Genomic DNA, 115,343 nt, shown 5'->3' on the forward strand with positions numbered 1-115,343 from the left:
CTCCGCCCGGGCTCCCAGCGCCCCGGGAAGGACCGAGAGCTGCCTTGCGGCACTGGGAATGGCGTAGCGCGACACCGAGTCGCGGATCGGCGCGAGCACCAGCTCGCCGGCCTCGGCGAGGGACCCGCCGAGGACCACTCGGCTCGGGTTGAGCAGGTTGCACAGATTGGCGACACCGCTGCCGATGTGCCGTCCGACGTCCCCGATCACCCGGCGGCAGCCCGGATCGCCCTCCCGGGCCAGCTGGACCACCCGTTCCATGGTGAGATCGGGCCCGTGGCTCGGCCGGAGCAGGGGCAGGACGTACCGCGCGGCCGTGAAGGTCTCCAGGCAGCCGCGGTTGCCGCAGCGGCACACCGGGCCCGATTCGTCGAGCGTGATGTGTCCGATCTCACCGGCCGTGCCGCCCGGCCCCCGGTAGATGTGCCCGTCGATCACCAGACCGGCACCGACACCGCTCGCGACCTTGATGTACGCCAGGTCCTTGACGCCCCGGCCGCTCCCCCAGACCAGCTCGCCCAGCGCCCCGAGGTTGGCGTCGTTGTCGACGTACACCGGCACGCCGAGCCGCGCGGCGAGCTCCTCGCTCGGGTTGATGCCCGTCCAGCCCGGCAGGATCGATGTGGAGCCCAGCGTGCCGGACTCCACATCGATCGGGCCGGGAACGCCGAGGCCCACGCCGATCACCTTGCCCGGGCTGATGCCGGTCGTCTCGATCAGCCGGTTGACCAGCTGTTCCGCCCGTCCGAAGCCCTGCGCCGAAGAGGCATCGACATCGAGCGGCTCGGACTCCTCGGCGAGCACCTGGTGGGCGAGGTTGCCGACCGCCACCCGCAGATGCGTATGGCCGAAGTCGACCCCGATCACGATGCCCGCGTCACCGCTGAGCGAGACGCTGCGGGCCCGGCGGCCGCCCGCCGAGGTGGGGGTCACCTCTACGGTGCCGCCGTCCTTCAGTTCGCGAACGATATTGGAGACCGTTGCCGCGGAGAGGCCCGTGCTTCTGGCGATCTCCGCCTGGGTGAGCGAACCCGCCATACGCACGGCACGCACGACCCGCTCAAGGTTGGCGCGATGCAGAGATGTCTGCGACCCCGGAGTCTCCATCGACTCTCTCACTCCTGCCATTTTCTCCAACATGTGAACTCTAAGCTGACCTTTTTGGGGCGCTCCCCGTCAAGACCTTGAGCAGTGGGAGCCTCGGATGAGCGGGCTGCCCCGGACGGGACGGCCGCGGAAAACAGACGAAACCGCCCGCCGGCACAGGGCCGGCGGGCGGTTTCGTCTGCGTACGAGGGCGGGCCGCTACTTCACCGCTCCCGCGGTCAGGCCCGCGACGACCTGACGCTGGAAGATGATGTAGGCCGCAAGGACCGGCAGCATCGCCATCACCAGACCGGCGAAGAGACCGGACCAGTCGCCCTTGTAGCCCTGGCTGTTGGCCAGTTCGACCAACCCCTGGGAGAGCACCCGATATTTCGGGTCGGTGTTGAGCACCGTGGGCAGCATGTACTGGTTCCACTGCCCGAGGAAGTTGAAGATGCCGACGCTGATCAGGCCGGGCTTCGCCATCGGCAGCATCACCTGGAAGAACGTCCGGGTGTGCGAGGCCCCGTCGAGCATCGCCGCTTCCGCCACCGAGGTCGGCAGCGTCCGGAAGAACGAGGTGAGGAAGAAGACGGTGAACGGCAGCGAGTACGCGATGTAGACCAGGATCAGTCCGTGTCGCGTGTTCAGCAGGCCCATGTTGTTCATCACGAAGAACAGCGGAACGAGCGCCAGGATGATCGGGAAGCTCATCCCGCCGATGAACAGGTAGTACAGGAAACGGTTCCCGGGGAAGTCGAACCGCGCCAGCACATATGCCGCCATCGAACCGAGCAGCAGCGTGCCGATGAGCGAACCGCCCACCACGACGACTGTGTTGAAGAAGTAATCGCTCATGTGCGCCTGGCTCCAGGCGCGCGACCAGTTCTCGAAGTGAAGCTTGTCGGGCAGCGCCCACGGCGTCGACAGGATCGAGTCGTCCGTCTTGAAGGACGCCATCACCGCCCAGAGCAGCGGCATGACGACCAGGATCGCCCAGATGATCAGCACGCCGTGCGAGAAGACGTTGAGGACGGTGCCCTCGCTGCTCTTCTCCTTCTTGCCGGCGGGTACCGACGCCTTGGACACGGGCACGAGGTCCGCCGCAGGCGCGGGAGGGGTGTCAGTCGTCTTCATCAGAACTCCAGCCGCTCGCGCCGGCCCAGTCGCATCACGATGGCCGCGAAGGCCATGGTGACGATGAGCAGTCCGACACCGATCGTCGTTGCGTATCCCGCCTGGCCGTCACGGAAGGCCGTCTGGTACACGTACAGCGGCAGAACCGTGGTCGAGTAGTCGGGACCACCAGGACCCACGGTCATGACCTGTACGGCAGTGAACGCCTCCACGCCGAGCGCCAGGATTCCCATGTAGACCCAGCCCGACTGCACCGTGTCCCAGAGCAGCGGCAGGGTGATCCGGAAGAACGTCGTGAAACGGTTGGCCCCGTCGAGGAGCGCCGCCTCGTAGAAGTCCTTCGGGATGGACGCCATGCCGGCGGAGAACAGCACGACGAAGAATCCGACCGTCGACCAGATCAGTACCGACATGACACAGACGAGCGCGAGGCTCGGATCACCCAGCCAGTCCGGCTGGATGGAGCCGAGACCGATCCCCTTCAGCGTCGCGTTCAGCATCCCGTCGCGGGGGTTGAATGCGAACTGGAAGAGCAGGGCGACAATGACGATCGAGAGCACCTGCGGGAAGAAATAGGCGATCTTGTAGAAGCCCGAGCCCCGCACGCCGGCGACCGTGGCGTTCTTACGCCGCCGGCCGCCGACATTGAGCATGAAGGCGAAGAAAAGCGCAAGGCCCAGCGTCACCAGCGGCAGCAGCAGCACAAGCAACACGCTGTGCTGCAACGACTTCCAGAAGATGTCGTCCTTCAGCATCCTGGTGTAGTTGTCGAAGCCGACCATCTTGAAGTCCGGGCTCAGACCTGTCCAGTCCGTGAACGAATAGTAGATGGACTGGATGAACGGCCAAATGACGAAGACCGCGTACAACGCCAGTGGGACGATCAAGAACCCCACAATGAACCGGTACTTGCCGTGCTGCATCGTTTACCGACCCCGATCTTTCCGCGGGTGCCGCCGCTGGTGACGGTTGCTCACTGGTGCTTGTAGTGCTTGATGGACTGGTCCTTGGCCGCCGCGTCGGCGAAGGCCTGGATCTTCTTGATGGCTTCCGCCGGGGTCGCGCGGCCCGCCATCATCTCGCCGATGCCGGCGACGCCGATCTGCTCCTTCTGGAGCTTCACGTACCAGTCCTGCAGACGCGGGTTCACCACGTTGTCGCCGGCCTTCGTCAGCGCGTCGACGCCGGCCTGCATGGCCGTGGACAGGGTCAGACCGTCAGTGCCACCGTTGAAGGCGCTGAGGGACTTGACCTGCTTGGTGAAGTTCTTCGAGGACTCCTCGGAGAGCATGATGCGCAGCTGCTCCATGCCGCCCTCGGGGTTCTTCGCCTTGGCCGGGACGACGAAGGGCTCCCCGCCGGAGGCCCAGATGGTGCCGAACGGCATCTTGTCGGACGAGTCCAGGCCGGACGGCGCCGAGACCATCATCTTGAAGTCCTTGGGCGTGGTGGGCGCCGCCTCGTTCTCCACCCACGAACCGTTCGGGATGAAGAGCGCCTTGCCCTTGGTCCACTCGGTCTGCGACTGGATGTGGGTCAGACCCGGGGTGCCCTTGAGGATGTACCCCTTCTTGTACAGCTCGTAGTACGCCTCGAACGCCGCCTTGACCGCGGGGTCCTTCCAGGCGTTCGGCTCCAGGTTGTCGATCTTGTCGAGGACCTCCCGGCCACCGATCTTGGCGATGAACGGGTAGAGCGAGAACGGCAGGTAGTAGGGGTACTTACCGGCGTACGTCCAGCCGGCGATGCCCTTCTTCTTCGCCTTCGCGCAGAGGGCGAGCATGTCGTCCCAGTTCTCGGGGTACTGCGCGTCGAGGTTCTCGAGCGCGGTCTGCGAGTACCAGACACCGTAGACCGTGTACGCGTAGTACATGATCCAGACCGGGTCGCCGTCGAACTGGCCCATCTCCAGGACACCCGGGCGCAGCGTGTCGCGGACCTTCTTGCTCGGGTCGTCGATGGACGGGGCGTCCATCAGCGGCGTCAGGTCGAGCAGCTGCTTCTTGCCGACGAGGACACCCATGTCCATCTGCTCGGCGCCCGAGTTGTCGATCAGGTCCGGCGGGGTGCCACCGTTGAAGCGCGGCTGCAGCTGCGACTGGATCTTCTGGGTCGCGGTGTGCTTGACCTTCGGGGCCTTCGGGAAGGCCGCGTTGTACTTCTTCTCCGCGTCGATCGCGTACTGCTGGCCGAAACCGCCATCGAAGATGACGACATCGAGGGCAGCGGTCTCGTTGACACCGAGCGGGTTCTTGGCGCTCGTCTTGCCCTTCTTGACCGAGTCGTCAGTGCCGCTGTCGCTACTCGCACACGCCGACAGGAAGCTCATTGTCGGAACGGTGATCAGACCGAGTGCGGCAGACCGCTTGATCACGTCGCGACGGCCAAGGCCCTCATTCTTGTGGGCGGAGGTGGATCCCATGCTCAAGTCCTCGCCTTCTCCAGGACTCAGGCGGTGTGTACCGGTCGCCCGTCGAAACTCGCCTCAGGCGAAGGGCCCCGCCACCGCGGTCAGTTGCGCTTGGGTCGTGCTGATTTGCAGGCTAGCCAGATGCAGTGGGGGATTCCGGAGATCGAACCGATGGATGCAGCGATGGCGCCCCCCGACCGTTCCCCCCGGCCCCCCTTGTCCGCGTCCGCGTAGAAAACGGCGGAGCAGACGCCGACAGGTATAGTCCACTTGCAGCCAACTGAGCAAGATCGAATGCAGGTTTGAGCGGCAGTCTTTCCCGAGTTGAGACCTCGCGGATACATGGGCCCCGCACGCCCTCGTCCGGGTGTAACGATTTCCGCAATACGGTCGATTCACCCGCGCGTTCCCGTCCAACACCCTTGACACATCACGTCACTTGCCTCCCTACTGGATCCTGCACATCGCTCTGACAACGTTGTCCAGTGTGCTTCCTCGGGAGGAATGGCTCGGCATGCAGCCCCGACATGGTTCTCGTAAGAGACAAAACCGTACGGCCGCACTCATCGCGGCTTCACTGGTCCTGGTGGTGACCGCCCCCACCACGGCCGCCGCACAGTCGGCGAGGTTTGCCGAAAAGGGTGAAAAGGCCACGGGCGAACAGACTTTCAGCTCATCGTTCGAAGCGAACGAAAAGCAGCCGGACTGGCGCAATACCGTGGAAGAGGGTCCGGACGGGAAGAAGCGGGCATCGGGTATCGACGGCGGCTTCTCCGCCGGAATACCGGGCAATGTCACCGACAAGGTCACGGATCTGCGCGCCAGCGGCGAGAACACCGGCGGCGGCGAGGTGAAGGAGAACCTGGTCGACGGGGAGTCCTCCTCGAAGTGGCTGACCTTCGAGCCCACCGGCTGGATCGAGTTCGATCTCGACGAACCGGTCAAGGTCGTGACGTACGCGCTCACTTCGGCCAATGACCACGACGAGCGCGACCCGAAGGACTGGACTCTTCAGGGCTCCGCCGACGGCAAGACCTGGAAGGACCTCGACTCCCGGACCGACCAGTCCTTCTCCGAGCGCTTCCAGACGAAGTCGTACGACTTCTCGAGCGACACGGCCTACCAGCATTTCCGCCTGGACATCACGAAGAACAAGGGCGGCTCGGGCATCACCCAGCTCGCCGACGTCCAGTTCTCCGACGGCAACACCAGCACCCCCGCCCCCGAAGAGATGCGCAGCCAGATCGACCGCGGCCCGTCCGGCTCGCCCACCGCCAAGGCCGGCGCGGGCTTCACCGGAAAGAAGGCCCTGCGGTACGCGGGCACGCACAAGCCGGACGGCCGCGCGTACTCGTACAACAAGATCTTCGACGTCGACACGGCCGTCACCCGGGACACCGAGCTCTCCTACCTCGTCTACCCGCAGATGGGCGAGACGGACCTCTCGTACCCCGCCACCCATGTCTCGGTCGATCTGGCCTTCACCGACGGTACGTACCTGAGCGATCTCGGCGCCACCGACAGCCATGGCGGTCCGCTGACCCCGCAGGGCCAGGCCGACGCCAAGCGGCTGTACGTCAACCAGTGGAACAAGGTCGCCTCACGCATCGGCACGGTCGCGGCAGGAAAGACCGTCGACCGGATCCTGGTGGCGTACGACTCCCCCAAGGGTCCGGCGAAGTTCCAGGGCTGGATCGACGACATCAAGCTCGCCCCGAAGGCCCCCGAGAAGCGCCGCGCGCACCTGTCCGACTACGCGTCGACGGTCCGCGGCACCAACTCCAGCGGCGGATTCTCGCGGGGCAACAACTTCCCCGCCACCGCAGTCCCGAACGGCTTCAACTTCTGGACGCCTGTCACCAACGCCGGCTCGACGAGCTGGCTGTACGACTACCAGCGCGCCAACAACGACGACAACCTGCCTACTCTCCAGGCGTTCAGCGCGAGCCATGAGCCGAGCCCCTGGATGGGCGACCGGCAGACGTTCCAGCTGATGCCGTCGGTGGCCAAGGACGAGCCGGACGCCTCCCGCACGGCGCGCGCGCTGCCGTTCAAGCACGAGAACGAGACGGCGAAGCCGCACTACTACGGTGTGACGTTCGAGAACGGCCTCAAGGCCGAGATGACGCCGACCGACCATGCGGCACGGATGCGGTTCACGTACCCCGGTGACGACGCGTCCGTCGTCTTCGACAACATCTCCAACGACGGCGGGCTCACCCTCGACCCGGGGACCAGCTCCTTCACCGGCTTCTCCGACGTGAAGAGCGGCCTCTCCACCGGCGCCACCCGGCTCTTCGTCTACGGCGTCTTCGACGCCCCGGTCACCGCGAGCGGCAAGCTCAAGGGCGGCGGCGGTGACGACGTGACGGGCTACCTCCGCTTCGACGCCGGCAAGGACCGTACGGTCAACCTGCGCCTGGCCACCTCGCTGATCAGCATCGACCAGGCGAAGCAGAACCTCGCCGCGGAGATCCCCGCGTCCCGCTCCTTCGGCCGCGTCGAGGACCGGGCGCAGCACGCCTGGGACGACATCCTGGGCAAGGTGGAGGTCGAGGGCGCGGACGCCGACCAACTGACGACTCTCTACTCCAGCCTGTACCGCCTGTATCTCTACCCGAACTCGGGCTTCGAGCAGGTCGGCGGCAAGGACCAGTACGCCAGCCCGTTCTCGCCGCAGATCGGCCCCGACACCCCCACCCACACGGGTGCGAAGATCGTCGACGGCAAGGTGTACGTCAACAACGGCTTCTGGGACACGTACCGGACGACGTGGCCCGCCTACTCCTTCCTCACGCCGAAGAAGGCCGGCGAGATGGTCGACGGCTTCGTCCAGCAGTACAAGGACGGCGGCTGGATCTCCCGCTGGTCCTCCCCCGGCTACGCCGACCTGATGACCGGCACCTCGTCGGACGTCGCGTTCGCGGACGCCTACGTCAAGGGCGTGAAGTTCGACGGCGAGGCGGCGTACGAGGCGGCTCTGAAGAACGCCACGGTGGTTCCGCCGTCGTCGGGTGTCGGCCGGAAGGGGATGGAGACGTCTCCGTTCGCGGGTTACGCGAACACGTCGACGCACGAGGGTCTGTCCTGGTCGCTGGAGGGCTACCTCAACGACTACGGCCTCGCGCAGATGGGCCAGGCGCTCTACAAGAAGACGAAGAAGGAGCGGTACAAGGAGGAGTCGGAGTACTTCCTGAACCGGGCCCGCAACTATGTCGAGCTGTTCGACTCCAAGGCGGGCTTCTTCCAGGGCAGGGACGCCAAGGGCGACTGGCGGGTCGCCTCCGACAAGTACGACCCGCGCATCTGGGGCTACGACTACACGGAGACGAACGGCTGGGGCTACGCCTTCACGGCCCCGCAGGACAGCCGCGGCCTGGCGAACCTGTACGGCGGCCGCGACGGCCTGGCCAAGAAGCTCGACACGTACTTCTCCACTCCCGAGACGGCGGGCCCGGAGTTCGTCGGCTCGTACGGCGGTGTCATCCACGAGATGACGGAGGCGCGTGACGTACGGATGGGCATGTACGGCCACAGCAACCAGGTCGCGCACCACGTCACGTACATGTACGACGCGGCGTCGCAGCCCTGGAAGACCCAGGAGAAGGTCCGCGAGATCCTCGGCCGTCTCTACACGGGCAGCGAGATCGGCCAGGGCTACCACGGCGACGAGGACAACGGCGAGCAGTCGGCCTGGTACCTCTTCTCCTCGCTCGGCTTCTACCCGCTCGTGATGGGCAGTGGCGAGTACGCGATCGGATCGCCGCTCTTCACGAAGACGACCGTCCACCTGGAGAACGGCCACGACCTGGTGGTCAAGGCCCCGAAGAACAGCGCGAAGAACATCTATGTGCAGGGCCTGAAGGTCAACGGCAAGAAGTGGACGTCCACGTCGCTGCCGCACGACCTGCTCGCCAAGGGCGGTGTCCTGGAGTTCGACATGGGCGCCAAGCCGTCGGCGTGGGGCACGGGCAAGGACGCGGCCCCGACGTCGATCACCAAGGACGACCAGGTGCCGTCGCCGAAGAAGGACGTACTGAAGGGCGAGGGCGCCCTGTACGACAACACGTCGGCCACGACGGCGACGGTGAACGGCCCGGTCGAGCTGCCGGTGCCCGCATCGACGAAGGCGGTCCAGTACACGCTGACGTCGGGCGCGGCGGCGAAGGCCCCGAAGGGCTGGGTCCTGCAGGGCTCGTCGGACGGCACGACCTGGAAGGACCTGGACAAGCGGTCGGCGCAGTCGTTCGCGTGGGACAAGCAGACGCGGGTGTTCTCGGTGAGCACGACGGGAACGTTCGAGCACTACCGCCTGGTGCCCGAGGGCGAGGGGACGCTGGCGGAGGTGGAGCTGATCTCCTGACCTCTGCACTCCTGTGAACGGCCGGTACCTCGGGTGAGGTACCGGCCGTTCGTTCATCCCACGGTGCAGGCAGACTCGCTCGCGGACCGGCCCCGTCTCACTCCGGCGACTGCGCCGGCTCCGGCGCTGCCGCGTGGAAGAGACTCTCGGGAAGAGCCAGGTTCCAGGCGGTGATGACCGGATTCCCGTGCTCGGTGCCGAGCCGGGAGACGGCCCCCGTGGCGAGCTGGAACAGTGTGCCGCCGGACGGCGTCAGCCCCAGATAGCGAGCGGTGAATACGCGCAGGAAGTGGGAGTGCGCGACGAGGGCGATGTCCGCGTCCCCCAGTGCTTCGGCGGCCGCCCGAATCTCGGTGAGCACCCGGTCGGCCCGCTCCCCCACCTGAGCCGGCGTCTCCCCGGGATGCGCAGCGGAGCCCGCGGCGACCCCGTCGGTCCACAGGTTCCAGGACGGCCGGGTGCGGTGGATCTCGGCGGTGGTCACGCCCTCATAACCGCCGTAGTCCCATTCACGCAGGTCAGGGGTAATGCGGGGTGAGGCAAGCCCGGCAAGTTCGGCGGTGCGCCGGGCACGCAGGGCCGGGCTGACCAGGGTGAGCCCGATCTTCCGGTCGGCGATCAGCGACACGAGAGCACGGGCCTGACGCTCACCGAGGGCGGTCAGCGGCAGATCGGTATGGCTCGTGTGCCGCCCGGACCGGGACCACTCGGTCTCGCCGTGCCGGATCAGAATCAACTCGCCCATGGGTGCCGTCCGCTCTCTGTTCTCCGCGCTGTTCGCGCCGCCTGCTGCGTAGCTTCGAAACTCGCTGATCCACGATCGCATTCCGGGCGGTGCACGCAGGGGTGGCCGGTGGCTCGGTTCGCGGGGCGGCCTCGTGTCCCGCTGTGTGCTGATCACGTGATCATCACGTATCGATGGGACGTCTTGTGCTAGAGGGGCATGGCTCGTGAGATGTCTACGACAGTGGACGAGAGTGGGGCGGGGCATGCCGGATCCGGTGGACTATGTTGCGCGGCTGCGCGCGGAGCGCGAGGACGCGGGCCGGGAGGAGACGTTGCGGAGGGACCGGGCCCGGCGCCGGCTCAAGCGAGGGCTGGCCGGAGGCGCGGCGGCCGCAGTGCTGGTGGGCTTCGCAGTGTGGCTGGTCAGCAGCACGTCCGGAGAGCGGCCTGCCAACGAGCCGTTCGCCGCCGGCCTGATGCCTGAGGGCACGTGGCCCGACGCGTGGCCGGCAACGACGAACATGCCCTTTCGGGGTTCGCACGCCGATGACTGGGCGACCGATGACACCGGTATCCAGGTGCCGGACGTCAAGGCCGTGAACGGAATACCGGAGGAGCAGGTTTTCGACGCGCTGAACCGGACCAAGGATTTCTTGATCGCGACCAATCTGGATCCGGCCGTGCTCCATGGCGGGTGGCCTGCCAAGGCCCTGAACATGCTTGACGCGCAGGACTCCTCCCGCGCCGAACTGATCCGCCATCTACGCAAACCGGGTGCGCAGGGCGGTGATCCCACCGAGATGTTCACCCGCTTCGACCCGGCAGAACTCCATGTGGTCGAGGACGGCATCAGAGTGCACGGCCGAATGACCTTCGAGGCCGGGAGCGAGCCGGGTCAGTTGCGCGTCCGAGCCGACTACACCTTCGTGTACGCGCTGGGAGCGGCCCCGGGCGTCGAACCGGGGCCGTGGAAGGGCGTGGAGGAGGCGGCGCGCACAGTCGTGCGGCGGCAACTGGTCCTGGACCTCGACGAGCGAGCGGCACCCGGAAAGCTGGTTCCGGTCGAGTACCGGCGACTGCTCGGTAACCATGACTGCCGCACGGTGGACGGCTTCATCCACCCGTACTTCTCCAGGGAGGTGGCGCGGGCCGACCGGCCATGGCCTGTCGCCGACCCGTACGAATCCGGCAAGGACATCGCCGACGACCGGGAGTGCATCGTGCCCTCGCGGACCTGATCAAACAGCTCCTCGGTCCGGGGCGGGGCCAGGGCCGGCCGGCGCTCAGGGGCTCCGGCTGGTGCGCCGGACTGATTCAGTGCGGGATTCCGTCGATGAGTTCGCGGGCTCCCTGGCGCAGGAGGGCGACCGCGACGGACGTGCCGAGCGTGGCCGGGTCCAGGCGGCCTGCCCACTCGTGGGCGTTGAGGATCACCTTCCCGTCGGGCGTGAAGACCTTCGCCCGTAGCGACAGTTCGCCGGCGCCCTCGGTGCGGGCGTATCCGGCGATGGGGCTGTTGCAGTGGCCCTGCAGCACGTGCAGGAACATGCGCTCGGCGGTGGCCTCGCGGTGGGTGGCGGGGTGGCCGAGGCCGCTGATCGCGTCGATCAGCTCCGTGTCGCCCTCACGGCACTGGAGGGCAAGGATCCCGGCTCCGATCGGTGGGCACATCGCCTCGACCGACAGGACTTCGGTGATCACATCCGTACGGTCGATGCGTTCCAGTCCGGAGACGGCCAGAAGCAGCGCGTCCGCTTCGCCCGCGGCGAGCTTGTCGAGCCGGCGGTTGGCGTTGCCCCGCATCGGCACGCACTGGAGGTGCGGGTGGGAGGCGGCAAGCTGGGCACTGCGCCGTACGGAGGAGGTGCCGATCCTGGCTCCGTCGGGGAGCCGGTCGAGGGTGAGACCTCCGGGGTGCACGAGGGCGTCGCGGATGTCGTCCCGTCGGAGGAAGGCCGCGAAGGTGGTTCCGGCGGGCAGCGGCCGGTCGGCCGGGATGTCCTTGACACAGTGCACTGCGAGGTCCGCCTGGCCCGAGAGGAGGGCGGCGTCGACCTCCTTGGTGAACGCGCCCTTCCCTTCGACCTGGGCGAGATCACCCATCCACTTGTCACCGGTGGTCTTGACGGCCACGACCTCGGTGGCGGTGCCGGGATGGAGGGCGGCCAGCTCGGCACGGACGCGCTCCACCTGGGCGAGGGCCATGGGCGAGTCGCGGGACACGATACGGATCAGTTCAGGGGCGGACATGGCGCCCACGATAGACCGTCGGATGCAGGTTCCCGGGCGCACTGCGCGTACCCATGTCATCGCGGTGTCAAGCCAGTTGGAGCGCTCGGGCAGGTGTGCGATCCGCTTCGGTGGCGCACCTGGCGCACCGTTCCGCATCCACCGGAGGCCGCCGGTGAAATCCATGGGCCCAGCAGCGGTACCGGGAGGCCTCGCAGCCTTGCGTCTCAATTTTGATCGTACACAAAACAAATCTGGCGGAATTGTCGAGACATGAGCGGAACGGTTCACCAGCCCGTCCCATTTGGGCGCCGCCAGGAGCAGCCCGAAGCCTTCGCGTTGCCCCTATGTGACTGATGTGTCACGGAGACGGGCTGGCAACGAGCGTCGCGATGCAGTATTAGTACTGTCAGTAAACAAATCGGTCGGTCGGCGGTGCAGCCGTCCGGGCCCTCGTCGACAAGAGGCAGATTCATGTCGGACCGCTTCACTCCCACCTCCGCGGACAAGTTCACCTTCGGTCTCTGGACCGTCGGCTGGCGCGGCAACGACCCCTTCGGTGACGCCACCCGTCCCGCGCTCGACCCGGTCGAGTCCGTCGAGCGACTGGCGGAGCTCGGTGCGCACGGCGTGACGTTCCACGACGACGACCTGATCCCGTTCGGCTCCTCGGACAGCGAGCGGGCCGCGATCATCACGCGCTTCAAGGACGCCCTGGACCGCACCGGTCTGAAGGTCCCGATGGCGACGACGAACCTGTTCACCCACCCGGTGTTCAAGGACGGCGGCTTCACCTCCAACGACCGCGACGTGCGCCGCTACGCGCTGCGCAAGGTCATCCGCAACATCGACCTCGCCGTCGAGCTCGGCGCCGAGACCTACGTGGCCTGGGGCGGCCGCGAGGGCGCCGAGTCCGGTGGCGCCAAGGACGTGCGGGTGGCCCTGGACCGGATGAAGGAGGCCTTCGACCTGCTCGGCGAGTACGTCGTCGAACAGGGCTACGACCTGCGGTTCGCGATCGAGCCGAAGCCGAACGAGCCGCGCGGCGACATCCTGCTGCCCACCGTCGGCCACGCCCTCGCATTCATCGAGCGCCTCGAGCGCCCCGAGATGTACGGCGTCAACCCCGAGGTCGGCCACGAGCAGATGGCCGGACTGAACTTCCCGCACGGCATCGCCCAGGCCCTGTGGGCCGGCAAGCTCTACCACATCGACCTCAACGGCCAGTCCGGCATCAAGTACGACCAGGACCTCCGCTTCGGCGCCGGCGACCTGCGCCAGGCCTTCTGGCTCGTCGACCTCCTCGAGACCTCCGACTACAACGGCCCGCGCCACTTCGACTTCAAGCCGGTGCGCACCGACGGCATCGACGGAGTCTGGGAGTCCGCGAAGAACTGCATGCGCAACTACCTCATCCTCAAGGAGCGCGCCCTCGCCTTCCGCGCCGACCCCGCCGTGCAGGAAGCACTGACCGCCTCCCGCCTCCACGAACTCGCACAGCCCACCGCCGAGGACGGCCTCAAGAGCCTCCTCGCCGACACCTCCGCATACGAGGAGTTCGACGCCACGGCCGCCGCCGAACGCTCGATGGCCTTCGAAGCCCTCGACCAGCTCGCCATGGAACACCTCCTCGGCGTCCGCTGACCCCAACGGGGCCAGGGTGCGTCCACGGGCAAGCCCTGGCCCCTGCCCTGCCGCGCCCGGGTGCGGATCCGTCGGATCCGCACCCGGGCGCGTTTTGTGTCCCGACGCAGCGCAGCCCGGCCTCGACGCACTCGAGGCCGGGCTGGTCTTCCGATGTCAGGCAGCGCGACGGCGGTGCCGGAGATCGACATGGGGACGACGAACACGGCGAGTACAGCGATCAGGGTCAGGGTGCGGCCGGTCTTCCCCTCCGCCGCTGGTGCGGCTGGTGCGGCGGACGACGCGGTCTGCGTACTACTGCTGGACCTGATCCGCGCCAACGCCTGAGCCCGTCCGGAGCCGCCGGTCACCCCTGGCACGCCGAAGGGCCGCACCCCCGGCGGGGGTGCGGCCCTTCGCGACGTACCGGACTGCCTACTTGCGGATCAGGCTCCGGAGCACGTACTGCATGATGCCGCCGTTGCGGTAGTAGTCCGCCTCACCGGGGGTGTCGATGCGGACGACCGCGTCGAACTCCACACCGGTGTCGGTGGAGACCTTCACCGTACGCGGCGTCGTGCCGTTGTTCAGCTCGGTCACGCCGGTGAAGGAGAAGGTCTCCTCGCCGGTGAGTCCGAGGGCCTCGGCGGTCGCGCCCTCCGGGAACTGGAGCGGGAGGACGCCCATGCCGATGAGGTTCGAGCGGTGGATGCGCTCGTACGACTCGGCGATGACGGCCTTGACGCCGAGGAGCGCGGTGCCCTTGGCGGCCCAGTCGCGGGACGAGCCGGAGCCGTACTCCTTGCCCGCCAGGATGACCAGCGGGGTGCCGGCGGCCTGGTAGTTCTGCGAGGCGTCGTAGATGAACGACACCGGTGCGTCGGCCTGGGTGAAGTCGCGGGTGAAACCACCCTCGGTGCCCGGGGCGATCTGGTTGCGCAGCCGGATGTTCGCGAAGGTGCCGCGAATCATGACCTCGTGGTTGCCGCGGCGCGAGCCGTACGAGTTGAAGTCGCGGCGCTCGACGCCGTGCTCCGTCAGGTACGTGCCGGCCGGGGTGTCGGCCTTGATCGCACCGGCCGGGGAGATGTGGTCGGTGGTGACCGAGTCGCCCAGCTTGGCGAGCACGCGCGCGCCGGTGATGTCGACGACCGGGGTCGTCTCCATCGTCATGCCCTCGAAGTACGGGGGCTTCCGCACGTAGGTGGACTGCGGGTCCCACTCGAAGGTGTTGCCGGTCGGGATCGACAGCGCCTGCCACTGGGCGTCTCCCGCGAAGACGTCCTGGTAGGACTTGTTGAACATGTCCTCGCCGATGGAGTTGGCGACGACGTCGTTGACCTCGGCCTCGGAGGGCCAGATGTCCGCGAGGTAGACCGGCTTGCCGTCCTGGTCGATACCCAGGGCGTCCTTGACGATGTCGACCTTCATCGAACCGGCGATGGCGTACGCGACGACCAGCGGCGGCGACGCCAGGTAGTTCATCTTGACGTCGGGGTTGATCCGGCCCTCGAAGTTACGGTTGCCGGAGAGCACCGAGGTCACGGCCAGGTCGTGCTCGTTGACCGCCTTGGAGACCTCCTCCGGCAGCGGGCCGGAGTTGCCGATGCAGGTGGTGCAGCCGTAGCCGACGAGGTTGAAGCCGACCTTGTCGAGGTACGGGGTCAGGCCCGCCTTGTCGAAGTAGTCGGTGACGACCTTGGAGCCCGGGGCGAGGGTGGTCTTGACCCACGGCTTGCGGGTCAGGCCCTTCTCGACCGCCTTCTTGGCCACGAGCGCCGCGGCGACCATGACGTACGGGTTCGAGGTGTTGGTGCAGGAGGTGATCGCGGCGACGGTGACGGCGCCGTGGTCGATCTCGTACGTCGTCCCGTCGGGGGCCGTGACCGTGGTGGGACGGCTCGGCACGCCGTTGTGGCAGGCCGGGGCGTCGGAGGCCGGGAAGGACTCCTTACCCGACTCCTCGTCCTCGGAGACGTAGTTGCGGACGTCCTGCGCGAACTGCTCCTTGGCGTTGGCCAGGACGATGCGGTCCTGCGGACGCTTCGGGCCGGCGATGGAGGGGACGACCGTGGCGAGGTCGAGCTCCAGCTTCTCGGAGAAGTCCGGCTCGGCGGCCGGGTCCAGCCAGAGGCCCTGCTCCTTGGCGTACGCCTCGACGAGCGCGACCTGCTGCTCGTCACGGCCGGTCAGACGCAGGTACTTCAGCGTCTCGTCGTCGATCGGGAAGATCGCGGCGGTGGAGCCGAACTCCGGCGACATGTTGCCGATGGTGGCGCGGTTCGCGAGGGAGGTGGCGGAGACGCCCTCACCGTAGAACTCGACGAACTTGCCGACGACGCCGTGCTTGCGGAGCATCTCCGTGATGGTCAGCACGAGGTCGGTGGCGGTGGTGCCGGGCTTCAGCTCGCCGGTCAGCTTGAAGCCGACGACGCGCGGGATGAGCATGGAGACCGGCTGGCCCAGCATCGCGGCCTCGGCCTCGATGCCCCCGACGCCCCAGCCCAGCACGCCGAGGCCGTTGACCATGGTGGTGTGCGAGTCGGTGCCGACGAGGGTGTCGGGGTACGCCTGGCCGTTACGGACCATGACCGTACGGGCCAGGTGCTCGATGTTGACCTGGTGGACGATGCCGGTGCCCGGGGGGACGACCTTGAACTCGTCGAAGGCGGTCTGGCCCCAGCGCAGGAACTGGTAGCGCTCCTTGTTGCGGCCGTACTCCAGCTCGACGTTCTGCGCGAACGCGTCGTTGGTGCCGAACTTGTCCGCGATGACGGAGTGGTCGATGACCAGCTCGGCCGGCGCGAGGGGGTTGATCTTCGCCGGGTCGCCGCCGAGCTCCTTCACGGCCTCACGCATGGTGGCGAGGTCCACGACACACGGAACGCCGGTGAAGTCCTGCATGATCACGCGGGCCGGCGTGAACTGGATCTCCTGGCTGGGCTGGGCCTGGGAGTCCCAGCCGCCCACTGCCCGGATGTGGTCGGCGGTGATGTTCGCGCCGTCCTCGGTGCGGAGCAGGTTCTCCAGCAGCACCTTCAGGCTGTAAGGGAGGCGCGCGGAGCCCTCGACCTTGTCCAGCCTGAAGATCTCGTACGACTCGTCGCCCACGCGCAGCGTGCTGCGGGCGTCGAAGCTGTTCGCCGACACGACAGTCTCCTTCATCAATGTGCGCGTACCACCGCGCCGCGCCTCATTACGGCGGGCGCCGCGTGGTGCCGCCTACGGCTTCTCGACCATCCGCTAAGGTAAGGCTTACTTAGGTAACCCTTACCGTTCGGCAGCTGCGGTGCGCCTTCGGCAGATATCTCGATGTCGAGATAACTCTAGTACATCACCGCTGAAGGGTCATGCCCGGCTGCCCGTGCGGCACCGTCCATCTCACGCGATCGAGGCGCCTCCCCTGCGGGCCCGGCCGTTCGGCCTTCATATGGCGATGTCGGAGCGAGGTCCGGAACCTCCCACCGACCGCCCAGCACCGCCCGCGCGCGTGGAGATCGTCGGCGATGATCAGCGGTGACACGGGCGGACCGACGAGCAGTCGCCCACGCCCGCCCCGGACGGCACTCAGGAATTCTCGGCCAGGACCTCGTTGCGCGGCACGGCGCCCCTCCTCTCCCGCACCTGGGCATAGCTCACGAGGCCGACGAGAAGCGTGAGGAGCGCGACCGACGAGCCCGCCGTGCCGAGGTCGAGACCCCCCTTGGCGGCAGGCTTGGTGAGGAAGTCGCCGACGGTGGCGCCGAGCGGGCGAGTGAGTACGAACGCGATCCAGAACAGCAGGACGTTCGGCACGGAAGGCACCCACATGAGCGCGAGGAGCCCCGCGAGCAGTCCGGTGACGAGAAGTGCGCCACCCGCATAGCCGAGTCCCGAACTGTCGGACAGGAAATCGCCCATGGATGTGCCGAGCGTGTTCGACACGAGGATCGCCGACCAGAAAAGAGCCTCCGCACGAAAGGTGACGATGTCCCGGATGGCGAACGTCAGCCCGGTGAACTTCCAGACGACGAAGATGGCGATCAAAAGCGAGACCAGGATCGCGGCTCCCGTGGGGTATCCCAGCCCCAGGCCCTGCGGCCCCCAGCCCAGCGACTTGGAACCGCCGGAAAGGTACTTGGCGCTGGCGTCACGGTTCATGAAGTCGGACATCGTGGTGCCCGCCATGCTGGTGGACAGGATGACGGTCCAGTAGAAAAAGGGGTTGTAGCGCGTGGACCTCAGCTGTACGACCAGCGTGACGACGAAGATCAGGAACAGTGCGACCGTGGTGAGGAAATAGCCGAGCCCCAGGGTCTGGGCGAACAGGTCACCGGCCGTCTCGCCGAGCGTCGTCGCGGCGATCTTCATGATCCAGAAGGCCAGGGTCACCTCCGGCAGTTTCTTCATCACACTTTTACTGATGGTGGCGTTCGCACCGGTAAGGAATTCCGACTTTCCCAATTTCAATCGCTCCTCGTCGGCTGATCGGCGTCCCGCCCTCCCGGAGTGAGCACCTTGCCCGTTGCACGGGTCGGACGACCGGACATCACAGTGTTGCGGACACGAGACATCCCTTTACGGCGGTGGCGTTGCGTGTTCACGGGTGTTTCTCGCTTCTCCGTACACGAAAAGCGAGGCGCGCTGCTTTCGGTGAATTCGACGACGCGGTAGCGGTCTTCGCTTTCGGTCACGAGCGCCGACTCGCGCGCGTTACGTGGCAGCGCGACATGCGGAGGCTCCGCTGCTTGACGGAGACCCCGCACGCCGGACACCCGCATGGACGCGCACGGCGTGCCTGACTGCCGCACTGCGCGGACGATGGGAGGGATGGCGCACCCGTGTCGGGCGCCTCCGCCACGTCACCGCACCCCGCAGCCCCTATCACTCCGTCCCCGCATCAGCCCCACGCCCGACGCCGTGTCGCCCCATCCGTCACCCGAACACCACAGCCCCGCCGAGTCCTCATCTCATATCTGAGATAACCTGGCGCCATGTCAGACGACTACCTCGCACGCATCGGCAAGCTCATACGTGACGCCCGTCAGCACCGGGGCTGGACACAGAGCCAACTTGCCGAAGCGCTCGGCACCAGCCAGAGCGCCGTCAACCGCATCGAGCGGGGCAATCAGAACATCAGCCTTGAGATGATTGCCCGTATCGGTGAAGCACTCGACAGTGAGATCGTGTCGCTCGGCTATGCCGGACCGATGCACCTGCGGGTGGTCGGCGGGCGCCGCCTCTCCGGCTCGATCGACGTCAAGACCAGCAAGAACGCGTGCGTGGCGCTGCTGTGCGGCTCGCTGCTCAACAAGGGGCGTACGGTCCTGCGCCGCGTCGCCCGGATCGAGGAGGTCTATCGCCTCCTCGAAGTTCTGAACTCCATAGGTGTGCGGACCCGCTGGATCAACGACGGGACCGACCTGGAGATAGTCCCGCCGGCCCAGCTCGACATGGCCGCCATCGACGCGGACGCGGCCCGCCGCACCCGGTCCATCATCATGTTCCTCGGCCCGCTGCTGCACCGCATGGACCAGTTCAAGCTGCCGTACGCGGGCGGCTGCGACCTCGGCACCCGGACCATCGAGCCGCACATGATCGCGCTGCGCCGGTTCGGCCTGGAGATCGCCGCGACCGAGGGCCTCTACCACGCCCAGATCGACCACTCGATCACCCCCGACCGCCCCATCGTGCTGACCGAGCGCGGCGACACGGTGACGGAGAACGCGCTGCTGGCGGCCGCCCGCCACAACGGCACGACCGTCATCCGTAACGCGTCGTCCAACTACATGGTCCAGGACCTGTGCTTCTTCCTGGAGGCGCTGGGCATACGCATCGACGGCATCGGTACGACGACGCTGACCGTGCACGGCGTGGCGAACATAGACGTGGATGTCGACTACTCCCCCTCCGAGGACCCGGTCGAGGCGATGAGTCTGCTCGCCGCCGCCGTGGTGACGGAGTCCGAGCTGACGATCCGCCGGGTGCCGATCGAGTTCCTGGAGATCGAGCTCGCGGTGCTCGAGGAGATGGGCGTCGACTGCGACCGCACGACGGAGTACGCGGCGGACAACGGCCGCACCCGGCTGGTCGATCTGACGGTCCGGCCCTCCAAGCTGGAGGCCCCGATCGACAAGATCCACCCGATGCCGTTCCCCGGTCTCAACATCGACAACGTGCCGTTCTTCGCGGCCATCGCCGCCTCCGCGCACGGCAAGACCCTCATACACGACTGGGTCTACGACAACCGCGCCATCTATCTGACGGACCTCAACCGACTGGGCGGCCGGCTCCAGCTGCTCGACCCGCACCGGGTCCTGGTGGAGGGCCCGACCCGCTGGCGCGCGGCCGAGATGATCTGCCCGCCGGCGCTGCGACCCGCCGTGGTGGTGCTGCTCGCGATGATGGCGGCCGAGGGCACCTCCGTACTGCGCAACGTGTACGTGATCAACCGCGGTTACGAGGAACTGGCGGAGCGCCTCAACTCGGTGGGCGCACAGATCGAGATCTTCCGCGACATCTGACGAAGGGCTGTCACCGCGCCCTAACACCCCCTCCGAACTGGACAAATGCCGGTTCGGAGGGGCATGTCGGAAACCGTGCGACGTCTCTGGGCCTTTACGCCGGGACGAACGCCCTCGGCCGGACCCTGGCAACACGAAGTCCCCGCGGCCGTTCAGCGGGCTCGGAGTGGTCGACCGGCCACCCGCCCGCAGCGAGGCGGTTCACCCCGTGCTGTCGGCCACCGGATAAGGGACGAACGTGCTGCTGTTCTCGTCGATCGTGAGCGGGCGGCCCAGCGGTGGTACCGCGCGCTGGGGGCAGTCCAGGCGTTCGCAGATGCGGCAGCCCATGCCGATCGGGGTGGCGGCGGAGGCATTTTCGAGGTCGAGCCCGTCGGAGTAGACCAGACGCGAGGCGTGACGGATCTCGCAGCCCAGGCCGATGGCGAAGGTCTTGCCGGGTTCGCCCCAGCCGCCGCGGTGCCGCGTGATCGCTCGCGCGGTCCACAGGTACCGCTGCCCGTCGGGCATGGCGGCGATCTGAACGTGGATGCGGCCAGGTGCCGCGAATGCCTCGTAGACGTTCCAAAGGGGGCATGTGCCGCCGGCCCTGGAGAAGTGGAAGCCGGTGGCCGACTGACGTTTCGACATGTTCCCCGCCCGGTCGACGCGGACGAACGAGAACGGCACCCCCCGCAGCCTCGGGCGCTGGAGGGTGCTCAGCCGGTGGCAGACGGTCTCGTAGCCGAGCCCGAAGTGGTCGGCGAGGCGCTCGATGTCGTAGCGCGCCTCCTCGGCAGCGGTGTGGAAGACGCCGTACGGAAGGATCAGGGCTGCTGCGAAGTAGTTGGCGACGCCGATGCGGGCCAAGGCGTGCGTCGGGGACCCTGACGGGAAGTCCTCGGCTGCCAGCCGGTCGATTTCCTTGCCGTATTCGAGCAGGGCGAGCTGTGTCGCCATGCGGAACGCCCGCTGGCCCGGCCGGAGGCGACTCGACAGGTGCAGGGTGCGTGAGGCGTTGTCGTAGTGGTGCAGGCGCTCGGCCGCCCGCGTCGTCGGCCGGACGCCGTGCTTCTCGGTGAGCCTTTGCGCAAGCACCCTGACGACGTCTCCCGGATGGATGCCGATGCTGTGGGCCAGTTCCTCGGCGGCGAGATCCGTGTCGTGCAGGTAGTTGTGGCGCCGGTAGAAGAACTCCCGGATCTCTTCGTGCGGTGAGCGCGGAGCCGGGAGCCGGGCGTCGCGATTGTCGGTCTCTCCGGCGATCCGTTCGGCGAGGACCTGCCCACGGCGGCTCAAGTCGAGCAGCACCTTCGCAACAGCCGGCATCCGGGCAGCCAGTTCCGCGAGATCGGTCGGTGAGACGCGCGCCTCGGCCACCTCACCGGCCAGCGCCTCGCGCAGGTCGGCCACGAGTCTGCTTGTGTCGCGTTCGGAGAAGAAGCCCGGGTCGACGCCGAAGGCTTCGGTGAGTCTGAGCAACACGGGGACCGTCAGCGGACGGGAGTCGTGCTCCATCTGGTTCAGGTAGCTGGGCGAGATACCCAGCACACGGGCCAGTTCGGCCTGGCTCAAGCGCCGTTCCTCTCGCAGGCGCCGCAGTCGCGCGCCCGCATACGTCTTGCTCACGGCGCTTCTCCCTCCGCACTCCCACCTGGTGGGCCGACTGCGGGCACACCCGCCCGGTCAGACTCGTACACCCTACGCGGAGACCCGGTTCTGCGGACCTTCGCAATCATGGCAAGCAAGTGAGGAAAGACTCGCAGAACTTGGCAGACGTCTCTCATGGAAGGCACGCAGTGCCAGCTTCAGAATTGCCATGCGGCCCACCGGACTCCGGCGGACGGAGCGGAATCGGGGTGCGATTCACGCCCTGACGTCGGAGATCCCGACCCTTCCGTCCGACTCGGCAACATTGCTTCCGATGCCCATCACGGAGCCGACCGGCCGCATCCTTCCACCAGTTCGGCACCGAGTGCCAAACATTCGCATAGTTCACGAACCCACGGGAGACGGGGCCGCCCGCTCCCACATGCAGGCCGCGTGAACTGGCCGCATACGGCTACCCGCGCGACGCCGGGCCCGGCGTCTGCGACATCCACTCCCCGCGCGTGCCCAGCGCCGAGGAGGCGGCGGCCCTCCTTCGGAGGGGACTTGAAGCCATCCCGGCCGGGCGCCCGTGGGTCAACCCCCGACTGAAGCACGTCTCTCTCGGCCCCTTCCCGCACGCCACCCATGATCGCCCAGGCACTGGTCCTGGGCGCCTCCGCGCAGCTGCGTCGCATGGCCGGCATGGGTGCTACTTCTCGAACTCCCCGTCGGCGCGGCTCAGGTTCTCGTCCAGTGCCGCCGCGTTCAGCGCTGCCGTGAGTCGGTTGAGGCGGCCCTGCAGATCGGTGATCTCGTCAAGGTCGAAGCCGGTCGCCGCGGCGATCCGGCGCGGCACGGCCAGCGCCCGCTCGCGCAGTGCCGTGCCCTCGTCCGTGAGGTGGATGTGCACCGAGCGCTCGTCCTGGGCGCTGCGCTCGCGCCGTACCAGGCCCGCCGCCTCCAGGCGCTTCAGCAGCGGCGACAGCGTGCCGGAGTCGAGCCGCAGATACTCTCCCAGCTTCTTCACCGGCAGCTCGCCGTACTCCCAGAGCGCCAGCATCACCAGGTACTGGGGATAGGTGAGCCCGAGGTCCTTGAGCAGCACGCGGTACACGCCGCCGAAGGCACGTGACGCGGCGTTCAGGGAAAAGCAGATCTGCTGGTCGAGGCGGAGGTAGTCGGCCTCGGACGGGGCTTCGCGGCTCGGACTGGGCGTGGAGGTCATGGATCCAGCATAGCCCCGCATGCCATTGAGTTGTGCGCAACTCAGTTGTGTGCTTTTCTGTAGTTGAGCGGCGGACAGCGCCGCCGGAACATGAATTTCGAGAGGGATGGTTTCCATGGAAGCGCTCTACACCGCCGTCGCCACTGCCACCCACGGTCGCGAGGGCCGCGCCGTCACCCCTGACGGCAAGCTGGACCTGCAGCTGGCCATCCCGGTGGAGATGGGCGGCAGCGGCCAGGGCACGAACCCCGAGCAGCTGTTCGCCGCCGGTTACGCCGCCTGCTTCGCCAGCGCCCTGGGACTCGTCGGCCGTCAGGCCAAGATCGACGTCAGTGACGCCGCCGTGACCGGTGAGGTCGGCATCGGCAAGCAGGGTGAGGGTTTCGGCCTCGCGGTCACGCTGCGCGTGGAGTTGCCCGCAACGGTCGACGAGGCCACCGGCCGCAAGCTGGTCGAGCAGGCCCACCAGGTCTGCCCCTACTCCAACGCGACCCGCGGCAACATCCCGGTCGAGCTCGTCATCGAGTAGCGGCCTCCGGGCGGCGACGGGCCGGCGTCCGGGCGAGGCCGACCCGGGCCGGCTCCAGCCCGCGCCGGCTCCACCCCGCTCACTGTGTGAGCGGGGCCAGGGTGCCCGGCCGCCCATTGCCCTCGTGCCGTCGCCGGTGACTGCGTGGCCGTGTCGTGGGCATGGTGGGCCTTCAGGTGGCGAGCGATCGTCCCGGGCAGTTTCTCCCGGGCGATGGTGCGGGGCCGGCTGCCTTGCATGACCGCGGCCACCGCCGGGGACCGGTGCGCATGGGCGTCCGCCATTCGCATGGAGCTGGGCCCGAATGGCGTGTACGGGGCCCGGGCAGCCGGCCTCGCCGTATCAGATGGCTGTAATGATCACGGCAGGGGAATCGCGATGACGGCCGCCGGTCCGGCTCCGACCGGGCTGCAGTCGCGCGAAAGAGAGAAGCCGGTCGCCGGTGGGGCGGAGAGCGCGGAAGCCGTACGGCCACGGACCGGTCGCTGGCCGGCAGCGCTCTGTCTTCTGCCGCTCGGGCTCCTCGGTGTGGCCGCGTGGTTCGGGAGGTGGGTCCGGCCCGGGGGCGACGAATGGTGTTTTCTGCCCGTCGTGCGCGACGAAGGCCTCTCCGGGATGGTCGGCAAGTTCTATCTCGGGGACAACGGCCGGATCGCGAATGCCGTACTGGTCTGGGCGTACGCGAGGTTCGGTGTCGCGGGGCACCAGTGGTTCGGGCTGGTCAGCGGGGGCCTCATGCTGGGGATCCTGTGGGCGGTGACCGTATCGGCGCTGCGCAGGGCCGGTCTCACGGCGCCGCGTGGAGTCCCATTGCTCGTGGCGTCGATGGTGATGGCCGTTTTTCTGTTCGCGACGCCCAATACGTACAAGACGTTCTACTGGCCCGCCGCGTCCGTCTCACACACCATGGCGCCGATGCTCGCCTGTGCCGCGGCCGTACCGCTGCTCCGGGCCCGGTCCCGCCGGGGGCGGCGCTGTGCGCTGGTCGGGGTATTCGTGGCCGGTCTCTGCATCGGGACGCTCTCGGAGGAGACGTCCGTCGTCGTGCTCGTCGTCCTGTCGGCCGTTCTGCTGCTCCTCGCCGGGCAACGCCGTGGTGTCCGGGGCTGGTGCCTGACAGGCATGGCGGGGACCGGGATCGGGACGCTCGTGCTCTACACGTCGCCGGGTGCCCGGATCCGGCGGGGGCGATTCGGCACGGACGGGGTGTCCTTCCTCGCGCCCGACTCGCTCCTCGGGTCCCTGCGCGGCTTCGGGCACATTCTGGGGACGCTCCTCACGACGTGGGCCTATCTGGGCGCGGTCGCGGCCGGGGTTCTGCTGGGGCTCCTGATCAGGGGGCCGGGCGGGCGGCGCGTGGTCCTGCCGGTGCGCCGGCGGCTGATGGCCTGCGTGGCTGTTCTCGCGTTTCTCCTCTCCGGGTACCTCTGCACGGTCGTCGCGTATCCCGTCTTCAGGGAGAGCGTGACAACCTCTACGCGGATCTGGAACGACTACCTCCTGCTGTACGTCGCGGTGCTCGTCGGTGCCGGTGCGCTGCTGGGACTTGCCCTGGGGCAACGGACACGGCACACCGGTGCGGTGCAGGCGGCCGGTGCTGCGGTGTGCGTCGCCGTGTGCCTCGCACTTGCCGTCCCACTGTGGCGGCTCGAAGCGGACATGCGCGTCCGAGCTGTGAAGTGGGACCACCAGGACCAGTGGCTGCGGGCGCGTGCGGCGGCCGGTGACCGGGTCCTCCCGTACAGGCCCGTGTCGGTCGCCGGGATGGTGGAACCGTTCCGCAAGCACGGGCGGAGGGTCTGGCCGGCCACCTGTGTCGCCGACTACTACCGCCTGGAGCGGATCACCTACTCGCTGCGGCTCCACTGACGTCGCCGGACGCCTTCGTGACCGCGATCACGACGGCGTCGTCGCCCAGGCGCCCGCCGACGTGGCGCAACAGGTCGTCGTGCAGGTGGCGTACGAGGGACTCGGGGCAGGTCCCCGTCCAGGCGGCGAGCCGGTCGGCGAGCGGGTAGAAGGTGCCCCTGCGGTCGCGTGCCTCGATGACTCCGTCGGTGTAGAGGAGCAGGAGGTCGCCGGGTGCGAAGTCGAATGTCTCAACCTGGTACTCGCTCTCCGAGGGGGCGCCGAGCCCCAGCGGGAGCGCGGGCTCACTGACCTCCAGTGTCCGTACGTGCCCGGCGCGCAGCAGCATCGGAGGGGGATGCCCGCAGTTCACCAGCTGAACGCTGTGGTCGTCGTCGCGGACGTCGAGCACCAGCGCGGTCACGAACGACTCGTTGCAGTCCGGTTCGGCCTCGGCGAGCTGCGCCATGTTCCAGTACGAGGCGTTGGCGATGTGTGACACGACGCCGGGCAGCGAAAGATTCCGGTACGCCGACCCACGGAACGCCCCCAGCACCACCGCGGCGTGCCCGAAAGCCGGGAGACCGCTGCCTCGGACGTCGCCGACCACCATGCGGGTCACGCCCGGGGCGGGTACCACCGCGTACAGGTCCCCGCCGATCTGGGCGCCCGCCTCGGCCGCGATGTACACGGACGCCATGGTGAGCGGTCCGATCCGGCGGGGCAGCGGGCGGAGCAGGCCCTGCTGCGCGACGATCGCCACCGAGCGCACCCGGCCCAGTTGTTGCTCGTACCGGTCGAGCAACCGGCGGAACACCACGAGGAACACGGAGATCACGAGGACGGCGGCGATCTGCGCCTCGTGGTTCGGTGTGGAGATGCCACCGTGCAGCGCGGCGATGACGATCTGGGCCACGACGGCCAGCGCCCCGACGGCCGCCGTCAGTCCGGGGCCGGCGAACGCGGCGGTGAGCGCGGGCGCCGCGATGAGGAACGGACCGAGGTGGACGGTCTCCGGGGTGTTGATGTCGATCAGCGCGGTCGTCGCGATGATCGCGAGCGGCACGATGAGCAGTCCGTGGGTCGGGCGCCACGGAGTGGTGAAACGGGTGGCCCTGTGCCGGACGCGCATATCTCCTGCCTACACCCGTGATGTCCGGCCCGCCTCGTCGATGGGTCCGGCCGCTTCCGTCGACTCTCCCGGGTCAGCGTTCTTCGGTCAGCTGGGCGTCCAGTTCGTCGAAAAGCAGCTCGCCGTGGTCGATCTGGCCGGTCCGGTACGCCGATCGTGCGACCAGGTGGGCGGCGACCGGTCCGGTCATCAGCTGGAAGAACCCGATCAGCGCGAGCGTGGCGAGGTCCATGCCGCTGCGCAGCCGCAGCGCGACTCCGGCGAGGACCAGCAGCAGGCCGAGGCTCTGCGGCTTCGTCGCGGCGTGGCTGCGCGACAGGACGTCCGGCAGCCGCAGCATGCCGATCACCCCGAGCAGGCAGATGGCCGCGCCGATGAAGACCAGTACCGCACCGGTCGTGTCGGCGATCTGGAGCCAGACGTTCACTCCGGTTTCTCCTCGGTCCTCGGCCGGTCGCGTACGGCTTTCCTCGGCCGGTCGCGGACGGCGATGAAGCGGGCGATGCCCACCGAGCCGGTGAACCCGAGAAAGGCCAGCACCAGCATGATCGGGAAATAGAACGGGTCTCGTGCGACGGCGGACTTGGCGCCGAGGCCCGCGATGATGAGGGCGGCGCACACATCCAGCGAGATCGCCCGGTCCAGCATCGAGGGGCCGCGCCAGATGCGGGCGAGCAGAGCCGCTCCGGCGATGACGAGCACCACCACGGAGGCGGTGAGCAGGACCCTGTCGACGGCCTCCGGAGCGCTCATGAGCCCGCCCCCGGCCCGTCCGTCCGCGGCGTCGCCGGTGGTGGTTCGGCCACCCGGACGATCTCGTCGCGGGTGCCGAAGGCCCGTACCGTCAGCCGTTCCATTCGCCAGACGGATTGCCTGGCCGCGTCGAGCACGGCGGGCCGGTCCGCGTCGAGGACGTGGACGAAGACGGTGGCCGTGGCGCGGCGTACCTCGACGACGGATCCGCCGGGCACGTTCGACACGGCGACGGCGGTCGCCGCGAGCATCAGGTCGGAGCGGCAGCGCAGCGGTACGGCGATGACGGCGGCCCGGTGCGGATGGTCGACGAAGATCTGCCGGGTGACCTTCACGCCCGAGGTGTACATGTCGTAGAGCAGATAGCCGGCGAGCAGCACGATGCCCCACGGGTGGAGCCGGAGCCCGAGATCGACGCGGGGCAGCGGGAAGGCCAGACAGACCGCCACCGCGACGACGACGCCGGTCACCACATTGGCCCAGCTCAGACTGGACCAGAGCAGCACCCAGATGACGGTGAGCCAGGCGATCAGCGGAAGGTCGAGGACGCGCCGTCGACGGCCGGCGAATTCGCAGCTGAAGGGCGGCAGTTCCGCGTTCCGGTAGGACAGGGTGATCCAGCGTTTCACCGGCCGAGCACCGCCTCGATGTAGGGGGAGCGTGCGAGAAGTTCGGCGGCCGTGCGGTCGGTGTACGACGTCAGGGGTCCGGCGAGCACGGTGAAGGAGAGTCCGAGGGCGACGGCTGCCGCGGTGGCGGCGGTCATGAGCGTCGGCAGCTTCGTCGTGGTGGTGACGGCATGGCCGTGGAGGGTGGCCGCGACCGCGAGCCCGGCGGGCTGGTGCCGGTGGAGGATCGGTTCGTCGCCGGTGCCGGGAATGCGGTCCGGGCCCTCGTCGGCGTCCTCGTCGCTGTCGTTCTCGTCGTCGGACTCCAGGACGGTGCCGTCCGCGGCCTGGCCGGGTGGTGCGGCCCGCCAGAACGCCAGGTTCCAGACCTTGGCCATCACGTACAGCGTCAGCAGGCTGGTCGCCACCGAGCCGGCGACCAGGATCCAGGCCCAGACGCCGCCGTCGGCGACACCGGCCCGCATGAGACCGAGCTTGCCGATGAAGCCGGACAGCGGCGGGATCCCGGCAAGGTTCATGGCGGGCACGAAGAAGAGGGCGGCGAGCACCGGGGCGGCTCTGGCCAGTCCGCCGATCCGGGTGAGTTCGGTGGTGCCGGTGCGGCGCTCGATCAGTCCGGCGACGAGGAACAGCGTCGTCTGGACGGTGATGTGGTGGGCGACGTAGACGATCGCGCCGCCGTACGCCTCGCGGGAGGCGAGGCCGATACCGAAGACCATGTAGCCGATGTGGCTGATGAGGATGAAGGAGAGCAGCCGCTTCAGGTCGGTCTGCGCGACGGCTCCGAGGATGCCGATCATCATCGAGGCGAGCGCGGCCGCCATCAGCAGGTCGCCGAGCCGGTTGCCGGGGAAGAGCAGCGTCTCCGTACGGAGCATGCAGTAGACGCCGACCTTGGTGAGCAGGCCCGCGAAGACGGCGGTGACGGGGGCGGGTGCGGTGGGGTACGAGTCGGGGAGCCAGGCGGCGAGCGGGAACACGGCGGCCTTGATGGCGAACACGGTCAGCAGCATGGCCTGGATCAGGGTCTGTACACCGAGCGGGAGTTCGCCCAGTCGCTGGGCCAGCTGGGCCAGGTTGGCGGTGCCGGTGGCCGCGTATGTCATGGCGATCGCGGTGAGGAACAGCATCGACGAGAAGAGCGAGATGATCACGTATGTGGAGCCGGCCCGGACCCGGGGGCCGGTGCCGCCGAGGGTGAGCAGCACGAAGCTCGCCACCAGCATGATCTCGAAGCCGACGTAGAGGTTGACGAGGTCACCGGCGAGGAAGGTGCAGGAGACCCCGGCGACCAGGATCAGATAGGCGGGGTGGAAGACCGCCACGGGTGTCTCTTCGTCGCGGTCGGCCATGCCCTGGCCGAGGGAGTAGACCAGCACGCAGAGGGTGACGGCCGAGGAGACGGTCAGCATCAGCCCGGACAGCCGGTCGGCGACCAGGGTGATGCCGATCGGCGGGGCGAAGTCGCCGAGATGGACGGTCAGGGGGCCGCGGGAGTCGGCGGCGATCATCAGGGCGACGGAGAGCGCGAGTACGGCGGTGAGCACGGCGACGCTGATCATGCGCTGGAACTGTTTGAGCCGGGTGCCGAAGGCGAGGCTCAGGCCGGTGGCGCAGAGCGGCAGCAGCACCGGCAGCGGGACGAGTGCGTTCACCCGGTGTCTCCTCGGTTCGCGTCTGCGGCAGGGCATTCGGTACGGGCTTCGGCGTAGTCCTGCGGGTCGGCGCCCAGCACGTCGTGCCAGAGGTCTCCGGAGGCGTCCCGGCCGCGGGCCTGGAGGGCGCGGTCGGCGCGGAGCCGGGCCCGGAGGCGTTTGCGTTCCTCCCGGTACCGGGCGCGTTCCTCCGCCGTGGGTTCGGACGCGGACCGGTACTGCTCGCGCAGTTCGTCCCGCTCCCCCAGCACCTCGGCGCGCAGCGCGATACGCCGGTCCTCCAGGTCGTCGTGGACCTCGTCGGTGCCGGTCAACTGGTGGCTGCGGTACGCCATGGCGAGGAGGAACGCCGTGGTGGCGAGCGTGATGACGATCGCGGTCAGGGCGATGGCCTGCGGCAGCGGGTCGGTCACCTGCCACAGCGGGACGCCGTACAGGAGGGGCGCCCTGCCCGCCGATCCGGTGGCGGACAGGACGAGCAGGTTGATGCCGTTGCCCGCGATCACCGCGCCGAGCAGGATGCGGGTGAGGGGGCGGGTGAGCATGAGGATGCCGCCGACGGCGCACAGCACGGCGGCCGTGGCCAGAAGCGAGGCGCTGACCGTCATCCGGGGGCACCTCCGGCCTCGGGCGTGGCTCCCGGTCCCGCTTCCCCCCGGCGTGCCGCCTTCTCCGCCGCTGCATTCTCCGCTGCGGCTTTCTCCACCGCGGCCCGCTCGATCTGGCGGTCGATCTTGGCTCCGAGTGCGCGCACGATGTCCAGCACCACGCCCAGCACCAGCAGGTACACGCCGAAGTCGAAGAGGACCGGCGTGCCCAGGTGGTACGGGCCGAACACGGGCAGCCGGCCGTGATACGTCCAGGCGTGCAGCACGGTTCCCTCGGCAAGCCCGAGCAGCGCCACCCCGGTGGAGAGGAACAGCCCGAGGCCGGTGAAGAGCCCCGGCTGCAGCGGTGCGGCTTCGGCGAGTTCGAAGCGGCCGCCCGCCAGATAGCGGGTGATCAGCCCGACACCGGCGACGAGTCCGGCGACGAACCCGCCGCCCGGCATGTTCTCGGCGCAGAACAGCAGATAGACGGAGAGCACCAGGATCGGGTGGAACAACAGCCGGGCCACGACCTCGAAGACGACCGACCGGTGTTCGGGGGCGAGCGTGGCGCCGGCCGCGAGCCAGCTCCGCTCGGGCGCGCCTTCGTCGCCGTGCGGCAGCCCGGTCAGTCCGCGCTCCGTCAGCGACCAGGCCGTACGTCCGGGGACCTCCTCGCGCAGCCCGGATCCGTCCGCGCGGCGGTGCAGATAGATCAGGCTGGTCACGCCGATCGCCGCGGCGGCGAGCACGGCGGACTCCCCCATCGTGTCCCAGGCCCGCAGGTCGACCAGGATGGTGGCGACGACGTCCTTGAGCCCGTGGTGCGCGGTCTCCTCGACCATGGCGGCCCCGGCGGGGTCGGCGGTACGTGCGGCCGCCGCGACCCACACCACCACGCTCAAGGTGGCGGCCGCGGCCAGCGCCACGGGAATGCGTACCGCGCGCCGCCACGTACTGACCGACTCCTGGAAGTGCACCGGCATCCGCCGCAGCACCAGCACGAACACGACCATGGACACCGTCTCGACGCAGAACTGGGTGAGCGCCAGATCGGGGCCTCCCTGGACGACGAAGAGCAGCGCGGTCCCGTACCCCGTCAGTCCCGCCAGGACCACCGCCTTCATCCGGCGGCTGACGGTGAGACAGAGAAGCGCGGCCGCGCAGGTCAGGGCGGCCACGGCGCCCTGCAGCGGAACGTCCCAGAGCCGCGGCGCCGACGCCCCGTGCCACGGCCGGTCCACCCCGAGCACGGCAAGCTGTCCGGCGAGCATGACGAGCAGGGTGGTGGCGAGGTAGCCGGAGAGCGAGCCGCGCTGGACGAATCCGGTGATCTCCAGCGAGGTCCGCTCCAGGCCGAGCAGCAGACGGCCGAAGACCCGGTCGGCGGTCGGCCAGGCGATCCGCCGGGAGAGCCGGGTCACGGTGGTGCGCCCGGCGAAGAGCACCGCACCGCCAACCGTGGCGACGGCCGACAGCATCAGGGCGGTGCCGAATCCGTGCCAGAGCGCGAGGTGGTACGGATGCGCGGGTACGGGGAACTCGTCGGCGTACGCGCTGAGCAGCCGGTGGACCCGGCCGATGCCCGGTCCGAGCACCAGGCCGCAGAGCGCCAGCAGGGCGGGCGGGGCGAGGAACGCCCAGCCGACCCGGTGCACCGGGGTGTCCTCGACCCCGGGCTTACGGGCGAACGCGCCCCAGACGAACCGTACGGCGTACGCGACGGTCAGCGTCGAGCCCGCCACGGTGACGGCGAGCGCCCAGCGGTCCGCGGCGTCGCCGTGCAGCAGTGCGTCGAACGCGGCCTCCTTCGCGACGAATCCGAGCAGCGGGGGCAGTGCGGCCATGGACGCGGCGGCCAGTACGGCGACCGCGCAGACGTACGGCAGCTCCCGGCCGACGCCGGAGAGTCTGCGCAGATCGCGGGTGCCCGCCGCATGGTCGACGATGCCGGTGACGAGGAACAGCGGCGCCTTGAACAGGGCATGACTCAGGATCATGACCGCGGCGGCGAGAGCGGCGTCGCGGTTGCCGATACCGGCGAGCAGGGTGAGGAAGCCGAGCTGGCTGACGGTGCCGTAGGCGAGGACGAGCTTGAGGTCGTTCAGCCGCAGCGCCCGCCAGCCGCCGAGCAGCATGGTCGCTCCGCCGAGGACCAGGACGACGGGCCGCCAGACGGGAACGTCGGCGAAACCGGGCGCGAGGCGTGCCACCAGGTAGACACCGGCCTTGACCATGGCCGCGGCGTGCAGATAGGCGCTGACGGGGGTGGGGGCGGCCATGGCGTTCGGGAGCCAGAGGCTGAACGGCCAGATCGCCGACTTCGAGAGCGCTCCGCACAGGATGAGCACCACGGCCACCGAGATGGCGAGGCTCGTGGCCGGCGGGTCGGCGACGATCGCGGAGATCCGGTACGTTCCCGCCGCCTGACCGAGGATCAGGAAGCCGACGAGCATCGCGAGGCCGCCGAGCGTGGTCACGGTGAGCGCCTGGAGCGCGGAGCGGCGGCTGTGCTTCTGCTCGCTGCTGTATCCGATCAGCAGGTAGGAGAAGACCGTGGTCAGTTCCCAGAACAGATAGAGCGTGATCAGGTCGTCGGCGAGGACGAGGCCGAGCATGGCGCCCGCGAAGGCCAGCAGGTTCCCGGCGAAGCCGGCCAGCCGGGGGGCGTCGTCGGAGAAGTACGAGGCGCAGTACAGCAGGACGAGCGCGCCGATTCCGGCGGCGAGCAGCACCATGAGTTCGGCGAGCGCGTCGAGGCGCAGTTCGAAGAAGACGTCGTACGCCGGCATCCACCGCCACGACCAGGTCACTGATCCGCCGGACGCCGCGGTGTTCCACTGCGTGGCCGCCCACACCGTGGCGGCCGTGGGCGGCAGCGCGAGCACGACGAACGCGCGGCTGCCGAGGCGCCGCACCAGCGGGGCCGCGCACGCGGCAAGAACGAAGTGGCAGACGATGAGCGCTGTCATACGGCCCCGGTGGGCGTCCCGCGCCTGCCCGCGGCAGGCGTCCGGGGCCTGGGTGAAGCATCACGGGCATAGGGCACTGAATAGAGATATATCCCCCGCCTGCTATCACCCGTACGGCGCGCCGCGCAGAGGCAGGACACCGCTGCGGGCGCGGCTGCACGGCGACCGTCACGTCCCCGAGCACACGGGCTTCGCCAACTGGCGGGTGACGGTGCCGCGTCAGCCCGAGACGCAGGGGGTGGCGAGCCGCGCCGCCGGCAAGGACGGCGCGGCTCACCCCGATCACTGACGAACCGATGTATCCGGCGGGGCCACGCCCGTCCGGTTTCTTCACGGCAGTACGGCCATCCCGTCGAGCTCGACGAGAGCCTGTTCGTCCCAGAGCCGGGCCGCCCCGACGACCGCCATCGCCGGGTAGTCGCGGCCCGCCAACCGCCGCCAGATCCGGCCGAGTTCGGGGGCATGCGCCCGGTAGTCGGCGACATCGGTGGCATAGACGGTGACCCGGGCCAGATCGGCCGGGGAGCCACCGGCCGCGCGCAGCGCGGTGAGCAGATTGGTGAGGGCCGTCGTGAACTGTTCGGGCAGTGTGTCGCCGATGACCTTGCCGTTCCGGTCGAGGGCGGTCTGCCCGGCCAGGAAGACCAGTTGACTGCCGGTGGCCGTGACGGCGTGCGAGAAGCCTGTGGGCGGGGACAGCTCGGCGGGATTGATTCGGTGGATCGGACTCATGCGGACGACTCCTGGTTCCCGGACGGCTCCGGCTGCACGGTCGGCTGCGCCGCCGTCGCGTACAACTCCTTGGCGATGATCGTGCGCTGGACCTCGCTGGCGCCCTCGTAGATCCGTGGGGCGCGCACCTCCCGGTAGAGGTGTTCGAGCAGATGGCCGCGGCGCAGTGCGCGGGCGCCGTGCAACTGGACGGCGGCGTCGACGACGTACTGCGCCGCCTCCGTGGCGTACAGCTTCGCCATCGCAGCTCTGCGCGGTACCCCCGGCTCCCCCGCGTCGTACGCCGCCGCGGCCGCGTACACCAGGAGCCGGGCGGCCTCGGTGCGGGTGGCCATCTCGGCGACCTGGTGCGAGACGGCCTGCAGATCCTTGAGCGGGCCGCCGAACGCGGTGCGCTGCGCAGTGTGGGCCAGGGTCGCGTCGAGCGCGGCGCGAGCCATGCCGACGGCGAAGGCGCCGACGCTCGGGCGGAACAGGTTGAGGGTGTTCATGGCGACCCGGAAGCCGCGGTCGGGTTCGCCGAGTACGTCGTCGGGGGTGACCGGCACCCCGTCGAAGGTGAGCGCCCCGATGGGGTGCGGGGAGAGCATGTCGAGCGCTGTACCGGTCAGCCCCGGGCGGTCGGCGGGGACCAGGAACGCGGTGACGCCGCGGGCTCCGGCGCCGGGCGTCGTACGGGCGAAGACGGTGTAGAAGTCGGCCTCGGGGGCGTTGGAGATCCAGCACTTCTCGCCGGTCAGCCGCCAGCCGTCCGGGGCGTGCGCCGCGCTGAGGGCGAGGGCCGCCGCGTCGGAGCCGGCGCCGGGCTCGCTGAGCGCGAAGGCGGCGACCGCGCGGCCCGCGCGGACTTCGGGGAGCCAGCGTTCACGGTGGGCCGGGGTACCCGCCTGGACCAATGGGTACGAGCCGAGTCCTTGCAGGGCCAGCGTGGTCTCGGCCTCCGTGCAGCCGCGGGCCAGGGACTCGCGCAGCAGACAGAGGTCGAGGGCTCCGGAGGAGAACAGCCGGTCGAGCAGGCCCAGTTCGCCGAGGGCGGCGACAAGCGGGCGGTTGACGTGACCTGGTTCGCCCTTCTCGGCGAGGGGGCGCAACTGCTGCTCGGCCAGGGCGCGCAGCTCCTCGCACCAGGCGGTCTGTGACGGATCGAGCGAGAATGCCGACATACCGGCGCCTCTCCTGGATCGTATCGCGAAGTATTGACTACCGTCATTCAAACGATACGCTCCAAGGGCGACAAGGGGGCGATCCGTTATGGACCCGAAGACCTCAGCGCACATCGACAGCTTTGCCAGAGAGCATCTGCCACCCCAGGACCAGTGGCCGGAACTGGTCTTCGGCCTTCCCGAGCTGGACTATCCGGACCGGCTGAACTGCGCCGCCGAACTCCTCGACGCCACGGTCGCCCGTCTCGGACCCGACCGTCCCGTCTTCCGTACCCCTGACGGCCCGACGTGGAGCTACGGGGAGCTCCAGGACCGGGTGGACCGGATCGCCCATGTACTGACCTCCGATCTGGGGGTCGTCCCCGGCAACCGGGTCCTGCTGCGCGGCCCCACCACCCCCCATTTGGCCGCCTGCTGGCTCGCCGTGCTGAAGGCGGGCGCGATCGCCGTGACCGTACTGGCGCAGCAGCGATCCCAGGAGCTCGCCACCATCTGTTCGATCGCCCGGGTCAGCCATGCGCTCTGCGATGTCCGGTCGGTCGACGATCTGGTGAAGGCTCAGGTTCCGGGGCTGCGGATCACCACGTACGGAGGGGACGGGGCGGACGATCTGCTGCATCTGGCCGCACGCCGACCGGGGCCGTACCGGGCCGTGGACACCGCCGCGGACGATGTCGCGCTGATCGCGTTCACCTCGGGCACCACCGGGCGCCCCAAGGGCTGTATGCACTTCCACCGAGATCTGCTGGCCATCGCCGACACCTTCTCGCGCCACGTCCTGCGGCCGGGCCCCGAGGATGTGTTCGCGGGCAGTCCGCCGCTCGGCTTCACCTTCGGGCTCGGCGGCCTGGTGGTCTTCCCGCTGCGGGCCGGCGGCTCGGCGCTGCTGCTGGAACAGGCCGGCCCGAGGCAGCTGCTGCCCGCACTGGCCACCCACCGCGTCTCGGTCCTGTTCACCGCCCCGACCGCGTACCGCGTGATGCTCGACCATCTCGGCGAGCACGATCTGTCCGCGCTGCGCCGCTGCGTCTCGGCGGGCGAGAACCTGCCCGCGGCGACCTGGCAGTCCTGGTACGAGCGGACCGGTCTGCGCATCATCAACGGCATAGGCGCCACCGAACTGCTGCACATCTTCATCTCCGCCGCCGACGACGCGATCCGCCCCGGCACCACGGGGGTTGCCGTGCCCGGCTGGCAGGCGCGCGTGCTGGACCGGGACGGCCGCGCGGTGCCCGACGGGGAGCCGGGGCTGCTCGCCGTACGCGGCCCGACGGGATGCCGGTATCTCGCCGACGCACGCCAGACGGAGTACGTACAGCACGGCTGGAACCTCACCGGCGACACGTACACCCGCGACAGCGACGGCTACTTCCACTACGTCGCCCGCGCCGACGACATGATCATCTCCTCCGGCTACAACATCGCGGGCCCCGAGGTCGAGGACGCCCTGCTGCGCCATCCCCAGGTCGCGGAGGCCGCGGTGGTCGGCCGGCCGGACGAGCTGCGCGGCCAGGTCGTGGTGGCGTACGTGGTGCCTCGCGAGGGCGCCGCACCGTCCGCCGACGACCTGCGCACGTACATGAAGGGCGAACTGGCGCCGCACAAGTGCCCGCGCGTCATCGAGTTCCTGCCCGCTCTCCCCCGGACCGCCACGGGCAAGCTGCAGCGGTTCCGGCTGCGTGCCGAGGCGGACCGGGGCCAGGCCCTAGAGTGATCACGTGGCCGACCTGCACACCCCCCGATCCCTGATCGTCACCCTCTACGGTGCATACGGTCGCACCCCCGGCAACACACCGCTGCCGGTGGCCGAGCTGATCCGGTTGCTGAACGCCGTCGGTGTCGACGCCCCGTCGGTGCGCTCCTCCGTCTCCCGGCTGAAGCGGCGCGGGCTGCTCGTACCGGCGCGGACCGCGAGCGGCGCGGCCGGATACGCGCTGTCGCAGGACGCCCGCCAACTGCTGGACGACGGCGACCGGCGGATCTACGCACATCCGTCACCACCGCTGCGGGACGGCTGGGTGCTCGCCGTCTTCTCCGTACCGGAAGCGGAACGGCACAAGCGGCACCTGCTGCGCTCCCGGCTCTCCCGACTGGGCTTCGGCGCGGCCGCGCCGGGGGTCTGGATCGCCCCCGCCGCACTGTACGACGAGACCCGGCACACCCTGGAGCGGCTGGAACTCGCCCCGTACGTGGACCTGTTCCGTGGTGAACACCTCGGCTTCGCCGCGACGCGGGAGTCGGTGGCGCGCTGGTGGGACCTGGAAGCCATCGCCCGGCTCCACCTGGACTTCCTGGCCCGGCACGAACCGGTGCTGCGGGCCTGGGAGTCGCGCACCGGCGAACCGGACGCGGAGGCCGCCTACCGGGACTATCTGACCGCCCTGGACTCCTGGCGGCGGCTGCCGTACGCCGATCCGGGGCTGCCGGAGGAGCTGCTGCCGAAGAACTGGCCGGGGGGCAGGGCGGCGGAGGTGTTCGGGCTGTTGCACGCCCGGTTGCGGGACGTGGGGGCGGGGTTCGTCCGAGGCGGGCCGGGCGGCTCGTAAAGCGTGTGCACAGCACGGTCCCGACTGGTCATCATGGAACATGACCTGGACCTTCACTGACGACGTCGATGTGTTCCTGGACACCGCCGGTGCGTGGCTGGCGTCCCGGCCCGCCGAGAACACCCTCGTACTGACCATCACCGCGACCCTGCGCAGCAGCGGCCCGCATGCGTACGGCGGGGACGCCCCGGTGCTGGGCTGGTGGCGCGGGCCGGACGGCGAGGTCGCGGGGACCCTGGTGCAGACCCCGCCGTACCGGCCGTTGCTCGGCGTCGTCGCCCCGGAGGCGGTCGGTCCGCTGGCCGCCGCGCTCCCGCTGACCGCCGTCAACGCGGATCGGGCGACCGCCGAGGCGCTGGCCGCCGGCTGGCCCGGCCACCGGGTCGAACAGGTGCAACGGCTTTACCGGCTGGACGAGTTGGTCCCGCCCTCCCCCGCGCCGCCGGGCGGGCCCAGGTCCGCCACGGCCGCCGACCGGGCCCTGCTGGTGGCCTGGCATCGCGCGTTCGCCGCGGACGTCGACCAGCCGGACACCCACGCCGAGCGGATGGTGGACGAGCGGACGGCCTCCGGTGGTCTGACGCTCTGGGAGACCGGCGGGGTCCCGGTGTCGATGGCGGGTGTCTCCCCGCGGATTGCCGGCGCGGTGCGGGTGACGGCTGTGTACACACCGCCGGAGCACCGGGGCCACGGGTACGCGGCGGCGGTGACGGCCGAGGTCAGCCGGGCGGCGCGGGAGGCGGGCGCGCAGGAGGTGCTGCTGTTCACGGATCTCGCGAACCCGACGAGCAACGGGGTCTACCGGCGCATCGGCTACGAGGCCCTGTCCGACCGGCTGCTGATCAGCCGGGAGGCCCAGGGATGACGGGCGACGGGACACCGCTCGAACCGTTGTGGCTGATCGCCGCAAACGTGGTGCGGTGGCGCCGGTACGGGGTGGGAGGGCAGGAGCTGCGTCCGGGCACCAAGTCGTACCGGGGCGGGCGCCAAGGTGTACGTGATCGGCTCCCGCCCCGGCGACCACGAGGTGCTGACGACCGTGGGGCGCGGGCGGCACACCTGCCGCTACATCACCCTCGACATGGCGACACGTCACCTGCACACCTTCCGGGCCACGCTGGTCCACAGTCCTGCGGTGCTATGGCGCGACGCGGAGTTCCCCGTGGGCCGGGCCTGGGGCTGCCGGGAGGACGCGGAGGAGGGTGCCGCCCGGCTCGAGGCACTGGCAGCCGAGTGCCGCGCTACCCGCTGGGCCGGTGCACCCCACCCCACTCCCTGCCGCTGCCACGACTGCTTGACGGGCGGGGTGCTCACCCCAGGGTGAGCCGTGGCTTCGGTGCGTCGGTGCGGCCGGTCGGCGGTGTGCGACTGCCCGCGCGGTACGGAAGCGGCCAGGGCGCACCCGGTCCGCCGTAACCCTGGTCGGCCGCCGCGTGCAGGGTCCAGTGCGGGTCGTACAGATGCGGGCGAGCCAGGGCGCACAGGTCGGCGCGACCTGCCAGCAGCAGTGAGTTGACGTCGTCCCAGGAGGAGATCGCACCGACCGCGATGACGGGCACGACCAGGGTGTTGCGGATCCGGTCGGCGAACGGGGTCTGGTACGAGCGGCCGTATTCGGGGTCTTCGTCCGGAACGACCTGGCCGGTGGAGACGTCGATGGCGTCGGCGCCGTGCGCGACGAACGCGCGGGCGATCTCGACGGCGTCCTCGGCCGTCGTACCGCCGTCGGCCCAGTCCGTGGCGGAGATGCGGACGGTCATGGGCCGGTCCTCGGGCCACCGGGCGCGGACCGCGTCGAAGACTTCGAGGGGGAAGCGGAGCCGGTTCGACAGCGGTCCGCCGTAGATGTCGGTGCGGTGGTTGGTGAGCGGGGAGAGGAAACCGGACAGCAGATAGCCGTGGGCGCAGTGCAGTTCGAGCAGGTCGAAGTCGCAGGTGGCGGCGTGCCGGGCCGCTGCGGCGAACTGGTTGCGGATCACGTCGAGCCCGGCCCGGTCCAGCGCGTGCGGGACCTGGTTGACGCCTTCCCGGTACGGGATCGGGGAGGCGGCGGACAGCGGCCAGTTGCCCTCGTCGAGGGGCTGGTCGATGCCCTCCCACATCAGCTTGGTGGAGCCCTTGCGACCGGAGTGGCCGAGCTGGATGCCGATCGCCGTGCCGGGGGCGGAGGTGTGGACGAAGTCGGTGATCCGGGTCCAGGCGGCGGCCTGTTCGGGGGTGTAGAGGCCGGTGCACCCGGGGGTGATCCGGCCCTCGGCGCTGACGCACACCATCTCTGTCATGACGAGCCCGGCACCGCCGAGGGCGCGGGCGCCCAGGTGGACGAGGTGGAGGTCGCCGGGGACGCCGTCGACGGCCGAGTACATGTCCATCGGCGAGACGACGACGCGGTTGCGCAGTTCCAGGCCGCGCAGCCGCAACGGAGTGAACATCGGCGGGGTGCCGGGGGCGCAGCCGAACTCCTCCTCGACGGCGGCGGTGAAGCCGGCGTCGCGCAGCCGCAGGTTGTCGTGGGTGACGCGGCGGCTGCGGGTCAGCAGGTTGAAGGCGAACTGGCGGGGCGCCTGGTCGACGTACGTACCGAGCTCCTCGAACCAGCGCAGGCTCGCTGCGGCGGCACGCTGGGTGGAGGCGACGACGGGCCGCCGCTCGGTCTCGTACGCGGCGAGGGCTGCGGGCAGGTCCGGCTGCTCCTCGATACAGGCGGCGAGCGCCAGGGCGTCCTCGACGGCGAGCTTGGTGCCGGAGCCGATGGAGAAGTGGGCGGTGTGGGCGGCGTCGCCGATGAGAACCGTGTTGCCGTGCGACCAGTGGGCATTGACGACGGTACGGAAGGTGAGCCAGGAGGAGTTGTTGGAGCGCAGCGGGCGGCCGCCGAGGGCGTCGGCGAAGATCTTGCCGCAGCGTTCCGTCGATGCTGCGGTGTCCATGGCGTCGAATCCGGCCGCGCGCCAGACCTCCTCGCGCATCTCGACGATGACGGTGGAGGCACCGGCCGAGAAGGGGTAGGCGTGCAGCTGCATCACGCCGTGTTCGGTCTCGGCGATCTCGAAGCGGAAGGCGTCGAACGCGAAGTCCGCGGCGAGCCAGATGTAGCGGTTGCGGTGGGTGGTGACGGTGGGCCGGAAGGCGTCGGCGTACGTCTCACGGGTGGTGCTGTGCACCCCGTCGGCCGCGATCACCAGGTCGTGCGTCGCGGCGAGCTCGGCGACGGACGGGGCCTCCGCACGGAAGCGGAGCCGTACCCCGAGGGAGGCGCAGCGCTTGTGCAGGATCTCCAGGAGCCGGCGGCGGCCCAGCGCCGCGAAGCCGTGGCCGCCGGACGTCTGGGTCCGGCCGCGGTGGACGATGTCGATGTCGTCCCACCGTACGAATTCGGCCTGGAGGGCCCGGTAGACCACGGGGTCGGCGTGTTCGATGCCGCCGAGGGTCTCGTCGGAGAGGACGACGCCGAAGCCGAATGTGTCGTCGGGGGCGTTGCGCTCCCAGACGGTGACGGAGCGCTCGGGGTCCAGGCGCTTGAGGAGGGCCGCCGCGTACAGCCCGCCGGGGCCGCCGCCGATGACCGCGATCCGCCTCGTGTCGGATGCCATGGCGCTACCTGCCTTGCCATTTCGGCCGGCGCTTCTCCGTGAACGCGGCGTGGAACTCGGCGTAGTCGTCGCCGTGCATCAGCAGGGCCTGGGTGGCGGCGTCCATCTCCACCGCGGCAGCGAGCGGCATGTCGAGTTCGGCGGTGAGCAGCGCCTTGGTCTGGGCGAGGGCGAGGGCGGGGCCTTCCGCGAGGCGGCGGGCGAGCTCCGCGGCGCGGGCGTCGGCCTGTCCCTCCTCGGCCAGCTCGCTGATCAGCCCGATCCGCTCCGCCTCGGGGGCGCGGACCGGCTCGCCGAGCATCAGCAGCCGGGTGGCATGACCCAGGCCGACGACGCGCGGCAGCAGATAGGCCGCTCCCATGTCACCGCCGGAGAGCCCGACCCGGGTGAAGAGGAAGGCGAACCGGGCGGACGGGTCGGCGACACGGAAGTCGGCGGCCAGCGCGAGGACCGCACCGGCGCCCGCGGCGACGCCGTGCACCGCGGCGATGACGGGGAAGGGGCACTCGCGCAGCGCCCGCACGACCTGCCCGGTCATCCGGTTGAAGTCGAGCAGCTGCGCGGTGTCCATCGCGAGCGTGGCACCGATGATCTCGTCGACATCGCCGCCGGAGCAGAAGCCGCGCCCCTCACCGGCCAGCACGAGAGCGCGCACCGAGCGCTCTCGGGACAGCTCGGCAAGGAGGTCGCGCAGGTCGGCGTAGGCGCCGAAGGTGAGCGCGTTGAGCTTCTCGGGGCGGGCCAGGGTGACGGTGGCGACGCCGTCGTCCGTCGTCAGCCGCAGATGGCGCCAGTCATCGGTACGGCGGGCGGAGCTGGGAAACGGGCTCATTGAGGGTGGTCCCCTTCAGCCGTCGGGCTGCTACCTGCTCTCGAAGTTATCACTCTTACGTGACTTCCGTCACGAGTACGCGATAGGCGCTCTCGGAATATGTGGCGAACGTCCCTTTCCGGGCGGACCGCAGTCCCTTGTCTGTGTCGTTGCGCTTCGTAAGGTTGAAAGGAAGAAGTCTTGAGCTCCAGAAACTCGAGCTCCGGACAGACGAGCCTCCGGAACGGAACCCCCGCCTTGCCGCCCGATGGACCGATGCCCGCCTCCTGGCGTATCGCGCTGCCGCACTCCACGGCCGCAGTGCCGATCGCCCGCACCCTGATCCGTACGGCGCTGGCGGACATCGACACACCGGCCGACACCACCGACACGGCCGAGCTCCTCACCGCGGAACTGGTCGCCAACGCCGTGAAACACACCGGCGGCGACGAGCCCGTCGAACTGGTGGTGGAGCTTCTGGAGACCAGCTGTCAGGTGGAGGTCCACGACCGCGACCCGGCCCCGCCGGGCGACCTCTCCCGGCCCCAGCCCGGCAGCGAGCCGGACCCCTGGCAGGAGCACGGCCGTGGCCTGCTGCTGATCCGCACGCTCAGCTCGTCCTGCGGTCATCGCACGACGGAGCACGGCAAGGCCGTGTGGTTCACGCTGCCGCATCAGCACCGTCGGTAAAGGGCGCTTCTCGGCGCTCTTTACCAACGGTGCTGATCGGCGGCCGCCCCCGGTACCTCTTGGCGCCTCTCAGTCCTGATCCGCGCCGGCCAGTCGCGACCGGCTCCGGCTGTAGCCGGCGTACACCGCCGCGCCGGCCACCAGGAACACCGCGAACTGCCCCCAGGTCGCCCAGCCCGTCCCGTACATCAGATACAGGCAGAAGAGGACGCCCAGGATCGGGCTGAGCGGGTAGAGCGGCACCCGGAAGGAGCGCTTCAGCCCCGGGTTGCTGCGGCGCAACGCGATCACCGCGACATTGACCGCCACCATGATGCCGAGCGTGCCGATGGTCGTCAGATTCACCACCACGTCGAGGGACGCGAAGGCCGCCGGCACCGCGAAGACGACGGCCACGATCCAGGTGTTGGCGACAGGCGTCGCCGTCCGCGGCGAGACACGTTCGAAGACCCGCGGGACCAGGCCGTCGCGGGACATCGACATCAGGATGCGGGTCTGCCCGTACATGACCGCGAGCACGACCGACGCGATGGCCACGACCGCGCCGAACGCGATGATGCCACCACCGACGGTCGAGCCGGTGACCTGATCGACGATCAGCGAGAGCGCGGCCGGCTTGTCGGAGACGGCGTCCGCGCCGAGTGCGCCGATGGCCGTGAGGGCGACCGCGCAGTAGAGCAGGGTGGCGACCCCGATGCAGATCAGGATCGCGATCGGGATGTTCCGCCGGGGGTTCTTGACCTCTTCGCCCGCGGTGGTGATCGCGTCGAAGCCGATGTACGAGAAGAACGCCAGCGAGGCACCGGCGGTGACCCCGGCCGGGCCCTGGGTGGCGAACGGCGTGAGATTACCGGCCTCGAACGCGGTGAACGCGATGGCGCAGAAGGCGATCAGAATGCCGATCTTGAGGACCGCCATCGCGGCCGTGGCGCCCGCGCTCTCCCGGATGCCACGCACCAGCAGGGTGGCGGCCATCATGATCACCACGATGGCCGGGAGATTGATCACGCCGCCCTCGCCGGGCCCGGCGGACAGGGCGGCGGGCAGGTGCCAGCCGACGAGGCTGTTCAGCAGCTCGTTGACGTACTGGCTCCAGCCGACCGCGACCGCGGAGACCGAGACGCCGTACTCCAGCAGCAGACACCAGCCGACGAGGAACGCGATGCGCTCGCCGAGGGTGGCGTAGGCGAAGGAGTACGAGCTGCCGGAGACCGGGATCGCGCCGCCCAGCTCGGCGAAGGAGAACGCGGTGAAGATGCAGGTGATCGCGGCGAGGACGAAGGAGAGGACGACCGCGGGGCCGGCCTCGGCGACGCTGTCGGAGAGGCCGACGAAGATGCCGGTGCCGACGATCGCTCCTACACCGAAGCACACGAGCTGGAACAGCCCCATGGTGCGCTTGAGGCCGTGCCCCTCCAGGTCGGCGCCGGATTCGGCGACCAGCTGGTCGGGGCTCTTGATGCGCAGGCCGGGCCGGGGCGACAGGCTCGGCGGGCGGAGCGGACTCACGGGGCGATCTCTTCTCTGGTGAAGCAGGTGAAGCATGTGGGGGCTCGTGCGGATGGAGCGGGTGGGGGGGCTCCGGTCCTCCGGTCCTGCGTGGGGGACGGCACGAAAATGGGGCTCGAGCGTGCGAGCTCGAACCCCACCAAGTGGAACCATGGTAGCCACTTCTTCGCATGTTCACCCAATCGGGTGCATGATCATGCGATGCCGGCGCCGCCCCCGGCCCGTGCCCGGTCAGGCACCGGCCAGGGTCGCCACCAGGACGGCCTTGATCGTGTGCATCCGGTTCTCGGCCTCGTCGAAGACGACCGAGTGCGCGGACTCGAAGACCTCGTCGGTGACTTCCAGCTCGGTCAGACCGTGGCTGTCGTGGATCTCGCGGCCGACCTTGGTGCCGAGGTCGTGGAAGGCCGGGAGGCAGTGCAGGAACTTCACGTCGGCGTTGCCCGTGGCCTTCAGGACGTCCATGGTGACGGCGTACGGCGCGAGGGCCGCGATGCGCTCGTCCCAGACCTCCTTGGGCTCGCCCATGGAGACCCAGACGTCGGTGGCGACGAAGTCGGCGCCCCGGACACCCTCGGCGATGTCCTCGGTGAGAGTGACGGTCGCGCCGCTGGATTCGGCGAGCCGACGGGCCTGCGCGACGATCCCCTCGGCCGGCCAGTAGGACTCCGGGGCGACGATCCGGACGTCCATGCCCAGCAGCGCGCCCGTGACCAGGTACGAGTTGCCCATGTTGAAACGGGCGTCGCCGAGGTAGGCGAAGGCGATCCGCTCCAGCGGCTTGTCGCTGTGCTCGGTCATCGTGAGGACGTCGGCGAGCATCTGGGTCGGGTGCCAGTCGTCGGTGAGCCCGTTGAAGACGGGCACCCCGCCGTAGGCCGCCAGCTCCTCGACGGTCGCCTGACTGTCACCGCGGTACTCGATGCCGTCGAACATCCGGCCGAGCACACGGGCGGTGTCCTTCGCCGACTCCTTGTGGCCCATCTGGGAGCCCGTGGGGTCGAGATACGTCGTGGAGGCACCCTGGTCGGCGGCGGCGACCTCGAAGGCACAGCGAGTGCGGGTCGAGGTCTTCTCGAAGATCAGCGCGATGTTCCGACCGCGTAGCCGCTGCACCTCGGTGCCCGACTTCTTGGCCGCCTTGAGCTCGGCGGCCAGGTCGATCAGGCCGCGGAACTCCCCGGCCGTGAAGTCCAGCTCCTTGAGGAAGTGGCGGCCTGCGAGGTCTATCGCCATGGTGGCTGCTCCTGGGTCGGGCGAGGGTCGCGCGTACAGTTCCTGGAAGTCTATACGAGAGAACGCATCGCTATACAGTCGCCTGTCCTGCGTGTCCGTGCGGTCCACGGTGTATCCGTACGATCCCCCCGCGCTTTCCGTACGGTGCCGCGCCTCCGGCTACACGGGGTCACGGACCACCGGACAGCTCATGCAGCGGGGGCCGCCCCGGCCCCGGCCCAGTTCGCTGCCGCGGATCTCTATGACCTCGATGCCTTCTTTGCGCAGATACGTGTTGGTGGTGGCGTTGCGCTCGTAGGCGATGACGACACCCGGCTCGACTGCCAGCACATTGCAGCCGTCGTCCCACTGCTCGCGCTCCGCCGCGTGCACGTCCTGGGTGGCCGTGAGCACCCGGATCGAGGCCAGGCCGAGCGCCGCCGCGATGGCCCGGTGCATGTGCTCCGGGGGATGGTCGGTGACCTTCAGATCCCGCGGTCCGCCGCCGGGCTCGATGGTGTACGAGCGGAGCATGCCGAGCCCCGCGTACTGGGTGAACGTATCGCCGTCGATCATCGTCATCACCGTGTCGAGGTGCATGAACGCCCGGCGTTTCGGCATGTCGAGCGCCACGATCGTCCGGGCGGAACCGGCGTCGAACAGTCCGCGCGCCAGCATCTCGACCGCCTGCGGCGTGGTGCGCTCGCTCATCCCGATGAGGACGGCGCCCTGGCCGATGACCAGGACGTCGCCGCCCTCGATGGTGGACGGATAGTCGTCCTGCCCCTCCGACCAGTGATGGAAGGCCCCGGCCTCGGCGCCGGTGAAGAGGGGGTGGTGGCGGTAGATCGCCTCGAAGTGGACGGTCTCGCGCTGCCGGGCCGGCCAGCGCATCGCGTTGATGGACACCCCGTCGTAGATCCAGGCCGACGTGTCCCGGGTGAAGAGATGGTTGGGCAGCGGGCCGAGCAGGAAGTCGTCCAGGTCCATGACGTGGAACCGGACGGAGGTCGGCTCGCTGTGCCGCTCCAGGAACTCCCGCTTCGTCATCCCGCCCACCAGCGCCTCCGCCAGCTCGTCGGTGGACAGCTCCTCGAAGGCGGCGCGCAGATGTTCGGTGGCGAGCGGGCCGTACTCCTTCTCGTCGAAGACCCGGTCCAGCACCAGTCGCTTGGCCACCGGAATGTCCAGGGCCTCACGGAGCAGATCGCCGAAGAGATGCACCTCCACCCCGCGGTCGCGCAGGACGTCCGCGAAGCCGTCGTGCTCCTGCCGGGCGCGGCGCACCCACAGCACGTCGTCGAAGAGGAGCGCGTCCTTGTTGCTGGGGGTGAGCCGCTTCAGTTCGAGATCGGGGCGGTGCACTATGACGCGGCGCAGCCGCCCGGCCTCGGAGTCGACATGGAATCCCATGCCTCCATCCTCACCGCGCGGAGCGCCGTTCACCCGGCGAATCACCACCTGTTCTCTTCGTCTTCGGGATCAGAGCCGCGGGTCGACGGGCTCCGACTCCAGGGCGAGCACCGCGAACACCGCTTCGTGGACCCGCCACAGCGGCTCCCCGTCGGCGAGCCGGTCCAGCGCCTCCAGCCCCAGGGCGTACTCACGGAGCGCCAACGACCGCTTGTGGCCGAGGAACCGGGAGCGCAGCCGCTCCAGATTCTCCGGACGCGTGTACTCCGGGCCGTAGATGATCCGCAGGTACTCCCGGCCGCGCACCTTGATGCCCGGCTGGACCAGCCTGCCCTTCGCGTCCCGGACGAGCGCCCCGAGCGGTTTGACGACCATGCCTTCGCCGCCGCGGCCGGTCATCTCCAGCCACCAGTCGATACCGGCGCGGACCGATGCCTCGTCGCCGGTGTCGACGACGAGCCGCCGGGTGACCTGGAGCAGGCCGGTGGGGTCGTGCTCCACCAGCCGGTCGAGCCAGGCAAGCTGCTCGTCATGGGGTACGGAGGCCAGCGAGCGGCCCCGCACGGCGAGGATCTGGAACGGGGCGATCCGCACCCCGTCGAGGCCCTCGGTGGACCAGCAGTAGCGACGGTAGGCGTCGGTGAACGCCGCCGCGTCGGCCGTCCGGTCCTGCTGACGCGCAGCCAGGTCGGTGACGTCGACACCGCGGGCCGCCGCTGCCGCCAGCGCCGCGTTGGCCCCGGGGAGGACGGCACCGGACGCGGCGCCGACCGCCGCGTACTGCGAGCGCAACAGGCCTCCGGCCTTGAGGGACCAGGGCATCAGCTCGGCGTCGAGCAGCACCCAGTCGGTGTCCCACTCGTCCCAGAGTCCGGCGGCGGTGACAGCCGTGCGCAGCCTGCCGAGGATCACCTCGGTCAGGGCGACGTCGTCCAGGAACGGCCGTCCGGTACGGGTGTGCAGCGCCCCGGTCGGGCCCTCGACACCGAACCGCTCCCGGGCCGCTTCCGCGTCGCGGCAGACCAGGGCCACCGCGCGCGAGCCCATGTGCTTCTCCTCGCACACGACCGTGGCGACGCCGTCCGCCCGGTACTGGGCGAACGCCTCGGCCGGGTGCTCCAGGAAGCCCTCCTCCTGGGACGTGGCGGTCGGCGCCATGGTCGGCGGCAGGTAGCCGAGCAGCCGCGGGTCGACGGCGAACCGGCTCATGACTTCGAGCGCCGCCGCGGCGTTCTCCTCGCGCACCGAGATCCGGCCCAGGTACCGGGTCTCCACGATCCGGCGGCCCTGCACATCGGCGAGGTCCAGCGGGCGGCCCTCCCGGCCCCCGGGTGCCTCGGTGGTCAGCGGCTTGGCGGGCTCGTACCAGACCTTCTCGGCCGGTACGTCGACGAGTTCGCGCTCGGGCCAGCGCAGCGCGGTCATCTTCCCGCCGAAGACGGCACCGGTGTCCAGGCAGAGGGTGTTGTTGACCCAGGAGGTGCTGGGCACGGGGGTGTGGCCGTAGACCACGGCTGCGCGGCCGCGGTACTCCTCCGCCCACGGGTAGCGGACGGGCAGGCCGAACTCGTCGGTCTCACCGGTGGTGTCCCCGTACAGCGCGTGCGAACGGACCCGTCCGGACGTACGCCCGTGGTACTTCTCGGGCAGCCCGGCGTGGCAGACGACCAGCTTGCCGCCGTCCAGCACGTAGTGGCTGACGAGCCCGTCGATGAACTCCCGCACCTGCTCGCGGAAGGCCGGGTCCTTCGCGTCCTCCCGGTCGAACTGCTCGATGGTCTCGGCGAGTCCATGGGTGTGCTGGACCTTGCGGCCCTTGAGGTAGCGCCCGAGTTTGTTCTCGTGGTTCCCCGGCACGCACAGGGCGTTGCCCGCGGACACCATGGACATGACGCGGCGCAGCACACCGGGGCTGTCGGGGCCGCGGTCGACGAGGTCGCCGACGAAGACCGCCGTACGCCCTTCGGGGTGCGCGCCGTCGACGTAACCGAGCTTGCCGAGCAGGGACTCCAGCTCGGAGCTGCAGCCGTGGATGTCACCGATGATGTCGAACGGGCCGGTGAGATGACGGAGGTCGTTGTAGCGGCGCTCGAGCACCACTTCGGCGTGCTCGGCCTCCTCCTCGGTGCGCAGGATGTGCACCTTGCGGAAACCCTCGCGCTCCAGGCCGCGCAGCGAACGGCGCAGCTCGCGACGGTGGCGCTGGACGACGTGGCGGGGCATGCCGGCCCGGTCGGGGCGGGCGGCGTTGCGCGTCTGGCAGACCTCTTCGGGCAGGTCGAGCACGATCGCGATCGGCAGCACGTCGTGGCTGCGGGCCAGCTGCACCAGCTGCTTGCGGCTCTCTGCCTGGACGTTGGTGGCGTCGACGACGGTCAGCCGCCCGGCGGCGAGCCGCTTGCCCGCGATGTAGTGCAGCACGTCGAAGGCGTCGCCGCTGGCGCTCTGGTCGTTCTCGTCGTCGGCGACGAGGCCGCGGCAGAAGTCCGAGGAGATGATCTCGGTGGGCTTGAAGTGCCTGCGCGCGAAGGTGGACTTGCCGGAGCCGCTGGCTCCGACGAGAACGACGAGCGAGAGGTCGGTCACCGGCAGCGTACGGTGCGCGCCGGTGCTCTTCTCGGTGCCGGTGCCGGTGCCTGTGCCTGTGCCGGTGCCTGTGTCGTTGTCGGTCATGCTGCCTTCGCCTCCTTCTTCTTCGTGTCGTCCTCTGCGGTCCTCGTGAACACGGCCAGCTGCGTGGGCGGCCCCACCTCAGGGTCGTCGGGCCCCACCGGCACGAAGTCGACTCCGTATCCGTGCCGCTGCGCCACCTCCTGCCCCCAGGCCCGGAACTCCGCCCTGGTCCACTCGAAGCGGTGGTCGCCGTGGCGCACATGTCCGGCCGGGAGGCTCTCCCAGCGGACGTTGTACTCGACATTGGGTGTCGTCACGAGCACCGTCTGCGGCCGAGCCGAACCGAACACCGCGTACTCCAGCGCCGGCAGCCTCGGCAGGTCGAGGTGCTCGATGACCTCACTGAGCACCGCCGCGTCATAGCCGGCCAGCCGCTTGTCGGTGTACGTGAGCGAGCCCTGCCGCAGCGTGACGCGGCCGGCCTGCCGCTCCCCCATCCGGTCGAGCTTGAGGCGGCGCGAGGCGATGGTCAGAGCGCGCATCGAGACATCGACGCCGACGATCTCCGTGAAGCGCACGTCCCTCAGCAACGCCTGGACCAACTGACCCTGTCCGCAGCCCAGGTCGAGCACCCGGCTCGCCCCGGCGGCGCGCAGCGCCTCCAGGATCGCCGTGCGCCGCTGCTCGGCGAGCGGCACCGGCTTCTCCTCGGTGTCCGTCGTCTCGTCCACCGCGTTGTCGACGCTCTCCACCGCGAGGTCGTCCAGCTCGGCCAGCCGCACCAGCTCCAGCCGTTCCATCGCCTGCCGGGTCAGCCCCCAGCGCCGCGACAGATAGCGGCTGGTGATCAGCTTCTGCTCGGGGTGGTCGGCCAGCCAGCCGTCACCGGCCCGCAGCAGCTTGTCCACCTCGTCGGGCGCGACCCAGTAGTGCTTGGCGTCGTCGAGCACCGGCAGCAGCACATACAGCTGCCGCAGCGCGTCGGCGAGCCGCAACTCGCCCTCCAGCACGAGCCGTACGTACCGCGAGTCGCCCCACTCCGGGAACTGCTCGTCCAGCGGTACGGCCACGGCGTCCACGCTCGCCCAGCCGAGCGGCCCGAAGAGCTTCGAGACCAGCTCAGGCCCGCCGCGCGCCGGGAGCGCGGGCACCTCGATCCGGAGCGGCATGGGATCCGCCGCGCGCTCGGGCCGGGCCCGGCACACACCGTTCAGAGCGGACTTGAAGACAGCGCTCATCGCGACGGAGAGCAGTGAGGACGCCGCGTACGGGCGGTCGTTCACGTACTGCGCGAGCGCCGCGTCGGGGGCGCCGCCCCGGCCCTTTCCCTTGCCGCGCCGCACCAGCGCCACCGGATCCACCTCCAGCAACAGCGCGGCCGTGCAGCGCTCGGCCGATGCCTCGGGGTAGAAGACATGGGCGGTGCCGTGGGATGTGGAGAACTGCTGCGCCTTCTCGGGGTGCTTGTGCAGCAGAAAGCCGAGGTCGGTGGCGGGTCGCTCCGGCGTACCGGTCGTGCTGATTGTCAGGAACACACGTCCGAGTATGGTCCGGTGCACTCGCCCCTCACCAGGCATTTTGTTGATGTCTACGGTTCCGGTGTTCCTCCTGGCCTTCCCGCCCCTGCTGCCCCTCCTGTCTGTCCTGTCCGTCCCGTCCGTTCTGCCTCCAGGAGCTCGGCCAGTTTCGCGATCGAACCGGGGCCGACCCGGCAGCAGCCGCCGACCAGCCGGGCGCCTGCCGCCTGCCAGCCCCGCACCCGGCCCGGGTCGAAGGTGGCACCCCCGGTCCACGCCCGGCCCTGGGCGTCCCACCGCTCACCGCTGTTCGGGTACACGACGACCGGCTTCCCGGTCACCTCCGCCGCCGTCTCCACCGCACGGTCGGCATCGGCCGGATCGCAGCAGTTCACCCCCACAGCCACCACGTGCTCGTGCCCGGCGGCGAGCCCGAAGGCCGTCTCCAGCGGCTGCCCGGCCCGGGTCCGGTCCCCCGCCACGCTGTACGAGAGCCAGACGGGCAGCCCGCACCCCTCGACCGCCCGCAGCAGTGCCTCCGCCTCTTCGACGTCCGGCACCGTCTCCAGTGCCAGCGCATCGGGTCCGGCGGCGGCCAGCGCCTCGATCCGGGGCCGGTGGAAGCGCTCCAGCTCCCGGACCGAGAGGCCGTACCGCCCGCGGTACTCGCTGCCGTCCGCGAGCATCGCCCCGTACGGGCCGACCGAGGCGGCGACCCAGATCTCCCGGTCCGTCGCGCCACCGGCCCGCCGGGCCAGTTCCACGCTGCGGGCGAAGAGCTCCGCCGCTCGGTCCCGGCCGATCCCCCGCCGCGCGAGCCCCTCGAACGTCGCCTGATAGCCCGAGGTGATGAGCACCTGCGCACCCGCCCGCACATAGGCCCGGTGCGCGGCCTCGATCTGCCGGTCCTCGTCGAGCAGCAGCCGGGCCGACCACAGCTCGTCGGACAGATCGCAGCCCTGCGCCTCCAACTGGTTGGAGAGGCCTCCGTCCAGCAGGACAGTGGACTCGGCGAGCGCGGCGGTCAGCGGGCGGTCGGGTTGCACAGGTGCTCCTCTCGGCGACTCGTGTTCACCTGCTCTTGTTCACCAGTCCGGCGTCCACCTCGGTCGGGTGTCCACCTCGGTCGGGACCGGCTCAGTTCAGCTGGGACTGGACCTGCGAGGAGATCAGCTCCAGGTGCTCCAGATCGTCCAGGTCGAGGACCTGGAGGTAGATCCGGGACGACCCGATCTCGCCGTACCGGCCGATCTTGTCGACCACTTCGGCGGGCGAGCCCGCAAGTCCGTTCGCCTTCAGCTCCTCCACATCGCGGCCGATGACCGACGCACGCCGGGCCACCTCGGCGTCATCCCTGCCGACACAGACCACCAGGGCGTTGGAGTACACCAGGTCGTCCTCGCCGCGCCCGGCCGCCGTTGCGGCCTCCTTGACCCGTCCGAACTGCTTCTCGCTGTCCTCCAGCGAGGCGAACGGGATGTTGAACTCGTCCGCGTACAGCGCGGCGAGCCGCGGTGTACGCGACGCACCGTGACCGCCGATCAGAATCGGTACCTTGGCCTGGGCCGGCTTGGGCAGCGCGGGCGAGTCGGTGAGCTGGTAGTAGGTGCCGTCGTAGTTGAACTTCTCGCCGACGCCGGTCGCCCAGAGTCCGGTGACGATCGCCAGCTGCTCCTCCAGCCGGCCGAACTTCTCCTTGGGGAACGGGATGCCGTACGCCTTGTGCTCCTCCTCGAACCAGCCGGCGCCCAGGCCGAGTTCGACCCGGCCGCCGGACATCTGGTCGACCTGGGCGACCTGGATCGCGAGGACACCGGGGAGCCGGAAGGTCCCCGCGGTCATCAGCGTGCCGAGCCGGATCCGCTTGGTCTCCCGCGCCAGCCCGGCCAGGGTGATCCAGGCGTCGGTCGGGCCGGGCAGCCCGTTCCCCGCCCCCATGTGGAGGTAATGGTCGGAACGGTAGAAGGCATTGAAGCCGAGGTCCTCGGCAGCCTTGGCGACAGTGAGCAGAGTGTCGTAGCTCGCCCCTTGCTGGGGCTCCGTGAAGATTCGAAGATCCATGGATCCATCCTGCACCTCCGAACGCCGGTCGTCGCTCCTCCCACTGCGTGTGCGGCCCGGCGGCGGATCCGCGCACAGTCGGTCAGGTGCGGGCAGGTGTGCCCGTGGGGGCGGTCACGGCTGGCCCGCCGCCGAGCCTGCCGCTCCGCGGACCGCACCGCGCGGGCCGTCCCGCCCTCTCCCCTGCTCCAGATCGTGCTTCCGCTCCCGGTCCTGCTCCGCAAGGCGCCGGAGCATCCCGTGCACCCGGTCCAGCGACTCGTCCGCGGCATCGATCGCCTCTATGCACTGCCAGTAGAGACTCTCCTCGTCGGTGTCGCAGGCCACCGCGACGAGTGCCATCCCCACTTCCCCGAGCAGCGCGCCGAGACCGGTCAAAGTCGCGCGCGGATCGGCGACCTCGGAGAGCTGGGCAGCCCGTGCCACACCGGTCCGCACCACCGGATGATCCGGCGCCCCGCTGCCCCTCCCTCCGATCTCACTGAGCCCTCGCGCCTCGCCGCGCAACTCCTTCGGCCCGCTCGCCGCCAGCCGGTCGCCGATCGCCTGGGCCAGCGCCTGGGCCTGCCAGGCCTCCGCCATGATGGACGGCGTGCCCCGGCTCTGCGCCAGAGCTCGCCGACTTACCCCTATGAGCCGCTCCGCTTCCATGCATTGCCCCCGTCCGTACGAAAACCCGCTCACCTCATCCATTACCCACAGTGAGGGGAGTGGCACCGAAAGGCCAGGGGATTTCGGAAATCTGTGGACAGGAAGTCGATTGTGGATAAGTCGATTACTCCGAAGAGTGACGATCTTGGGGATCCGGCCGCTCCGGAACCGGAAAGCGCGCCTCGTTCCGGTCGATTTTCTCCGCCAGCGCCGCCAGCGCATCGATGCCCAGCACCTCGCAGAATTGCAGCAGATACGCGAGCACGTCCGCGACTTCGTCCGCCACCCGATGCGCCGTCGCGGGCTTCTCCATCACCTGCGCCGACTGCTCGGGCGTCAACCACTGGAAGATCTCGACCAGTTCGGATGCCTCGACGCTCAGCGCCGCCGCCAGGTTCTTCGGGGTGTGGTACTGCTCCCAGTCCCGTTCGGCCGCGAACGCGGCCAGCCGTCGCTGCAGTGCCTGCACGTCAAGTTCTGTCACGGTGCCAGGTCTACCACCGTCACACCGGCCGTCCCGCGGGCCTCGGAGGCGGCCGCCTCCGCGACCGTGCCCACCAGCCTGAGGTGCCCGGCGGCGCCGATCGACGCCGCCAGGGCCAGCAGCCGGCGCAGCTGACGTCCGTCCAGGTCCCGGTCGAGTCCGTCGGCCAGCACAGTGAGGGTCTGCATGGCCGACGGCACCTCCCCCGCCGCCTCCATGGCCAGCACCCCGGGGCCGGTGAGCAGCACCAGGGCCAGCGCGAGATACCTCAACTCGCCGTCGCCGAGCCGCCCGACAGGGGTGCGGTGCCCGCCGTCGCGCTCGACCAGGGCGCGCACCGTCCCGTCCGCGAGCCGCTCGACGCCGAGCCCCGTCACCGTCCCCGCGCATCCGGCACCGGCCGCCGCGACGAGGCGGGCATGCCGCTGACCGCACTGGGTGTGCGTCCGTTCCAGCACCGCCGCGAGGTTGTCGCAGCCGCGACGCAGCCGGTCCTCGCCGCTCGGCACCGGCGCCCGCATCCGCTGCGGCTGCGGTTCGCATGCGAAGACCGACCGGAGGGCCACCACCATCTGTTCGGCGGCGGCCAGGACCCGTACCTGCCCCTCGGTCGTTCCCGCGACCCGCAGCGGGAGCAGCGCGGTGCCGAGCACGTCGTCCGGCAGTGGGGCTCGGGTCACCGGAACCGCGCCTGCCGTGTGCCAGGCCGCCTGGACCGTCGAACGCCCGGGATCGCGCAGGGCGGTGGTGAGCAGGGTCTCGCCGCCGCCGGTCAGCCGTTCGCCGACGATCCGGAGGGTGGGTTCGGCCTGGACGGCGAGGTCGAGCCGGACCGGACCGGCCGGGCCGTCCGTCGTGCAGCCGATCCGGAAGCCGCGGCGGCCCTGTGCGTCGGCCCCGGCCCGTTCGGGTACGTACGCCTCCGGGTCCGGGAACACCTCGGCGAGCGGGTCGCCGGCGCCCAGCCGGGCCAGTGCCTCGTACGCCCGCAGCACGCTGGACTTGCCGCTGCCGGCGGGCCCGGCGAAGAGCGTGAGCGGCCCGATCGGGAGGACGGTGCCCCGGTGCGAGGCGAAGGCGGAGAGCCGCAGTTCGGTCACGACGGGGCCGGCGGAACGGGCACCCCGGGCGGCGGACGGTAACCCGGAACGGACATCAGGGACAGCGGGCGGCAGCGAGGTGGCCCCCGGGCGGAGTGCAGTCATGAGCGGACCGTACTCACGCCGCCGACCGGCGAACCGTTCCGCCGGGCGGACCTTCCTACGATCGGGGTACGCCCGCCGTCGCAACCCCCTCGACCTCCATGCCGACCGGCGACAGCAGAAAGACGTTCCGGTCGACCCGGTGCATTCCGCTGCCCAGTCCGAAGACCACACCGCTGGCGAAGTCCAGGATCCGCTTGGCCACATCGGTCTCGGCACCGGTCAGATCGAGCAGCACAGGGATCTGCGCGACCAGGTACTCGGCCACCTCCCGCGCGTCCGCGAAGACCTGCACCCGCAGCACGACCATGCGGCGTTGTTCGGCGGTCTCGTGGCCGTCGGGGACCGTACGGTGGTCGACCCGGGACGGCCACTCGTTGCGGCTGCGCAGCGGTACGACCTGGGCCAGCCCCTCCCACTGCTCGTCCGTGACGTCGTACCTGTCGTATCTGCTCACCGGACCACCCCGTCTGTGCATCGGTCGGCGTTGCGCCGGCTGCGCTCGCTGTTCATCGGGCAATTCTCTCGCCCCTCACCCGTTCGGCGTACCAGCGACACGGGTCAGTGGCTGATCGACACCTCCGACGGGCCCGCGGGCTCCGTGTCCGGGTTCATCTCGAGCGGGGTGAAACGGACCGGCAGATGCACCAGCGCGCGGTGGAACGGACCGGGTCGCCACATCAGTTCGCTCGCCGGAACGGCCAATTCCGCATCGCACAGCTGGCTGGTCAGCTGCTCGATCGCGGTCATCGCGATGAGCAGCGCAGGCTGCTTCGCCGGACACCGGTGCGGCCCCGCCGACCAGGCCAGATGCGCGCTGCCGCCGGAGCGCACGCCGGGGTCCGAAGTGGCGTGCTCGGACTGCGTGTTGGCCGCCGCGTAGGAGACCAGGAGCAGCTGTCCGGCACGCAGCCGGAGGCCGTGGAACTCGGTGTCGTGGCGCGGGTAGTGGGCGGCCAGATTGGCCAGCGGCGGGTCCTGCCAGAGGACCTCGTTGATGGCCTCGTGGGCCGTCATCGCGCCGCGTTGCAGTGAGCCTGCGTAGCGCGCGTCGGTGAGCATGTGCAGCAGCGCGTTGCCGATCAGATTGGTCGTCGGGTCGTGGCCCGCGCTCATCATCAGCGTGATCTGACGCACAGTCTCGTCGTTGTCGAGACCGGCCGGGTGGCCGAGGAAGTACGAGGTGAGATCGCGACGGGGCCGGGCGCGCCGGTCGGCGACGAGGCCGGTGACGACGGTGACGAGATCGGCGTACGCGGCGGCGGCGTCGTCGGCGGAGTTGAACATGCCGCCGATGCCCTCGACGATCCGTTCGCGGTCCTCGGGCGGTACGCCGAACCACGTGGTGAAGATGTGCAACGGGAGCCGTCGCGCGTACTGGGCGACGAGGTCGCCACTGCCGGAGGCGGCGAACTCCCGGATGAGCCGGCGGGCCACGCGGGCCACCTCGGCCCGCAGGACGTGCGGCTCGATCATGGCGAGGCCGTCGTTGATGGCGTCGCGGTAGCGGGCGTGCACGTCGCCGTCGCTGAAGAGTGCGGTCGGCCGGTAGCCGAGCATCGGCAGGACCGGTGAGTCGGCGGGGACGGTGGCCTGCCAGGCCCGGGGGTCCTTGGTGAAGGTGTGGGTGTCGCGCAGCAGATCGACGGCCGCCTGGTAGTCGGTGACCAGCAGGGCGTCGATACCGGCGGCTATCCGGACCGGGGCGAGCGGACCGTGCGCGCGCAGCCGCCGGTAGTGGCCGTGCGGATCGGCGGCGAAGTCCGGGCCGTACAGCGCGAGCGGCTGCGGCGGCTGTACGGAGCGCACGGAGGCGGCGGGAGGTGTCATGACGGGTCCTGAGGCTGGGGCAGGCGGGTCAGCACATGCTCGGCGAGGGCGATCAGGGCGTCGATGCTGCCGCGGCGTTCGCGGGCGTCGCACTGCAGCAGGGGGGTGTCGGGGTGGAGATCGAGGTGTTTGCGCAGCACCTCGTCCGGGTGGTCGGGCGCGTCCGGGAAGCGGTTGACGGCGACGGCGTACGGCAGTCCCTGCTCCTCGACCATGTCCATGACCGCGAAGGAGTCGCCGAGCCTGCGGGTGTCGACCAGCACGAGGGCGCCGAGGGCGCCACGCGCGATGTCCTCCCAGAGCGGGAAGAACCGTTCCTGGCCTGGGGTGCCGAACATGTAGAGCACCAGGTCGTCGGGGACGGTGAGCCGGCCGAAGTCGACGGCGACCGTGGTGGTGGTCTTGTCCGGCAGTCCCGCGGTGTCGTCGAGACGGGTGCTGGACTGGGTCATCGCCTCTTCGGTGTGGAGCGTGGGTATCTCCGACAGCGTACGGATCAGGGTCGTCTTGCCCACGCCGAAGGGACCCGTGACGACGAGCTTCATCAGGGTCTGTTCGGCATGCGGCAGATAGCCGATGCCGGTCCGGTCAGTGGAGGGAGCGGAGTCCAACGAGCAGCCTCTCGACGAGCGACCGGTCGGTCTCCCCGGCGCTGGGGATCGGCGGTCGGGTGTGCAGATGTCCGGCGGCCGCGAGGTCCGTGGCCAGGAAGACGGTGGCGCTGACCGGAAGGTCCAGGTGGGCCGCGCATTCGACGACGCTGAGGGCGCCCGGTTCGAGCAGCTCGCACAGCCTGCGCTGTTCCGAGCCCGTGTCGTCGGGCAGGGCCGAGTCGGTGCGTACGAGCACGGCAAGCCGGTCGAGTGCGGGGCCGGTGGGCCGGGTCCGGCCACCGGTGACCAGGTAGGCGGGGATCAGACGGCGTCCTGGACCCGGGGTCATGGCCGGGCGGGGGTGTCCGGTCGGCGGGCGGGTGCGTTCATCGCCCGGGTCAGCGCGGTGACCTGCACCTGCATCTGGTACGCGATGTCGCCGAGCTTGGCCCCGGGTTCCGCGAACAGGGCGAGCGTGGTGTTCTTCCCGGCCGGGACGACGATGGCGAAGCCCTGGTCGGACTCGACGACCGTCTGGGCCAGCTGCGGCGCCTCGACGTCGGTGAACGCGGTGGTGAAGGCCCGGGCCGCGGCGTGCAGGGTGGCGGTCATGGCGGCGACCCGCTCGGCGGAGGCGCGGTCCAGGCCGGGTGAGGCCCCTTCGACGAGGCCGTCGCCGGTGGCGACCACGGCGTGCTGCACTCCGGGAAGTTCCAGCAGCGGGGTCAGCACCCATGCGAGGTCACCGGTGGTGGGGGTAGGGGTGCTCACGTCTCGTCGTCTCCTTGGTCGTTCCGGTCGTTCCGGCAGTTCCGGTCGTCCTGGCCGTCTTTGTTGTCGTGGCGTTCCGCTTCCGGTGGGGCGGCGGGGGCGCTGCGGCCGCTGAGGGTGCCCTGCTGGAGTGCCGCCCACGACGCCTCGGCCTGTTCGGGGGTACGGGGCGGCGGCGGGGCCGCCGGGGTCACGGCAGCGGGCGCGGACCGTACGGGGACCGGGCGGGGTGTGCGGCGGCGCCGGGTGGGCAGTCCGTTGCGCTCCTCGGCGGCGGGTTCCGGCTGGGCGGCGGGCTCCGGCTCGGCAGCAGCGGTGGTGACGGTGTGCGCGTGCACCGCCTTCGGGGCGAGGGCGGAGAGGTTGCGGTCGTCCTCCAGCACCGTCAGGAGGTGGGCGGGGACCCGCAGGATCGTACGCATCCCACCGAACGGCGATGGCTCGATATGACAGCTGAGGCCGTACTGGACGACCAGCCGGCCGACGACGGCGAAGCCGGTCTGCGGCGGATCGCCCAGCTCGGTCAGGAGCACTTCGGAGGGGCCCGCCAGCAGGGCGCGGGCGCGTTCGAGCGCGTCGTCGTCCATACCGATGCCCGCGTCGTCGACCACCAGGAAGGCACCGCGGCCGCCGCTCTGCTGGACCGTCACCTGCACGTCGGTGTCGGGGTGCGAGTAGGCGGTGGCGTTGGCCAGCAGTTCGGCGAGGGCGATCGCCAGAGGTTCGGCGGCGCGGGCGACGACGGCGAGCCACTCGTCGCGCAGATGGTTGGCCACCTTGATGCGTTCGTAGCCGGCGACGCGGGACTGGGCGCCGAGCACGATCTCCACGAGCGGCGAGCTCTGCTGTGCCAGGCCCGGCCAGGCGTCGCAGAGCACCGCGGTGGCCTGGGTGCGGCGCAGTGCCAGTTCGTTACGGAAGTCCAGCTGCAGGATCCGCGGGTCGTCGTACTCGTGCTGGAGTTCGTGCAGCAGTTGCTGGGACTGGTTGAGCAGGGACTGGATCTTGGCGGAGGTGCCGCGCATCGCCGCGCGGGCGGCCGCGTCGACGCGTTGCCGCTCCTCCATGACCGCGGTCCGGGCTGCCTGAACCGCCTCGGTCAGCAGCCGTGCGGAGCCGCCGTCGACCTCGGCCGCCTCGCGCAGGCCGGGCACCGGCGCGCTGGGATGGGAGAGGGCGAGCGCGGCGGCGGGTATTCGCTTCTGGGCCAGCTGCCGGATCTCCTCGGTGAGGGCGGCGGTACGGGCATCGGCCGCCTTCGTCTGGCGTTCGGCCAGCTCGACGCGGGCCCACGCCACATTGGCGTCACGAGCCGCGTTCTGGGAGCGGACCACCGCCGTCACGGCAGCGACGACGGCGATCAGCGCCACGATCCATGCCATGCCGTCACCGCATTTCTGTTGTCGGGTCCGTCTCCCTGCCCGGGCGGCGGGAGATCCGGCTGTCACCCCGTGCGGCCTGCCGCCCCACGGGACTACTCCCCTTCTTGCGCGGAGAGTTCTTGAGCGGCGACTTCTTGAGCGACGACGGCGACATCGGTCATCACCTGAAGCACACTGGGCAGTTCGGACCCGTCGAGCTGCCGGTACTCGCTGCCGATCGTCACCACGAGCCTTTCGGCCAGGCCGAGTTCGGGGTGGCGCCGCTCGCCGATCACCCGGCGGGCCGCCTCCAGCGCAGGCACCCCGGCCGCATGGAGGGCGTGGGCGCGATCCCGCACGTACTCGAGGTAGCCGATGTGTGCGCGCACCCCGGCCGGGTCGAGGACCGGACCGTGGCCGGGGACGATGGTCTCGGCACCGGTGGCCAGCACCTGTTCGCAGGCCGCGATCACATGGGAGAGAGGGCCCGCCCAGTGCACCGGGTGGTCGCCCGGCTGCTGCGGTGTGGAGGCGAAGATGACGTCGCCGCTGAACACGGTGCGCTGCGCCGGCAGGTGCACGATCAGGTCACCCGTGGTGTGGGCGGCGGGGAGGGCCGACACCTGGACCGGGTACTCCCCCAGGGTCAGCTCGAGCTCTCCGGTGAAGTACGTGGTCGGCTGCACCGGTTCGGTCTGCGACCAGTCGAAGGTGCCGAAGTGGCGCTTGAGGTATTCACCGAGCGCGGTGGCCGGATCGCTGCCCTGGACCAGCGCGTGCTGCTGTTTCGGGGTGGGTTCGTAGTGGATGTGTTCCCGGGCCTCGCGGGTCGCGATGATCTCGGCGTCCGGGAGCACGCCCGCGCCCCAGAAGTGGTCCCCGTTGGCGTGGGTGACGATCACCCGGTCGATGGAGGCACCCTCGGGCAGCCGCTTCGTGGACTCGGCCAGGAACTGGCCGGCGAGTACCGGGTCGTACGGGGTGTCGATCCAGATCGCGCCACGCGGCGAGGTGAGCAGGCCGCAGTTGGCGAGACCCCAGCCGCGTTTCGGCGGGAGCCACGCGTACAGGTCCCGCCCCAGCTCGACGAAGTCTCCACCCGTGATCGACATGGACGCGATTATGCCGACCCCGATCCGGCCACGCGTTCGAGCCAGGCCGCCGCGCCTCCTGGTTGGCGCAAAATCGACGGTCGCGCTCGGCGCCGACGGTCCGGCGGTGACGGTACGAGACCGGCCGCCGGTACCTCCGTACGACACCTTCCGGACGATCCGCTTCAATTCACCCGACAGTGCTACGCATCGCGGCGACGGCTGATCGGGCGGTCGCCGCACCTGAATTGCGCCGATTACCCACCGAGCATGGCTGAAAACCGATGCGGAGAGACCCCCGGTGTCGGCACCTGACGGCGCTGCCCCCGGAGGTCTTCCCGACATCGTGGCCGGGTGCGGCTAGTACGTGGCGGGCACCGTCCACTGCTGGTTGGCGCCGCCGTGGCAGTCCCAGAGATCGAGTGCGGTCCCACTGGTGCTGTCGCTCCCCGGGACGTCCAGGCAGCGGCCGGAGGCCTTGTTGACGAGCGCGTGCGTGGAGGTGTTGTACGTCCACTGCTCGGCCGAGTCCGTGACGGCGCCTCCGGGGCCCGTACCGGCGCAGTCGCGGACCAGAACGGCCGCTCCGTTACCCGTGCCGGCCGCGGTCAGGCAGTAGTCGGAGGGCAGCCGCAAGGTACCGTCGGCCGCCTTCACCCATGCCTGGTTGTCGTTGCCGCTGCACCCGTAGAGATCGGCCACCGTCCCGTCCGAGACGCCGCCCGACGCGTCCACACACTTTCCGGCCAGACCCGTCACTGGTCCGCGCACCGAGTTGCCGATGGCGAGGTTCTGCACCGTGCCCCCGCTGACCGTGTCGGTCCGGGTCATGGGCGCACAGGCGTTTCCGCTGTTCGAGGTGGAGGAGACGGTGGCGGTGACCGTACCGCCATTGCCCTTGGGCAGCCCGAAGCGGGCGTCACTGAACGGCTGGTCGTAGCAGGTGGCGCGGGGATCGTTCCACTCGAAGTACTCCGTCCAGTCGACCATGCCGGACGGCGAGATGGCGGTGGCGGGCGTCTTGATGCTGCCCAGCTTGTACGACGTTCCCGCTGTGGTGTCCGCGACGGTGGCGCCGAACCAGCCACCGCCTTCGGCTGCCACCTTGAAGGTGTACGTGTGGCCGGCGGTCCAGTCGAGGTTCATCCGGCAGCTCATGCCCTCACCCTCGCCGCCGAAGCTCTGGCACCAGGAGCCGGTGGAGCCGGCCGTGGCTTCCGAGACGTCCCAGACGGAGAAGAGGAGCACCCTGCTCGAGCCGCCGTTGGACTGCATCCCCAGATAGGCGCCGTTGCCCTGGTTGAAGCCGAACTGATGGCTCCAGAAGACGTTGGCGGTGTATCCGGGGTCGTGCAGGACGGTCGTGGACCAGGTGACCTCGGTCAGGACCGGCGCACCGGAGAAGGAGTAGTTGGTGTACGTGCCGGGAGTCGTGCCGATGTCCGCCGCGTGGGTGGGGCCGGCCACGCCGAGCAGGGCCAGGGCGGCCGCGGCGGTCGTGGCGAGGGTGGTGCCGAACAAGTGGCGCAGAGTCATGCGTTGCACCTGCTTCTGATGGGGGGAATGGGGATCGTGCTCTCTTGCCTGCACCCCCGAGGTGAGGAGGTGCACGATGTGCGAGTGAGATCCGCCGGACAGGGCCGAAGCCCTGTCCGACACTTCCCGGTCAGAATCCGGCCAGAAGTTTCCTAGCGAACCTGACCGCGTTCGAAGTACGCGATCAGCTCGGGGTCGAGAGGCGGCACGTCGTACGGTGCACCGCCCTCACGCAGCGAGCGGGTCGCGAGCACACCGGCGGCGACGCTCATCCGGGCGGCGACCGGAGAGGTGTCGGTGACGCCGCCGTCGCGGACGAACCGGCAGAACTCCTCCATGACCCGGCTGTCCCCGCCGCCGTGCGAGCCGTTGGCCTCCGGCACCCGGTAGGTGATGTCGGCCTCGGCGCGGTATCCGCTGGGGCCGGTGTTCCAGACCTTGACCTCGTCACCCGGGCTGTCGCCGAAGTTCTCCAGCCGCCCCTCGGTGCCGATGACGGTGTAGTTGCGCCAGTAGTCCGGGGTGAAGTGGCACTGCTGGTACGCGGCCACAACACCGTTGTCGAGCTGCATGTTCATCACCGAGACGTCCTCGACGTCCACGATGTGATGCAGGTCCTTGCGGGCCGTCGGCGGCCAGTCGAACTCCCGCAGCCAGTTGTCCGGCCGCGGGGTGCCCGCCTCGCGGCGCGGCAGGTCGCCGTAGACGAGGAGGTCGCCTAGGGCGTTGACCCGGCGGGTGTAGCCGCCGGCCAGCCAGTGCAGGATGTCGATGTCGTGCGCGGCCTTCTGGAGCAGCAGTCCTGTGGTGCGGGTCCGGTCGGCGTGCCAGTCCTTGAAGTAGTAGTCACCGCCGTAGCCGACGAAGTGCCGCACCCAGACGGCCTTCGGCTCGCCGATGTCACCGCGGGCGATGATGTCGCGCATCAGCCGCACGACGCCCATGTGGCGCATGTTGTGGCCGACGTACAGCCGGGTCCCCGTCTCGTACGCGGCGCGCAGGACGTTGTCGCAGCTCTCGACGGTGATCCCGAGCGGCTTCTCGACGAAGACCGCCTTGCCGGCCCGCAGGGCATCGATGGCGATGACCTCGTGGGTGTCGTCCGGGGTGGCGATGACGACGGCGTCGAGATCGTCCCGGTCGAGGAGGAGCTTGTAGTCCTCCACCGCGACATCGGTGCCGAAGCGCTCGGCTTCGCGTTGCCGCACCTCGGGGTCGAGGTCGCAGACGGCGGTGACCGCCGAACCCTTTCCGGGGTGGTGGGCGGAGATCGCGATGGAACGGCGCAGGCCGAGCCCGATGACGCCGAGGCGCAGGTCTGACACGGGGGTCCCTTCTGTCTGTGCGGGCGGTGCGGGCGGAGACTACTTACCGGCGATCGAGGCCTCGTACTCGGCACGCATCTGGTCACCGCCGCCGGAGCGCCACTTGCGCAGCTCCTCCTTGTAGGCGGAGATCGGCTTGCGGCCCGCGATGATGTCCTTCTGGCAGTCGCTCATGGCCGTGGTGATCGATGCGTATTTGCGGGTGTACGTGTCGGAGAAATGACCGCTGGCCGGGTTCGTCTGGCTGATCTTGAGGAGCTCCTGCTGCCAACCGTGGATCTTGCCGGCCAGTTCCGCCTTGCCGGGCAGGTAGATGTACTCGGGCCCGGCGGCCAGGAAGGCCAACGGCATCGCGGTGGTGACTGCCTCAGCGGTCCCCTTGGCGGTGAGCTTGATGTCGCCGCTGGAGGTACGGGTGAAGTGCTTGCCCTCGATGCCGTTGTCGAGGAAGAGCCGCTCCTCGGTACCGAATGGGGCCGCGAGGTAGTCGAGCACTCCCAGCAACATCTTGACGCGCTTGTCATCGGCCTTCTTGCTGATGGCGGTGTAGCCGACCGAGCCGTAACCCATGGTGTACCGCGGGTTCGCACCGGACTTGGCGGCGAACGGCGCGATGATGCCGAAGGGGAAGTCGTAGTTCTTGACGTCCACCAGGAAGCTGGGGAAGGACTGTACATAGGCACCGAGCGAGCCCTGCGCCATCTTCTCCATGGTGGTGGAGAGGTTGGGGTCGGGCCAGAAGAGACCGGCCTTGGCCACCTTGACCCCGAACGCCAGGGCCTCCTGGTACTCCTCGGTCTCGTACATGTGGGTGAGCTTGCCGCCCTCCAGCCGCCAGCTTGCGGGCGCACCGAACCACTGTCCGAACATGCCGACGTGGTTCACGTACGCCGGCTCGAGGACGTACTTGTTGCGCTTGGCATCGAGCAGTTCCTTGCCCTTGGCGAGGAAGTCCTCGGCGCTGGTGAACTCCGCGCCGCCGACCGGCTTCCAGAAGTCCTGGTTGACCACATAGACCTGTCCCATGGAGCCGTAGGCAACGGTCACGCCACGGATCTTGCCGTTGATGACGGCGGTCTTCCACGCGGTGGTGGGCAGGTTCGCCAGGTTCGGATACTCCTTGACCGCGTCGCCGGACAGGTACGGGGTGAGGTCGTGGAACTTGGCGTCGAGCAGTTCGGGCACGCGCTGCAGGCCCTGGTTCGGCGGAAACCAGACCAGGTCGGGGATGTCACCGCTGGCCATCATGGCGTTGAACTTGGTGAGGTAGGCGTCGACGCCCTGGTCGACGACTATCGTCATGTCGAACTGCGAACCGAGGCGCTTGTTCAGTTCCTGCCAGTAGGCATTCTTGGCCTGCGGCGGCGCGGGCGTCGTGAAGGTCTCGGTCAGCGCCGTGATGCGGCTGCCGTCGCCGGGAGCCTTGGCCACCGACTTGGTGAGCTTCTTCGGATAGCGCAGGTACGTGGCGTCCAGTCCGGCAGCGTTGCCCGCGAGGTCAGCGGGGGCGGTCTGCGCGGCGACGTACGTCGGGAGCTTCAGCTTGGCGGACGCCTTGGCGCCCCCCTTGCTGACGGTGGCGCCGCTGCCGCACGCGGTCAGGGACGACAGGCCTGCCACGGTCAGACCGGCGATCCCCGCCGCGCCCATGAAACCGCGCCTGGACAAGTTGGTGGACATGGTGCTCCTTGAAGTATGTGAAGTGCGGGGGGAGAGGGGGCTGCGGCGGGCGGATGATCAGCCCTTGATCGCCCCGGTGAGGACGCCCTTGACGAAGAACTTCTGCAGGAAGGGGTAGACGCAGAAGATGGGCACGATCGCGATGATCAGTACGGCCATCTGCAGCGAGGTCGCGGGCGGAATCGCATGCACGCCCATGGCCTGTGCGTTGATGCTCTGACCGTTCAGGACGTACGAGCGCAGGATCACCTGGATGGGGAACTTGCCCGAGTCGTTGAGGTAGAGCACCGCGTTGAAGAAACTGTTCCAGTAGCCGACCGCGTAGAAGAGGCCGACCACGGCGAGGACCGCCTTGGAGAGCGGGAGGACGATCCGGAAGAGGACGGTCACCTCACCCGCGCCGTCGATCCGCGCGGCGTCGTACAGCTCCTCGGGAATGCTCTGGAAGAAGGAGCGGACGACCACGATGTTGAACGCGTTGAGAAGTACGGGAAGGATCAGCGAGGCGTAGGTGTCGAGCAGTTGGAACTGCTGGACCGCCAGGTACGTCGGGATGATGCCGGGGGCGAAGAGGAAGGTGCCCAGTACCAGCAGCAGGATCGGCTTGCCGAGGACCGTGCCGGGGCGCGAGGTGCCGTACGCGATGAGCACCGTGCACGCCAGGCTGAGCGCGGTACCGATGAGCGTGATGAAGATGGAGACCACGGCAGCCTGGGTGACGACCCCGCCGGAGAGGATGACCCGGTACGCCTCCAGCGTCGGGTGCTTCGGCAGCAGGACGTAGCCGCCGTTGGCGTTGAGTTCCTCGCGGCCGGCCAGGCTGGTGCCGATGGCCAGGACGAACGGGTAGAGCACGATCACGGTCAGGACGGCAAGGGCCGCTGCCTTCGCTCCCTGCCCGTACCAGTGCGGACGCTCCATCCACGGCGGACGGCCGGACGAGACGCGGGCGGTGGCGCGCGGACCGGACCCGGCGGCGCGCAGTCGGCTCGCAAAGGTTTGCTGACTCATCGGTACACTCCCTGCTCACCGAAGCGGTGGGCCAGCTTGTTGGCGGCGAGGATCAGGGCGAATCCGATGACGCCCTTCATCAGACCGGCGGCCGTGCTCATTCCCCAGTCGCCGTCGATGACGCCGTGGAAGTAGACGTAGGTGTCCATCACTTCGGAGGCGTCCGGGCCGACGGCGTCGCGCTGCAGGATGATCTGCTCGAAGCCGACCGAGAGGATGTCGCCGAGCCGCAGGATCAGCAGCATGAGGATCACCGGCCGGATGCCCGGCAGGGTGATGTGCCAGATCCTGCGGAGCCAGCCGGCGCCGTCCATGGCGGCGGACTCGTACTGGCCCATGTCGATCGAGGCGATCGCTGCCAGGAAGATGATCGTGCCCCAGCCGCAGTCCTTCCAGATGGCCTGGGCGGTGATCAGCAGCTTGAAGGTGCCGGGGTCCGTCATCACGTTGCCGATGTTGACCCCGTGCTCCAGCAGGAGCGTGGTGACCGAACCCGCGCCGCCGAGTACCTGCTTGAACATCGCGACCACGACCACCCACGACAGGAAGTGCGGGAGGTAGACGATGGTCTGGATGAACCGCTTGATCTTCTCGCTGATCAGCGAGTTGAGCAGCAGCGCCAGGGCGATCGGGGCCGGGAAGTAGAGCAGCAGCTGAATCGCGGTGATCTGCAGGGTGTTGGAGACCGCGGACCAGAACTCCGGCTCGGAGAGCAGCGCCGTGAAGTTGGCGAGGCCGACGAACGGGCTCTGCTTGAAGCCCAGGAACGGCTGGTAGTCCTGGAAGGCGATGACGTTGCCCGCGAGCGGCAGATAGAAGAAGAGCACGAAGTACAGGACGCCCGGCAGGCAGAACAGCAGGAGGGCTCTGTCCCGCCTCAAGCGGTGACGCAGCGGCTGCCGTATGCGGGCTTTGGCGCGCTTCTTCCCGGCGGGTGAGTCCGCGTCATCCGGGTCGCGGGGCTGCGGCACCGGCGACCGCACGGCTGAGACCGGCGCATCTGCCATCGTCACAGGCACCTCCAGGGCTGATGGAGCAGAGGGAGTCCCGCAATTGCGGAGGCGGCACGCACGACCGACGGTGCGGCCGCTGCTCCGTCGCGGCGACAGCCACATAGTTCACGACGGTGCACCAGGATGGCAAGAGTTGTTCATTTCGCAGAGGTAACGAACATCTATAGACATTGAAAAAGTCATGTGGACGTCCTCTTTGGACCCATTAGGGCAGGAAGCCACGCGTGAAAGAGGTGCAACGGGAGCACGAAAGTACCTCGATGAGATGACTGAACCTCTTGCCGGCGGGTTCGTTGCGGTACAAGGATGCTCCACCGTGCTCGATCTTGCATCGGTAGGTATCTCTCCCAACATTCTCAAGCAGAGCGGGTATGCGCCTATGACCTCTCGCATGACTGCGCCCGGCCTCGGCGGGCTCGGCCGCATCGCCGGAAGTGCCTTCGTGGCACTGGAACTTGCGGCCGGACCAGGAATGTCCACGGCGGCCACGGCGCACGCCGATGAGGACGGCCGGGGGGACACCCCCGGCACGTACACCCACTACGAATTCCCCGCCGGGACCCCGGACCTGTCATCCGTGACGTGGAGTACCACGGTCACCGCCGACCCCGGCTTCATAACTTCTGCCTGACCGCCGCACCGGAGACGTCCGGCAGCGGCAGGAAGGTGCCGGTCACGTTAAGAATTGTGTGGACACGCCGAGGCCGCTGACGACCTGGACGTACGGCGCACACGACTCGATCGTCAGCGACGCGACCGGCCAGTGCCTGTGCACGCCGGGCGGTCACGGGCCCGGACACCGTGTGGAGCTGCGCGACTGCACCGGCAAGGCGGACCGGTGGTGGACCGCGCCCCGCAGCTGATCCTGCGCGGCGGCATCCCCGCCGGACGGGCGGGTGTCACCTTCACACGGCGATGACGGTGACACCGGCCTCGGTGAAGCGGGCCTTCGCCTCGGGGGTGATGCCGGTGTCGGTGACCAGGAAATCGACCTGGCTGAGATCGCAGACCCGGGCGAAAGCCCGCTTGCCGATCTTCGAGGAGTCGGCGGCCACGACCACGCGCTGCGCCTGCTCGGCGAGCAGCCGGTTGATGCTGGCCTCGCCCTCGTGGTGGACGTACGCCCCGCGCTCGGTGTCGATCGCGTTGACGCCCAGTACGGCGACGTCCAGGGTGATTTCGCCCAGCACGCCGCTGGCCAGCGGGCCGGTGAGCTCGTACGACTGGGGCCGGGCCACGCCTCCGGTCACCACGATCTTTATCTGCGGCCGGATCACCAGCTCATTGGCGATGTTGAGGGCGTTGGTCACCACCGTCAGCGTCGGCTGGCCGCCGATCCCGGGGCCGGTGTCACCGACGAGGTCGGAGCGCACGGCCAGCGAGCGGGCGACCTCGGTGATCGTGGTGCCACCGGTCAGTCCCACCACCTCGCCCACCGCGACAAGTTCGGACACGGCGCGGCCGATGGCCTGCTTCTCCGGGGCGTGGCGTCCCGTCTTGTAGCGCAGCGCCAGCTCGTACGAGACCCCGTGCGCCACGGCGCCACCGCGGGTACGGGTGAGCAGCTGCTGCTCGGCAAGCTGGTCCAGGTCACGACGGATGGTCGCGGCCGAGACATCCAGCGTCGTCGCGGCGTCCTCGACCTCCACCCTGCCGTGCTTCCCGACCAGCTCCAGCAGCGCGTTCCACCGGGCATCCCTGGACAAGAGAACTCTCCTTACGGGTCCGGGATTCGAGCACCCATCCCCTTGGGCACGGTCACCGGACACGCGCAAGCGTCGCACAAGGCTCTGATCAGTCAAGTCTCCTGCAACAAGAATGCTTGATAATGCTTGTAGTTCATCGCTAACGTGCGTGAACGAGCATCCCATCACCTGTACGGAGTGCAAAAGTGTCATTTGTCGAGATTGAGACAGCCAGCCAACCGGAGTGCTGGCGTCGCGCCGCCGACCTGGCACCGAGCCGGTCGGCCGCCCTGCCCGCCACCGGCGAGCGCATCGCCGTCGTCGGCTGCGGCACATCGTTCTACATGGCTCAGGCATACGCCGCGCTCCGCGAGGAATCCGGACAGGGCGAGTCCGACGCGTTCGCCGCATCGGAGTTCCCCTTCGGCCGCCGCTACGACCGGGTCGTCGCGCTCACCCGCTCGGGCACCACGACCGAGGTGCTGGACCTGCTGGGCCGGCTCCGCGGCGTCACCCGTACCGTCGCGATCACGGCCGACCCGAACACCCCGGTGATGACCTCGGCCGACGATGTCGTCGTGCTCGACTTCGCCGACGAGCAGTCCGTGGTGCAGACCCGGTTCGCCACCACCGCGCTCACGCTGCTCCGCGCCCACCTCGGCCTGCACACCGACGCCGTGGTCCGCGACGCGGAGACCGCACTCGCCGAGCCGCTGCCCGAAGGCCTGCTGGACTGCACCCAGTTCACCTTCCTCGGCCGGGGCTGGACGGCCGGCCTCGCCAACGAGGCCGCGCTCAAGATGAAGGAGGCGTCGCTGTCCTGGACGGAGTCGTACCCCGCGATGGAGTACCGCCACGGCCCGATCAGCATCACCACCACCGGCACGGCCACCTGGATGTTCGGCGCCGCGCCGGAGGGGCTCGACGATCAGGTGCTGTCGACCGGGGCCCGCTGGGTGGAGAGCGGCCTGGACCCGCTGGCCGAGCTGGTCCGCGTACAGCGCCTGGCGATCGCCCGCGCCGAGGCCGCCGGCATCGACCCGGACAGTCCCCGCCACCTGACCCGCTCGGTGGTCCTTGCGGACGCCTGACCGGCGGATGGACATTGTCGAGCGCGCGCTCACCGTTGCGCACAACGGCGTCCGCGGCGGCGCGTGCGAGGGGTTCCTCGCCGCGCCGGTACGGGGCAGTGGGGCCGGCGTCCTCGTCCTTGCCGGGTCGAGTGGTCGGATCGAGGACCAGCGATGGGCCCGGCTCGGCACCGGCTGGTAGGGGCACGCGCAGGCGAACGACCGGTCGGCCCCTCACGCGTGTCCGGGCTCGGCAACAGCCGGTCTCCGGCCCGTCGAGGCAGCGGGACAGCGGGCCGGAGTCGGAATTCCACGGCGGCGTCCGCAAGGTCGACATGTGGAAGAACGTGGCCCCCACCGTCTCCAAGACCGTCAACGTGACCATCCCGTCGGGCAAGCACAGTCTCCGCGTCGACTTCGTCAACTGGACCGGCGCAGCCAACGTCAAGTTCGCCTACACCCCTCGCACTTCGGCGACCGTCGACAAGGTCAAGCCCCTCGTCCCGACCGGGACCACCGTCACCTACAGCACGGCGACCACGTCCACGAAGGTCAGCTGGGCCAAGAACAAGGAGATGGACCTCGCCGGGTACCGCGTGTACCGGCGGCTGAAGGGCACCTCCTACCCCGCGAAGCCGATCGCGACCACGACGTCCACCTCGTACACCGACACGACCGTCCCGAAGGACGGCAACGGCGACACGTTGTCGGGAGGCGGTTACAGCGGGCCCCTGCCGCAGACCGGCGACATCTACTACTACGTCGTCACCGCCGTCGACACGCACGGCCACGAATCGGCGGCCTCGGGCGCGGCGATGTACTACACCCGCGACCTGACCGGCCCGGTGGACACCGCCCTCAACGCGCGGGCCTCGGAGAGCGAGGCGGGCGTCACGCTGACCTGGGACGCCTCCGAGCGGACCAGCCACGACTTCGCGGGCTACTCGATCTTCCGGTCGCGTCAGCCGCGCACCGTACCCGGGGCCCAGCGCGAGGAAGTCGGCAAGGGGGTGAAGGGCACCACCTTCCCGACGCCGCCCCGCCACCCGGCGTCACGTAACTACTACGGGGTCGTCGCCCTGGACCACGCAGGGAACGGGGGCACCCCTCCCCAGGAGATCACTGTCGCCGTCACCGGCAACACGACCGCCCCCGCACCGGTCACCGGCGTGACCGCCACCCCGAAGAAGAACGGCGTCACCCTCTCCTGGGAGGCGAGCAACACGCCCGGCTTCGACCACTACCGCGTGCTGCGCGGGACCCTTGTCGACGGGCAGTGGGCGTACACCCCGGTGCAGGATCCCTGGACCCTGCGGCCGCGGGAGATCACGGCGACGACCTTCCACGACGCGGTACCGGCCGACGGGCAGCAGGCGCGCTACGGCGTGGTCGCAGTCGACCAGTACGGCAACCAGCTCACCCCGGACACCGGCGCGACCGTCGCCGAAGTCACCGAGCTGGACCTCCGTCCGACCGCCCCGCCGGCGACCGGCGCTCCGCTCAGCTACCTCGGCACGAGCCTCGGCGGCCGGATCTCCTGGGGCGGCACCAGCGACAAGAACGAGAACGGCAGCCGGGTGTCGGGTGTCGCTGTCCACCGGTGGAACCCGGAGACCGAGACCTTCGACCTGATCGGCGTGGACGACTCCAGCGCCGGTTACTGGTGGGACAGCAGCCAGCCGGCCGGCACCACGGTGTACTACCGCGTCACGGTCCGCTACGAGGACGGCACCGAGTCGGGCGCGTCCCAGACCGCCGCCGTGACCGACTGAGTGACCCGCAGCGAGCCCATCCACACGGGTGACGCTCGGCGAGGAGGACCGGAAGTTGAGCTTCCGGTCCCCATCGCCATCCCGTCGGCGTCGCACGCACTCAGCAGCGTCGGCCCGACGGCAGCTCCTCATCGCCCGTGGCGACCGGGCGGGCCGGGTCCGCCGACCAGGCGGACCAGGACCCGGGGTACAGGGCGGCCGAGCCGATCCCCACCCGTTCCGGCGCTGGCAGGTCGTGGCAGGCGGTCGCCACACTGCCGTTCCACGGGTTCCGTACGGCATTGTCCGGCCCCGGCCATACGGACGTCAGGCCTCCGTCAGGCGACTGCCCGGACTGACGTCTTCCGGGGTGGTCCCCATCGAGTCCCCCGGGCCGGCGATCCATCCCAACCGGGCTGCCTGCCAGCCCAGTTGGATCCGGCTGGTGGCAGCAGCACGGTCCATCAGATCCCGCACCCGGCGCTGCACGGTCCGTCTTCCCATCCGCAGCTGTCGGGCGATGCCGGTGTCAGTCAGTCCGGAGAGCAGCAGGGTCAGGAGCTCGATGTCGTCGTCCGTCAGTTCGCTGCGCGGCTGGACGGCCATGGGGTGCAGGGGCAGTGCGGATTCCCACACGAGCTCGAACAGCGCGACCAACGCTTCCAGCAGCGGACCGGGGTGGATGTGGACGACCCGCTGTGTACACGATTCGCCCGAGCGCATCGCAAGAAGGGCCGTCGAACCGTCGACGATGACCATCTTGACCGGCACATGATTCAGAACCCGGCCCTGCTCCCCCGCCTCCGCGTACTGGAGGACCTCCTCTCGCGACCCGTCCGCCTCCAGCCCCAGCCGGTCGTAGACGGTCCGGAACCTCACCCCCGCCGCCAGCTGTTCGATCTCGACCTCATTGACGGTTTCGGATACCACGTACGGCGGGGCGTCGAACCGTACGACCTCCCTGCGGGCCCGAGCCTGGATCTGCTGGTACCGCAGCGCCACCTCCTCGTCGGGGACGACCTCGGCCATGTCCCCCGAGTTGTCCGGGCGGGGCGCGCTGCGGTACTCGTCCGCGAGCCGGTCCAGAGCCCCGCGGGCCTTCGTCAGCTCGGTCATCCGCGCCAGGAACAGCACCTCCCCCGCTATGTCCGGAGGTGATGGAATCAGCTGTGCGGGCCGGTCGTCAGTGGCTGTCACCAGCCCCTTCTCGACGAGTCCGCCGATGGTCTCGGCCGCGTGCCCGGCGCTGAGGCGGAGAAGGTGCCGGATCCGGTCCGCGTCGCTACGTCCTGTGCGAACGAGCAGTTCGTACACCTGCGACTCGGTGGTGCTCAGACCGAGCGTCTCCAGCATCTCCGCACTCTCCCCTCGCAGGCTCCCGAGGAGCCCCCTTCACCCATGCAGCGCGTCACGGCGTACTCGGAGCATCCGTGAACCCGATGACAATACGGCCGTTTATGCAGGCAGGGCGCCCGGCGCAGGGAATTCCTACCCCTGCGCCGGGCGCCCTGCAGTGTCCGACGTACTTCTGGTTCAGAACCTCACTTGAGGGCGTAGGCCCGGGTGATGGTCTGGACGGTGCGGCTGCCCGCAGAGTCCCAGACCTCGGTCCTGAGGGTCACGAAACCGTTGGTGTCGGCCAACTTGGGGTGCCACAGCATCGCCTCGAAGGAGTTGTCGTCCCGGCGCAGCGTCGCGGCGGACTTCCAGGTGGCGCCGTCGTCGTAGGAGACGGAGACCTTGGCGCCGGCGATCGCTGTGGAGCCGGCCCAGCCCTTGGGGCGTCCCGCGTCAACGGTGAAGGTGTACGGCAGTCCGGAACGCGCCTGGTTGAGCTCGTTCAGCGGCAGGTCGTAGTCGAGCAGGATCACGGGCATGGACTCACAGACCTTGGGCGTGGGGATGAACGCCGTGTCGCAGTCCTTGATGGCCATGGTGGTCGGTGCCGCCTGGCTGAAGTTCCACTCGGTGCGTATCTGGCGGCCCACGGTGACGCCCGGGACGTCGGTGGTCAGCTTCTGGTCGAGGACGTACCGGTAGTCCGCCTTCTCCTGCGCCAGCTGGCCGAAGCCGGTGATCGGCTGCCCGTTGAGGTAGTAACTCCAGGTCCCGGTCAGGCCCGACAGAGTGTGGGTGGGATCGCTGTCGGCACCGTTGTTGCCCGGAAGTTTCTGCCAGACGTCGGTGCGGCAGAACACACACGGCCCGAACTCGTACTGGGACAGGCGCATCGGCGCGTCGAACCAGCTCCGGGTGTAGGACTTGCCCGGGGTGAGGTAGGTGGCGCGCTGGCCGCTCATCGTCCAGGTCGAGGAGTTGAAGCTGGCCGACACGCTCGGCTGGTACGTCACCCCGGTGCCCGCGAGGAAGTAGTCGTCGCGGGTGGTGCCCTGGTAGAGGGGCTGGGCAACGGAGCCCGTGCTCACCTGCAGCGGGCCCCAGACGTTCATGTACTCGGCGCCCAGACGACGGGCGCCGTCGGAGTGGAACGTATTGGTGACCTTGGCGAAGTCCTTGACGTCGACGGTCTTGGCCAGGTCGGCGGGGATCCGGTCGTCGGTGAAGTGCGGGTTGTAGGTGTAGCCCGATTCCAGGACGCCCTTCAGGGCGATCCGGACCTTGTCCTTGGCCAGCAGCGCCTTGAGCGTTGCGGCGTTGTCGTACGTGGCGTGGGCGACCGGGATGGTCTGGCCGGCGGGAACGCCGCTTCCGCTGGGCCCGGGGTCGGCAGGGGCCACGATCATCGCAACGGCTCCGGCAGCCGCGGCCAGGGCCGCCTGGCCGTCGGCCTTGGTGACGTCGGCCACGGAGACCAGAACGGTCTTGCCCTTGACGTCGGCACCCGCGAAGTCCTGCTCGGTACCGGCGCCCAGGTCGAGCAGCTCGGTGCGCTTGGTGCCCTCGAAGCGCTTCGCGTACACCGAGGACTTCAGCGGGATGGTCACGTGCCCGGGGTCCGTCACCTGCAGCTGGACCAGCGGTTCGCGCCGGGCCAGGGATGTCTCCAGGCGCAGCGCGCCGGTGGTGGCGCCGGCGCTCGGGATGGCACCTTGCCTGAGGTCGGCGAGGTTGAGCAGGTTGCCGATGCCGACGAAGTTGGCGTGGCCGCCTGCGGTGCCGTCGTCACGGACGATGAACGTGGTCACCTGGCCGTTCTCCAGTGGCCGCTTCTCGCCCTTGATCTTCACGCTGAGGTCGGTGGCGGTGGTGCCGTCGACGGTGAAGGTCTGGTCCCGGTCACTCACCTCGATGTTGGGCACGGCGAACAGGTCGCCCGCGTAGGAGACCGCGCCCCCGGCGGGGTCCGACGTGTAGAGCGAGCCTTCGATGGAGTACTTGCCGAGCGGTACCGACAGGGTGGTGGTACCGGTGTCGTACATGGTCTGGCTCTGCCAGACGTTGTTGTCCAGCCCGTGCAGGGTGAACTTGAGTGCTCTGGGGGTGTTGCCGAAGCGGTCGGTGGCCTTCAGCGTGACCTCGTGCTGCTCGACGGAGGTGACAAAGCCGAGCGCGGCGTGCACCGACTCGCCGCTGTCGGAGGTGGCGGTGACCGATCCGCCGTACTGGCCGGTCTTCAGGCCGTTGTTGTCGAGCGTGACGACGACCTCGGCAGTGCCGCCGGCCGGGACGGTGACCCGGCCGTCGGCCAGGCCCGCTCCCGACAGCGACAGCGTGCCGGCCGGGACCGCGGTTCCGCTCGCGTCCTCGGCGGCGGCCGTCACGGTCACCACGGTGTCGGTCGTGGCGTCGTTGTGCAGCGTCAGGGTGCGGCTGCGCGTGGGGTAGGTGCCCTTCTGCCACGGTATGACGCGGAAGTCGGCGGTGCCGGACAGCTCCAGCGACGGGTCGAGGGCGGCGGGTATGTCGACCCGGCCGTAGCCCTGCTGGTAGACGGACTGGTCGGCGGCTGACTTGGCGTGCGCCGTCAGCGCCTCCTTGATGCGCTGTCCGGTCCAGTCGGGGTGGCGCTGCTTGAGGATCGCGGCGGAGCCGGCCACATGCGGGGTGGCCATCGAGGTGCCGTTGGCCGAGGTGTAGTCGGCGTCCACCGGAGTGCCCATGGTGGTGCCGGCCGCGCGGGCGGCGACGATGTCCACGCCCGGGGCGGTGATCTCCGGCTTGATCGCCATGTCGCCGAGGCGCGGGCCGCGGCTGGAGAAGCCGGCGAGCGCGTCGGACTTGTCGACGGCGCCGACGGTGAGGGCCGCGTCGGCGGAGCCGGGGGTGCCGAGGGTGCTCTCACCGGGGCCTGCGTTGCCGGCGGCGATGACGAACAGGGTGTTCGAGGAGGCACTGAGCGAGTTGACCGCGTTGGTCAGGACGTCCTCGCCGGGGGTGTCGGTGCCGCCGAGGCTCATGCTGACGACATCGGCGCCCTGCTCGACCGCCCACTCCATGCCGGCCAGGATGCTGGAGTCCAGGCCCTGCCCGCTGTTGGCGAGCACCTTGCCGATGAGCAGGTCGGCGCCGGGGGCGACGCCCTTGTACTTGCCGTCGGAGTTGGCGCCACTGCCCGCGATGGTGGATGCGACGTGGGTGCCGTGGCCGTGACCGTCCTGGACCGTCTGGCCGTTGACGAAGCTCTGGCTCCCGACGATCTCGGACTTGATGTCGGCGTTGTTCAGGTCGGCACCGGTGTCCAGCACGGCGACCTTCACGCCCTTGCCGTCGTACCCCTTGGCCCATGCTTGCGGGGCGCCGATCTGCGGCACGCTCTTGTCCAGTGCGACCTTCGCCTTGCCGTCGTACCACAGCTTGGAGACCCCGGCAGTGCCGGGGACCGTGGCGGCCCGGGCGGTTCTGCTGCGTGCCGGGGCGGGCTTGACGGCCTGCCAGAAGCCCTTCGCACTGTGCTTGTCGACATGCACCGCCGACAGCCCAAGCCGGGGCATGACCTGCTCGCTGTGGCTGCCCGGCAGGTCCTCGGTCCTCTGCTTCAGGGCAGCGGCGGTTGGCTTCCCCCGGAAATCGACGATGGCGGGAACCTCGTCGGTCTTCGCGTCGCCGTAGCCGTCCCTGATCATCCGGCTGATGTTGAACAGCTCGCCGTCCACCGTGTTGGAGGCGAGGGCGGCCATGGCGTCCTCGGGGTAGACGTACAGGTCGCCGTTCTGTCCGCTGGAGGTCTGGAACGTCTTGGACGTTCCGCCACCGGAGAGGATGTTCACCGAGTGCTTGCCGTCCGGCCCGGTGGTCAGCGCGACCTTGTCCCCGGTGACCAGGGTCAGTGTCGAGGTGGTCGGCCCCTTCCGGTGCGTGGACGGTGCGCCCGAGGCGCTCGGGCCGGTCGACGGCGGCGCGGCTGCTGCCGACCAGGGTTGGCTTGTCAGCGACAGGACGACCGCCACTGCCACCCCGCCGACGGCAGCTGTGCGCCGACGTCTCGCGCGGGTTGTACGCATCAGGATTCCTTCCGCAGGCTGAACGGGCATGCGCGCCAACGGAACTGATGCTCGGTCGGGCCATGGTCGACCGACCGGACGTCCGGACGATGCCGCGCCCGCCGGAACTTAGTTGCGTGTAGACCGCAAGATCCAGATGCGAAGTGGCGGCTCTGTGTCAGATGGCGCCTTGTCGCCACACAGGGCCGTCCGCGTGACGGCTCCACAACCACGAAGGGGCCCGACGGCCTTCACGGCCGCGGGCCCCGCCCCCCTCGCCACTGCCAACGGGCAGGACTGCCTCTGACTACTCCTCGAAATAGGCGTCCAGTACGGCGTCGAGTTCTTCCGCCCACTCCTTGAGGCTGCTCCTGGCTGCCGCCTCGACTTCGGCGTTGAACCAGCGGTTGGTCGACATATGGACGGTGACAGTGAACCGGCGCCCGAACCGGGGCGACTTCACCTCGACCGCACCGATTTCGTCCCAGCGGAAATCGGCCTCCTGTTCGTCCAAGGTGAACCGGATGCCTTCACGGTCCGCGGTGATCGAACCCCGACGGTCGCTGACCTCGAATACGGGTCCGTCCGCCGCTTTCTCGTCCTCCTCTCCCCCTTTCTCGCCGTCCGCCGCGTCCGCTGCTTCCAACGCGTCCTGCGCGCCGGAAGCGGCGGCCTCTGCGGCGGCCAGGTCTTCGGGGGCGGCGCCTTCGGGCGCCGGCTCCTCGGTCTTCCCCTGGTCTGCGTCAGGCGTCCCCACGGGGCGGGGGGCCGTGAGACCAGGGATGTACGCCGGGTCTGTCCCTGCGGCGTACGCGGGCTGAGTGTTCGGATCTATGCGCTGCTCCACGGCGGGCAGTATGGCCGACGAACCTGTACGAGACCAGCAAGCGCCGGACGGAGCCGTCGGTGCCGCGCACGCCGGCACGCTCCGGGCGAGCGCGGGCCTCGTCGCACGAGAGACAGCGGATCGGCCGGCGTCCACGGTCCGCGCACCGACGAGTCGGTCAACACCGTTGATTGCGCCGGGATCTGACTGCAATTCACCCGACCCACACATTCACCGACCGATCATTCGGTGGAATGGGCGCCAGCGGCCGTCGAGCCGGGACTCCTTCGCCTGGAGCGCGGCGCCCGGGTCCGATTCGTCTGTTGCGATCAGCGACTTCTGCCAGGGCGGTCTCCACCGCGCACCACACGTCGACCACATTCGTCCGCCCCGTGCATGCGACATCGGCGGTTGCGTCATTGAGCCGGAATCGCAAGATCGAACCAGGTCGTCTTTCCGCGCCCCGCCGGCGAGCTGCCCCAATCGCCGGCCAGCGCGTCGACGATCAGCAGGCCGCGCCCGGACTCCGCTTCCTGGTTGTTCTCCTCGTCCGCGACGATCGCGGTGGGCACGGGTGGATGCGGGTCACTGTCACGGACCTCGACCCGGATCCGGTCCGGGTACTCCCGCAACCGCAGCTCCACTTCGCTGTCGGCATGGATCAGGGCGTTGGTGACGACCTCGGACGTCAGCAGTTCCAAGGTGTCCAGCATCGGCAGCATGTCCCATTGGTGCAGCAGGTCCCGCAGGAATTCCCGGACCTGTGCGACCCCCTGCAGGTGGTGACGCTGCACCGACATCCGTGCCACCCGCCGGTGCTCCCGGGACTGCGCTCCCTCGTACCGCACCAGCAGCAGTGCCGCGTCGTCGGCGAGAACCCGCCACCCGCGGCGGTCCTGGACGAGACGGTCGGCCAGCACCTCCAGGTTGTCGCCGCAGTGGTCGGCCAGCACACGGCCGAGCCTCTCCATCGCCGCATCCGATCCGAGCAGCCGTCCGTCCAGCAGACCGTCGGTGAAGAGCGCCATCACCGACCCCGCCACCACCTGCACCTCGCTCTGCTCGTACCGGGCCTGTGCATCGACGCCCAACGGCAGCCCCACGGGCAGCGATTCGGTGACACCGTTTCCGTCCGCGTCGACGATGAGCGGGCTCGGGTGGCCCGCGGTCGCCGTGGTTGCGGTCCCGCTCGCCAGGTCGAGCCACACACAACAGCACGTGGCATACAGATCCGTGCCCAGCCCGGAGAGCAACCGATTGCTCCGTTCCAGCACGATGGCCGGGTCGTGTCCCTCGGCGGCGTACGCCCTGACGCCGCTGCGGAGTTGGCCCATCACCGCCACCGCCTCCAGGCTGTGGCCCTCCACATCGCCGATGACCAGGCCGATTCCGCCGCCGGGCAGCGAAACGATGTCGTACCAGTCGCCGCCCACGTCCGCCCGGTCGGTCGCCGGGAGGTAGCGGGCCGTGGCGACCGCCTCGGTCATGTGCGGGAGGCTGCGCGGCAGCAGGCTGCGCTGCAGGGTCTGGGTCAGCGCGTGCTCGATCTCGTAGGAGCGGGCCCGTTCCAGGGACTGACCCACCTGCTCCAGCATGATCGTCAGTACGGCGAGCTGCTCGGGGGCGAACGGAAGTGCGGGCTCCGGGAACTCAAGGACGCAGCAGCCCGTGGCCCGACCCTTGGACACCAGCGGGAGGTAGGTGCGGGCCTGGACCTCCGGATCGGGGTCGACATCGGGATAGGCCTGCCTCAGCGCCTCGGCCGACGAGAAGGACAGGATCTCGATCGCACGGAGCGTGTCCGTCTCCGGCGTGTGGCGGGACAGCAGGGTGCCGTCGACCCGCTGGACCGACTCGCGCGAGAACCCTGTCGCGCCGACCACATGGAGCCGGCCCTGCTCGGCGAGGCACAGCATCACCGCCCGACCGCCGAAGGGCCGGACCACCTGGGTGTCCGCGGCGGCGAGGACGTCCCGGATGTGCACCGCGGCCGTGAGTTCGGCGGCGAGCCTCTGCAACTGGTAGAGAAACGTGCTGCCGGTCGGCATGGGAACGGCCGGCGCCTCCGGTCCGCGGGGGCCGCCTTCCGCAGCCGATCCCCTGACCGGGGCGCCCCGGTCACGCGACACCCCGGCGATGAACAGCGGCACGTACGGCGCCTTCATCCACGCGCCCTGCCCCGCGAGGTCCGCCAGGTCGACGGCCAGATCGTCCGCGACGGCCTGGAGGAAATCCAGCGAATCGGTGGCCACCGGGCGCGGCGGCACCCAGCGCACACTCAGCGCACCGAACCGGTTCCGGAGGGTCCGCACCGGCGCCGAGGCGACCATCATCGGGTACGGATTGTGGATGAAGAGGGCCGGAGACCGACGGGTCAGCTCCTGGAGATCGGTGTTCTCGAACAGCACCAGCTTCCCGGCCTGGTGCGCCCTCGCCGTGGAGAAGTTGCGGTCGTCCGCCGCCATGCCCGACGGAACAGTGAAGCTCAGGGTGGTGTCGACCATCATCGCTGCTGCGAGCGCCCGGTCGTCCTCGGTCAGCAGATAGGCCGTGCACGTGCTGCAGTCGAGGCCGCGGTTCAGACGCCGCAGCGCAGCGGCGATGACGCGGTCCCGGCACATCAACGGCGGCCCGGTCGGCCCCTTGGGGTCTGCCGCGGAGGATGGGGAGTCCATGAGATCCACCCCGGGGCATCGACGACAGGTGGGGGGTGCGGCTACCCCGCTGCTCGGCAACATGCGCCGCAGCCATTCCAGTATGGGCACAAAACGGCAGGTATGCGCCCGCGCGGCGCCATCCGGGTACCCGCACGGCATCCATGACCGGATGCACCTCGGACAGCGGCGCCACGCGCCCGCCGGAATACCGCTGTCCGCGCACGGTCGCGGACAGGCCGGCCCACCGCTCCGCCCGTCGACCGATGGGCGGAGCAGCGTCCCGGGGGTGTGCGGCTTCTCGTCAGGCCGACCGGGGTGCGGGCTTGAGGACGGCGAAGGGGGCACCGAACGGGTCGGCGAGCCAGGCGATCCGGCCGACGTCCGGCACGTCCTCCGCGGACATCAGCACCGATCCGCCGTTCCCCTGCGCCCTGGAGACGATGTCGTCGGCGTCCGCAGCAGCGAAGTACGGCATCCAGCGCGGCTGCATTCCGTCCCGGGCCTGGGCGAGGCCGCCGAAGCTCGCGTCCTGCTGGTCGCCGTCCGCGGTGGAGAGCACGGTGTACGTCATTCCGGGGACTTCCATCGCCTGGCTCCGCCAGCCGAACAGCGACCGGTAGAAGGTCAGTGCCGCGGAAGTGTCACCGACGTGCAACTCGACCCAGCACAGCGTGTCGGGCTCCGAGGTCTTCTCCAGGCCCTTGACACCAGCGGGCTGCCAGACCGAGAAATCGGCACCGCCCGGGTCCGTGAAACAGGACATCCGTCCCGCGTCCATGACATCGAACGGCTCGACCCGCACGGTCCCGCCGCCCTGCTCCACGGCCTTGGCCGTCGCATCGGCGTCGGGGGTCTGGAAGTACACCGTCCAAGCCGGACTCGCGCCCTCCTCCGTGAGCGGGCCGACAGCAGCGACGGTCCTGCCGTCCTTCTGGAAGAAGCCGTAGCCGCCGGCCTCGGGTCCTGCCGAGTCGAAACTCCAGCCGAACACCGCACCGTAGAAGTCCGCGGCGGCCGCGGTGTCGGTGCTGCCGAGGTCCAGCCAGCTGGGTGCACCGGTCACGAAATGAGTGCCGAGCATGGGGGTGTCCTCCTTCGACGGATCGACGCGTGACCGGTCCCGTGGGACCGCGCTCACGCTGCCGTAGCGACCGGACCGAGTCCCGCACGGGTCGCCCCGGAGATGGTCATGGCCATCTGACACCCAAAGCCCGGGGGACGAGGGAATGACGCTCCGCAATCCTCCGGATGCTGAGGTTCCTCCGAACGACCCCGATCCGTCCTGAACGGAGCGCGCGGATCACAACGACCCCAAAGTGATCTTCTTCGGAAAACCGGACACACCCTACGTACAACCCTTGTGCCCCATGCGCTGTCATACACGGCACCGGACAAGGAACGGGCCCTCTCCGGATACCCCCCGCGCCCCCGAGCAAGCCCGGCCCTTCGTGAACCAAGGAGCCGCTCATGCGCAAGAACCGCTCGGCCGCCGTTGCGGCGGCATCGTTTCTCCTCGTCACGGGCGCGGCCATCGCCTCGGCCCCGTCCGCGTACGCCGGTACCCCCGGCGGCACGCACGCCAACGACCGCAACACCGACTTCAACGGCGACGGCTACGACGACGTGCTCGTGGGCTCTCCCGGTGCGGCGGTCGGCGGGCACAAGGGCGCGGGCATGGTCACCGTGCAGTACGGCGGGCCCATGGGCATGGGCACCACCAATGTCAGGGCCTTCAGCCAGAACTCCTCCGGGGTGGCCGGAGCGGCCGAGGCGGGCGACAACTTCGGCAAGGCCGTGGCCACCGGCGACCTCGACGGCGACGGCTACGACGACGCGGTCGTCGGTATCCCCGGCGAGGACATCGGCGCCGTCTCCAACGCGGGCGGCGTGGTCGTCCTGTGGGGCACGCCCAAGGGCCTCACCGGGTCGGTGAGCAACTGGCTGCAGGCCGACGATCTCACCACGGGCGGCAAATTCGGCGCCTCGCTCGCCGCGGCCCGCTTCTCGGACACCACACCCGGCGACCTGCTGGCGGTCATGGACTCGGTCGGCCTGACCACCTACCAGTTCGAGCCGGCCACCGAACCCAGCGCGAAGAGCGCCGGCCCGCAGTCGCGGCAGTCGCAGCAGAAGGCGCGTACGACGCTCACCTCACCGCCAAAAAAGGCGCTCGCCAGGTCCGGTGCCGACGAACCGCAGGGCATCCAGCCCAAGTCGATGACCACCGGCGACTACGACAACAACGGCTACGCCGACCTGATCGTCTCCGGCACCAGCGTGGGCGACGAACCGGGCCACGGCTGGTCGTACATCCTCCCCGGCACCGCCTCCAACGACGAGCCGCTGCCGGTCACCGCGGTACGCGGCGGCCCCGTCGTCGCCTCCGGCGACATCAACGGCGACGGCTACGACGACCTGGTCACCGGTGAGCCGCACAGCCCGGACGACGGCGGCGAGAGCATGACCGGCGGCATGGTCGGCGTCTACTACGGCAGCACGGCCGGACTCGCAGGCCAGGAGGGCCCCGGCACACCGCCGGTCTGGTGGACCCAGGACTCGCCGGGTGTGCCGGGTACGAACGAGCGGGGCGACGGCTTCGGCACCGACCTCTCCCTCGGCGATACGAACAAGGACGGATTCGCGGACCTGGCGATCGGCGTCTCCGGCGAGGACATCGGCACCGTCCCGGACGCGGGTGCCTTCATCGTCCTGCGCGGTTCGGCCCGGGGCCTCACGGCCACCGGCGTGCTGTCGGCGAACCAGGGGACCGCCAAGGTCCCGGGCACCGTCGAGAAGGGCGACAAGTTCGGCGGCCAGGTCTCCTTCACCGACCCCAACGACGACGGCCGGTTCGGCCTGCTCGTCTCGGCGCCGAGCGAGAACACGAACGACGGCTACGTCTGGGTCTTCTCCGCGGGAACCGGCGGCATCACCACCTCCGGTTCCTGGAGCTACGGCGCGGGCGACCTCGGCGGCCCGACGACGGACGCGTTGTACGGGGCGGCGATCGACGACTGACACGCATACCGGACACCCGTCCGTCATGCGTCGCCGGTGCCCTGGACAGCGGTCTCCGGGGCACCGGGTCTTCCCTCACCTGGACCACCGCCGAAACGTCTCACTACACATGAATATTTGAACATCCATTCATGTGCTCATCTCCGTACCATGGTGACCATGGGCGACAGGGCGAATACCCCCGACAGCAGTGCCACAGCGCCGTGCACCCGTCTGACCGCGCAGAACGCACCGCAGGTCGCCGCCATGCTCCAGGCGCTGTCCACGCCCTCACGGCTGCTGATCCTGGCCCGGCTGCGCGAAGGCCCGTGCGCGGCGACGGAGCTGGCGACCGCTGTCGGCATGGAGCAGTCCGCCTGCTCGCACCAGCTTCGCCTGCTGCGCAATCTCGGCCTGGTCACCGGAACCCGCCAAGGCCGCTCCGTGGTCTACACCCTCCACGACAACCACGTCGCCGCACTTCTCGACCAGGCCCTGTACCACGTGGAACACCTCCGTCCCGGCCTCATCGACGCCCCAACCGAGCTTCCGGCCACCAACTTTGACCAGCAATCAGAAACAACCCGCTTGGGGAGCCCTTGACGTAAGGTTGACCGCTTGCGTGGAGATCCGAGGGACCCCCGGCCGCTACGGTCCCTCCCATGTCTCTGAGACCTCCTCCCCTCCCGGTCCTCCCGTACCGCAAGCCGACGCGCGGCCGGGACTACTGGGTACTGGACGACGTGTTGCCGGATGTGGGCGCCACCCGGGAACGCTGCCTGGCCAGGGAGGACTGGACGGAGGGCTACCCGCACAAACCCGAGAGCTGGCCGGGACTGCGCGCCATGCCGGGGCTCGAGCCGGGTGAACTGGCGCAGGTGGAACGGCTGGTGAGCAAGGCGACCGGCGCCCGGGAACTCCGGGCCGAACGCCCTTCGGGCGGCGGCACGTTCAACCACAACTGTGTCCAGGTCGTCGGCGAGGGCGAATGTGAGCCGCGCCCTCACACCGACTCGCGGACACTCTGCCGCTACGCCGCGGTGCTCTATCTCAACCCCGGCGTACCCAAGGACTGCGGAACCAGCTTCTACCGCCAGAGCCTGCCCGGTGGAGTCCTGGGCGGCAACCAGGTGGCCGCGCCGCACAACAACCTCGTCGACGCGCTGGGCACCCGCTTCGTGTCGCCGGATTCCTTCGTCGAGGACGTACGGGTCCCGCACCGCGCCAACCGGCTGCTGCTCTATTCCGCCAATATGATCCACAGCGCCACCGGTTACTGGGGTCACACGCTGGAGGAGAAGCGGATGACGGCCGTCTTCTTCTGGAAGGCCTGACCCGACGGCCCACGGTGGGACGAGCGCCGGAACGAACGAAGGAAGAACATGAGCGACGGCACCGAGTTCAAGGACCTCTCACCGACCACCCTCGCCGACGTCCTGGGACGCGAGCAGGTCATGAACATCGGCATTCGCCCTCTGTGGCCCTCGATCCCGCGCATTGCCGGCCCGGCGTTCACCGTGCGGTGCCCTCCGGGGGACAACCTCATGCTGCACGCGGCCATCCATCGCGCGGAGCCCGGCTCGGTCATCGTCGTCGAAGCGGGTGACGTGGACTACGCACTCGCCGGAGGAAATGTCTGCGCCGTCGCCCAGCGCCGAGGGGTCGCCGGGTTCGTGCTCGACGGGGTGATCCGTGACCTCGCCGAGGTGCGCGAGATGGGCTTTCCCGTCTTCGCCAGGGGGGTCATCCCCATCCCGGGAACGAAGTCGGCCGTTGTGCCACTGGGCGGCCAGGTGCGGTGCGGCGGCGTGAACGTGCATGCCGGGGACATCGTGGTGGCCGACGAAGAGGGCATCGTGGTCACTCCCCGCGCCCGCCGGGAGCAGGTACTCCTCGATGCCCGGGCGAAGTTGGCCAAGGAGGCCGGCGAATCCCTCGATGCATGGGAGGAAGCGCATCGCGCCCGCATCGACAAGATCCTGGGCGAGAACGGCGCCGCGTAGCAGCCCACCGGCTCCGGAAAGGCCTTCAGCCGGACCCGGCTCTGCTCCCTGCCGCTGCTCCGGAACTCACGAACACGCAGTACCGGCCATTTCGCCGACCGGTTGTCAACGCGCGTGGATCGGACCGGAGTTGCTGTGGCAGACTGCGCCGACGGAGCGGTTCGACCCCTCGGTGACGGAGCACGGCATGACGACAGGGATGTCCCACACCCCGATCGACACCAGCAGGCCCCACTCCGCGCGGGTGTACGACTGGCTCCTCGGCGGGAAGGACAACTACCCCGTCGATCAGGCGGTGGCGGAGCAGCTGCCGGCCGAGGCGAAGATCGGGGCGCATCAAAACCGTGCGTTCATGAGCCGGGCGACGGCCTGGCTGGCCGGCGAGGGCATCGGGCAGTTCCTGGACATCGGTACGGGCATCCCGACCGCCCCGAACCTGCATCAGACGGCCCAGGAGATCAACCCGGCCGCCCGGGTCGTCTACTGCGACAACGACCCCATCGTCCTGCGTCACGCGGAGGCGCTGCTGATCAGCAGGCCGGAGGGGGCGACCGACTACGTACCCGCGGACGTGCGCGAGCCCGAGGGGATCGTGGAAACCGCGCGCCGGATTCTGGACTTCGACCGGCCGGTCGCCGTGTCGCTCCTCGGCCTGCTGCACTTCCTGCCGGACGAGGACGATCCGTACGCCATCGTCCGGACCCTGGTGAGCACACTGGCTCCGGGCAGCTACATGGTGCTGTCCCAGGGAGCATCCGATGTGAATCCCGAGCGGGGAGAACAGGGCGCCGCCGAGTACGGCAGGGGCGGCATCCGGCTCGCGCTGCGCACCCGCGACGAGTTCGCCCGCTTCCTGGACGGCCTGGACATCGTCGAACCGGGTCTGGTGACGGCACCCGAATGGTTCCGGGGCACCCCTGCGCCCCAGCCCGAGGCCAGCGGCCTCTACGTCGCTGTCGCCCGGGTCCCGTAGGCCCTCGCTCCGTCGCCCGGGTCCCGTAGGCCCTCGGGCGACCACGCCCGGCCACGATGGGCCCTGGTGCGCAGCGGTGACGCAGCCGTCCTCGACCCGGGCTCGGGATGCCTCCGCCCTCACGGGACGGAAAGGACGGCCCGCTACAGGCGCTTGGCGCCGCGCAGAGTAGAGGCGTAGTACCCGTTCCCGTCCAGCCGGGACGTGCCGCCCTTGTCGCCGATCGTCGGGCCGTTGGCCTCTTCGCCGCTGGACCCTTGAGCTCGATGATGTCCGTACCGCGGTCCGAGCGGGCCATGCCGTTGGCGCCGTGCGTCGGGAAGGCTTCGATGTCTGCCGGGCCTGGTCATCGTTGCGCCCTGGAGGGCCGCAGCAACGAACAGGGACGACGGGCCACGGCGGACGGCGTTCCTTTCCTCCACATGGAGTTCAGCCGGAGCGTCCGCGACGACGAGAACCGGATGCGTACGGCGGTCGCAGCGCTGGCGACCACGCTGCCCTGAGGTGAAGCACTCAGGCACGTCACGTCATGCAGAGGAACCCGCGAACGCCCTTCGCTACTCCGCCCCGGGCCTGCACGAGATGCCGGCCGAGCCGTCCCCGGCAGCGACCGGGCTCTCGTCGCACACGTCAGCAAACCGCCGCGACGCCCACACCGCACACGGAAGGAACCCGCAGGTCATGCACCCTTTGTGGCAGGGTCAAGAATCGCCACGCACTCCACATGATGCGTCATCGAAAAGAGGTCACAGACGACGAGACGAGAGAAACCGCAGGTCAGGCCAGGTTTCGCGGCTCGGCGGGCAACCGTCAGGCGCCCGGAGCGTCAAATGAGCGTCACGGTCGCGCCGTACCCTCGCGCTCGCTGCAGGATCGCCGCTGCCGGGAGTTGCTCCATGCTTTCGCCCCTCGGAGGGCTTGCCCGGCGAAGCCGAGTGCCAGAGACAGGGCGGCTGCCGCGTGGGCGCCGCCCAGCGGCCCAGCGTGTCCACTGCCCCAAGCGCGGCACCAGCTCCGGACACCTCACACCAGCCGTTCGCCTGAGGATGAGACCGTCTCCCCGGATTCCGCCGATGCCGCTCGGGGAGCAGCCCCTGTCGCGGTGAGCCCGACATACTTTGCATAACGCAAAAGTAAGGAAGGGGAAGAAATGGGCACCACGCAAGCCGGGCCCGCTCGGAGGCTCGCGGGACTCCGACCGCCCCTGGGGGCTGTTGGCGCTGGCGGTGACAGTCGGTGCCGGTCCCGGAGTGGGCTCGATTTCGCTGGTGCATCCAGACCTTCACGTCTCTTCGCGGGCCACAGCGACTACGCGGCCTCGCGCGGAGCCGACAACCCGCATGCGGCCTGGCTCGGGCCCTACTTCGTCCTCCTCGCACCGGTCATCGGCGGTCTGCTCTACGGCCCACTGGTCAACCGATTCGCGAAGGAGGCGCGCGGTGCAGCGGCCGTTCCAGCCGTTCGGGGTCGTCGGGTTCGCGCAGGAGGGCCAGCAGTTCCGTCTCGCTCATCGCCATCCGCACATCGTGCCGCCCGGCGGGCGGGAGCGGAGGAGCAGGGGTGGGGAAGCAAGGGCAAGATCCGAAAGCGGCCGCCTAGTTCGGATACGCCACACCAGCCCCGGCAGCGCCGGATGAACCCCAGCCCGCACACCGTAATGCGCATCTGCTTCCACCTCCAGGCACCAGACGAGGAACTGTACGACCAGATCCTGGCCCTCCTCGAAGGCATCACCCCTGCGTGCAGCCACACCCCGCGGACTGGTCCGCGGGGCCCCTACCCAGTGGCATGCCTGGCAGCGTCATGCCGATGCTCCACCCCGACGTCTGCGGTGCCACCGGCGCAGCACACGTGTCCGCTGCGACTATCCGTGATCCGCGACGGATCCACCAGGACCCCCAGCGAGTGGCGTCGAGTCCAGATAACGAATCTCATACGCGCGTTCAGCGAAGCGCCAGCCGTCTGGGGTGCGCTGGTAGCGATCGTGGTAGATCGCGTAATTGAGGTGCGAGGCACCACCACGAATCCGGATGACTTCGGAGAGATAGGCGCGGCCGGTCGCGGTGTCTCCTGAGAGGGAGATGACTCCGGGGTGGGTCGTCTGGGCGAAGACCTCGAAGCTGGCCTCACGTTGCTGCCCGAGACCCCGAATGCCGTCGCGACCGGCGGCCTCGATGCCGGCGTCCGGAATTCGGACAACGCCGTCTGGCATGAAGAGTGAGGCAAGCCGATCGTGGTCATTCATCATCGCCGCGTCCGTGAACTCCGCGCGGAGCGCCTCGATCTCGACGCGGTCCCTCAGCTCGTCCGGTTCACTCATCACCGCCTCGCTCACGAGACGGCCGCCGACGGCGGTGCGATCGTCGCGTGTCGCGACCAGGTCGACGACGATCCCGCCGCGATATTGCTCGCCGAGCGCCAATGCGAGTGCGTCTGTCACTGCTGCGACGAGCCGGGCCGCGATCCGCGGACCGTCGGCCCCGGTAAGCGCCTTCTCCCGGATGGCGAACGTCACGGTCGGCGCTACCTCATCGCGCGCAACCCCGCCGACGGCCCAGCGGCCGACCGCAAGTCCCGTGAGCTGTACGACCACGAGGTTGCGAGCCCACTCTCCGTAGACGGAGGTGACCGCGTCCGTGAGTCGGGCGATGAGGTCGTTCTCATGCCCGGTGATCTGAGGCTCGAGAACGTGGACGGTGAGATGAGGCATGCTCGATCGACTCCCTTCTGGTCTCAATCGGTTGGAGGCAGCTCAGACGATGGACGCCGCGCGGGCACTTCGCATGGGCTCGAGTGCCGCGGTCCAGGCGACGACACGGTCGAGCAATTCCTCCAGCGAGAGTGCCCTGGACTCACTCGGAGCGAACACCGTGAAGTTCTCGAAGTCCGTGGCCAGGTGAAGGGTGACCTGGGCCGGCACGTCGGCGAGCCCGAGCAGACCGCACATCTGCCGCAACTGGGCCGCGGACCCGGCGCCGCCGGCGGCGCCGTAGGAGACGATCCCGGCGGCCTTGTTCGCCCAGCCGGCGTAGACAAAGTCGATGGCGTTCTTGAGTGCGCCGGGGAGCTGGTGGTTGTACTCCGGCGTGACGAACACGAATCCGTCGAGCGTATCGATCGTGCGCACCCAGGCCTGCGCCTCGGGGCCTCCGGTCCCGCCCATGGCGGGTGGAACCGCCTGGTCGAAGAGCGGAAGTCGGAACTCGGCGAGATCGACGAGCTCGAACTCGGCGTCGGACCGCTGCGCCGAGACTTCGTGGACCCACCCGGCGACCTGCGGGCCGAGCCGTCCCGGACGCGTGCTGCCGATGATGATGCCGATCTTGGTCATGATGCGTTCTCCTGTCGCGATTTTTGGGGCGTACCACGGACACGCGGTCGCCTTGTGGTCGGCCGCGATCCCAACACCCACACCGACGCGGTAGTGGCCTCGATCGTCAGGAGACGGACCGCCGTTGTCGCCCGCTGACGTCGGCGGGTCCTGATCCGTCGTATATCGCGGGAGGATTCATACGTGGCGAGTGAAAGGCGCTGACCGAATGGACATCACAGGCGGAAACGAAGACGCTCCGGCGCGTCCTGAGGACGAGCCGCTCATGTCGGAGCGGCGCAACCTCGCCAATCTCGCCTACCGGCTGCTCGGCTCGCTGACCGAGGCGGAGGATGCCGTCCAGGAGGCGTACGCCCGTTGGTTCGCGCAACCTGTCGAGCGCCGGGCCGCTATCGCGAATCCCGCAGCCTGGTTGACCACCGTCGTGAGCCGAATCTGCATGGACCAGCTCCGTTCGGCGCGTATGCGTCGAGAGCGGTACGTTGGTGAGTGGATTCCAGAGCCACTGCCGGCGCGGGCCGAGTGGAGCGCGCTCTCCCACGGATCGACGGCGAGAGATCCCGCCGACCACATCACGTTGGACGAGTCCGTCGAGATGGCGTTCCTGGTCGTGCTCGATGCGATGACGCCGGCCGAGCGCGTCGCCTTCATGCTGCACGATGTGTTCCGGGTGCCGTTCAACGAGGTCGCAGAGATCGTCGGCCGCACGCCGGGTGCCTGCCGCGAGCTCGCCTCGTCGGGTCGTCGACGAGTGGCTGCTGCCCGCACCCGCGGTGCACGGGCGCGGCGGCGTTCTGCCATCGTCGGTGAGTTCCGGCAGGCGTGGCAGGCCAAGGACGTGGATGCCCTGGTACGACTCCTCGACCCGTCGGTCGTCGCCATCGCCGACGGTGGCGGTCGCGCGATGGCCTCGCCGGCGCCGGTCCAAGGCCACCTTCGGGTTGCGGAGTTCCTGGTACACCTGGCGGGTCTCGCCGGCCGACTCGACCTCCTTGAGCGGACCGTCAACGGCCAACCGGGCCTCGTTGCGGTGAACGGCAGTCAGGTGCTGACCGTGTACGCATTCGACATCGACGAATCCCACATCCGACGTATCTGGGCGATTCGCAACCCGGACAAGCTGCGGTCATGGAGCAGTTGAGGTGCGCGTCGACCTCGAGCCTGACAACTCCCGCTGCAAGGGCGTCGATCGGTCGGGCCGTCGGCGCGCTTTGATGCCGCGCTCGAACCGGCCGGACCCAGATCTCAGAAAGGAAGCACCGATGTCGTTCAACTCCCACACCCTGCACCTGACCGCTCGCGGCACGGACGAGGCATCCTCCTGGTACCAACAGGCCTTCGGAGCCACAGAGCTCACCAGGCTGGTGGTACCCGGCGGCCGGCTGATCCACGTCCAGGTCCGCATCGGGACGCTCACCCTGATGCTGGCCGACGAGTTCCCTGAGATGGAGTCCTTCGGGCCGCAGCACTTCGGCGGCACCTACGGTGCCATCTACCTGCATGTCGACGATGTCGATGACACCTGGCAGCGGGCCGTCGGTGCCGGGGCCACCGTGATTCGCCCGTTGAGCGACACCTTCTGGGGCGAGCGAGAAGGTCAGCTGCTCGACCCTTTCGGTCATCGGTGGGGACTCACGCAGCATCTCCGCGACGTCCCGCTCCCCGAGCTCCAGGAGCTCACGACCGAAGCATTCTCCGGCCTCACCGCAGGCTGAACGCTGTGGTGCCGGCGGCAGGATTCTGACGGACTCTCCTACGTAGTTTGACGAGCCCGACTCCGGGCGGTGGCTGACTGCCTGACAGACCGAGACGAGGCCCTGGCAGTACTCCTTGGCCTCGACGATGACATCGAACCGGTCGGGCGACTCGTTTGTCACTGGCGGCAATGACGACGGCGCGGCGGCCGCCTGGCAGGATGCCCCGGTTGGATCGAGAAACGGCTCGCTCGGCTGCCCGATTGGACCCGTGACGGGGACGACATCACGTCCGAGCGGAAGCGGCACATCGGTCACCACGCGGACATCGACGATGTGCCCACGATGCCTGGGACGATGAACTCGAAATCTATTCCTGCGGGCCGTAGCCTGCTTCGCCCGGATAGAACCACGGCGCCTGATGCGGGATCGCGTACAGAACCACCATGCCGTACCCGCCAAGGGCTGGGCGCTTTTCAGCGCCCCTGGCCAAAGCTCCGGCCAGGTCGCCGCGCCGCGCTGGGCGAGCGCCGCGGTGCCCCGGGCCCGTCCTTGGCTCCCGGCGCCGGCCGAGGAGAACCGCCCGCCACCGCAGGACGGGCCGGCGGCCGTCCCGTCTTCGCCATGGAAGCAGTCTACTTAGACCCACCGGCAAATGGATCACTTGAGGCGTCGGGTGGTGGGGCGGCCGTCCCAGCGGTAGCGGCTCGTCGAGCGTCGAATGAGCATGCGGAGCGTGACGAGGGCGGCGGCGAGGTAGAGGTAGAAGTCCACGACATCGCCGCTCCTCTCGGTGCAGCGCCGCAGCTTGCCGTAGTCGTTCATCCACGAGTGCGTGCGCTCCACCACCCAGCGCTTGCCGGCCTGGATCGGGGCGGGCACGCCCTTGCGGGCGATCTCGGTCGAGAATCCCAACTCGCCGATCAACACACGTGACTTGGTGCTGTCGTACCCGCGGTCGAGGTTAACGTTGACGGCCTCCGGCATCGCACCGGCCTGCTCTTTGGCCGCTGCCAGGGTGGGGCCGAGCAGCGGCGAGTCGTGCCGGTTCGCCCCGGCGGACACGATCCCGAGTGGAACCCCGCACGCGTCGGAGGCGACCGAGCGCTTCAGTCCCTGCTTGCCCCGGTCGACGGGCGAGCGCCCCGCTTTCTCTCCGCCGCACGGCGCCTTGGTGATGCAGCCGTCGACCGAGATTTCATCGAGGTCGAGGCCGATCATGCGGTCGTACGCCTCCAGGGCGATCCGGTGCAGCGCTTGCTAGATCCCCATCTGAGCCCACAGCTTGACGCGGCGTCGGATCGTGCGGTCGGAGCATCCGGGCGAGGAGATGCGCTCGTATCCGGAGCCGTGGATCAGCGCTTGGACGACGTGGTCGAAGACGACGCGGTCCGGTATACGCCGTCGATGGCAGCCGAGCGGATGGTCGGGGACAAACTCGGCCCGATCGGGCAGCAGGGCCCTGAACTGGTCCCAGGCGGGTTCAAGCAGGCATGATGGCAGCGCGGGCACAGTCGTCTTTCACGGTCACAGAGCGTAGAGAACTCCATGATCACTCGGGCCTGTGCCCGTTCTGCTGCCACCCCTCATCGCAACCGTGCTCCGCCACCTACTGCCGGTCGGTCTTATTCAACGAATTCCCGGCGCAAGACACTAGTGTTTCGTGATTCCGTCAGCGTTACTTGATCTTGTGTGGCAGGGTCTCTTGGTGTGGAGATCTCCGTGGAACAGGCCGCCGAGTTGCGGGAGTTGTTGAACAGCCGGGACGTTCCTGCGGACATCGCTACGCGGGGCCGGATCGTGCTGTGGTCGAGCGAGGGGCGTCGGCGCAAGGACATTGCCGAGCTGCTCGGGGTGTCACTGCCGACCGTGGACCGCTGGAAGACCCGCTATGCCGAGCACGGACTGGCCGGGCTGGAAGGGGAGCGTCCCGGTGGCGCACGGGAACAGGTACCGGCGCGGGTGCGGTCCCGGGTGATCGCGCTGACGCGCATGACGCCGCCGGACGGCACGGGGCTTTCGCACTGGTCCACACGGGAGTTGGCGAAGTACCTGGAGCGAACCGAGAACATCACCGTGTCCTGGCACTACATCGCGCGCGTCTGGCGCGAGGAAAGCCTGAAGCCGCACCGGTCCGGCACCTTCAAGATTTCCAAAGATCCCGCGTTCGCGGAGAAGGTGGCTGACGTGATCGGCCTGTATCTGGCCCCGCCGGGCGGCGCGGTAGTCCTCTCGATCGACGAGAAGACGCAGATCCAGGCGCTGGACCGGACCCAGCCGGTGCTGCCGGTCGCCTTCGCGGCGAGCGAGAAGCGCACCGCCGACTACGTCCGGCACGGCACCACGAACCTGTTCGCCGCCCTGAACGTCACCACTGGTGAAGTGCTCGGCGAGTGCAGGCCGACCCGGGACGGCAAGGATTTCCTGGCCTTCTTGAAGAAGGCGGTGAAACCGCACGCCGGGAAGGACATCCATGTCGTCCTGGACAACCTCTCGACGCACACCACCCCGGAGGTCAAGGAGTGGCTGGTCAAGAACCCGCACGTCCACTTCCATTTCACTCCCGTCGGCTCCTCGTGGCTGAACCAGATCGAGATCTGGTTCGGAATCCTGACCCGGCAGTCCATCCGCCGCGGCACGTTCTCCAGCGTCAACGTCCTGATCAAACAGATCCGCGACTACATCAACTCCTGGAACACGACAGCGAAACCGTTCACTTGGACCGCGACCGCCGGCGAGGTCCTCGCGAAGGTCCGACTCGTCGCGACCAACGTGAAGAAACTCGTAAATAGCAACTCGAACTGACATGAACAGGATCACGAGACACTAGACGATAGTGCGGTTGCCTCGGGCGGAGTTGCAGCGGCGGTGTCCAGAGCGGGCGTTGGCGGGCGCGAGGAGCTCCGGGGCCGGCGACGTCGTACCGGATGCTGTGGCCGCACCACCAGCAGGGGAGGCTGAGGCTGCGTTGCCTGGCGCAGAGTGCCCGGTAGGGGCGCCCGTTGCGGCGGTTGCCAGCCATGGGCGCCACTCCCTACTACAGGTCGCCGAGGACCTCACGCCGGGCCGCGTGGCGGCTGGCCCAGAGCCCTGAACCAAGCGTCATTTGAGCGTCAAGAATCTTCGAACGAGTCCTTGACGGCGTCGCCGGTGCGCTCGCCTCCCCGACGAAGTCGCAGGTCAGGAATTGTTGACGAGCAATCTATCCGCTCAACCCGCTACACAAAGGGAAACAGGTCGAGCGAACCAACGAGGCCACAAAACCGCAGGTCAGGCCAATGCCGGTGAGTTAGCGCGTCGGTGCAGGTCAGGCACTTGATAGTGCGGGGTTTGGTTGGGAATATCCCCTGGTGACGTTGCGTGATCCGTCACTTCTGGTGACGTGTCGGCGGAGGCCGGGACACGGCAACGGAGTTCCCGGTAGGACAGAAGATCGACCAAGATCCGACTGTCCGCGAGGGAACTCCGTTGGGTACTCAGTGTGCCATCGTCCGCATGTCGTCTGCCATCACCGAGGGCAGCCAGGCCCCGTTGAACAGGCTGGTGACCCCCACGGACCGGCGCTTTGGCGAGCACGTCCGTCTCGGCGTGTTGACCGAGGAGATCAGCCCTGAACTGGTTGACGAGGTCGTGGAGTTGACCGGCTGCGGCGAGCGTCGCCGCCGGCTGTTGCCCGCCCGGGCGGTGGTCTACTTCATCCTGGCGTTGTGCCTGTTCAGCAGCTCCGACAGTGCCGGGCCGCCGGGATACCGGTCGGTCCTGCGCACGTTGACGGAGAAGCTGCGGCATCTGCCAGGCCTGTGTGTGCAGCGCTTGCCCACCAGCTCGGCCCTGACACGGGCCCGGCAGCGGCTGGGCGACAAGCCGCTGCAGGCGCTGTTCGAGCGGCGGTGCGGCACGCTGGCCACGACCGTCACTCCGGGCGCGTTCGCCTTCGGGCTGCGGCTGGTCGCCTGGGACGGCACCGCGCTGGATGTCCCCGACACCCCGGCAAACGCTGCTGAGTTCGGTTTCACCGGCAAGGGTGGTGTCAACCAGAGCGGACACCCACAGGTCCGCCTGATGGCCCTGACCGAATGCGGCACCCACGCCCTGGTCGACGCGGCCTTCGACGCCGTGGCCAGGTTCAGCGAGCACAAGCTCGCCCGCCGGCTGCTGGCCTCCCTGCGAGGGGACATGCTGCTGCTGGCCGACCGCAACTTCGCCGGATACCAGCTGTGGGGCCTGGCCCGCGCCACCGGCGCCCACCTGGCCTGGCGGATCAAGAAGAACCTGGTCTTCGTGCCGCTGCGGGTGCTGTCCGACGGGTCCTACCTGTCCATCATGCGCACGCCCGCGGAGAACATCCGCCACGGTCAGGCCCGCGCGGCCGGACGCACCCTGACCGAGCCGCCCCGGGGACACCTGGTACGGATCATCGAGTACACCGTGACCATCCACCCACAGGCCGGCCCACCCCGCACCGAGACGTTCCGGCTGGTCACCAGCCTGCTGGACCACCGCCTCGCCCCGGCCCACCAGCTGGCGAGGGCATATCACCAGCGGTGGGAGATCGAAAACGGATTCGCGGAACTGAAGAACCGCCTGCGCGGCGCCGGATTCATCCTGCGCTCCAAGGCGCCCGAGCTGATCTACCAGGAGATCTACGCCCTTCTCACCGTCTACCAGGCACTATGCGCACTGCAGACGCGCGCGGCAGAACACGGCGGGACCGATCCTGACCGGATCTCCTTCACCGTCACGGTGCAGCTCGCCCGGCTGGCCGTCGCCGCCCAGGCCGCAGCCGACGTCACCACACTGGCCGCCGCCCGCCGCGAAGCCACCACAGAGCTCTTGGCCGCCCTCCTGCCGCCCCGGCGCAACCGGCAGTGCCAGCGCATCAAGAAGCCGTCCAAGAACACCTTCGAGGTCAGAAAACGGGACCAGACCCGCACTCCCAGTAACGTCCGCTACACACTCAAAGTCACCAAGCACCCCACCTGACCTGCACCGACGCGCTAACTCACCGGCATTGCAGGTCAGGCGCCCTTTTCCGCAGGCTCCAGAATCGCCACGCACTCCACGTGCGAGGTCATCGGGAACAGGTCGAACGCCCGCAGCGTCCGCACCTTGTAGCCGCCCTCCCGGAAGTACGCCAGGTCGCGCGCGAGTGCCGCCGGGTCGCAGGCGACGTAGGCGATGCGGCGGGCGCCGAGGCCGGCGAGGTGCTTCACCGTCTGCTTGCCCGCGCCCGCGCGCGGCGGGTCGAGGACGATCAGGTCGCACTCGGTGATGCCGGTGCGGGGCAGGATCTGGTCGACCTTGCCGTGCTCGATGCGGACCCGGTCGAGGTCCTGGAGGTTGTGGCGGGCGTCCTCGACGGCGCGCTTGCCGGACTCGATGCCGAGGACCGCACCCTTCTCGCCGATGCGCTGACCGATGGCGCCGGCGAACAGGCCGACGCCGCAGTAGAGGTCGAGGGCCATGTCGTTCTTGCGGGGCAGGAGGCCCTGCATGACCGCGCGGACGAGGGTGTTGGCAGCCTGCGGGTGGACCTGCCAGAAGCCGCCCGAGCCGACGCGGTACGTGCGGTCGTCGGCGCGTTCGCGGACGAAGCCGCGGCCGTGGACCCGGTGGATGCCGCCGTCGCGTTCGTCGACGCGCAGGACGGAGACCGGCTTGTCGAGCTCGACGAGCGGCAGCCGGGCGCCGGGCTTCGGGGTGAGGATGACCTGGCGGTCGTTGGAACCGGTGGCGGTGATGGCTTCCACCGAGGCCATGCCGGTCCAGTCGCGCTTCTCGATGCCGAGTTCCGAGACGCCGGGCGCCGCGATCATGCAGTGCTCGATCGGCTCGACGTCGTGCGAGCGGTGCTTGCGCAGGCCGGCGCGGCCGTTCTCGTCGATGGCGTACTGGACGCGGGTGCGCCAGGCCGGCACCTCGCCCTTCGGGAGCTTGTCGCCCTCGGCCGGCATGACCGTGCCGTCCCAGCCGGCCTCTTCGGGGGTGAGCCCGGCGAGGCGCTGGAGCTGTTCGGCGATGACTTCGCCCTTGAGCCGGCGCTGGGCGCCGGGCTTGGCGTGCTGCCAGTCGCAGCCGCCGCACTTGCCGGGGCCGGCGTACGGGCAGGGCGCCTCGACGCGGTCCTTGGACGGTTCGATGATCGTGACGGCGTCGGCGCGCAGGAAGCGGGAGTCCTTGTCGCCGTCGGTGATCCGGGCGATCACCTTCTCGCCGGGCAGCGTGTGCCGTACGAAGAGGACCTGGCCCTCCGAGGTACGGGCGATGCAGTGGCCGCCGTGTGCGACGGGGCCCACCTCGACCTCGTACTCCTCGCCGATCAGTGAGTCCCCGGTCTGCGAGTCCTCGGCCGGCGACGAGGTGGATTCGTTCTGCATGAGGGGGTGGCTCCAGAGATCAAAGGAAAACGGCCGGACAACAACCCACAAGTCTACGTGGGTGGTGTCCGGCCGCTTACCACTTGCGGGCACGGAGAGTCAGCTCTTGTTGCTGGGCTCCTTGGCCCTGCGCTCCACGGGACCCCGGCGGACCGATCCGGGAGCGTTCCATTCGGCACGCTTCCTGGCGCGCTTCTTCGCGGCCTCGGAGGATTCCAGCTGGTACGGGACGGACGTCACCATCACGCCCGGGGTGAACAGCAGCCGCCCCTTGAGGCGCAGGGCGCTCTGGTTGTGCAGCAGGTGCTCGTACCAGTGCCCGACCACGTACTCCGGGATGTAGACACTGACCACGTCGCGGGGGCTCTCCCGGCGCAGGCCCTTCACGTAGTCGATGACCGGCCGGGTCACTTCGCGGTACGGGGAGTCGAGGATCTTCAGCGGGATGTTGATGCCGCGCCGCTCCCAGTCCTCCTTGAGCGCCTTGGTCTCGGCGGGGTCGACGCTGATGGACAGCGCCTCCAGACGGTCGGAGCGGATCAGCTTGGCGTACGCGAGCGCGCGCAGCGTGGGCCGGTGCAGCTTGGAGACCAGGACGATGGAGTGGACCCGGGAGGGTTTCATGCTGTCGTCGGACGGGGCCTCGTCCGCGGCGATTTCCTCGGCGACGCGGTCGTAGTGCCTGCGGATCGCGGTCATCGTCCCGTAGAAGATCACCATGCCGAGCAGCGCCACCCAGGCGCCGTGGGTGAACTTGGTGGCGAGCACGACGACGAGCACCAGGCCGGTGAAGAACGCGCCGAAGGTGTTGATCGCGCGGGAGCGGATCATGTGGCGGCGCTTGGCCGGGTCCTTCTCGGTCCGCAGATGACGGTTCCAGTGCCGGACCATGCCGGTCTGGCTGAGGGTGAAGGAGACGAACACACCGACGATGTACAGCTGGATCAGCCGGGTCGAGTCGGCGCCGTAGATCCAGGTGAGCAGGATGGCCGCGCCGGCCAGCAGCACGATGCCGTTGGAGAAGGCGAGCCGGTCACCGCGGGTGTGCAGCTGGCGCGGCAGGTACCGGTCCTGGGCGAGGATCGAGCCGAGCAGCGGGAAGCCGTTGTACGCGGTGTTGGCGGCCAGGAAGAGCACGAGTGCGGTGGCCGCGGCGAGGATGATGAAGAGGAACGAGCCGTCACCGAAGACTGCAGCCGCGACCTGGGAGATCACCGGGTCCTGGACGAAGCTCGAACCGACGGCGGCGCCGTTGTGGATCAGGTCCTGGGCCGGGTTCTCGGCCATCTTCACATCGGTGGCCATGGCCAGGCCGATGATGCCGCAGAACATCGTGACGGCCAGCAGGCCCATCATCGCGAGAGTGGTCGCGGCGTTCTTGCTCTTCGGCTTGCGGAAGGCGGGTACACCGTTGCTGATCGCCTCGACGCCGGTCAGCGCCGCACAGCCGGAGGAGAACGCCCGCAGCAGCAGGAAGACGAGGGCGAAGCCGGCCAGACCCTGGTGCTCGGGCTTGATCTCGTAGTCCGAGGTCGGGGCGTGCATGGTGTCGCCGAGGACAAGACCGCGGAACGCACCCCAGGCGATCATGATGAAGACGCCGGCCACGAAGAGATACGTGGGGATGGCGAAGAGCTTGCCGGACTCCTTGACGCCCCGCAGGTTCATCAGGGTCAGCAGCACGATGGCCCCGATCGCGCAGAGCGTCTTGTGCTCGACGACGAACGGGATCGCGGAGCCGAGGTTCTCCACGCCGGAGGCGATCGACACGGCGACGGTCAGGACGTAGTCCACCAGCAGGGCGCTGGCGACGGTCAGACCGGCCTTGGGGCCGAGGTTGGTGGTGGCGACCTCGTAGTCGCCGCCGCCGCTCGGGTAGGCATGCACGTTCTGCCGGTACGAGGCGACGACCGTGAACATCAGGACCACGACAGCGGCCGCGATCCACGGGCTGAAGTGGTACGCCGACACGCCCGCGATGGACAGCACGAGGAGGACTTCTCCTGGTGCGTACGCCACCGAGGACAGCGGGTCGGATGCGAAGACGGGGAGGGCGATGCGCTTGGGGAGGAGCGTTTCCCCCAGCTTGTCGCTGCGCAACGCCCGGCCGATCAGGATCCGTTTGGGCACGTCGGTCAGTTTGGACACGCTGAGGATCGTAAGGGTTCCGTATGGAGGCCGCCCACGCACCACCCCCGCCTTCCTGCAATCTCCTGCACTCAGTCGAAATCGGCACGGAATCCTTAACGGAATCCTTGCACTCCCCCCTATGACATCAGCACGCTGTAACCGTTCCGTTCCGGTTGGCCACGGGGACCGGTGTAGCGGACGGTGGCGTTCCAGTAAATCTCCCTTCCCCGCTTGTTCCCTTTACCGCGCCTTTGCAGCTACGGCCCTGGCGAAAGCACACTCGAATGAGGCAACGCGTCGGTGGCCGCATAAGCTCATCCCGGGCAACGCCGAAAAACGTTGCCCCGTTGTTTGCCCGGCAAGCCGAGGAAAGAGTGTGAGCAGGGTGTTTTCGCAGGTCAGCCGGACGACCAGGACTGCGAGGTAGGCGCAAGGTGCACATCGTCATCATGGGCTGCGGGCGAGTAGGAGCCGCTCTCGCGCAGACCCTGGAGCAGCAGGGGCACACGGTCGCCGTGATCGACCAGGACCCCACGGCGTTCCGCCGTCTCGGGTCGGGGTTCGGTGGCCGGCGCGTCACCGGCGTCGGTTTCGACCAGGACACCCTCCGTGAGGCGGGTATCGAGGAGGCCGGCGCGTTCGCCGCGGTGAGCAGCGGCGACAACTCGAACATCATCGCCGCCCGGGTGGCCCGCGAGATGTTCGGCATCGAGAACGTCGCGGCTCGGATCTACGACCCGCGGCGCGCCGAGGTCTACCAGCGCCTCGGCATCCCCACGGTCGCCACCGTGCGCTGGACGGCGGACCAGATGCTGCGGCGGCTGCTGCCCTCGGGCGCCGAGCCGCTGTGGCGCGACCCGAGCGGCGGTGTACAGCTCGCCGAGGTGCACACCACCCCGTCCTGGATCGGGCACAAGATCAGCACGCTGCAGGAGGAGACGGGCGTCCGCGTGGCGTTCCTCACCCGATTGGGCGAAGCCATTCTTCCGTCGTCGCAGACGGTGCTGCAGGAGGGCGATCTCGTCCACGTGATGATGCGTACGGACGAGATCGCGAAGGTCGAGGCGGCCTTCGCCGAGGGTCCTGAGGAGGGCGGTCACTGATGCGTGTCGCGATTGCCGGGGCCGGCGCGGTGGGTCGCTCCATCGCCGCCGAGCTGCTGGAGAACGGCCACGAGGTGCTCCTCGTGGACAAGGCGCCGACCGCCATCTCCGTGGAGCGGGTGCCCATGGCCGAGTGGCTGCTCGCGGATGCCTGCGAGATCACCTCGCTGGACGAGGCGGCGCTCCAGCGCTGCAACGTCGTGATCGCCGCGACCGGCGACGACAAGGTGAACCTGGTCGTCTCGCTGCTCGCCAAGACCGAGTACGGCGTGCCGCGGGTCGTCGCCCGGGTCAACAACCCGAAGAACGAGTGGCTGTTCAACGAGTCCTGGGGCGTCGATGTCGCGGTCTCCACGCCGCGTCTGATGTCCGCGCTGGTCGAGGAGGCGGTGAGCGTCGGCGATCTGGTCCGGCTGCTGCGCTTCAGCCACGGCGACGCCAACCTGGTCGAGCTGACGCTGCCCCCGGAGTCGGCGCTGGCCGGTACCCAGGTCGGCGATGTGGCGTGGCCCGAGGACACCTCGCTGGTCACCATCATCCGCGGTACGCGGGTGCTGACCCCGGGCTCGGAGGAGACGCTGGAGGCCGGTGACGAGCTGCTGTTCGTGGCCGCCCAGGCGCGCGAGGAGCAGCTGGAGGACCTGCTGTCGGTGCGTCGCGAGGTCACCGACGACTGAGGACGGCCGGCCGGCTGACCGGCCTCGGCTCAGGTAGGTCGTCCCGCACGACATCTCGTACGCCGAAGGGGCCCGGAACCGTGATCCACGGTTCCGGGCCCCTGTCGCTGTCGCTATCGCTGTCGGTCAGGCCTCGGTGTTGCGGGCCGCGGCGGCTTCTTCCTTGCGGGCCTTCTCGGCCTGCTCCTCCGCCTCCATCTCGGCGAAGACGTCGATGGGCGGCGGCGCCTTGGCGAGGAAGACCCAGGTCAGGTACACCGCGAGCAGGAACGGCGGGATCTTCAGGGCGACCAGGACCCAGCCGAGCTGGGCGGTGTCGGCCCACCAGTAGAGCGGGAAGAGGATCGCGCACTTGGCGAGCAGTATCAGACCCCAGGCCCAGCTGGCCTTGGCGTACGCCTTCTTGCGGCCGGGGTTCCGGGTGCGCCAGGAGAGGTTCTCCTTGAAGACCGGCCCGAGAATCAGCCCTATCAGCGGCACCCCGGCGATCGTCGTGACGATGTAGGCGAGGGCCAGGCCCAGCGTGTAGATCATGCCGGGCAGGTAGAAGTCCTTGGCGTTGCCCGTCATCATCGCGAAGACCACACCGAAGGCGACGCCGAAGACCCCGCTGAAGGCGTGCTTGACGGTGTCCTTGCGGATCAGCCGTACGGCGACGAGAACCAGGGACACGACCAGGGCCGCGATGGCCGAGGTGTGCAGATCCTTGTTGATGGTGAAGATCGTGACGAAGAGCAGCCCGGGCAGGACTGTCTCCACCATCCCGCGGATGCCGCCGAAGGCCTCGAAGAGGGCGGCTTCGGTGACCGCCTTCGCGTCGGCCTCCTGCTGGTCGGTGCGGTCCGTATCGGGTGTCGGCTTGTCGAGAGACGTCACCGGCTACTCCTTGCCGAGCGGTCGGAGTTCGTATTTGGGGTTGAACAGCACCCGGCGTCCGTGGCTCATGGCGATCCGGCCGGAGGCGATGAGCTTACGGCCCGGCTCTATGCCCACGATGGAACGCCTGCCCAGCCAGACCACGTCCAGCGGAGCGGTGCCGTCGAAGAGCTCCGCTTCCAGGGCGGGCACTCCGGCGCGCGGCCGCAGGGTGACGGTCCGCAAGGTACCAGTCACCTTGACGATCTGGCGGTCGTTGCATTCGGAGATCCGCGTGCATCCCGATGCCTGCGAGTCCTCCTGCAGCTCCTCCGATTCCAGGTCTTGCTGGGAGCTGGACAGCCGGTCGAGCATCCGACGGAAGCGGCCGGACGGCCGCTCCGCCTTCTCGGAACGAGGGACAGCACTCATACCCGAAGGGTACCGGGCCGGGGTGGTCCGGGCAGGTGTCCGTTCTCTCACTCCGACGGGCGACTCGCCACGGAGCGAAGCTGACGACGGGCCGCCGCACGCACAGTGCTCAGCCGCGTTCGAAGCGGTAACCCATGCCCGGCTCGGTGATGAAGTGCCGGGGGTGCGAGGGGTCCGCCTCCAGCTTGCGCCGGAGCTGGGCCATGTAGACCCGCAGATAGTTGGTCTCGGTGCCGTACGAAGGCCCCCACACCTCCTGCAGCAGCTGCTTCTGGCTCACCAGCCGGCCGCTGTTGCGGACCAGCACCTCCAGCAGGTGCCACTCGGTCGGGGTGAGCCGCACGTCGCGTCCCTCGCGCTGGACCTTCTTCGCCGCCAGGTCGACGGTGAACCCCTCGGTCTCGACCATCACGATGTCGTCGGCGCCGTCCTGGCCGACCGGTTCGGCCCGCCGGACCGAGGCGCGCAGCCGGGCCAGCAGCTCGTCCATGCCGAACGGCTTGGTGACGTAGTCGTCGGCTCCCGCGTCCAGCGCCTCGACCTTCTCGTCGGAGGTATGGCGGGCGGAGAGCACCAGGATCGGCACCCGGGTCCAGCCGCGTAGCCCCCTGATCACCTCCACGCCGTCCATGTCCGGCAGTCCGAGGTCGAGAACGACGACATCGGGGTGGCGCGCGGCGGCGAGCTGGAGGGCGGTCGCGCCGTCGGGCGCCGCGTCCACCTCGTACTTGCGCGCCTTCAGATTGATCACGAGGGCGCGTACGATCTGCGGCTCGTCGTCGACCACAAGCACCCGGGTCATCGGGGACCTGCCTTTCTGCTGTACGGAATTGCTGCGGGAAGCAGTACAGGTATCACTGCGGCGATCACGAGACGGCCTGTGCGGGCAGGTCGGTACCGATCGGAACGTATCCCGACACCGCCCTGAGCGTCAGGACCATGGTCATGCCGCCACCGGGGGTGTCCTCGGCGTCGAGGGTGCCGCCCATGGACTCCACGAAGCCGCGGGCGACGGCGAGCCCCAGACCGACTCCGGCGCCGCGCGGGGCGTCGCCGTAGCGCTGGAAGGGTTCGAAGATCCGCTCCTTGCCCTCGTCGGGGACGCCGGGGCCGCGGTCGGCCACCCGGAGCTCGACCCGGGCGCCGAGCGCGCTGGCGGCCACGGTGACGCGTTCCCCGTCGGGGCTGTACTTGACGGCGTTCTCGACGATGTTCGCGACGGCCCGCTCCAGCAGCCCCGGGTCGACGGCGACCATCGGCAGCGTCTCGGGGATGTCCAGGTCGACGCTGCCCTCCGGTACGCCTCCGAGCGCCATCGGGACCACCTCGTCGAGGTCGATCTCGCGGATCAGGGGGGTGACGGTGCCGGTCTGCAGCCTCGACATGTCGAGGAGGTTGCCGACCAGATGGTCGAGACGGTCGGCGCCGTTCTCGATACCTTCGAGGAGCTCCGCCTCATCCGCCTCCGACCAGGCCACGTCGTCGGAGCGCAGCGAGGTGACGGCGGCCTTGATGGCGGCCAGCGGGGTCCGTAGATCGTGGCTGACGGCGGCGAGGAGCGCAGTCCGTATCCGGTTCCCCTCGGCGAGCCGCCGAGCCTCCTCCGCCTCCCCGACCAGGCGCTGCCGGTCGAGTACGACGGCGGCCTGGGCGGCGAACGCGCCGAGCACCCGGCGGTCCTCGGCGGGCAGCACCCGGCCGGAGAGCGCGAGCGCCATGTGGTCGCCGACGGGCATGTCCACATCGGCGTCCTCGGGGCGGGAGACGGGCGCAGGGCCGACACTGCCCGCGCAGGTCCACGGATCGACGTCGCTGCGCCGCTCCAGGAGTGCCACGGACTCCATGGCGAAGGTCTCGCGGACCCGGTCCAGCAGGGCGTCCAGGGTGGTCTCGCCCCGCAGCACGCTGCCGGCCAGGAAGGACAGGATCTCGGACTCGGCGCGCAACCGGGCCGCCTGATGGGTACGACGGGCCGCCAGGTCGACGACGGAGGCCACTGCCACGGCGACCGCGAAGAAGATCACGATGGCGACGAAGTTCCTCGGGTCCTGCACCGTCAGGGTGTGGGTCGGCGGGGTGAACCAGTAATTCAGCAGCAGCGAGCCGACGGCCGCGGACGCGAGGGCGGGCAGCAGCCCGCCGAGCAGGGCTGCGGCGACCGTCATGAAGAGGAAGAGCAGGACGTCGTTGGCGAGCCCCGGACCGTTCGACATGCTGGTCAGGAGCAGCGTGAGCAGGACCGGACCGCCGACCCCGGTCAACCAGCCCCAGATGATCCGTGCGCGGCCGAGCCGGGCGCCGCGGGCGATCGGCAGTCCGCGGCCCTTGGCGACCTCGTCGTGCGTGACGATGTGGACGTCGAGGTCGGGGCCGGACTCGCGGGCGACGGTGGCGCCGACGCCGGGGCCGTAGATGTACTGCCAGGCCTTGCGACGGCTGGAGCCGAGCACGATCTGGGTGGCGTTGACCCCCCGGGCGAACGCGAGGAGTGCCGCGGGTATGTCGTCGCCGATGACGTGGTGGAACGTACCGCCGAGGTCCTCGACGAGGGTGCGCTGAGCGGTGAGTTCCTTGGGCGACGCGGAGGTCAGTCCGTCGCTGCGGGCGATGTAGACGGCGAGGATCTCGCCACCGGAACCCTTGGCGGCCATCCTGGACGCGCGGCGGATGAGCGTACGGCCCTCGGGTCCGCCGGTGAGTCCGACGACGATGCGTTCGCGGGCCTGCCAGGTGGTGCTGATGTTGTGTTCGCCGCGGTACTGCTGGAGGTACTCGTCGACCCGGTCGGCGACCCAGAGCAGGGCGAGCTCGCGCAGGGCGGTGAGATTGCCCGGGCGGAAGTAGTTGGACAGGGACGCGTCGATCCGGTCCGGCTTGTAGACGTTGCCGTGGGCCATCCGGCGGCGCAGCGCCTGAGGCGACATGTCGACCAGCTCGATCTGGTCCGCCCGGCGGACGACCTCGTCGGGAACGGTCTCACGCTGCCGTACGCCGGTTATCGACTCGACGACGTCGCCGAGCGACTCAAGGTGCTGGATGTTGACGGTGGAGACGACGTCGATGCCCGCCTGGAGCAGCTCCTCGACGTCCTGCCAGCGCTTGGCGTTGCGGGAGCCCGGCACATTGGTGTGGGCCAGTTCGTCCACCAGGGCTACGGCCGGGGCACGGTCCAGGACCGCGTCGACGTCCATCTCGGTGAAGACGGTGTCCCGGTAGTCGATCGCGCGGCGCGGGACCTGCTCCAGGCCGTGCAGCATGACCTCGGTGCGCGGCCGATCGTGGTGTTCCACGAACCCGACGACGCAGTCGGTGCCCCGCTCCACCCGGCGGTGGGCCTCGGAGAGCATCGCGTACGTCTTGCCGACGCCCGGTGCCGCACCCAGGTAGATCCGAAGCTTGCCGCGTGCCATGGCCCCATTGTCTTTCAGATGAGCGACTGCGGCCGATGCGGCAGCCGCTCTCGAAGCTACCTCGAATATTTACGACAAAGGGGATGCAAGGTCGGGCAGAAGACCGAATTGACAGAATTCTGATGCGTCGAACCGGGCAGCCAAAGGGGTGCCCGGGGCGAGCCCGGACACCCCTTTTCCGCCCGCTACGCGCGCTCGGCGATGAGCCCGTCGCTCAGCTCCAGCACGCGGTCCGCGAGCCCCAGCAGCTGCGCATCGTGCGTCGCCACCAACGCGGTCACCCCCTCGCTCCGCACCACCGCCCGCAACAGCTCCATCACGGCGAGCCCCGTCTCCGCGTCGAGCTGTCCCGTCGGCTCGTCCGCGATCAGCAGCGCGGGCCGGTTGGCGAGCGCGCGGGCGATCGCGACGCGCTGCTGCTGGCCGCCGGAGAGCTCCCCGGGCCGCTGCGCACCGTGGTCGCCGAGCCCGACCAGGGAGAGCAGCAACGCCACCCGGTCCTCCCGCTCGCGCGGGTCCACCTTGCGCAGCCGCATCGGTACGCCGACGTTCTCCGCGGCGGTCAGGATCGGGATCAGGCCGAACGACTGGAAGATGAAGCCGATCCGGTCCCGGCGCAGCTCCAGCAGCCCGTCCTCGCCGAGCTCGGAGAGGTCCGTGCCGTCGACGGTGATCCGGCCGCGGTCGGGGCTGTCGAGGCCGCCGACCAGGTTCAGCAGGGTTGTCTTGCCGGAACCCGAGCGCCCCTTGAGTGCGACGAGTTCGCCGCGCGGCACGTCGAGGGAGATCCCGCGCAGCGCGTGGACGGCGCCCGCGCCGGTTCCGTACGAGCGGTGCAGGTCCTCGATGCGCACCATCGGCCCGCGGGCCGGGCCCTCGGCGACCGCCGTGCCGCCCTGCCTGCCTGTGCTCTTTCCGTCGGTGCTGTCGGTCATGCGCTCCCCCGTGCGTGGTCGGTTCCCGTCGGCCGCCAGTATGTGCATGAGGCACACGGCCGGGCAATGGCCGAAGCTCTCCTGGCGGGCACGGCGCCGGGCCGCCGTGGTCCGTACAGCATGACCACGGCGGCCCGGCGCATCCGTCGGCGGAGGATCAGCCTCCGTTCACCAGCTCGTTGAGTGCGATGTTGAGCTGCAGGACGTTGACCCGCGGCTCCCCCACGAATCCGAGGATCCGGCCGTCGGTGTGCTGCTCCACCAGCTTCTCCACCTGGTCGACGCCGAGGTGGTTCCGCTCGGCGACACGGCGCACCTGGAGCTGTGCGTACTGCGGGGAGATGTCCGGGTCGAGACCGGAGCCGGAGGAGGTGACGGCGTCGGCCGGCACGGCCGAGGGGCTGACCGGGTGGCCGGGCACGGAGTTGTCCTTGACGACGGCGGCCTTGGCGGCGGTGACCCAGTCGATCAGGTCCTTGTTGTCGCCGGACCGGTTGGTCGCACCGGACAGGATCAGCTTGTACTGGGTGTTGACGCTGTTGCTGCCGAGGCCGTTGGACGGGCGCGGCTGGAACCACTTGAGGTCCGGGGCCGCGGTCTCCTCACCCTTCTTCAGCGGCAGGTCGTAGCGCTGGCCGATGAGTTCGGAGCCGACGACCTTGCCGTTCGCCGTGATCTCGGAACCGTTGGCCTTGCCCGGGAGGATGCCCTGGGCGACACCGGTGACGGCGAGCGGGTAGATCACGCCGCAGACGATCGTGAGGACGAGCAGGGCACGCAGCCCGGCCCAGAGCAGCCGAACGGTGTTTCCTGCGGAGTTGTTCATGGAGGTCATGGCGCGATCAGCCGATTCCGGGAATGAGGGAGAGGATCAGGTCGATGATCTTGATGCCGATGAACGGGGCGACCAGGCCGCCGAGTCCGTAGATCCCGAGGTTGCGGCGAAGCATCGAGTCGGCGCTGCTCGGCCGGTAGCGCACGCCCTTCAGGGCGAGCGGCACCAGCGCGATGATGATCAGCGCGTTGAAGACGACTGCGGAGAGGATCGCGGACTGCGGCGAGGACAGCTGCATGATGTTCAGCTTGTCCAGGCCCGGGTAGACCACCGCGAACATCGCCGGGATGATCGCGAAGTACTTCGCGACGTCGTTGGCGATCGAGAAGGTGGTCAACGCACCGCGGGTGATCAGCAACTGCTTGCCGATCTCGACGATCTCGATGAGCTTGGTCGGGTTGGAGTCCAGGTCCACCATGTTCCCGGCCTCCTTGGCGGCCGAGGTGCCGGTGTTCATGGCCACGCCGACATCGGCCTGGGCGAGCGCCGGAGCGTCGTTCGTACCGTCACCGGTCATCGCGACGAGCTTGCCGCCCGCCTGCTCACGCTTGATGAGGGCCATCTTGTCCTCGGGCGTGGCCTCGGCGAGGAAGTCGTCGACCCCCGCCTCCTCGGCGATGGCCTTCGCGGTCAGCGGGTTGTCGCCGGTGATCATCACCGTACGGATGCCCATCCGGCGCAGCTCGTCGAACCGCTCCCGCATCCCTTCCTTGACGACGTCCTTGAGATGGATGACGCCGAGGATCCGGGCACCCCGCTCGTCGTCGACGGCGACGAGCAGCGGGGTACCGCCCGCCTGTGAGATCCGGTCGGTGAGCGTGCGGGCGTCCGGCGAGACGGTGCCGCCCCGCTCCTCGACCCAGGCGACGACCGAGCCGGTCGCACCCTTACGGATCCTGCGTCCCTCGACGTCCACACCCGACATCCGGGTCTGTGCGGTGAAGCCGACCCACTCGGCCCCGACGAGCTCGCCCTGGTGGCGCTCTCGCAGTCCGTACTTCTCCTTCGCCAGGACGACGACGGAGCGGCCTTCGGGCGTCTCGTCGGCGAGCGAGGAGAGCTGGGCGGCGTCGGCCAGTTCGGCCTCCGTCGTGCCCTTGACGGGTACGAACTCGGCGGCCTGGCGGTTGCCGAGCGTGATGGTGCCGGTCTTGTCGAGCAGCAGCGTGGAGACGTCACCGGCGGCCTCGACGGCACGTCCCGACATGGCGAGCACATTGCGCTGGACGAGGCGGTCCATGCCCGCGATGCCGATCGCGGAGAGCAGCGCGCCGATCGTGGTCGGGATCAGGCAGACCAGCAGCGCGGTCAGGACGATCATCGACTGCCGCTGTCCCGCGTAGATCGCGAACGGCTGCAGGGTGACGACCGCGAGCAGGAAGACGATGGTGAGGGACGCGAGCAGGATGTTCAGCGCGATCTCGTTGGGGGTCTTCTGCCGAGCAGCGCCCTCGACCAGGGCGATCATCCGGTCGATGAACGTCTCGCCGGGCTTGGTGGTGATCTTGATGACGATGCGGTCGGAGAGCACCTTCGTACCACCGGTGACCGCGCTGCGGTCGCCGCCCGACTCGCGGATGACCGGCGCCGACTCCCCCGTGATGGCGGACTCGTCGACGCTGGCGACACCCTCGACGACGTCACCGTCACCGGGGACGATGTCACCGGCCTCGCAGACCACCAGGTCGCCGATGCGCAGATCGGTGCCCGGTACGCGCTCCTCGTTCTTCCCGACGAGCCGGCGCGCGACCGTGTCGGTCTTTGCCTTGCGCAGCGTGTCGGCCTGGGCCTTGCCGCGGCCCTCGGCGACCGCCTCCGCCAGGTTGGCGAAGATCGTGGTGAGCCAGAGCCACGCGGCGATCGCCCAGCCGAACCAGTCGGTCGGGTCCAGGGCGGCCAGGACGGTGGTGAGCACCGAACCGGCCAGGACCACGAACATCACCGGTGACTTGACCATCACCCGGGGGTCGAGCTTGCGTACCGCGTCGGGGAAGGATTTGAGCAGCTGCTGGGGGTCGAACAGTCCCGCGCCGACGCGTCCTTCGTCCTTGTGGCCGGTCGGCGCGTCCTGGTGCGGAGCCCGGGTCGGAGTGGCTGTGGACATCGAGTCCTCTTGCTTCTCTATACGAGTGGTCATGACGCCAGCCCCTCGGCCAGCGGTCCCAGCGCGAGCGCCGGGAAGTAGGTCAGACCGGTGACGATCAGGATCGTGCCGACCAGCAGACCCGTGAACAGCGGCTTCTCCGTCCGCAGGGTGCCCGCCGTCGCCGGGACCGGCCTCTGCTCAGCCAGCGAACCCGCCAGCGCCAGGACGAACACCATCGGCAGGAACCGGCCCAGCAGCATCGCGAGCCCGATCGTGGTGTTGAACCACTGCGTGTCCGCGTTCAGACCCGCGAAGGCCGAACCGTTGTTGTTGGCACCCGAGGTGAACGCGTAGAGGATCTCGGAGAAGCCGTGCGCACCGGAGTTGGTCATCGAGTTGACCGGGGTGGGCAGGGCCATCGACGCGGCGGTGAAGATGAGCACCAGCGCCGGGGTGATCAGGATGTAGCAGGCCGCAAGCTTGATCTCACGGGTGCCGATCTTCTTACCGAGATACTCCGGCGTACGGCCGACCATCAGACCCGCGATGAACACCGCGATGATCGCCATGATCAGCATGCCGTAGAGGCCGGAACCGGTACCACCGGGGGCGATCTCACCGAGCTGCATACCCAGCATCGTGATACCGCCGCCGAAACCGGTGAACGAGGAGTGGAACGAGTTCACCGCACCCGTCGAAGTCAGCGTGGTGGACACCGCGAAGATCGACGAGCCACCGACCCCGAAGCGGGTCTCCTTGCCCTCCATCGCCCCGCCCGCGATGTCGAACGCCGGACCGTGGTGGGCGAACTCCGTCCACATCATCAACGCAACGAAACCGAGCCAGATCACGCCCATCGTCGCGAGGATCGCGTACCCCTGCTTGAGGGAGCCCACCATCCGGCCGAAGGTGCGGGTCAGCGCGAACGGAATGACCAGGAGCAGGAAGATCTCAAGAAGGTTGGAGAGCCCGTTGGGGTTCTCGAAGGGGTGGGCCGAGTTGGCGTTGAAGTAACCACCGCCGTTCGTACCCAGCTCCTTGATCGCCTCCTGCGAAGCGACCGCACCACCGTTCCACTCCTGCGACCCGCCCATGAACTGGCCAACCCCGTGGATACCGGCGAAGTTCTGGATCGCACCGCACGCCACCAGGGCAATCGCCCCGACCACGGAGAGCGGCAGCAGGATCCGTATGGTGCCGCGCACCAGGTCGGACCAGAAGTTGCCGAGCTCACCGGTGCGCGAGCGGGCGAAACCCCTCACCAGCGCCACCGCGACCGCGATACCCACAGCGGCCGAGACGAAGTTCTGCACCGCGAGGCCGCCGGTCTGCACGACATGGCCCATGGCCTGCTCGCCGTAGTACGACTGCCAGTTGGTGTTCGACACGAACGAGGCAGCCGTGTTGAACGCCTGGTCCGGATCGATCGAGGAGAAGCCGAGCGAGCCGGGCAGACTGCCCTGGAACCGCTGCAGCAGATAGAGGAAGAGAACGCTCACCGCGGAGAACGCCAGGACCCCGCGGAGGTAGGCGGGCCAGCGCATCTCCGTATCGGGATTGGCGCCGATGGACTTGTAGATCCATTTCTCGACGCGCAGGTGCTTCTTCGAGGAGTAGACGGCGGCCATGTAGTCGCCGAGGGGGCGGTACGCCAGACCCAGCGCCACCACGAGCGCGAGCAGCTGGAGCACACCAGCGAGGACGGGGCTCATATCGGGCTCAGAACCTCTCCGGGTACAGAAGGGCGAGGACGAGATAGCCCAGCAGGGCGACGGCCACGATCAGACCGACGATGTTCTCGGCAGTCACAGCTTCGCCACCCCCTTGGCAACAAGAGCCACCAGCGCGAAGACCGCGATCGTGGTGACGACGAAGGCCATGTCGGCCACCGTGTGCTCCTAGATGAGGACGGATTTTTCGGACCTCCTGAGCAAACCCCCGTCCGAAGCCCCTGTGGCCTGCGTTGATGCCTTTCTTACGGGGAGGGGCGCGCCCTTGACGGCGCCCATACGTGCCGCATACGCGCCCCATATACCCGCTGGTACGCGCGCCGCGCGGGCACGCAGAAGGCCGGTGGGCCGCACCTCCCTCGAAGGGAAGTACGGCCCACCGGCCTGAGCTGTTTCGAGCCGCGGTCGGCGGCTCAGCGCACCTCGGTGATCTCGGGTCCGCGCTGGAGCTGACCCATGCCACCGGAGAACTTCGAGCCCTCCTGGTCCTCCTGCTGCACGCCCTCGGGCACCATCTGGGCGTCGTTGGGGAGGTTGAGGACGATCGGGTCGCGCGGCGCCATCGGGCCCTCGCCACGGACGACCACGGTGTCCCGGAAGATCGTCTCCAGCAGCCCGGCGGCCTCCGGCTGCACGGCTCCCTGGCCGGAGATCACTCCGCGCAGGAACCAACGGGGCCCGTCGACGCCGACGAAGCGCACCAACTGCACGCCGTTCGTCCCGTCCGGAAGCTGTACGGGGACCTGCGCCCGCAGCTCCCAGCCCAGCGGGCCCTCGACCTCGTCGATGATCCCGCCCTGCTTGGTGATGCCGGTGGCGATCTCCTCGCGGACCTCGCCCCAGATGCCCTCTTTCTTGGGGGCGGCGAAGGCCTGCAGCTGGATCGCGCTGTCGCGCAGCACGACGGTGGCGGCGACGATCGCGTCTCCGGCGACCTCGACGCGCAGCTCCATGCCCTCGACCCCGGGGACAAAGATGCCGCCCAGGTCGACCCGGCCCTCGCCGGGCTGGGAGACCTCGTCGATGTCCCACGGTCCGTCCGGCCGCGGCGCCGGCGGGAGATTCACCCGGCGCGCACCGCTCTCGGCGGCGTCGGTGTCATCGAGCTCGTCGACGACCTGCTCGGCCTTGCGCGCTTCGTCCGCCACGTCCTCGGCGGAACCACTCTTCTTGCGACCGAACACGTCACTGTCCTTCCCGGTCGGGTACGACCGAAGCGTAGCTGTTCCCGCCCTGGGTGGTCCCGCCCCTGACGCCATCAACATCATCACCCGTGGCATGCCCGCCGGTGGATCCGAAACCACCCTCGCCCCGGGCCGAGCCGGGCAGCTCCGACACCTCGTGGAAGCGCACCTTCTCAACCTGCTGGACGACCAGTTGGGCAATCCGGTCGAACCGCTCGAACCGTACGGTCTCGCGCGGGTCGAGATTGATGACGATCACCTTGATCTCTCCACGGTACCCGGCATCAACCGTCCCCGGGGCATTCACGAGGGCGACTCCGCAGCGTGCTGCGAGGCCGGACCGCGGGTGCACGAACGCGGCGTACCCGTCGGGCAGGGCGATCGACACGCCGGTGGGCAGCACCACCCGTTCCCCGGGGGCGAGTTCGGCGGCCTCGGTGGTCACCAGGTCGGCCCCTGCGTCGCCCGGGTGCCCATACGCCGGAATCGGCACCTCCGGATCGACCCGGCGAATCAGTACATCGACGGGATGGCGCATCACGGGTTCACCTCGAAGGCTCGGACACGCTTGGCCTGGTCCGGGTCGGCCATCGCGGCCTGGATCTCGGCCGGGCGGCCGTTCTCGATGAAGTGGTCCACCTTGACCTCGATGAAGAGTGCCTCGGCGAGGACCGCGACAGGCCCGTCCGGGCCGCCGATCCGGCCGGTCGCTCGGGAGTAGATCTTCCGGCCGTGCACGGCAGTGATCTCGGCGTCCAGGTGCAGCACGGTGGCCACCGGCACGGGCCGCACGAAGTCGGTCTCCAGCCGCCCGGTCACCGCGATCACCCGCAGCAGCCAGTTCAGCGAGCCGAGCGTCTCGTCCAGCGCGGTGGCCAGTACGCCGCCGTGCGCCAGTCCCGGAGCGCCCTGGTGGGCGGGCTTCACGGTGAACTCGGCGGTGACACTCACACCCTCGCCGGCCCGCGCCTGGAGGTGCAGGCCGTGCGCCTGCCCCCCACCGCAGCCGAAACAGTGTTCGTAGTGCGAACCGAGGAGCTCGCCAGGGGCCGGGGCGTCGGGGTGCCGGACCGGTTTCACCGCGTCGGCCGGTGGCTTCAGAGCCGCAGATGTTCCACTCACAGGCGCAGACCTTACCCGCGCGGGTACCCGCAGGTCGCACCGTGCCAAGCTTGGGTTCATGCAGCCTTCCACCCCGCCTTTCGACGAACGTCTGACCGCGCCCCGTTCGTGGTGGCTCATCGCCTTCCTGATCGGTGTCGCCTGCGCCCTGATGCTGCTGCCGCTCGGCACCCTGCCGCTGCTGGGCGGCCTGGTCGGCGGCACGGCCCTGGCCTCGCTCGCGGTCAGCTCGTACGGCTCCGCCCGGATCCGGGTGGTGGCGGGCGCGCTGGTCGCGGGCGACGCCCGGATCCCGGTGTCGGCGCTCGGCACGGCCGAGGTGCTGGACGCCGAGGAGGCGCGCGCGTGGCGCTCGTACAAGGCGGACACCCGCGCGTTCATGCTGCTGCGCAGCTACATCCCCACGGCGGTACGGGTGGAGGTCACCGACCCGCAGGACCCGACCCCGTACATCTATCTGTCGACCCGGGAGCCGCAGGCCCTGGTGGCGGCGCTCACGGCGGTACGGGCGTAGGACGCACGGCCGGCGGGGCACGAGGTTCAGCCCTCGATCTCCTTCGGGAGGCCCTTGTACAGCTTCCGGGGCCGCTCCAGCGGCGGCTGCTCCGAAAGCCGGTCCCAGGGGACCTGCCCCTTGCGCAGGTCCTTCCTGACCTGCTCGGCAAGCTTCTTCGTGTCGCGGCGGTTCATCATCGCGCCGACGGCGGCGCCG

96 protein-coding genes and 4 pseudogenes (2 of these 100 cut by a window edge) are annotated in these 115,343 nt (G+C 69.3%); 33 read left to right on the forward strand and 67 right to left on the reverse strand.

From position 1 onward, the window contains the following. The 4 genes from OHA03_RS03835 to ngcE form a co-directional block, all read right to left on the reverse strand. Positions 1–1,107: the 5' portion of an ROK family transcriptional regulator gene (locus OHA03_RS03835; RefSeq protein WP_267007923.1), read on the reverse strand. 93 nt of this gene lie to the left of the window's left edge; only the first 1,107 of its 1,200 coding nucleotides appear in the window; the start codon lies at positions 1,105–1,107; its stop codon lies beyond the left edge, outside the window. Positions 1,108–1,305: 198 nt separating this feature from the next. Continuing rightward, positions 1,306–2,223, reverse strand: a complete 918-nt coding sequence (locus tag OHA03_RS03840) for a carbohydrate ABC transporter permease (RefSeq protein WP_267000717.1) — start codon at positions 2,221–2,223, stop codon at positions 1,306–1,308. Continuing rightward, a complete protein-coding gene (locus tag OHA03_RS03845) occupies positions 2,223–3,146 on the reverse strand; it encodes a carbohydrate ABC transporter permease (protein ID WP_267000719.1) in 924 nt (307 codons plus the stop codon). The genes OHA03_RS03840 and OHA03_RS03845 overlap by 1 nt, the downstream gene beginning before the upstream one ends. Positions 3,147–3,196: 50 nt before the next feature. Further along, entirely contained in the window at positions 3,197–4,645 is a 1,449-nt protein-coding gene (gene ngcE / locus OHA03_RS03850; protein WP_267000722.1) for an N-acetylglucosamine/diacetylchitobiose ABC transporter substrate-binding protein, read from the reverse strand. Between the two features lie 502 nt (positions 4,646–5,147). Between ngcE and OHA03_RS03855 the strand changes: the two genes are divergently transcribed. Then, the gene (locus OHA03_RS03855) at positions 5,148–8,996 is read left to right on the forward strand and encodes a GH92 family glycosyl hydrolase (RefSeq protein ID WP_267000724.1); all 3,849 of its coding nucleotides are present in this window, start codon (positions 5,148–5,150) and stop codon (positions 8,994–8,996) included. Positions 8,997–9,093: 97 nt separating this feature from the next. Here the strand turns inward: OHA03_RS03855 and OHA03_RS03860 are convergent, their stop codons facing one another. Next, complete coding sequence (locus OHA03_RS03860) at positions 9,094–9,741, reverse strand: histidine phosphatase family protein (protein ID WP_267000726.1); 648 nt, start codon at positions 9,739–9,741, stop codon at positions 9,094–9,096. A gap of 244 nt (positions 9,742–9,985) precedes the next feature. Between OHA03_RS03860 and OHA03_RS03865 the strand changes: the two genes are divergently transcribed. Beyond that, positions 9,986–10,960, forward strand: coding sequence for a hypothetical protein (locus tag OHA03_RS03865; RefSeq protein ID WP_267000728.1), 975 nt, complete (start codon positions 9,986–9,988; stop codon positions 10,958–10,960). Positions 10,961–11,036: 76 nt separating this feature from the next. On the opposite strand, the gene hemC is transcribed toward OHA03_RS03865, so the two are convergent. After that, entirely contained in the window at positions 11,037–11,972 is a 936-nt protein-coding gene (gene hemC, locus OHA03_RS03870; RefSeq protein ID WP_267000731.1) for a hydroxymethylbilane synthase, read from the reverse strand. Positions 11,973–12,425: 453 nt separating this feature from the next. Between hemC and xylA the strand changes: the two genes are divergently transcribed. Together xylA and OHA03_RS03880 are read left to right on the forward strand one after the other, a co-directional pair. Then, positions 12,426–13,595 (forward strand): xylose isomerase, encoded by a 1,170-nt coding sequence (gene xylA / locus OHA03_RS03875; RefSeq protein WP_267000733.1) that lies wholly within the window; start codon positions 12,426–12,428, stop codon positions 13,593–13,595. Between the two features lie 153 nt (positions 13,596–13,748). Beyond that, the gene (locus tag OHA03_RS03880; RefSeq protein WP_267000735.1) at positions 13,749–13,922 is read left to right on the forward strand and encodes a hypothetical protein; all 174 of its coding nucleotides are present in this window, start codon (positions 13,749–13,751) and stop codon (positions 13,920–13,922) included. Between the two features lie 87 nt (positions 13,923–14,009). Here OHA03_RS03880 and acnA read toward each other — a convergent pair whose 3' ends face one another. Together acnA and OHA03_RS03890 are read right to left on the reverse strand one after the other, a co-directional pair. Beyond that, complete coding sequence (gene acnA / locus OHA03_RS03885; protein WP_323181146.1) at positions 14,010–16,724, reverse strand: aconitate hydratase AcnA; 2,715 nt, start codon at positions 16,722–16,724, stop codon at positions 14,010–14,012. A gap of 417 nt (positions 16,725–17,141) precedes the next feature. Then, positions 17,142–17,963, reverse strand: coding sequence for a hypothetical protein (locus tag OHA03_RS03890; RefSeq protein WP_267000739.1), 822 nt, complete (start codon positions 17,961–17,963; stop codon positions 17,142–17,144). Positions 17,964–18,547: 584 nt separating this feature from the next. Here OHA03_RS03890 and OHA03_RS03895 point away from each other — a divergent pair. Next, complete coding sequence (locus OHA03_RS03895; RefSeq protein ID WP_267000741.1) at positions 18,548–20,077, forward strand: UDP-N-acetylglucosamine 1-carboxyvinyltransferase; 1,530 nt, start codon at positions 18,548–18,550, stop codon at positions 20,075–20,077. Positions 20,078–20,278: 201 nt separating this feature from the next. Here OHA03_RS03895 and OHA03_RS03900 read toward each other — a convergent pair whose 3' ends face one another. Then, the gene (locus OHA03_RS03900) at positions 20,279–21,685 is read right to left on the reverse strand and encodes a short-chain fatty acyl-CoA regulator family protein (RefSeq protein WP_267000743.1); all 1,407 of its coding nucleotides are present in this window, start codon (positions 21,683–21,685) and stop codon (positions 20,279–20,281) included. Between the two features lie 388 nt (positions 21,686–22,073). On the opposite strand from OHA03_RS03900, the pseudogene OHA03_RS03905 reads away from it, so the two are divergent. Then, positions 22,074–22,248, forward strand: a pseudogene (locus OHA03_RS03905) (hypothetical protein); the annotation flags it as partial. A gap of 107 nt (positions 22,249–22,355) precedes the next feature. Here OHA03_RS03905 and OHA03_RS03910 read toward each other — a convergent pair. After that, positions 22,356–22,871, reverse strand: coding sequence for a MarR family winged helix-turn-helix transcriptional regulator (locus tag OHA03_RS03910; protein WP_267000745.1), 516 nt, complete (start codon positions 22,869–22,871; stop codon positions 22,356–22,358). Positions 22,872–22,986: 115 nt separating this feature from the next. On the opposite strand from OHA03_RS03910, the gene OHA03_RS03915 reads away from it, so the two are divergent. Then, complete coding sequence (locus OHA03_RS03915) at positions 22,987–23,400, forward strand: organic hydroperoxide resistance protein (protein ID WP_267000747.1); 414 nt, start codon at positions 22,987–22,989, stop codon at positions 23,398–23,400. Positions 23,401–23,991: 591 nt separating this feature from the next. Further along, on the forward strand, positions 23,992–25,269 hold the full coding sequence (locus OHA03_RS03920; protein ID WP_267000749.1) for a DUF6056 family protein: 1,278 nt from the start codon (positions 23,992–23,994) through the stop codon (positions 25,267–25,269). Here the strand turns inward: OHA03_RS03920 and OHA03_RS03925 are convergent. The 7 genes from OHA03_RS03925 to OHA03_RS03955 all read right to left on the reverse strand — a co-directional run bounded on the left by OHA03_RS03925 (position 25,244) and on the right by OHA03_RS03955 (position 32,976). Further along, the gene (locus OHA03_RS03925; RefSeq protein ID WP_267000751.1) at positions 25,244–26,380 is read right to left on the reverse strand and encodes a PP2C family protein-serine/threonine phosphatase; all 1,137 of its coding nucleotides are present in this window, start codon (positions 26,378–26,380) and stop codon (positions 25,244–25,246) included. The genes OHA03_RS03920 and OHA03_RS03925 overlap by 26 nt on opposite strands. Positions 26,381–26,453: 73 nt before the next feature. Continuing rightward, positions 26,454–26,807 carry a monovalent cation/H(+) antiporter subunit G gene (gene mnhG, locus OHA03_RS03930; protein WP_267000753.1) on the reverse strand — a complete coding sequence of 118 codons (354 nt, stop codon included), beginning with the start codon at positions 26,805–26,807 and terminating at the stop codon, positions 26,454–26,456. Beyond that, positions 26,804–27,133: a monovalent cation/H+ antiporter complex subunit F gene (locus OHA03_RS03935; protein WP_267000755.1), complete on the reverse strand. Its 330-nt coding sequence runs from the start codon at positions 27,131–27,133 to the stop codon at positions 26,804–26,806. Before OHA03_RS03935 ends, mnhG begins: the two co-directional genes overlap by 4 nt. Next, positions 27,130–27,762 (reverse strand): Na+/H+ antiporter subunit E, encoded by a 633-nt coding sequence (locus tag OHA03_RS03940; RefSeq protein WP_267000757.1) that lies wholly within the window; start codon positions 27,760–27,762, stop codon positions 27,130–27,132. The genes OHA03_RS03935 and OHA03_RS03940 overlap by 4 nt, the downstream gene beginning before the upstream one ends. Continuing rightward, complete coding sequence (locus tag OHA03_RS03945) at positions 27,759–29,417, reverse strand: Na+/H+ antiporter subunit D (protein ID WP_267000759.1); 1,659 nt, start codon at positions 29,415–29,417, stop codon at positions 27,759–27,761. The genes OHA03_RS03940 and OHA03_RS03945 overlap by 4 nt, the downstream gene beginning before the upstream one ends. Beyond that, positions 29,414–30,025 (reverse strand): Na(+)/H(+) antiporter subunit C, encoded by a 612-nt coding sequence (locus OHA03_RS03950; protein WP_267000761.1) that lies wholly within the window; start codon positions 30,023–30,025, stop codon positions 29,414–29,416. Before OHA03_RS03950 ends, OHA03_RS03945 begins: the two co-directional genes overlap by 4 nt. Further along, on the reverse strand, positions 30,022–32,976 hold the full coding sequence (locus tag OHA03_RS03955; RefSeq protein WP_267000763.1) for a Na+/H+ antiporter subunit A: 2,955 nt from the start codon (positions 32,974–32,976) through the stop codon (positions 30,022–30,024). The genes OHA03_RS03950 and OHA03_RS03955 overlap by 4 nt, the downstream gene beginning before the upstream one ends. Here OHA03_RS03955 and OHA03_RS03960 point away from each other — a divergent pair. Beyond that, the gene (locus OHA03_RS03960) at positions 32,963–33,265 is read left to right on the forward strand and encodes a hypothetical protein (protein WP_267000765.1); all 303 of its coding nucleotides are present in this window, start codon (positions 32,963–32,965) and stop codon (positions 33,263–33,265) included. The genes OHA03_RS03955 and OHA03_RS03960 overlap by 14 nt on opposite strands. Before the next feature lie 41 nt (positions 33,266–33,306). On the opposite strand, the gene OHA03_RS03965 is transcribed toward OHA03_RS03960, so the two are convergent. After that, the gene (locus tag OHA03_RS03965) at positions 33,307–33,708 is read right to left on the reverse strand and encodes a RidA family protein (protein ID WP_267000767.1); all 402 of its coding nucleotides are present in this window, start codon (positions 33,706–33,708) and stop codon (positions 33,307–33,309) included. Then, on the reverse strand, positions 33,705–34,871 hold the full coding sequence (locus tag OHA03_RS03970; protein ID WP_267000769.1) for an acyl-CoA dehydrogenase family protein: 1,167 nt from the start codon (positions 34,869–34,871) through the stop codon (positions 33,705–33,707). Before OHA03_RS03970 ends, OHA03_RS03965 begins: the two co-directional genes overlap by 4 nt. Before the next feature lie 88 nt (positions 34,872–34,959). Here OHA03_RS03970 and OHA03_RS03975 point away from each other — a divergent pair, with 88 nt between their 5' ends. From OHA03_RS03975 to OHA03_RS03990, 4 genes and pseudogenes are all read left to right on the forward strand, one after another. Next, the gene (locus tag OHA03_RS03975; RefSeq protein ID WP_267000771.1) at positions 34,960–36,585 is read left to right on the forward strand and encodes an AMP-binding protein; all 1,626 of its coding nucleotides are present in this window, start codon (positions 34,960–34,962) and stop codon (positions 36,583–36,585) included. A gap of 4 nt (positions 36,586–36,589) precedes the next feature. After that, a complete protein-coding gene (locus OHA03_RS03980) occupies positions 36,590–37,417 on the forward strand; it encodes a PaaX family transcriptional regulator C-terminal domain-containing protein (RefSeq protein ID WP_267000773.1) in 828 nt (275 codons plus the stop codon). A gap of 40 nt (positions 37,418–37,457) precedes the next feature. Further along, a complete protein-coding gene (locus tag OHA03_RS03985) occupies positions 37,458–38,282 on the forward strand; it encodes a GNAT family N-acetyltransferase (RefSeq protein WP_267000775.1) in 825 nt (274 codons plus the stop codon). Beyond that, positions 38,279–38,741 (forward strand): annotated as a pseudogene (locus OHA03_RS03990) (hypothetical protein). The gene OHA03_RS03985 and the pseudogene OHA03_RS03990 overlap by 4 nt, the downstream one beginning before the upstream one ends. Here OHA03_RS03990 and OHA03_RS03995 read toward each other — a convergent pair. Beyond that, on the reverse strand, positions 38,728–41,010 hold the full coding sequence (locus OHA03_RS03995; protein WP_267000777.1) for a bifunctional salicylyl-CoA 5-hydroxylase/oxidoreductase: 2,283 nt from the start codon (positions 41,008–41,010) through the stop codon (positions 38,728–38,730). The pseudogene OHA03_RS03990 and the gene OHA03_RS03995 overlap by 14 nt on opposite strands. A 4-nt stretch (positions 41,011–41,014) precedes the next feature. After that, positions 41,015–41,842, reverse strand: coding sequence for an enoyl-CoA hydratase family protein (locus OHA03_RS04000; protein WP_267000779.1), 828 nt, complete (start codon positions 41,840–41,842; stop codon positions 41,015–41,017). A 237-nt stretch (positions 41,843–42,079) separates the two neighbouring features. Here OHA03_RS04000 and OHA03_RS04005 point away from each other — a divergent pair, with 237 nt between their 5' ends. Further along, complete coding sequence (locus OHA03_RS04005; protein WP_267000781.1) at positions 42,080–42,511, forward strand: ATP-binding protein; 432 nt, start codon at positions 42,080–42,082, stop codon at positions 42,509–42,511. A gap of 69 nt (positions 42,512–42,580) precedes the next feature. On the opposite strand, the gene OHA03_RS04010 is transcribed toward OHA03_RS04005, so the two are convergent. The 22 genes from OHA03_RS04010 to OHA03_RS04115 all read right to left on the reverse strand — a co-directional run bounded on the left by OHA03_RS04010 (position 42,581) and on the right by OHA03_RS04115 (position 67,345). Further along, positions 42,581–44,020: an amino acid permease gene (locus OHA03_RS04010; protein WP_267000783.1), complete on the reverse strand. Its 1,440-nt coding sequence runs from the start codon at positions 44,018–44,020 to the stop codon at positions 42,581–42,583. A 231-nt stretch (positions 44,021–44,251) separates the two neighbouring features. Next, positions 44,252–45,256 (reverse strand): ornithine carbamoyltransferase, encoded by a 1,005-nt coding sequence (argF, locus tag OHA03_RS04015; RefSeq protein ID WP_267000785.1) that lies wholly within the window; start codon positions 45,254–45,256, stop codon positions 44,252–44,254. 159 nt (positions 45,257–45,415) lie between these two features. Then, positions 45,416–46,648, reverse strand: coding sequence for an arginine deiminase (locus tag OHA03_RS04020; protein ID WP_267000787.1), 1,233 nt, complete (start codon positions 46,646–46,648; stop codon positions 45,416–45,418). Positions 46,649–46,717: 69 nt separating this feature from the next. Further along, entirely contained in the window at positions 46,718–49,321 is a 2,604-nt protein-coding gene (locus OHA03_RS04025; protein ID WP_267000789.1) for a polynucleotide kinase-phosphatase, read from the reverse strand. Further along, positions 49,318–50,796 (reverse strand): 3' terminal RNA ribose 2'-O-methyltransferase Hen1, encoded by a 1,479-nt coding sequence (locus OHA03_RS04030; protein ID WP_267000791.1) that lies wholly within the window; start codon positions 50,794–50,796, stop codon positions 49,318–49,320. Before OHA03_RS04030 ends, OHA03_RS04025 begins: the two co-directional genes overlap by 4 nt. 53 nt (positions 50,797–50,849) lie before the next feature. Then, a complete protein-coding gene (gene mmuM / locus OHA03_RS04035) occupies positions 50,850–51,824 on the reverse strand; it encodes a homocysteine S-methyltransferase (RefSeq protein ID WP_267000793.1) in 975 nt (324 codons plus the stop codon). 91 nt (positions 51,825–51,915) lie between these two features. After that, positions 51,916–52,839 (reverse strand): LLM class F420-dependent oxidoreductase, encoded by a 924-nt coding sequence (locus OHA03_RS04040; protein WP_267000795.1) that lies wholly within the window; start codon positions 52,837–52,839, stop codon positions 51,916–51,918. A gap of 114 nt (positions 52,840–52,953) precedes the next feature. Next, entirely contained in the window at positions 52,954–53,490 is a 537-nt protein-coding gene (locus OHA03_RS04045; RefSeq protein WP_267000797.1) for a DUF6099 family protein, read from the reverse strand. Between the two features lie 124 nt (positions 53,491–53,614). Next, entirely contained in the window at positions 53,615–53,974 is a 360-nt protein-coding gene (locus OHA03_RS04050) for a nucleotide pyrophosphohydrolase (protein WP_267000799.1), read from the reverse strand. After that, entirely contained in the window at positions 53,971–55,179 is a 1,209-nt protein-coding gene (locus tag OHA03_RS04055) for an AAA family ATPase (protein ID WP_267000801.1), read from the reverse strand. The genes OHA03_RS04050 and OHA03_RS04055 overlap by 4 nt, the downstream gene beginning before the upstream one ends. Positions 55,180–55,234: 55 nt before the next feature. After that, on the reverse strand, positions 55,235–55,633 hold the full coding sequence (locus OHA03_RS04060; RefSeq protein WP_267000803.1) for a cell division protein SepF: 399 nt from the start codon (positions 55,631–55,633) through the stop codon (positions 55,235–55,237). A gap of 104 nt (positions 55,634–55,737) precedes the next feature. Next, on the reverse strand, positions 55,738–57,006 hold the full coding sequence (locus tag OHA03_RS04065) for a cytochrome P450 (protein ID WP_267000805.1): 1,269 nt from the start codon (positions 57,004–57,006) through the stop codon (positions 55,738–55,740). Further along, positions 57,003–57,617, reverse strand: coding sequence for an ATP/GTP-binding protein (locus OHA03_RS04070; protein ID WP_267000807.1), 615 nt, complete (start codon positions 57,615–57,617; stop codon positions 57,003–57,005). Before OHA03_RS04070 ends, OHA03_RS04065 begins: the two co-directional genes overlap by 4 nt. After that, positions 57,595–57,948 (reverse strand): DUF742 domain-containing protein, encoded by a 354-nt coding sequence (locus OHA03_RS04075; RefSeq protein WP_030979254.1) that lies wholly within the window; start codon positions 57,946–57,948, stop codon positions 57,595–57,597. The genes OHA03_RS04070 and OHA03_RS04075 overlap by 23 nt, the downstream gene beginning before the upstream one ends. Further along, positions 57,945–58,370: a roadblock/LC7 domain-containing protein gene (locus OHA03_RS04080; protein ID WP_267000815.1), complete on the reverse strand. Its 426-nt coding sequence runs from the start codon at positions 58,368–58,370 to the stop codon at positions 57,945–57,947. The genes OHA03_RS04075 and OHA03_RS04080 overlap by 4 nt, the downstream gene beginning before the upstream one ends. Further along, positions 58,367–59,752 carry an ATP-binding protein gene (locus OHA03_RS04085; RefSeq protein ID WP_267000817.1) on the reverse strand — a complete coding sequence of 462 codons (1,386 nt, stop codon included), beginning with the start codon at positions 59,750–59,752 and terminating at the stop codon, positions 58,367–58,369. The genes OHA03_RS04080 and OHA03_RS04085 overlap by 4 nt, the downstream gene beginning before the upstream one ends. A 92-nt stretch (positions 59,753–59,844) precedes the next feature. Next, positions 59,845–60,843, reverse strand: a complete 999-nt coding sequence (locus OHA03_RS04090) for an MBL fold metallo-hydrolase (protein ID WP_267000819.1) — start codon at positions 60,841–60,843, stop codon at positions 59,845–59,847. Between the two features lie 339 nt (positions 60,844–61,182). After that, the gene (locus tag OHA03_RS04095; RefSeq protein WP_267000821.1) at positions 61,183–62,358 is read right to left on the reverse strand and encodes a ricin-type beta-trefoil lectin domain protein; all 1,176 of its coding nucleotides are present in this window, start codon (positions 62,356–62,358) and stop codon (positions 61,183–61,185) included. Positions 62,359–62,510: 152 nt separating this feature from the next. Next, positions 62,511–63,683 (reverse strand): Gfo/Idh/MocA family protein, encoded by a 1,173-nt coding sequence (locus OHA03_RS04100; protein ID WP_267000823.1) that lies wholly within the window; start codon positions 63,681–63,683, stop codon positions 62,511–62,513. 39 nt (positions 63,684–63,722) lie between these two features. Then, positions 63,723–65,363 (reverse strand): hypothetical protein, encoded by a 1,641-nt coding sequence (locus OHA03_RS04105; RefSeq protein WP_267000825.1) that lies wholly within the window; start codon positions 65,361–65,363, stop codon positions 63,723–63,725. A gap of 57 nt (positions 65,364–65,420) precedes the next feature. Next, the gene (locus OHA03_RS04110) at positions 65,421–66,374 is read right to left on the reverse strand and encodes a carbohydrate ABC transporter permease (RefSeq protein ID WP_267000827.1); all 954 of its coding nucleotides are present in this window, start codon (positions 66,372–66,374) and stop codon (positions 65,421–65,423) included. Then, positions 66,371–67,345 (reverse strand): sugar ABC transporter permease, encoded by a 975-nt coding sequence (locus tag OHA03_RS04115; RefSeq protein ID WP_267007924.1) that lies wholly within the window; start codon positions 67,343–67,345, stop codon positions 66,371–66,373. Before OHA03_RS04115 ends, OHA03_RS04110 begins: the two co-directional genes overlap by 4 nt. 433 nt (positions 67,346–67,778) lie before the next feature. Here OHA03_RS04115 and OHA03_RS04120 point away from each other — a divergent pair, with 433 nt between their 5' ends. Both OHA03_RS04120 and OHA03_RS04125 read left to right on the forward strand, forming a co-directional pair. Continuing rightward, positions 67,779–68,018 carry a hypothetical protein gene (locus OHA03_RS04120; protein WP_267000829.1) on the forward strand — a complete coding sequence of 80 codons (240 nt, stop codon included), beginning with the start codon at positions 67,779–67,781 and terminating at the stop codon, positions 68,016–68,018. Between the two features lie 58 nt (positions 68,019–68,076). Continuing rightward, positions 68,077–68,250: an RICIN domain-containing protein gene (locus tag OHA03_RS04125; RefSeq protein ID WP_267000831.1), complete on the forward strand. Its 174-nt coding sequence runs from the start codon at positions 68,077–68,079 to the stop codon at positions 68,248–68,250. Between the two features lie 42 nt (positions 68,251–68,292). On the opposite strand, the gene OHA03_RS04130 is transcribed toward OHA03_RS04125, so the two are convergent. Next, on the reverse strand, positions 68,293–69,093 hold the full coding sequence (locus OHA03_RS04130) for a DeoR/GlpR family DNA-binding transcription regulator (protein ID WP_267000833.1): 801 nt from the start codon (positions 69,091–69,093) through the stop codon (positions 68,293–68,295). A 185-nt stretch (positions 69,094–69,278) separates the two neighbouring features. Here OHA03_RS04130 and OHA03_RS04135 point away from each other — a divergent pair, with 185 nt between their 5' ends. The 3 genes from OHA03_RS04135 (at position 69,279) to OHA03_RS04145 (ending at position 71,914) form a co-directional block, all read left to right on the forward strand. Then, entirely contained in the window at positions 69,279–70,163 is an 885-nt protein-coding gene (locus OHA03_RS04135; RefSeq protein ID WP_267000835.1) for an SIS domain-containing protein, read from the forward strand. Between the two features lie 7 nt (positions 70,164–70,170). Next, positions 70,171–70,344: a hypothetical protein gene (locus OHA03_RS04140; protein WP_267000837.1), complete on the forward strand. Its 174-nt coding sequence runs from the start codon at positions 70,171–70,173 to the stop codon at positions 70,342–70,344. A gap of 133 nt (positions 70,345–70,477) precedes the next feature. Continuing rightward, positions 70,478–71,914: a cellulose 1,4-beta-cellobiosidase gene (locus tag OHA03_RS04145; protein ID WP_267000839.1), complete on the forward strand. Its 1,437-nt coding sequence runs from the start codon at positions 70,478–70,480 to the stop codon at positions 71,912–71,914. Between the two features lie 306 nt (positions 71,915–72,220). Here the strand turns inward: OHA03_RS04145 and OHA03_RS04150 are convergent, their stop codons facing one another. The 5 genes from OHA03_RS04150 to OHA03_RS04170 form a co-directional block, all read right to left on the reverse strand. Beyond that, a complete protein-coding gene (locus OHA03_RS04150; protein ID WP_267000841.1) occupies positions 72,221–73,246 on the reverse strand; it encodes a TrmB family transcriptional regulator in 1,026 nt (341 codons plus the stop codon). Between the two features lie 188 nt (positions 73,247–73,434). After that, on the reverse strand, positions 73,435–77,295 hold the full coding sequence (locus OHA03_RS04155; protein WP_267000843.1) for a S8 family serine peptidase: 3,861 nt from the start codon (positions 77,293–77,295) through the stop codon (positions 73,435–73,437). 286 nt (positions 77,296–77,581) lie between these two features. Beyond that, positions 77,582–78,121: a hypothetical protein gene (locus OHA03_RS04160; protein WP_267000845.1), complete on the reverse strand. Its 540-nt coding sequence runs from the start codon at positions 78,119–78,121 to the stop codon at positions 77,582–77,584. Positions 78,122–78,516: 395 nt separating this feature from the next. Continuing rightward, on the reverse strand, positions 78,517–80,775 hold the full coding sequence (locus OHA03_RS04165) for a SpoIIE family protein phosphatase (protein ID WP_267000847.1): 2,259 nt from the start codon (positions 80,773–80,775) through the stop codon (positions 78,517–78,519). Between the two features lie 283 nt (positions 80,776–81,058). Continuing rightward, positions 81,059–81,838 (reverse strand): VOC family protein, encoded by a 780-nt coding sequence (locus tag OHA03_RS04170; protein WP_267000849.1) that lies wholly within the window; start codon positions 81,836–81,838, stop codon positions 81,059–81,061. A 386-nt stretch (positions 81,839–82,224) separates the two neighbouring features. On the opposite strand from OHA03_RS04170, the gene OHA03_RS04175 reads away from it, so the two are divergent. From OHA03_RS04175 to OHA03_RS04205, 7 genes and pseudogenes are all read left to right on the forward strand, one after another. Further along, positions 82,225–83,775, forward strand: a complete 1,551-nt coding sequence (locus tag OHA03_RS04175) for an esterase (RefSeq protein ID WP_267000851.1) — start codon at positions 82,225–82,227, stop codon at positions 83,773–83,775. A 159-nt stretch (positions 83,776–83,934) separates the two neighbouring features. Further along, positions 83,935–84,357: a helix-turn-helix transcriptional regulator gene (locus OHA03_RS04180; protein WP_267000853.1), complete on the forward strand. Its 423-nt coding sequence runs from the start codon at positions 83,935–83,937 to the stop codon at positions 84,355–84,357. Between the two features lie 59 nt (positions 84,358–84,416). Further along, the gene (locus OHA03_RS04185; protein WP_267000855.1) at positions 84,417–85,088 is read left to right on the forward strand and encodes a DUF6445 family protein; all 672 of its coding nucleotides are present in this window, start codon (positions 84,417–84,419) and stop codon (positions 85,086–85,088) included. 48 nt (positions 85,089–85,136) lie between these two features. Then, positions 85,137–85,757, forward strand: coding sequence for an RraA family protein (locus OHA03_RS04190; RefSeq protein WP_267000857.1), 621 nt, complete (start codon positions 85,137–85,139; stop codon positions 85,755–85,757). A gap of 187 nt (positions 85,758–85,944) precedes the next feature. Continuing rightward, positions 85,945–86,730, forward strand: a complete 786-nt coding sequence (locus OHA03_RS04195; protein ID WP_267000859.1) for an SAM-dependent methyltransferase — start codon at positions 85,945–85,947, stop codon at positions 86,728–86,730. 329 nt (positions 86,731–87,059) lie between these two features. Further along, entirely contained in the window at positions 87,060–87,233 is a 174-nt protein-coding gene (locus OHA03_RS04200; protein ID WP_267008280.1) for a hypothetical protein, read from the forward strand. 711 nt (positions 87,234–87,944) lie between these two features. Next, positions 87,945–88,171, forward strand: a pseudogene (locus tag OHA03_RS04205) (chloride channel protein); the annotation flags it as partial. Between the two features lie 423 nt (positions 88,172–88,594). Here the strand turns inward: OHA03_RS04205 and OHA03_RS04210 are convergent. Together OHA03_RS04210 and OHA03_RS04215 are read right to left on the reverse strand one after the other, a co-directional pair. Continuing rightward, positions 88,595–89,245 carry a nuclear transport factor 2 family protein gene (locus OHA03_RS04210; protein ID WP_267007925.1) on the reverse strand — a complete coding sequence of 217 codons (651 nt, stop codon included), beginning with the start codon at positions 89,243–89,245 and terminating at the stop codon, positions 88,595–88,597. 237 nt (positions 89,246–89,482) lie between these two features. Next, positions 89,483–90,061, reverse strand: a complete 579-nt coding sequence (locus OHA03_RS04215; RefSeq protein WP_267000861.1) for an NADPH-dependent FMN reductase — start codon at positions 90,059–90,061, stop codon at positions 89,483–89,485. A gap of 265 nt (positions 90,062–90,326) precedes the next feature. On the opposite strand from OHA03_RS04215, the gene sigJ reads away from it, so the two are divergent. Together sigJ and OHA03_RS04225 are read left to right on the forward strand one after the other, a co-directional pair. Beyond that, on the forward strand, positions 90,327–91,202 hold the full coding sequence (gene sigJ / locus OHA03_RS04220) for an RNA polymerase sigma factor SigJ (RefSeq protein WP_267000863.1): 876 nt from the start codon (positions 90,327–90,329) through the stop codon (positions 91,200–91,202). Between the two features lie 121 nt (positions 91,203–91,323). Beyond that, positions 91,324–91,776: a glyoxalase/bleomycin resistance/extradiol dioxygenase family protein gene (locus OHA03_RS04225; protein WP_267000865.1), complete on the forward strand. Its 453-nt coding sequence runs from the start codon at positions 91,324–91,326 to the stop codon at positions 91,774–91,776. A gap of 639 nt (positions 91,777–92,415) precedes the next feature. Here the strand turns inward: OHA03_RS04225 and OHA03_RS04230 are convergent. Further along, a pseudogene (locus tag OHA03_RS04230) lies at positions 92,416–93,267 on the reverse strand (IS5 family transposase). A 180-nt stretch (positions 93,268–93,447) separates the two neighbouring features. On the opposite strand from OHA03_RS04230, the gene OHA03_RS04235 reads away from it, so the two are divergent. Together OHA03_RS04235 and OHA03_RS04240 are read left to right on the forward strand one after the other, a co-directional pair. Continuing rightward, positions 93,448–94,560: an IS630 family transposase gene (locus OHA03_RS04235; protein WP_267000867.1), complete on the forward strand. Its 1,113-nt coding sequence runs from the start codon at positions 93,448–93,450 to the stop codon at positions 94,558–94,560. A gap of 690 nt (positions 94,561–95,250) precedes the next feature. After that, positions 95,251–96,738, forward strand: coding sequence for an IS4 family transposase (locus OHA03_RS04240; RefSeq protein ID WP_267000869.1), 1,488 nt, complete (start codon positions 95,251–95,253; stop codon positions 96,736–96,738). 35 nt (positions 96,739–96,773) lie between these two features. Here the strand turns inward: OHA03_RS04240 and OHA03_RS04245 are convergent, their stop codons facing one another. Next, a complete protein-coding gene (locus OHA03_RS04245; RefSeq protein ID WP_267000871.1) occupies positions 96,774–98,132 on the reverse strand; it encodes a class I SAM-dependent RNA methyltransferase in 1,359 nt (452 codons plus the stop codon). Positions 98,133–98,231: 99 nt separating this feature from the next. Continuing rightward, positions 98,232–100,280 (reverse strand): APC family permease, encoded by a 2,049-nt coding sequence (locus tag OHA03_RS04250; protein WP_267000873.1) that lies wholly within the window; start codon positions 100,278–100,280, stop codon positions 98,232–98,234. Positions 100,281–100,696: 416 nt separating this feature from the next. Between OHA03_RS04250 and OHA03_RS04255 the strand changes: the two genes are divergently transcribed. Together OHA03_RS04255 and OHA03_RS04260 are read left to right on the forward strand one after the other, a co-directional pair. Next, entirely contained in the window at positions 100,697–101,365 is a 669-nt protein-coding gene (locus tag OHA03_RS04255) for a TrkA family potassium uptake protein (protein ID WP_026242838.1), read from the forward strand. After that, positions 101,365–102,042: a TrkA family potassium uptake protein gene (locus OHA03_RS04260; RefSeq protein ID WP_267000875.1), complete on the forward strand. Its 678-nt coding sequence runs from the start codon at positions 101,365–101,367 to the stop codon at positions 102,040–102,042. Before OHA03_RS04255 ends, OHA03_RS04260 begins: the two co-directional genes overlap by 1 nt. Before the next feature lie 126 nt (positions 102,043–102,168). Here the strand turns inward: OHA03_RS04260 and OHA03_RS04265 are convergent, their stop codons facing one another. The 12 genes from OHA03_RS04265 to OHA03_RS04320 form a co-directional block, all read right to left on the reverse strand. Then, positions 102,169–102,918, reverse strand: coding sequence for a DUF3159 domain-containing protein (locus tag OHA03_RS04265; RefSeq protein WP_267000877.1), 750 nt, complete (start codon positions 102,916–102,918; stop codon positions 102,169–102,171). A 3-nt stretch (positions 102,919–102,921) separates the two neighbouring features. Then, positions 102,922–103,329 (reverse strand): OB-fold nucleic acid binding domain-containing protein, encoded by a 408-nt coding sequence (locus OHA03_RS04270; protein WP_037822942.1) that lies wholly within the window; start codon positions 103,327–103,329, stop codon positions 102,922–102,924. A gap of 109 nt (positions 103,330–103,438) precedes the next feature. Continuing rightward, positions 103,439–104,131, reverse strand: a complete 693-nt coding sequence (locus OHA03_RS04275; RefSeq protein ID WP_267000882.1) for a response regulator — start codon at positions 104,129–104,131, stop codon at positions 103,439–103,441. 64 nt (positions 104,132–104,195) lie between these two features. Further along, complete coding sequence (locus OHA03_RS04280) at positions 104,196–106,739, reverse strand: ATP-binding protein (RefSeq protein WP_267000884.1); 2,544 nt, start codon at positions 106,737–106,739, stop codon at positions 104,196–104,198. A gap of 185 nt (positions 106,740–106,924) precedes the next feature. After that, complete coding sequence (locus OHA03_RS04285; RefSeq protein WP_267000886.1) at positions 106,925–107,674, reverse strand: ABC transporter ATP-binding protein; 750 nt, start codon at positions 107,672–107,674, stop codon at positions 106,925–106,927. A 157-nt stretch (positions 107,675–107,831) separates the two neighbouring features. After that, positions 107,832–108,500, reverse strand: coding sequence for a potassium-transporting ATPase subunit C (locus OHA03_RS04290; protein WP_267000888.1), 669 nt, complete (start codon positions 108,498–108,500; stop codon positions 107,832–107,834). Between the two features lie 16 nt (positions 108,501–108,516). Next, positions 108,517–110,646: a potassium-transporting ATPase subunit KdpB gene (kdpB, locus tag OHA03_RS04295; RefSeq protein WP_267000890.1), complete on the reverse strand. Its 2,130-nt coding sequence runs from the start codon at positions 110,644–110,646 to the stop codon at positions 108,517–108,519. Then, complete coding sequence (kdpA, locus tag OHA03_RS04300) at positions 110,643–112,307, reverse strand: potassium-transporting ATPase subunit KdpA (protein ID WP_267000893.1); 1,665 nt, start codon at positions 112,305–112,307, stop codon at positions 110,643–110,645. The genes kdpB and kdpA overlap by 4 nt, the downstream gene beginning before the upstream one ends. 7 nt (positions 112,308–112,314) lie before the next feature. Then, positions 112,315–112,404 carry a K(+)-transporting ATPase subunit F gene (gene kdpF, locus OHA03_RS04305; RefSeq protein ID WP_037701211.1) on the reverse strand — a complete coding sequence of 30 codons (90 nt, stop codon included), beginning with the start codon at positions 112,402–112,404 and terminating at the stop codon, positions 112,315–112,317. 334 nt (positions 112,405–112,738) lie between these two features. Then, positions 112,739–113,509, reverse strand: coding sequence for a DUF3710 domain-containing protein (locus OHA03_RS04310; protein ID WP_267000895.1), 771 nt, complete (start codon positions 113,507–113,509; stop codon positions 112,739–112,741). A 1-nt stretch (position 113,510) separates the two neighbouring features. Then, positions 113,511–114,047: a dUTP diphosphatase gene (gene dut / locus OHA03_RS04315; protein WP_267000897.1), complete on the reverse strand. Its 537-nt coding sequence runs from the start codon at positions 114,045–114,047 to the stop codon at positions 113,511–113,513. Further along, positions 114,047–114,631, reverse strand: coding sequence for a PaaI family thioesterase (locus OHA03_RS04320; protein WP_267000899.1), 585 nt, complete (start codon positions 114,629–114,631; stop codon positions 114,047–114,049). The genes dut and OHA03_RS04320 overlap by 1 nt, the downstream gene beginning before the upstream one ends. A 58-nt stretch (positions 114,632–114,689) precedes the next feature. On the opposite strand from OHA03_RS04320, the gene OHA03_RS04325 reads away from it, so the two are divergent. Continuing rightward, the gene (locus tag OHA03_RS04325) at positions 114,690–115,145 is read left to right on the forward strand and encodes a DUF3093 domain-containing protein (RefSeq protein ID WP_267000901.1); all 456 of its coding nucleotides are present in this window, start codon (positions 114,690–114,692) and stop codon (positions 115,143–115,145) included. A 26-nt stretch (positions 115,146–115,171) separates the two neighbouring features. On the opposite strand, the gene OHA03_RS04330 is transcribed toward OHA03_RS04325, so the two are convergent. Next, positions 115,172–115,343, reverse strand: partial view of a hypothetical protein gene (locus tag OHA03_RS04330; RefSeq protein ID WP_267000903.1) — the end only. It continues 824 nt past the right edge of the window; only the last 172 of its 996 coding nucleotides appear in the window; its start codon lies off the right edge, out of view; its stop codon occupies positions 115,172–115,174.

The sequence above is a fragment of the Streptomyces sp. NBC_00154 genome, assembly GCF_026342835.1.
GTDB lineage: Bacteria > Actinomycetota > Actinomycetes > Streptomycetales > Streptomycetaceae > Streptomyces.

What these genes read in the sequence shown, in the direction of transcription:
- OHA03_RS03840 (WP_267000717.1), bottom strand. Translation starts at nt 2,223, where the DNA reads ATGAAGACGACTGACACCCCTCCCGCGCCTGCGGCGGACCTCGTGCCC.
- OHA03_RS03845 (WP_267000719.1), bottom strand. Translation starts at nt 3,146, where the DNA reads ATGCAGCACGGCAAGTACCGGTTCATTGTGGGGTTCTTGATCGTCCCA.
- ngcE (WP_267000722.1), bottom strand. Translation starts at nt 4,645, where the DNA reads ATGGGATCCACCTCCGCCCACAAGAATGAGGGCCTTGGCCGTCGCGAC.
- OHA03_RS03855 (WP_267000724.1), top strand. Translation starts at nt 5,148, where the DNA reads ATGCAGCCCCGACATGGTTCTCGTAAGAGACAAAACCGTACGGCCGCA.
- OHA03_RS03860 (WP_267000726.1), bottom strand. Translation starts at nt 9,741, where the DNA reads ATGGGCGAGTTGATTCTGATCCGGCACGGCGAGACCGAGTGGTCCCGG.
- OHA03_RS03865 (WP_267000728.1), top strand. Translation starts at nt 9,986, where the DNA reads ATGCCGGATCCGGTGGACTATGTTGCGCGGCTGCGCGCGGAGCGCGAG.
- hemC (WP_267000731.1), bottom strand. Translation starts at nt 11,972, where the DNA reads ATGTCCGCCCCTGAACTGATCCGTATCGTGTCCCGCGACTCGCCCATG.
- xylA (WP_267000733.1), top strand. Translation starts at nt 12,426, where the DNA reads ATGTCGGACCGCTTCACTCCCACCTCCGCGGACAAGTTCACCTTCGGT.
- OHA03_RS03880 (WP_267000735.1), top strand. Translation starts at nt 13,749, where the DNA reads ATGTCAGGCAGCGCGACGGCGGTGCCGGAGATCGACATGGGGACGACG.
- OHA03_RS03890 (WP_267000739.1), bottom strand. Translation starts at nt 17,963, where the DNA reads ATGAAGAAACTGCCGGAGGTGACCCTGGCCTTCTGGATCATGAAGATC.
- OHA03_RS03895 (WP_267000741.1), top strand. Translation starts at nt 18,548, where the DNA reads ATGTCAGACGACTACCTCGCACGCATCGGCAAGCTCATACGTGACGCC.
- OHA03_RS03910 (WP_267000745.1), bottom strand. Translation starts at nt 22,871, where the DNA reads ATGACCTCCACGCCCAGTCCGAGCCGCGAAGCCCCGTCCGAGGCCGAC.
- OHA03_RS03915 (WP_267000747.1), top strand. Translation starts at nt 22,987, where the DNA reads ATGGAAGCGCTCTACACCGCCGTCGCCACTGCCACCCACGGTCGCGAG.
- OHA03_RS03925 (WP_267000751.1), bottom strand. Translation starts at nt 26,380, where the DNA reads ATGCGCGTCCGGCACAGGGCCACCCGTTTCACCACTCCGTGGCGCCCG.
- OHA03_RS03935 (WP_267000755.1), bottom strand. Translation starts at nt 27,133, where the DNA reads ATGAGCGCTCCGGAGGCCGTCGACAGGGTCCTGCTCACCGCCTCCGTG.
- OHA03_RS03950 (WP_267000761.1), bottom strand. Translation starts at nt 30,025, where the DNA reads ATGACGGTCAGCGCCTCGCTTCTGGCCACGGCCGCCGTGCTGTGCGCC.
- OHA03_RS03960 (WP_267000765.1), top strand. Translation starts at nt 32,963, where the DNA reads ATGAGCGCTGTCATACGGCCCCGGTGGGCGTCCCGCGCCTGCCCGCGG.
- OHA03_RS03955 (WP_267000763.1), bottom strand. Translation starts at nt 32,976, where the DNA reads ATGACAGCGCTCATCGTCTGCCACTTCGTTCTTGCCGCGTGCGCGGCC.
- OHA03_RS03965 (WP_267000767.1), bottom strand. Translation starts at nt 33,708, where the DNA reads ATGAGTCCGATCCACCGAATCAATCCCGCCGAGCTGTCCCCGCCCACA.
- OHA03_RS03970 (WP_267000769.1), bottom strand. Translation starts at nt 34,871, where the DNA reads ATGTCGGCATTCTCGCTCGATCCGTCACAGACCGCCTGGTGCGAGGAG.
- OHA03_RS03975 (WP_267000771.1), top strand. Translation starts at nt 34,960, where the DNA reads ATGGACCCGAAGACCTCAGCGCACATCGACAGCTTTGCCAGAGAGCAT.
- OHA03_RS03985 (WP_267000775.1), top strand. Translation starts at nt 37,458, where the DNA reads ATGACCTGGACCTTCACTGACGACGTCGATGTGTTCCTGGACACCGCC.
- OHA03_RS03995 (WP_267000777.1), bottom strand. Translation starts at nt 41,010, where the DNA reads ATGGCATCCGACACGAGGCGGATCGCGGTCATCGGCGGCGGCCCCGGC.
- OHA03_RS04000 (WP_267000779.1), bottom strand. Translation starts at nt 41,842, where the DNA reads ATGAGCCCGTTTCCCAGCTCCGCCCGCCGTACCGATGACTGGCGCCAT.
- argF (WP_267000785.1), bottom strand. Translation starts at nt 45,256, where the DNA reads ATGGCGATAGACCTCGCAGGCCGCCACTTCCTCAAGGAGCTGGACTTC.
- OHA03_RS04020 (WP_267000787.1), bottom strand. Translation starts at nt 46,648, where the DNA reads ATGGGATTCCATGTCGACTCCGAGGCCGGGCGGCTGCGCCGCGTCATA.
- OHA03_RS04025 (WP_267000789.1), bottom strand. Translation starts at nt 49,321, where the DNA reads ATGACCGACAACGACACAGGCACCGGCACAGGCACAGGCACCGGCACC.
- OHA03_RS04040 (WP_267000795.1), bottom strand. Translation starts at nt 52,839, where the DNA reads ATGGATCTTCGAATCTTCACGGAGCCCCAGCAAGGGGCGAGCTACGAC.
- OHA03_RS04045 (WP_267000797.1), bottom strand. Translation starts at nt 53,490, where the DNA reads ATGGAAGCGGAGCGGCTCATAGGGGTAAGTCGGCGAGCTCTGGCGCAG.
- OHA03_RS04055 (WP_267000801.1), bottom strand. Translation starts at nt 55,179, where the DNA reads ATGACTGCACTCCGCCCGGGGGCCACCTCGCTGCCGCCCGCTGTCCCT.
- OHA03_RS04065 (WP_267000805.1), bottom strand. Translation starts at nt 57,006, where the DNA reads ATGACACCTCCCGCCGCCTCCGTGCGCTCCGTACAGCCGCCGCAGCCG.
- OHA03_RS04075 (WP_030979254.1), bottom strand. Translation starts at nt 57,948, where the DNA reads ATGACCCCGGGTCCAGGACGCCGTCTGATCCCCGCCTACCTGGTCACC.
- OHA03_RS04085 (WP_267000817.1), bottom strand. Translation starts at nt 59,752, where the DNA reads ATGGCATGGATCGTGGCGCTGATCGCCGTCGTCGCTGCCGTGACGGCG.
- OHA03_RS04090 (WP_267000819.1), bottom strand. Translation starts at nt 60,843, where the DNA reads ATGTCGATCACGGGTGGAGACTTCGTCGAGCTGGGGCGGGACCTGTAC.
- OHA03_RS04095 (WP_267000821.1), bottom strand. Translation starts at nt 62,358, where the DNA reads ATGACTCTGCGCCACTTGTTCGGCACCACCCTCGCCACGACCGCCGCG.
- OHA03_RS04105 (WP_267000825.1), bottom strand. Translation starts at nt 65,363, where the DNA reads ATGTCCACCAACTTGTCCAGGCGCGGTTTCATGGGCGCGGCGGGGATC.
- OHA03_RS04110 (WP_267000827.1), bottom strand. Translation starts at nt 66,374, where the DNA reads ATGAGTCAGCAAACCTTTGCGAGCCGACTGCGCGCCGCCGGGTCCGGT.
- OHA03_RS04120 (WP_267000829.1), top strand. Translation starts at nt 67,779, where the DNA reads ATGACTGCGCCCGGCCTCGGCGGGCTCGGCCGCATCGCCGGAAGTGCC.
- OHA03_RS04140 (WP_267000837.1), top strand. Translation starts at nt 70,171, where the DNA reads ATGGACATTGTCGAGCGCGCGCTCACCGTTGCGCACAACGGCGTCCGC.
- OHA03_RS04145 (WP_267000839.1), top strand. Translation starts at nt 70,478, where the DNA reads ATGTGGAAGAACGTGGCCCCCACCGTCTCCAAGACCGTCAACGTGACC.
- OHA03_RS04150 (WP_267000841.1), bottom strand. Translation starts at nt 73,246, where the DNA reads ATGCTGGAGACGCTCGGTCTGAGCACCACCGAGTCGCAGGTGTACGAA.
- OHA03_RS04155 (WP_267000843.1), bottom strand. Translation starts at nt 77,295, where the DNA reads ATGCGTACAACCCGCGCGAGACGTCGGCGCACAGCTGCCGTCGGCGGG.
- OHA03_RS04165 (WP_267000847.1), bottom strand. Translation starts at nt 80,775, where the DNA reads ATGGACTCCCCATCCTCCGCGGCAGACCCCAAGGGGCCGACCGGGCCG.
- OHA03_RS04170 (WP_267000849.1), bottom strand. Translation starts at nt 81,838, where the DNA reads ATGCTCGGCACTCATTTCGTGACCGGTGCACCCAGCTGGCTGGACCTC.
- OHA03_RS04175 (WP_267000851.1), top strand. Translation starts at nt 82,225, where the DNA reads ATGCGCAAGAACCGCTCGGCCGCCGTTGCGGCGGCATCGTTTCTCCTC.
- OHA03_RS04180 (WP_267000853.1), top strand. Translation starts at nt 83,935, where the DNA reads ATGGGCGACAGGGCGAATACCCCCGACAGCAGTGCCACAGCGCCGTGC.
- OHA03_RS04185 (WP_267000855.1), top strand. Translation starts at nt 84,417, where the DNA reads ATGTCTCTGAGACCTCCTCCCCTCCCGGTCCTCCCGTACCGCAAGCCG.
- OHA03_RS04190 (WP_267000857.1), top strand. Translation starts at nt 85,137, where the DNA reads ATGAGCGACGGCACCGAGTTCAAGGACCTCTCACCGACCACCCTCGCC.
- OHA03_RS04195 (WP_267000859.1), top strand. Translation starts at nt 85,945, where the DNA reads ATGACGACAGGGATGTCCCACACCCCGATCGACACCAGCAGGCCCCAC.
- OHA03_RS04200 (WP_267008280.1), top strand. Translation starts at nt 87,060, where the DNA reads ATGTCTGCCGGGCCTGGTCATCGTTGCGCCCTGGAGGGCCGCAGCAAC.
- OHA03_RS04215 (WP_267000861.1), bottom strand. Translation starts at nt 90,061, where the DNA reads ATGACCAAGATCGGCATCATCATCGGCAGCACGCGTCCGGGACGGCTC.
- sigJ (WP_267000863.1), top strand. Translation starts at nt 90,327, where the DNA reads ATGTCGGAGCGGCGCAACCTCGCCAATCTCGCCTACCGGCTGCTCGGC.
- OHA03_RS04225 (WP_267000865.1), top strand. Translation starts at nt 91,324, where the DNA reads ATGTCGTTCAACTCCCACACCCTGCACCTGACCGCTCGCGGCACGGAC.
- OHA03_RS04240 (WP_267000869.1), top strand. Translation starts at nt 95,251, where the DNA reads ATGTCGTCTGCCATCACCGAGGGCAGCCAGGCCCCGTTGAACAGGCTG.
- OHA03_RS04245 (WP_267000871.1), bottom strand. Translation starts at nt 98,132, where the DNA reads ATGCAGAACGAATCCACCTCGTCGCCGGCCGAGGACTCGCAGACCGGG.
- OHA03_RS04260 (WP_267000875.1), top strand. Translation starts at nt 101,365, where the DNA reads ATGCGTGTCGCGATTGCCGGGGCCGGCGCGGTGGGTCGCTCCATCGCC.
- OHA03_RS04270 (WP_037822942.1), bottom strand. Translation starts at nt 103,329, where the DNA reads ATGAGTGCTGTCCCTCGTTCCGAGAAGGCGGAGCGGCCGTCCGGCCGC.
- OHA03_RS04275 (WP_267000882.1), bottom strand. Translation starts at nt 104,131, where the DNA reads ATGACCCGGGTGCTTGTGGTCGACGACGAGCCGCAGATCGTACGCGCC.
- OHA03_RS04280 (WP_267000884.1), bottom strand. Translation starts at nt 106,739, where the DNA reads ATGGCACGCGGCAAGCTTCGGATCTACCTGGGTGCGGCACCGGGCGTC.
- OHA03_RS04285 (WP_267000886.1), bottom strand. Translation starts at nt 107,674, where the DNA reads ATGACCGACAGCACCGACGGAAAGAGCACAGGCAGGCAGGGCGGCACG.
- OHA03_RS04290 (WP_267000888.1), bottom strand. Translation starts at nt 108,500, where the DNA reads ATGAACAACTCCGCAGGAAACACCGTTCGGCTGCTCTGGGCCGGGCTG.
- kdpB (WP_267000890.1), bottom strand. Translation starts at nt 110,646, where the DNA reads ATGACCACTCGTATAGAGAAGCAAGAGGACTCGATGTCCACAGCCACT.
- kdpA (WP_267000893.1), bottom strand. Translation starts at nt 112,307, where the DNA reads ATGAGCCCCGTCCTCGCTGGTGTGCTCCAGCTGCTCGCGCTCGTGGTG.
- dut (WP_267000897.1), bottom strand. Translation starts at nt 114,047, where the DNA reads ATGCGCCATCCCGTCGATGTACTGATTCGCCGGGTCGATCCGGAGGTG.
- OHA03_RS04325 (WP_267000901.1), top strand. Translation starts at nt 114,690, where the DNA reads ATGCAGCCTTCCACCCCGCCTTTCGACGAACGTCTGACCGCGCCCCGT.